Origin of the sequence: Mycobacterium pseudokansasii (assembly GCF_900566075.1) — a bacterium.
Taxonomy (GTDB): Bacteria; Actinomycetota; Actinomycetes; order Mycobacteriales; family Mycobacteriaceae; genus Mycobacterium; species Mycobacterium pseudokansasii.
The window spans coordinates 1,325,531-1,440,873 of the sequence record NZ_UPHU01000001.1 but is presented as its reverse complement, the minus strand read 5'-3'; the positions used below and the strand labels follow the sequence as shown (position 1 = coordinate 1,440,873).

Sequence of the window (115,343 nt, the reverse complement as noted above, 5' to 3'; positions counted from 1 at the left end):
ATGTGCGGCAATCGACGATGACGCAGGTGCGGGAAAACACCGAAAGCCTCAACCGGCAATACGAACTCGCGCAGCGAGCGCAGCACTTGGGGTGGCCAGCTGACCGGGTACGGGTGGTCGATGACGACCTGGGTTGTTCGGGCGCGGATGCGAACGCACGCAACGGGTTTCAGGAATTGGTCGCCGCGGTCGGGTTGGGGCAGGTCGGCCTGGTGCTGGGCATCGAAGTGTCTCGGTTGGCGCGCTGCAACGCAGACTGGTATCACCTGCTGGATCTGTGCGCGATGACCGACACCCTGATCGCCGACGCGGACGGGATGTATCACCCCGGTGACTACAACGACCGGCTCGTGCTTGGGTTGAAGGGCACGATGAGCGAGGCTGAGCTGCACGTGCTGCGGTCGCGGCTCAATGCCGGGCTGCGGCACAAGGCCGCGCGGGGCGAGCTGCGCCAACTGCTGCCGGTGGGGCTGGACTATGACCAGGACGACCGGGTGGTGCTCAGCCGGGATGAGGCGGTCCGCGCCGCGATCACGGCGGTGTTCGACCGGTTCGACGAGCTGGGTTCGGCGCGTCAGGTGGTGCTGTCGCTGCGTGCGGATGGCCTGCGGCTGCCGCGCCGGTCCGCCGGCGCGCGGGTCATCCGCTGGGCCGAGGCGACCTACCCGGCGGTCCACGATTTTTTGACCAACCCCGCCTATGGTGGGGCGTACGTGTTCGGGCGAACGAAGGTGAGTCGGCGTCTGGACGAGGCCGGCCGCATCGTGGTCCGCGATCAGGAATTGCCGCGTGAGCAGTGGGAGGTGACCATCCCGGATCATCATCCCGGCTATGTGTCCTGGCAGACCTATCTGGCCAACCAGGATCGGTTGCGCGCCAACGTGCACCCGCCCAAAGGGCAGGGCGGCGGGGCGGTGCGTGAGGGCCGCGCCTTGCTGCAGGGGCTGGTGGTGTGCGGCAAGTGCGGGCGGCGGATGCTGGTCGGCTACTCCGGCCCCGATGGCCGAGTCCCACGGTATCTGTGCGCGCAGGGACTGCGGTTGTACGGCTCGGCGCGCAGCTGCCAGAGTCTGAGCGGACGCCGCCTGGACGCCGCCGTGGTCGAGGAGATGTTCACCGTGTTGCAGCCGGCCGCGTTGGCGGCCACCGCCGCCGCACTGGCCGAGGCCGAGGATCAGCATGCCCGGCGGGTGCGCGCGTTCGAGCTGGGCGTCGAGCGGGCCCGTTACGAGGCCCAGCGAGCCCGCCGCCAGTTCGACGCGGTCGAGCCGGAGAACCGGTTGGTCGCCCGCAGCCTGGAACGCGACTGGGAAGTACGGCTGGGCACGCTACGTCAAGCCGAGGCCGACCTGGCCGCGCAGCAGTCCCGGCGGCCGGCGGTGCTCACCGAGGAAGAGGTGGCCTGGCTATCCCACGCGGGTGCTGACCTGCGGGCGGTGTTCGACGCCGACACCACCACCATCCGAGAACGAAAGCAGTTGCTGCGGTTGCTGATCGGTGAGGTCGTCATCAACGTCGACCGCGACGCTGGTCAGGCCGCGATCCGGATCCGGTGGGAAGGCAGCGCTCATACCGATATCACCGTCGCGTTGCCGCGCCGCGGCGTGGACAGCGCGATCCGCACCGAGGCCGACACGCTGGAGCGTATTCGACGGCTGGCCGCCCACTACGACGACGCGACGATCGCGCGCCTGCTTGCCCGGCAAGGCGTGATCACCGCGACCGGGTTGCCGTTCACCCGCGACCGGGTCGGCAGCCTGCGCCGCAAACACCGGATCGCCGGTCCCAGCGAACCTGTCGGACCCATCGACGAGGATGTGCACATGGTCAGCATCGCCGAAGCCCAGACGCTGCTGGGCACCTCCCGAGCCACCCTCTACCGGTGGCTGGCCAGCGGGTTCATCCGCGGCGAGCAGCACGGCCCCGGCGGCCCGTGGCGAATCCGCATCGACGCCGAGCTGCAAGCCAAGATCACCCCGGACGCGCCCGAGGGATGGGTTGGGCTCGAAGCTGCTGCCCGCCGACTCGGCGTTGCCAAACAGACTGTCCTGGACCGGATTCAACGCGGCGAGCTCAACGCGGTGCATGTCAACCGCGGCCAACGCAAGGGCCTGGCCATCCAACTGCCACCACCGGAAGATGCTTTGTTCGCTGCAACGCCATGAAACGCCGAGGCCAGCGTGTCGCATCCGGTCCAGAGCACCCGGTCGCACCATCTGCGTGACCATGAAAACCCATAACAACGCAGCATCCGGCCCGAATCTGGACCGGATGAGACAACCAGGGAAAGGAAATTAGTAGTGAGAACCCGGCTCGACCGGGCCGTAGAGGATGACCGACTCGCCGGCGTCGAGCCAGCGCAGCGCGGCCAGATCGCGCAGCATGGCGCCGGGCAGTTTCGGGTTGGCGGTGAAGTCGAAGTCTTCGAAGGTGGCTTGTTCTTCGAACTTGGCGCGGCGCAATCGTCGCCTCAGGGCGGCGGATTCGCGGCGGGCGATCTCGTCCTCGCACAGGGCTTGCAGAAATTCGAGGTGGCCGAGCCCGCCGTCGCGGGTTTGGGCCAGCCTGGCGTCGAGGGTATCGAGCATGCCGGACAGTTTCAGGGTGCGCAGCGCATTTCGCAACGCTGGGTCGCAGATGGACACGGGTGGGCTCCTTGGGCGTGAGTCCGTGCGGGCGCAGGCTCGACCGGTCGGCACGGTGTCCCGCGGCGTGCAACACTGCCTCGGCGGCGACGGCATCGAGCTCGCCGGCTTGCACCTGTCGCCGCAGCCGCCGGGTTGCCGACTCCGGTGTCAGCTGTTCCCGATATGGCCTTGTTCACAAGCGCATTGGTAGCTGACCGCGGCTGCCAGAACGCGGTCCGGCAGGCTCAGCGCGGATTCGGCCAGCCCACGCGGGTATCCCGAGCCGTCGAGGCCTTCGTGGTGATTGCCGGCGACCTCGGCCAACTTCCGGAGCCCAGGAACCTGGTTGAGGATCCGCACCGTGAAGTACGGATGCAACCGGACTCGCTCGAACTCCGCCGCGCTCAGCGGACCCTGTTTGGACCAGATCTGATTGGAAACTCCGATGCGGCCCAGATCGTGAACGTGGCCCGCGCGCCGAGTCAGCACCGCCGCGTCCGCATCGAGCCCGGCGGCAACTGCGGCGTCACCCGCCAGCCGGGCCACCGTTCGCGAATGTCCCAGTGTGAATGGGCATTTCAAGTCGACGAAGTCGCCCAGCGCGACGAGTAGCGCGTCCAGGGACTGGTCGTCCAGCGGCTGGTGGTGATCTGGCGAGGCTCGCAGGGCCGCCGCCCACGCATCACCGGTGGGCGGGCCGGCCAGGATCGCGTCCGCATGGTTGACAAATGTGTCGACCACCTCGGGATCGAATTGCCCGCCCCGCCTGCTGCGAGCCATGGCGACGGCACCCTCGACACCGTGGGCGCGGTGGTGAACCTCCACCATGTCGGCGAGCTGGGCGACGCGCATCTGGATCGGGATGGCGTCGCCGCCGACGCCCCTGGGCAAACCTCCCCCGTCGTAGCGTTCGAACGTAACGCCACCGCGGCTTGCACGGTGGGGTCCAGGCCGATTCGATCCGCCAGCAAAGCCGCGGACGTGCAGTGCGAGTGGATCAATTGGGATATGTGGCCGCGCGCGTTGATGAAGAGCGTCGCCATCGTGCTGAGCCGGTGCACCAGCGGCTGACCCCGACCCACGTTGCCCGCCAGGAAACGCAGATACGGCAACCCAGACCAGTCGACCAGATAGGAGTCGCGGCGTACGGCAATGTCGTCGCCGAACCACCGCGCATACTCGTGCGAGTCGGCGTGGCACCCGATCCACATGATCAGGGTCGCGTAGTAGGTGGAATCCCGCTGCTGCCTGCTGAGCCCAAGTCGATCGGCCAGTCTGGTCGCAATCAGCGCGGACCGCAGCATGTGTTCGGCCGGCTGGCCCAAGCCGAGATCGATCGCGACGGACAGCGCCGCCAGCAACTCCGCACGGGTCGGCATATTGGCCTCCGAAGGACCCGGACGTGCTGGCCGGGACGCCCGCGTGGTCATGGACTCATTGTGCACTGGTCACCGGATCGGGACAGTGCCGTTGACCGCATCATGACGTCGCGGGTCGAACGTTTCGAAGTGCCCTGAGCCCACGACGAACAGACCCCGCTGCGGGGGCCGGAAACTGGCGAGCCGCAGCTGACGCTGCAGCGGTCCCACCGGTCCGAGATCCACGCCGCGCAGTACGGCGCGCGACCGTGCCACCGCCCACACCCGCGCGGGGGCAATCATGAACCGCTGGCCGTTCGGCGCCGTCCCGGAGAGCCGGACCTGCCCGGCCCGCAGCAGCGCCCCCGCCGCCCGGCCCAGCACACTCAGAGCCGCACGGTTGGTCCACGCTCCGGCCGGCAGCCGCTCCCCGATAGTGCTCATCAGCCGCGTCGCAAGGGTGGTGCCGATGTCGATATGCCACTCGAGCAGTCCCGGAATCACGACGACCAATGACCACGGGGTGACCCACGCGACGTCGATCTCGCACTGGACCGCGTTATTGCGGGTCACTGAGCTGAAGTAGCGGGCGCAGCTCTGCGGACCCGGCGTCGTCGCGTAAAAAGTCCACCTGCCTTGCGGATCGCGGTGCCACACCGACCGGTACCCCGGTGAAAACGACGTCACCGGAAAGTGCCGCAAGGCAAGGTAGTGCCCGCTGGTGAACGGCAGGCCCATCACACCGAGCCCGACGAATCGTTCGTCGTCGCCGGCAGGCAGGACCGGGTCGTGCAGGACGGCCGCGGCTGCGTCCAAGGGGGTGAGCGATGTGTTCATACATGGATAGTCCGCGCCGCAGCCGCGCGCGCATGAGGCGGGTGCCTCAATTCGGCCAGGGTCGCAGGCAGCCGCGGTTCCGCCGCATCAGATACCCGATCACCCCGGGCTCGGTGAGGGCGAACGCCCCAGCTGCCGGTCGAGAACACGCATCACGGCGGGCCGGATCAATCCGATGAACGGCCCGGTTGCCCTCCAGTAACGCTGGAACCGGCGCCGGCTGGCCTCGTCGGTCGACCTCACCCTGGTCTCCAGGGTGAGGATGCAGGCGTGGGCGCCAAAGGGAGTCACCCGGGTGGTCTCGGCAATTCTGGCGAAGCGGGGCTCGGCGAAACCGGCGAAGCTGTCCGCGGTCACCGGCCGTTCGGGCTCACCGCCGAGCGGCTGCCACGGCTTGGTGACGGTTCCGAGAACCAGCTCGGTGCCGGGCCACTCGCCCAGCAGGATCCATCCGCGCCCTGGAAGGTCCCGCACCCGAAATGTCGGCGGCTCCGCCGCTACGGACTCGCCGCGGCGCCGGGCACGGGCAGCGGCGAGCCGCGCGGGCAGGCCGCGGGCCGCGATCAGCAGATGCACCAGCGGAAGCCGGCCGCAGCGACGAGCGTCAGGACGTTGCCGGCCACGAACGGCCGGCTACGCAGGAACGCCGGCTCGACGAGCGGTGCGGGATGGGACCGCGAACTCAGCACGAACCCGCCCAGGCTAGCCGCGCTGGCAACGAACGACCCGATCGTTCCGGCGCTAACCCAGCCCCAATCCGGGCCCTTGACCGGCCCGAGAGTCAACAGTCCGATCGCCACCGCGAGCAGCAGCGCGCCCCGCAAATCGGGTACCCGCCGCCGCCCCGACGCGCGACTTTCGGTGAGCACCCGCCCGGCGACTAGCACCGCGACGATCCCCAGCGGAAGGTTCACCAGAAACACCCACCGCCAGCTGGAGGCCTCGACGAGCATGCCGCCGATCGGCGGGCCCAAGCCTGAGGCGATCGCTGCCGCAGCACCCGACAGTCCCACCCCATGAGCGCGGCGCGCCGGCGGAAAGGCATCGACAACCAGGGCGAGGGAAGCCGGCACGAGTACCGATCCAGGACAAGGCGCCGAGGTCATAGGTCGGGAAAGATCTCTGGATGTCCGGGAACGCGATGTTGACGATGGTCGAGTCAAGAAAAGCAAGGAAGGCGCCGAACGACGCGACCAGCAGTACTGCGGCCGCCGAGGGCTGGCGACGGCCGGTCGGCGGCGCAAAACCCTGACGCTCTTTCACCTCAAGGTATGGCCGGACACGCTTGTCGCCGGCGGCCGTACGGTGGCGAGCTCGAGCCTTGTCGGCCGGCGAACTCGATGTGGCGCTCATCGTCTGATCTCTCGCCAGGAAACCGCGCGGCCCGGGACCCACTGCATCGTAGTCAGGAGCGGGGACGATCTAATCCCGGTTTTGTCGATTCGCTGCGTCAGTCGACAGCTCTGAGGACGGATCAGGGCCTGGCCAGTACCCGCGGGCCGATGTGGTGGGTGAGTTCGAGAGCGAGTCCGATGGCGAGCCGGCGCTCGCCGGGATGGTGGCCGAGCAGTTCGGTCGCGCGCGCGACCCGCTGCAGGACCGTATTGCGGTGAGTATGCAGACGAATGCCGGCGCGCGGCGCGTTCTCGGCTTCGTCGAGGAACACCCGCAAGGTCTCACGCAACCGAGCCGCACCGGGTGTGTCCGCCGCGAGCGGGCCCAGTGTGGTGGCGACGAATTCGGCTGCGTGGTCCTGGTTTTGGGCAGCCAACGCGGTGACTTCGAGGTCGCGGTGGAACGCGATGCGCTCGCCTGCGGGGTGGCCACTGAGCAGCCGCTGGATGACCAACGCGGCGGCGTGCGACCGGCGAAAGCCGGTGATTCCGGGTTGGGTGGGGCCCACCGCGACTCGGACAGTGGGATCCGCCGAGCGAATCGCGTCGCGTAACGCGTCCAGGGCGGGGGTTGCGTTGGTGCCCAGCCACGCCCACAAGGTCGCGGTTCCCGACGGCAGCGTCAGCGGCGGCCGCGCCCGGGCGGCACGTGCCAGCAGGGTTGCGGCGGACTCCAACACACCCTGGATTTCCCCGCGGGGTTCGGCCCACAGCACCAGCGCCGTGTGACGACGGTCGAGTTCGTACCCCAGGCGCTCACTGGCGCGGCGGCGATCGATCGGCGCACCGTCGAGGATCAAGCGGACCGTCTCGGTACGCCGTGCCATCGCGCCACCGAGAAGTTCCTCGCGCTCGTGTTGCGCGTCGGCGATGACGCGGCCTATCACCTGGTCGACGTAGGAGAACATCAGCTGTGAGGTCACCTCCAGCAGCTCCACCAGTTCCGGGCCGGGCGCGACGACTAGAGCGGCGTAGACCATAAAACGCTGCCAGGCGACGTTCTGTCCGCGCCGATACGCCTGGAAGATGACATCCAGGTCGATGCCGCGACGCACGACGGTGCGCACCACGTCCAGCGCCTCGGGTGGCACGTCGGCCGGTGCGCCCGTGCCGTCCCGTCGGGCAAGTGCGGTGAGCAGGCGCACGGCATTGGCGCGGTTGCTCGCCGACATCTCCGCGGCTATCGCGGCATCGGCCCCCATCACGGGTGCGATCTCGACCACCGCGGCATCCATCTCGGCGACGATGTGATCGATGTCGTTCAGCATCAGGTCGGCAACGTCACCGACGAGCTCGACCACCGCCGGTGGCACCGAAATCCCAGCCATTTGGTAAGTGTGCCATCGCACATACAAGTCTTGAAAGTAGCGACGAGCACACATAGTGTCCGACGGCTCGCGGCCAATAGCGTGAATCTCATCGTCAACCACGACAGGAGCCCTCTATGACCGCCAACACACACTTCGACGTCCTCATCGTGGGGGCCGGTATTTCCGGTATCGGCGCCGCATACCACCTCAAGACCTACCGGCCCGGCACCACGTTCGCGGTCCTGGAAGGTCGCGAGTCGATCGGCGGCACATGGAGTCTGTTCCAGTACCCCGGCATCCGGTCGGACTCCGACATGCCCAGCTTCGGCTACGGGTTCAAGCCGTGGACACACCGCAAGGCGATCGCCGACGGGCACATCATCATGGACTACCTGCGCCAGACCGTCACCGAGAACCGGCTCGAAGAGCACATCCGTTCCGGCTACCGGGTGCTCGGTGCGCAGTTCTCCTCGCCGGAGGGGCTGTGGACGGTCACCGCCCGCCATTCGGGCAGCGACGAGACGGTGCAATTCAGCGCGCGATTCCTGTTTCTGGGCACCGGTTACTACGACTACGAAGCCGGCTTCACTCCCGAATTCGAGGGTGTCGAGGATTTCGCCGGCCAGGTCATCCATCCTCAGCACTGGCCGCAGGATCTCGACTACACCGGCAAGCGCGTCGTCGTCATCGGCAGCGGCGCCACCGCCGTCACCCTGATCCCCTCGATGGCCGGCAAGGCCGCGCATATCACCATGCTGCAACGCTCGCCGAGCTACGTGTTCTCGATACCCGCCGAGGACGCGATCGCCAACGTGCTGAACAAGGTGGTCGGCCCGCGGCGCGCCCACCGGATCACCCGGCGCAAGAACGTCATGCTCAACCGCGGGATCTACCAGGCCTGCCAGCGCGCCCCCAAGTTGATGCGCAGGCTGCTGATCGCCAACGTGCGCCGGCAACTGCCCATGAACTTCGACGTCGACACCCACTTCACCCCGCGTTACAACCCGTGGGATCAGCGGCTGTGCATGGTGCCCGACGGCGACCTGTTCAAGGCGATCTCGGCCGGGCAGGCTTCGGTGGTCACCGACCGGATCGACCGGTTCACCGAGACCGGCATCCTGCTGGAATCGGGTCAGGAGCTGGCCGCCGACATCATCGTCACCGCGACCGGCCTCAACATGCTGCCGTTCGGAAAGATCCAGCTCGACGTCGACGGTCAACCGGTAAACCTGCCCGACACCACGGTCTACAAGTCGATGATGCTCAGCGGAGTACCCAACCTCGTGTTCGCGCTCGGCTACACCAACATCTCCTGGACGCTGAAGGTGGACCTGGTCTGCGAGCACTTCTGCCGACTGCTCGACCACATGGACGCACACGGCTACCACACCGTCGAACCGGTGCTGCGCGATCCGCACATACAGCGGGTGCCGCTGCTGGACATGAGTTCGGGTTACGTCCAACGCGCGATCACGGAGTTCCCGCGCGGCGGCACCAGCGGTCCCTGGACGGTCCAGATGGCCTACGAAAAGGATGTCGAGCGGCTGCGCCGAGGTCCGGTGGCCGATCCGGCCCTCGAGTTCTCCGTCCACCAAGCCGCGCGGCTTGCGTCGTGATCTCGGGCAGGACGACATGAAGAACCTCACCTTCCCCAGCCACGGCGTCAGCTGCGCCGCCTGGCATATTCCGGCCCGCTCGCAGGCTATGACGGGCCCGGCCGGCCGGCCCGGCATCGTCATGGCGCACGGTTTCGCCGGCACCCGCGACACCGGCCTGCTCGACTATGCCGAGGCATTCGCCGACGCCGGCATCGACGCGCTGGTATTCGACTATCGCGGCTTCGGTGACTCGGAAGGCAGCCCCCGCCAACACGTTTCGTTTCGGCGGCAACGGCAGGACTATCACGCGGCGATCGCCGCCGCCCGGCAGCTGCCCGGCGTGGACCCGGCCAGGATCGCGGTGTGGGGCACGTCGTACTCCGGGGGCCACGTCGTCGCGGTCGCCGCGCAGGACCCCCGCATCGCCGCAGCGGTGTCGATGACCCCGGCCACCGACGGACTGGCCGCCCTGGTGCAGCTGGTCCGTTACGCCGGCCCGGGTCAACTGGTGCGCACCGCCGCGCACGGCTTGCGTGACGGCACCCGTGCCGTCACCAACCGTGCGCCGCACCGGATTCCCGTGGTGGCCCGACCCGGATCGGTTGCGATCATCAGCACCCCCGGCGCCGCGGAGGCATACACCTCGATGGCCGGACCGACCTGGCGAAACGAGGTGTGCGCGCGTACGGCGCTGGAGATCGGATTCAACCGGGCCAGCGGTTTCGCGCGGCGTCTGCGGTCACCGATCCTGGTGCAGCTGGGCACCAACGACCGGGTCGCACCCGCCGCGGCGGCCCGGCGCACCGCCAGGAAAGCGGGGCCGCTCGGGCAACTGCGCGAGTACCCGGTCGATCACTTCGACGTCTATGAAGGTCGCTGGCAGCAGCAGGCGCTGGCCGACCAGCTCGGCTTCCTCAAAAGCGCGCTGGCCAGCTAGCGCTTCTTCACCGATTTCGGCGGTTTGGGGCCGCGACCTTGCCGGCGCGCGGCTTCGCGCCGTTCCCGTCGGCTGGCACCGGCCGGCACCCCGGCCGGCGTCTGCTGCGCGCCGCCCCCGTTGCGCTGCACCTGCGCCGAGCCGTCCTCGGACGGGCCGGAGTACGTCAGCGCGGGTGATTCATCCTCAATACCCTTGGCGCGCAACTTACTTGGAGCCTCCTCGGGCACCGCTGCACCGCTGCCACGCTGCTGGGCGGCAGCCGCCGCCGCGGTGGCGAACTCCGCCAGCTCTTCTGGTTCTTCGACGGGGGCGACCTCGACCTGCGGCGCCGGAACCGCCTCCACCGTGACGTTGAACAGGAACCCGACCGATTCTTCTTTCATGCCTTCGAGCATGGCCATGAACATGTCGTAGCCCTCGCGCTGGTACTCCACCAACGGGTCGCGCTGGGCCATCGCCCGCAGCCCGATGCCCTCCTTGAGGTAGTCCATCTCGTAGAGGTGCTCGCGCCACTTGCGGTCGATCACGTTGAGCAGCACGTTGCGCTCCAGTTGGCGCATCGCGCCCTCACCGGCAAGTTCCTCGAGCTCGGCTTCCCTTGCGGCGTAAGCACGTGCGGCGTCTTTGAGCAAGGCCTCGAGCAACTCTTCGCTAGTGAGGTCGTCACGTTCGGAGTCGGCGTCATGGCGTGTCAGCGACTCGTGGTCGATCCCCACCGGGTACAGCGTCTTGAGCGCCGTCCACAGCGCATCCAGGTCCCAATCCTCGGCGTAGCCTTCGGCGGTGGCTCCGTTGACGTAGGCGGTGATCACGTCGCGGACCATGTCCAATGCCTGCTCTTTGAGGTTCTCGCCCTCGAGGATCCGGCGGCGCTCGGCATAGACCACCTTGCGCTGCTGGTTCATCACCTCGTCGTACTTGAGGACGTTCTTTCTGATCTCGAAGTTCTGCTGCTCTACCTGGGTCTGCGCGCTCTTGATGGCCCGGGTCACCATCTTGGCCTCGATCGGCACGTCGTCGGGCAGGTTCAGCCTCGTCAACAACGCTTCCAGGGCCGCGCCGTTGAACCGCCGCATCAGCTCGTCACCCAACGACAGGTAGAAACGGGACTCGCCCGGGTCGCCCTGCCGGCCGGAACGACCACGCAACTGGTTGTCGATGCGCCGCGACTCGTGACGCTCGGTACCCAGCACGTAGAGCCCGCCGGCCTCGATGACCTCCGTGGCCTCTTTGCCGGCCTCCTCCTTGACCTTGGGCAATTCCTCGTGCCAGGCCTGTTCGTACTCGTCGGGCGTCTCCACCGGATCCAGGCCGCGCTCGCGCAGCCGCTGGTCGGTGAGAAAGTCGACGTTGCCGCCCAGCACGATGTCGGTACCACGGCCGGCCATATTGGTGGCGACGGTGATGCCGCCGCGTCGGCCCGCGACGGCGACGATGCCCGCTTCCTGTTCGTGGTATTTGGCGTTGAGGACGTTGTGCGGAATGCGTCGCTTGGTGAATTGCCGCGACAGGTACTCGGAGCGCTCCACGCTGGTGGTGCCGATCAGCACCGGTTGGCCCTTCTCATAGCGCTCGGCGACGTCGTCGACCACGGCGACGTACTTGGCTTCCTCGGTCTTGTAGATGAGGTCGGACTGGTCGGTGCGGATCATCGGTTTGTTGGTCGGGATGCTGACCACGCCGAGCTTGTAGATCTCGTGCAGCTCAGCCGCCTCGGTCTGGGCAGTTCCGGTCATGCCGGCGAGCTTGTCGTAGAGCCGGAAGTAGTTCTGCAGGGTGATGGTGGCCAGCGTCTGGTTCTCGGCCTTGATCTCGACGTGCTCCTTGGCCTCGATGGCCTGGTGCATGCCCTCGTTGTAGCGGCGCCCGTAGAGCACGCGACCGGTGAACTCGTCGACGATGAGCACCTCGCCGTCGCGGACGATGTAGTCCTTGTCGCGGTTGAACAGCTCCTTGGCCTTCAGCGCATTGTTGAGGTAACTGACCAGCGGGGAGTTGGCGGCCTCGTAGAGGTTGTCGATGCCGAGCTGGTCTTCGACGAACTCCACGCCCTTCTCGTGCACACCGACGGTGCGTTTGCGCAGGTCTACCTCGTAGTGGGTGTCCTTTTCCATCAGCGGCGCCAGCCGGGCGAACTCGACGTACCAGTTGGAGGCGCCGTCGGCGGGACCGGAGATGATCAACGGGGTGCGGGCCTCGTCGATCAGGATGGAGTCGACCTCGTCGACGATGGCGAAGTTGTGTCCGCGCTGCACCAGGTCGTCGAGCGAGTGGGCCATGTTGTCGCGCAGGTAGTCGAAGCCGAACTCGTTGTTGGTGCCGTAGGTGATGTCGGCGTTGTAGGCCACCCGACGCTGGTCGGGGGTCATCTGCGCGAGGATGACGCCGACGTCCAGGCCCAGGAAGCGGTGCACGCGACCCATCCACTCACTGTCGCGCTTGGCCAGGTAGTCGTTGACGGTGACGATGTGCACGCCCTTGCCGGCCAGCGCGTTGAGGTAGGCGGGCAGCACACAGGTCAGGGTTTTGCCTTCACCGGTCTTCATCTCGGCGACGTTGCCCAGGTGCAGGGCGGCCGCACCCATCACCTGCACGTCGAAGGGCCGCTGGTCGAGCACCCGCCAGGCGGCCTCGCGGGCGACGGCGAACGCTTCGGGTAGCAGGTCGTCGAGGTCCTCGGGGTTGTTCTCGTCGGCAAGCCGCCGCTTGAACTCGTCGGTCTTGGCTCTCAGCTCGGCGTCGGTGAGCAACGCGGCGTCGTCCGACAACGTGTTGACGTAGTCGGCCACCTTCCTGAGGCGCTTGACCATGCGACCTTCACCAAGGCGCAGCAACTTCGACAGCACGGTGTTGTCCCCTTTTGGGATGTTCCCCTGTGGGTAGGAGTCTTCGTTGATTAAGGCGACTCCCATCGTAGGTGACGCCCGGCCGATGGCCCCTGATCGTCAGGCCAGCCGGATCAAGCCAGCCGGATCAAGCCATAGTCGTAGGCGTGCCGGCGGTAGACGACGGTGGGCCGCTCGGTCTCCTTGTCGAAGAACAAGAAGAAATCATGCCCGACAAGCTCCATCTCGTAGAGCGCGTCGTCCACCGACATCGGCTTGGCCGGGTGTTCTTTGACGCGGACGATGCGACCCGGTTCGTGATCCAGTTCGGCGCCGTCATGCTCGTGTGGCTCGGCCGGCTCCGCGTCGAAGGCCCTTTCCGGTGGCGGGGCCGCCGCGGTGGCCTCGGCCAGTGACACGGGAGTCTTGTCGCCGTAGTGAACTTTGCGGCGGTCTTTGCTGCGGCGCAGCCGGTTCTCCAGTTTGCCAACGGCGGACTCGAGGGCGGCGTAGAAGCTGTCGGCGCAGGCCTCGCCGCGGACAACGGGTCCCCGGCCGCGAGCGGTGACCTCCACTCGCTGACAGGATTTGCGTTGGCGACGGTTGCGTTCGTGGTCGAGTTCGACGTCGAACAGGTAGATGGTCCGGTCGAAACGTTCCAAGCGAGCGAGCTTCTGCGAAACGTAGATGCGGAAGTGGTCGGGAATCTCGACATTGCGGCCTTTGAACACAATCTCGGCGGTCGCTTGCGGTTCCGCCTGTTCATCGGTTTCGGCCGGCGCTTGGTCGACAATCTGGTCGGAATCCACGGTGAGCCTTGACATTCGTGACAACTCGTTTCTCTTTTCACGTCGCACGCGCCCTGCGTGCCGGGCCTTCGGTTACGCGCCGACGGGGGTTGGAGCGGATTTCGTGAGTCACCCGCCGCAGGCTGCCCGCCGGAGCAAGGTGCCGATTACTCACCTCCTACCGCGGTTAGTGCTGGGACCTGTCTTGGACCTACAAAACCTTGGAATCCTGGGTACGCGACCGTGAGCCTTGCCGGTAAGTCTGAATCTGATCTCGACGTTAGCCTGTGTTCACCCCACGGTGCCAGCGAATCGGCCAGCCTTTTGCCGAGTTCTTATGCCGGACGTTTCGCAGCCGACAGGAGACCGGCGAATGCTCGTCATGCCGCCGCGATCGCCAACACAGCGGCCACCCGTACTCCGGCGGCCTGCAAGGCCCGGACCGACTCCCGCGCCGTCGCCCCGGTGGTGACGACATCGTCGACGATCACGACTTCTCCGGATAAACGCCGGCCTCGCAGCAGCACTCGGCCGGCGATGTTGCGCTCACGCGCCGACGTGCCCAGACCGACCGAGTCGCGGACCTGTCCCTTCAGTCGTAACGCCTGGACTACCGTGATGGCGGGATGGGAGGCCACCGCCGCAGCGGCCATGCGGGTCACCGGGTCTCCCCCGCGCCGGCGCACCGCCGAACGCCGAGTCGGCGCGGGCACCAGGGTCAGCGGGGCGTCGACGACCCCCCAGGACAGCAGGCGGTGGATACCAACGGCCAGTGCCCGCGCCAGTGGTACGACCAGGTCGCGGCGACCGTGTTCCTTGATGGCCAGGATCGCCTGACGACGGGCGCCGGCGTAGCGCCCGAGCGCGAACACCGGGACCCGGGGGTCCACCCGCGGGTTCACGACATGCGGTTGATCGGCCGCCACCAAGAGCTCCCTGGAACAGCCGGTGCACCACCGGGTCGCCGGCACACCGCAGCCGCCGCACTGCAGCGGCAGGATTAAGTCGAGCACAGTGTCAGTGTGGCGGTGGGGGCCGACAAACCGTGCCGAGTGGAGACCGACCTGTAACCAAAACCTGACCGACATGCCAAGGCGCGCTGTCACATTCACCCGTCGTCACAGCCATACCATCGACCAGCGACAACGACTGATTACCGATCCGAAAGGTTTCCGGCGAGAGCGATGCGGGCGGCAATACGGTCTGTTCTGGTGGTAATCAGCATCGCCGTGACGGTGTTCGCCGGGCGAAGCGGCGTAACGCTGATGGCGGTGAACAACGCGGGCGGCAACCTCGGCATCGCCTCCGTCCTGCCCATGCGCGGCGCGTTGGTGGGGGTGGCGCATCCGGTGGTGATCATATTCGGCAACCCCGTCGCCGATCGGCAGGCGGTGGAGCGCGCGATCGACGTGAGATCTGCGCCCGCCCGTACCGGCAAGTTCGAGTGGCTGGACGACAACGTTGTGCAATGGGTTCCCGACCGATTCTGGCCGGCGCACAGCACCGTGGCGCTCTCGGTGGGCGGGCTGCGCACGAACTTCGAAACGGGTCCGGCCGTCGTAGGCGTTGCCGACATCGCGAAGCACACCTTCACCGTGAGCATCGATGGAGTCCCGGCGGGAACGGGGGCGCCGACGCTACCAACGCCGCACCACCGGCCGCACTGGGGAGAAGAAGGAGTCCTGCCGGCCTCGATGGGCAGGCCCGAGTTCGAGACGCCCGTCGGCACCTACCACGTGATCTCCAAAGATCGCACGGTGATTATGGATTCGAGCTCGGTCGGCATACCCGTCGACGACCCCGACGGTTACCGGCTCCCGGTGGACTACGCAGTCCGGATCACCAGCCGTGGCCTCTATGTGCATTCGGCCCCGTGGGCGATCCGGTCAATGGGGATTGAGAATGTGAGCCACGGCTGCATCAGCCTGAGCCCCACCGACGCCGAGTGGTACTTCAACACGGTCAACGTCGGCGACCCCGTCATCGTCCAGGAAGGGGTTCCGGCAGACGAAAAGGAAGTAGACCCGGTGATCCCCTGATACCGGGCCGGTGCAGATGCCGACGTCAGTGCGCAGCGGGCCCCGGTGCGGGGCAAGCCGGAAGCGGTGTCGAAGACCCTGCCAGCACAGCCGTGATGGGCGCCTGGGGTAGCGCCGCTGCCACCGGCGCCGGCGGGCCGGGCAGGACCATCGGTTCGGGTGCCGGCGCAGCCGGATCGGTCGGCGCACCTTTACCCGAGCCGGCCGCCATCACGATCGGGGCGGCACCCGGGGCAGCGTCGGCTGGTGCCGCGGCCCCGCCGGCCGGCACCACCGGCGCGACCGGCGCAGCCGGAACCACCGGCACCACCGGCACCACCGGCGCGGCCGGCACCACCGGCACCACGGGCCCAGCCGGCATCACCGGAGCCACGGGCGCAGCCGGCACCACCGGCACGATGGGCGCGAGGGGCACAGCTCCTGCTACCGGTGGACCGGGCAGCACCACCGGCGCTGCGGCCATCGGCGGTGCGGAACCGAGCGCGGCAAGCTGCTCCAGGCACGTCGGGCCGCCGGTCGGCTGGGGTGCAGCCGGCGCGCCCGCACTGAACGCCAGCGCGGCGCCGCATAACCCCGCGCCGGCAGCAACTGCAACGCAGCATCGACCAACAAGCCGCAACGCCGTCTCCGTTCATTCCCGCCCCAGCCGCCCGCGAATACCGCGGCACTGGGGAACCGTATCGGTGCGCCGAATCCTTGCCTAGGTCAAGGCGTATTGGTTGCCGAACCGATACGGTGCACCAGCCGCGTCGTGATCCAGAATTTCCCAAATAGTGACTTAGGGAACGTTTTTCACGTTCGCCGCGGCGCCGAGCATACGCATGGTCGGCCACGCGGGATCCGGCGGTGAGCCGCTGGTGCACGGCATAGGGATGCCGTTCCGGCAAATTCGGCCGATCTGGAACCAGCTGGAACGACAGAGCCGCTCCGCCACCGGTCAGTCCGAGCCGCGCAGCAACGAAGGCCAGGTGAAGCTGAGCGCCCCCTGGCTCAATCGGGCGATCAGATCCTCGAGATGCCGCAGCGGCAACTCCATTCGCCACTCCGGCAGCAGAGCGGACAGGTGCAGCGAATCCGGGCCAAGGTCGACGTCGGTCAGCAGCAGTCCATGCGGCAGCTTGGGCAGCGGCACCTGGTAGGCGGGGACCCGGATGGGCAGGGGCCACCGGCGGTGCCCGGTGATCACGGCGCGCGGTCGCAGCCACAACGTCGTGCCCACCACGTCGGCGTCCACTTCCACCCCGCCCCAACCGGGCCGGCGTGCCCAGCGCAGCCGGGCGGTGCCGTCCCCGCGTAGCTCACTGCGCAGCTGCGGAGCCACCTGTTGCAGAACATCATCGAAGATGTCCGCCGACAGCACTGATGACAACCGGGCCGGAGCCGCTACCACCAGCGGGGGCACGCCCGGACGGATGTGCACGTTGCGCAGGACGGCGACCGCGGTTTGGAGGTGGTGCTGATCCCACCTGACGTCACGCGCGGCGACTCGGACCTCGCCGAGCTGACCGACGGGCAACCCCTGCGGGTCGAGCTCGGCGTCCAGCTCGGTCACGGTCAGCACCACATCGTCGCCGCCGATGCGCACCGTGACTTCCTTGTCGACGAGCAGCTGCTGCAGCGTCATGAACAAGGTGCGGTATGGCATGGCAACCGCTTGGGCGGCTCCCGCGCTCACCGACGGCAACCCGGTCGACGACCACAACGAGGCCAGCATGTCGAGGGCGCGGAACGGATCGTCCCAACGCAGGAAAGGAACTCTGGGCGACATCGACAAGCGCCTCCTCACTGCGAGGGTAGCCGGTGAGATCAGCCCAGCCCAGCACTCATCCCGGCAACACCGGCGCCGCCCCCGCCACCATCAGGCCCGGAACCTCCGCCCAGCCCTGTTGACCGTCGGCGGCCGACGCCGAATACATCAGCACCCCTTGCGGGGCGGCAACGTACACCGTCGAGGGATTGGCGGCGATGGCGAACAGCGGTATCTGCAAACCCCTGGCCGGGGCGTCGGAGTTGACCCCGTCGAGGTTGACATACGACACCGGATGCGTCGCATCGTTGCGGGTCACCACGATGTCGTCGCCGGTTCGCCAGGACAACGACACCACCGAGGTGCCCAGCCCGAAACCCAGCCGCCGCGGATAAGTCAGGGCGAACTGACCGGCCTGGGTCTGCTCGACACCGGCGAGGATCACGTGCCCGTCGATCACCATCGCGGCCCGCGTCCCGTCGCGAGAGAGCTGCAGGTCGGTGATCGCGCCCGGAAAGCGACTGGACACCGCGGTGGAATCCACGGGGATCCGCGCCGGCTGTCCGGATGCGGTTTCCTGGATCGCCCGCAGCACGATGTTGGTGTCGACGACCACCCACACCGCGTCGTCCAGCGACCAGCTGGGCCGCGAAAGATTATGGCCGTCGGCCGACTGGACCGCCTCGCCGCCGAGGTCGCCGATCCATAAGGAGGCCGCCACATCGGGGGCGCCACGCCGCAGCGTCACCACCGAGGCCACCTGCCGGCCACTGCGGGACAGTGCGGCCCCGGTTTGGTCGCCCATCCTTCCGAAGGCGCCGGGCACGGTGGTGATCCGTTGTCCGTCCAGCGCCACGAGTGAACCGCCCACCAAGGCGTGCAGGCCGGCGCCCGCACCATCGGCCACTCCCGGGTCGGTGGCGGCGACGTCGGAGGTGTTCCATCCTTCGGCAAACCTGTCGTCGAGCGGGGCGCCGTCGGCGTTGATCACGTACGGCCCTCGGATGTCGGCTCGGGCCAAAGTCCAAATGATCTGGGCGGCAAGCAATTGCCTGCTGTGCGGATCGGTGGTGGACAGCTTCTCCAGGTCGATGCGCGCCCCGCCGTACCCCTTGCCGATGCCGCTCTTGCCGCCGTCGGCACGGGTTACCGGACCGCGCAGCCGCAGCGGCGGAGCCAGCAGGTTGCGCACCGTGTGGGTCATCTCCGGACGCGGCCCCGACAGCAGCTTGGACACCAACTCGGTGGCCAGCTGGTCGTGATCGGACACCGCGACGTAGCGCGGATCGGGAACCACGGTCTTGCCGGTCGGGTCGGCGAAGTACAGGGTGTTGCGCTTGTAGGTCGCCTGGAACTGCTGCCAGTCCAGGAAAACCCCGTTGGGCAGCCGGTCGATGCGCCAGCCTCCGGGGGTCTTGACCAATTCGATCGGGCCTGGATCCGGCAGCTGGCCCTCGGCGGTCTCGAAGACCCCGATATCGGACAGCGAGCCCAGGATATCTGCCCGCATGGTCGCCGAAACCCGTTCTGCACCACGGGTTTCGACGAAGACCACATGGTCGATCAGCAGGGCGCTGCCGGCGTCGTCCCAGGCGTTGGATGCCGACTGGGTAAGGAACTGGCGTGCCGCCAGATGCCGGTTCGCGGGGTCGGCCGTGGCCTTGAGGAATTCGCGCAGCAGCACGTCTGGATCCATGCCCGGGGTCGGCTTGGGCAGGTTCGACGGCGCCGGACGCTCGACGGTGCCGATGGCTTGCGGCGCCGACGAACTGGGCACGCTCGCGCAGCCGGCGAGCAGCGCGGCCACAAAAAACAGGGCTGCACTCGCCCGGATCGCTCGGATCCGTCGCATCAGCCGCTCCATTCCGCGGGTTCACGCTGGTGCTGCCGATCTTTCTGTTCTGGCGCATTCGGCTGCGGGACCGGTTGCGGGATCGGTTTCATGGGCAGCGGACTGGTGGTCACCTTGTGGCCGCGCACCAGGGGCAGCGTCAGCCGGAAGCAGGAGCCCTGGCCGGGTTCGCCCCAGGCTTCCAGCCGGCCCTGGTGCAGCCGCGCGTCCTCGATGCTGATCGCCAGACCCAGCCCGGTGCCCCCGGAGCGTCGCACCCGCGAGGGGTCGGCGCGCCAGAACCGGCTGAACACCAGCTTCTCCTCACCGGGCCGCAGCCCCACCCCGTAGTCGCGCACCGTGACCGCCACCGTGTCCTCGTCGGCACCCATCCGGATCCGCACCGGTTTGTGCTCGGCGTGGTCGATGGCGTTGGCGATCAGATTGCGCAGTATCCGTTCTACCCGGCGGGCGTCGACCTCGGCGATCACTTCGTGGGCCGGCAACTCCACGAGCAACTCGATACCGGCCTCCTCGGCCAGGTGCCCCACGTTACCCAGGGCGTTCTTGACGGTCATCCGCAGATCGACCGCCTCCACCGACAGCTCCGCCACGCCGGCGTCGTGCCGGGAGATCTCCAGCAGGTCGTTGAGCAGCGACTCGAACCGGTCCAACTCGCTGACCATCAGCTCGGTGGAGCGGCGCAGCGTCGGGTCCAGGTCCGCGCTGTGGTCGTAGATCAAGTCGGCGGCCATACGCACCGTGGTCAGCGGGGTACGCAGTTCGTGGCTGACGTCGGAGGTGAAGCGGCGCTGCAGGTTGCCGAACTCCTCGAGTTGAGTGATCTGGCGGGACAGACTCTCCGCCATGTCGTTGAACGACACCGCCAATCGGGCCATGTCGTCTTCACCGCGCACCGGCATGCGTTCGGACAGATGCCCCTCGGCGAACCGTTCGGCGATCCGCGAAGCCGAGCGGACCGGCACCACGACTTGGCGCGACACCAGCAGCGCGATACCGGACAGCAGGACCAGCAGCACCAGGCTGCCCGTTGCCATGGTGCCGCGCACCAGCGCGATGGTGGCCTGCTCATTGGCCAGCGGGAAGATCAGATACAGCTCCAGGTTGGCCACTCGCGACGACGTCGGCGTACCGACGATGAGCGCCGGCCCGGAGAAGCCGTCGGTGTGTACCGTGGCGTACTGATACGCGGCCTGGCCGGCCTTGACGAAGCCCCGCAATGCAGCCGGGACCTGGTCGACGGGTCCGGCCGTGGAGGCAGCGCGCGGCCCGTCACCCGGCACCATCAGCACCGCGTCGAATGCACCGGCCTGGCTGGTACCGGAGGCGGGATCGGTTTTGGAGGTCAGGGTGTTGCGCGCGAGCTGAAGGCTGCTGTCCAGCGAGCGGGTCTCTTCGCCGTTGACGATGCCGCTGACGGTGTTTCGGGCCCGCTCGGTCTGGTCGATGGCGGCCTTGAGTTTGACGTCGAGCACCCGGTTGGTGACCTGGCTGGTCAGCACGAAGCCGAGCGCCAGGATCACTGCCAGCGAAAGTCCCAGTGTCAGCGCCACAACCCGCAACTGCAGCGACCGGCGCCACGCCACGGCGACGGCCCGACTCAGCGCACTCAAGCCACGGGTCATCGGGCCAGAGCGCCCCCAACGACCACGAGTACGTCGCCGAGAGCCCCAGATCACTGGCGCCGCACTCCCCCGCCGACGGGCGGTACCCCTAGGGCATCGCGGTCGTCCCCGGGGATCACGGAGGTCCGGCCTTGTATCCCACTCCTCGAACGGTCAACACCACTGTCGGGTTCTCCGGGTCTTTCTCGACCTTGGCCCGCAGACGCTGGACGTGCACGTTCACCAGCCGGGTGTCGGCCGGGTGACGATATCCCCACACCTGTTCGAGCAGCACATCACGAGTAAACACCTGGCGGGGTTTGCGTGCCAGTGCGACCAGCAGGTCGAATTCCAGCGGCGTCAGCGAGATCTGCTCACCGTTGCGGGTGACCTTATGCGCCGGCACGTCGATGTCGACATCGGCGATGGACAACATCTCGGCGGGCTCGTCGTCGTTGCGGCGCAGCCGTGCCCGCACCCGGGCGACCAGCTCTTTGGGCTTGAACGGCTTCATGATGTAGTCGTCGGCGCCCGACTCGAGACCGAGCACCACGTCGACGGTGTCGGTCTTGGCGGTCAGCATCACGATTGGAACGCCGGAGTCGGCGCGCAAGACCCGGCATACGTCGATGCCGTTCATGCCGGGCAGCATCAGGTCCAGCAGCACCAGATCGGGGCGCAGCTCGCGCACCGCGGTCAGGGCCTGAGTGCCGTCACCGATGACCGCGGTGTCGAAACCCTCCCCACGCAGCACGATGGTCAGCATCTCTGCCAGCGAAGCGTCATCATCGACGACGAGAATCCTTTGCCTCATGGTGTCCATGGTGGCACTAGAACGGGACAAAACTGCGATTCCACCCGGGCGTTTCGTCTTTGATATGGGCAAATAGTCTCAAAATCGATCATTTGAGGCCATCAGAGTCGCCGCCAACCGGTCCGCGTCGACCTCGGAGTCGACCACCAACCATCGCCCGTTCCAGTCTGCGGCGGCCAGTTGCGCATACACCACGCCGGTGCGCTGCTGCAGTTCGTCGTCACGTTCGTAGCTGTCCCGCGCGCGCCCGGGATCCGCTTCGGCACGGCTGCGGGCGCGCTGCGCGGCGAGGTCGGCCGGGACCGCGAGCAGCACCTGCCAGTCGGGAACGGGCACCCCCATCCGCTGGTATTCGATCTGCTGGACCCAGGCCACCGCTGGCCCGCCGGCATCCTCGCGCAGCCGGGCCGCGCTGTAGGCGGCGTTGGAGGCGACGTAGCGATCCAGGATCACCACGTCGTAGTTCCGCCGCAGCTCCGCGATCTCCGCCGCCGCGCCGGCGCGGTCGAGCGCGAACAGCGTCGCCATCGCATACACCGACGAGGCGAGATCACCGTGCCCCCCGTGCAGGGCCTCCGCAGCGATGTCGGCGGTGACCGAGCGCCCGTAGCGCGGGAACGCCAGTGTGACCACCGACTTCCCGACCGCGTGGAACGCCGCGCGCAGACCCTCGGTCAGCGTCCGTTTGCCGGCACCGTCGACACCTTCGATCGCGATGAGCACGGCGTGAGCCTAATCGCTGCCTTGAGCGTGACGCTGCAGTCTCACTCGGCGCCGAACGCGACTGTGGCGTCACGCTCGGCCGCCGAGAGCAGCCTCAGTAGCGGTAGTGATCCGGCTTGAACGGACCCTCGACGTCCACACCGAGGTACTCGGCCTGCTCCTTGGTGAGCTTGGTCAGGTGACCACCCAGTGCTTCCACGTGGATGCGGGCCACCTTTTCGTCGAGGTGCTTGGGCAGCCGGTACACCTCGTTGTCGTACTCGTCGTTCTTGGTCCACAGCTCGATCTGGGCGATCACCTGGTTGGCGAAGCTGTTGCTCATCACGAACGACGGATGCCCGGTGGCGTTGCCCAGATTCAGCAGCCTGCCCTCGGATAGCACAATGACCGAGCGGCCGGTGTCAGGGAAGGTCCACAGGTCGACCTGCGGCTTGACGTTGACCCGGGTCGCCCCGGAGCGCTCCAGGCCGGCCATGTCGATCTCGTTGTCGAAGTGACCGATGTTGCCCAGGATCGAGTGGTCCTTCATCGCCTTGATGTGCTCGAGCATGATGATGTCTTTGTTGCCGGTGGCGGTGACGACGATGTCGGCGTCGGCGATGGCGTCCTCGACAGTGACGACGTCGAAGCCCTCCATCATCGCCTGCAGCGCATTGATCGGATCGATCTCGGTGACCTGGACCCGCGCGCCCTGGCCCTTCATCGCCTCCGCGCAGCCCTTGCCGACGTCACCGTAACCGCAGATGAGGACCTTCTTTCCGCCGATCAGCGCGTCGGTGCCGCGGTTGATGCCGTCAATGAGCGAGTGCCGGGTGCCGTACTTGTTGTCGAACTTGGACTTGGTCACCGAGTCGTTGACGTTGATCGCCGGGAAGGCCAGGTCGCCGGCCGCGGCGAATTGGTAGAGCCGCAGCACACCGGTGGTGGTCTCCTCGGTGACACCCTGGACCGACTCGGCGATCTTGGTCCACTTGCCCTTGTCGGTCTCGTACCGGTTCCGCAGCAGGTTCAGGAACACCTTCCACTCTGCCGAATCGTCTTCTTCGGCGGGCGGCACCACGCCGGCCTTCTCGTACTGCATGCCACGCAGCACCAGCATGGTGGCATCGCCGCCGTCGTCGAGGATCATATTTGCAGGAGCGGGTCCGGCTTCATTATCCGGCCAGGTCAGCATCTGCTCGGCGGCCCACCAGTACTCCTCGAGCGTCTCGCCCTTCCACGCGAACACCGGGACACCTTTGGGCTCCTCGGGTGTGCCATGCGGGCCGACGACGACGGCGGCGGCGGCATGGTCCTGGGTCGAGAAGATGTTGCAGGAGGCCCACCGGACTTCGGCGCCCAGCGCGGTGAGGGTTTCGATCAACACCGCGGTCTGGACGGTCATGTGCAGTGAGCCGGAGATGCGGGCACCTTTGAGCGGCTGCACCTCGGCGTATTCGCGACGCAGCGACATCAGGCCGGGCATCTCGTGCTCGGCGATCCGCAGTTCCTTACGACCGAAATCCGCCAGCGACAGATCGGCAATCTTGAAGTCGATGCCGTTACGAACGTCGGGGGTTAACGAGGTTTCGGTCGTCGTCATGGCGTGTTTGATCCTTACTGTGGGCCTGCGGGAAGCTGAGCGAGGCGACATAGCCTAGGTATGCTCTTCAGCCACTGTAGCCGCCGACCCCCAGCCACGCAGGTCAGGGGATGTTGATCACCCCGTGGCGTTCCGCGAACGGCGTCATCAACCTCGCCAGGTCCGCGGCGACGTCGTGGTCGGCCTCCGGCGGCATCGGCACATAGCTCAAGCACAGCCGCACGATCGCCCGCGAGAGCACACCGGCGTCGTCGTCGCTGGTGGCCACCCAGGTCTGGGTGAAGGCCTTCGCCAGCCGGGCCGACGCACGGTTGATGATGGGCGCGCTGTCGGTGGTGATCAGCTGCAGCAAATCGGGCTTGGCGGCGCCGGTCAGCAACGAGATCACCAGTGGATCGGCCGCGGACTCGGCGAAGAAAGCGCGAAAACCCTGCAAGAACGACTCAAAGATATTGCCCACGTTGGCATCCAGCGCGGCATGCACCCGGTCGACCAGGCGGTCGGTGAGGCGCAGCGCATAGCCCTGTGCCAGGCCCTGCCGAGAGCCGAACTCGTTGTAGATGGTCTGCCGGCTGACGCCTGCGGCGCGGGCCACGTCGGACAGGGTGATCGCCGACCAGTCGCGGGTCAGCAACAGATCCCGCATCGCATCCAGGACTGAATCGCGCAACAGGGCCCGCGATGCCTCGGCGTAAGGAATCCGCTTCACAGGCGCGACAATATCTGTTTCCGCCAGCACGTTGGTCTCCATCACGACCGGGCCACCTCCACCATCACGAAGTCGGACTTCGCCGCCCCGCAGTCCGGGCAGCTCCAGTCCTCCGGGATGTCCTCCCACCTGGTGCCGGGTGCGATGCCCTCGTCCGGCCAGCCGAGTGCCTCGTCGTACTCGAAGCCGCACTGGACGCACTGAAACAGTTTGTAGTCGCTCATTTGATTCCTCCTCGCGTTACTTGATTCGGCTCCTCGGCACGCCGCGCCGACGCGGCGCGCACCGGAGTCGGACTAGACCTTTTCGAAATCGACCTTCTCCCGGACGGCGCAGTCCGGACAGCACCACTCGTCGGGAATCTGCTCCCATCGGGTGCCGGCTGGAAACCCTTCCCTGGCTTCACCTTTGGCCTCGTCGTAGACGTAGTCGCAGACCGGGCACCGATAGGCCGCCATCATGCTGCGTCTCGTTGCCGGGCTCCTTGCACGGCCCCGTACCGCGCCAGCATCTTGGCGCGCACCCGGGGGTGCAGGTTGACCCTGGTGATGTCGCCGTCGTAGTGCTCGAGCACCCGGTGGTCCATCACCTTGCGCCACAGCGGCGGGAAGTAGGTCAGCGAGATCATCGATGCGTACCCGCTGGGCAGGTTCGGCGCCCCGTCCATGCTGCGCAGCGTCTGGTAACGACGGGTGGGGTTGGCGTGGTGGTCGCTGTGCCGCTGCAGGTGGTACAGGAACAGGTTGGTGACGATGTGGTCGGAGTTCCAGCTATGCACCGGCGCGCAGCGCTCGTAGCGGGCCTTCCCGGAAGCGGTGCCGATCTTCTGCCGCAGCAGTCCGTAGTGCTCGAGGTAGTTGACCGCTTCCAGCAGGCTGAAGCCGAACACCGCCTGGATGATCACGAATGGGATCAGGCCCACGCCGAAGACCGCGATCAGCACTCCCCACAACACCACCGACATCGCCCAGGCGTTGAGCACGTCGTTGGACAAGTAGGTCCGGGGATCCCAGGGGCTCTTACCGAGCCGGCGAATCCGTTGGGCTTCCAGCCCGACCGCGGACCGGAGGCTGCCGATGACGCTGCGCGGCAGGAATTCCCAGAAGGTCTCCCCGAAGCGGGCCGACGCCGGGTCCTCCGGGGTGGAGACCCGCACGTGGTGCCCGCGGTTGTGCTCGATGTAGAAGTGGCCGTAGCAGGTCTGGGCCAGGGTGATCTTGGACAACCAGCGTTCCAGCGACTCCTTCTTGTGTCCCATCTCGTGGGCGGTGTTGATGCCGACGCCGCCGAGCACACCGACCGACAGGGCAACCCCGATCTTGCCCGCCCAGCTCAAACCGCCGTCAAAGCCCAGCCAACCGAGGTCGGAGGCGGTGAACAGGTAGGCGCCCAGCACCACGCTGAGGTATTGGAACGGGACGTAGATGTAGGTGCAGTAGCGGTAGTACTTGTCATTTTCCAGCCGCTCCATCACCTCGTCGGGCGGGTTCTGGCCGTCGGGTCCGAAGCGCAGGTCCAGCAGCGGCAACAGGATGTAGACCAGGAACGGTCCGATCCACAGTGGCGCCTGGGCCGCGGCGTGCCAGCCGAGCTGGTTCAGCCCCCACACGATCGGCAGCATCACGAACAACGCCGTCGGGGCGATCAATCCCATCAGCCACAGGTGGCGCTTCTTATCGCGCCACTCCGCTTCGGGAGCTTGCGTCAACTCGGAACTGAACTGTGTGGTCATATGCCAAACCTCCTCGTGAGTCACACCACGCTTGAGGTTGGACATTACTGCCTTGTACGTCTGCTGTCTAGACACCAGATCCAGATTTGTACACTAAGTTTCCAAAAATGCTTTACATGTCAGGCGCCGCGTTGGCCATCTCCCGGTTTCCGTGCACCGAATGCCGGTGCCCGTAGCCCACGTAGATCGCGGTGCCCAACACCAACCAGACACCGAACCGGATCCAGGTCAGCGCGGTCAGGTTCACCATCAACCACAGACACGCGCACAGCGAGGCGATCGGAAGCCACGGCACCCACGGCGCCCGGAAGCCGCGCTCCAGGTCGGGCCGCTTGCGGCGCAGAATGATCACACCGCCGGACACCAGGACGAAGGCGAACAAGGTGCCGACGTTGACCATCTCTTCGAGCTTGATAATGGGAAAGACCGACGCCGTCGCGGCCACCACCACCGCGACCAGCACGGTGATCCGCACCGGCGTGCCGCGCGACCCGGTCTTGGCCAGCTGGCGTGGCAACAGCCCGTCGCGCGCCATCGCGAACAGGACCCGGCACTGCCCGAGCATCAGCACCATCACCACGGTGGTCAGCCCGGCGAGTGCTCCGACGGAGATGATGCCGCTGGCCCAGTAAACCCCGTTGGCCTTGAAGGCGGTGGCCAGGTTCGCCTGGCCGGCGCCCGGCACGGTGCGCAGCTGTCGGTAGGACACCATGCCCGACAACACCACCGACACCGCGACGTAGAGCAGCGTGACGATGCCCAGCGACGCCAGAATGCCCCGCGGGACGTCGCGTTGCGGATGCTTGGTCTCCTCGGCCATCGTGGCCACGATGTCGAAGCCGATGAACGCGAAGAACACGATCGACGCCCCGGCCAGCACGCCGTACCAGCCGTAGTGGCTGCCGTGGGCTCCGGTCAGCAACGACAGCACAGACTGGTCGGCACCCTTGCCCTGATGTTCGGGTTCCGGTTCGGGAATGAACGGCGAGTAATTGGCGGCCTTGATGTAGAACGCGCCGACTATCACGACGAAGACCACCACCGACACCTTGATGGTGGTGACCACGGCAGAAAACCTCGACGACAACTTGGTGCCCAGCGCAACCAGCGTCGCCACCACCGCGACGATCAGCAACGCACCCCAGTCGAAGTTGACCAGTCCGAGATGGATTGTGCCACCGGCAAATCCGAACACGGTGCCCAGATAGCTGGACCAGCCTTTGGCGACGACGGCCGCGCCGACCGCCAATTCCAGGACCAGGTTCCAGCCGATCACCCACGCCAGGAACTCGCCGAATGTCGCATAAGAGAAGGTGTATGCGCTGCCGGCCACCGGCAGCGTCGAGGCGAATTCGGCATAGCACAGGGCCGCCAGCGCACAGGTGCCCGCGGCGATGAGAAACGACACCCAGATGGCCGGGCCGGTGATGTCGCCGGCAGTCGAGGCGGTGACCGTGAAGATACCGGCCCCGATCACCACCGAAACACCGAAGACCACCAGGTCTCTCCAGGTGAGGTCCTTGCGCAGCCGAGTGTCCGGCTCGTCGGTGTCGGCGATCGATTGCTCTACCGACTTCGTGCGCCATCGACCGGCCATGGCGTGTCCTCTCGTCTCCTGCTGTGACCGCACAGTACTGGGTACGCTGCCGGGGATGAGGGCGAGCTTGCGAAACAGCGCCGCAAACCCCAGGGCCCACGCGGTCGTCATCGGCGCCAGCGTCGCCGGGTTGTGCGCAGCGCGCGCGCTCGCCGACTTCTATGCCACGGTGACCGTCTTCGAGCGCGACGACCTGCCGGACACCCCCTCGTATCGCGGCGCGGTCCCCCAGGACCGGCATCTGCACCTGCTGATGGCCCGCGGCGCGCTCGAGTTCGAGGCACTGTTCCCGGGCCTGTTGGCGGAGCTGGCGTCGGCCGGCGTGCCGATGCTGGACAACCGCCCGGACTGCATCTACCTCGGCGCGGTGGGCCACGTCCTGGGCATCGGCCGGCAACTGCGTCAGCAGTTCACCGCCTATCTGCCGAGCCGGCCCCATCTGGAGTGGCAGCTGCGACGACGGGTGCTGGCGCTCAGCAACGTCGAGATCCGGCAGCACAACGTCAGCCGGCCGCAGTTCGACGGCGCACGCGACCGGGTAACCGGTGTGTTGCTGGAGACCGGCGCCGGTGATCCGGAGTTCGTCGCGGCCGATCTCGTCGTCGATGCGGCCGGCCGCGGCAGTCGACTGCCGGTGTGGTTGGCGCAGTGGGGATATCAGCGCCCGGCCGAGGACACCGTCGACGTCGGCATCGGCTATGCCAGCCACCGGCTCACCATTCCCGACGGGCTTATCCGGGAGAAAATCGTGGTCACCGGTGTCGGCCCGGGGCAATCGCTGGGCCTGGGCATGCTGTGCTACGAAGACGGCAGCTGGATCTTGACGACGTTCGGGGTCGCCAAAGCCACCCCGCCTGGGACGTTCGAGGAGATGCGTGAGCTCGGCTACCGGCTGCTGCCGACCCGCTTCGTCGATGCGCTGGCCCAAGCCGAACCCGTCGGCGGCCCGGCATTCCACGCGTTTCCGGTCAGCAGATGGCGCCGCTACGACAAGCTGAGTCGCTTCCCGGCCGGCATCATCCCGTTCGGGGATGCCGTCGCCAGCTTCAATCCCACCTTCGGGCAGGGCATGACGATGACGGCACTGCAGGCCGGCCAACTGCGCCAGGCGCTGCAATCCGCACCCGGCGAGCCGGCCACCGAATTCAACCGGGCCGCCGCCAAGATCACCCGACCGGTCTGGACGATGAACGCGATCGCCGACCGCTGCTTCCAACACGCCGACGGGCCGATGCCGCGCTGGTATCGGCCGGTCGGCGCGCTCTACGACCAGTTCCTCGGTGCCGCTGAAACCAATCCCGTTCTGGCCGAATGGTTTTTGCGCCGTATCTCGCTCCTCGACAGCCTGTACACGGTGCCGTCGGCGCCGATCATCGGCCGCGCCGTGGCGCACAACATGCGGCTGTGGCTGCGCGAGCGCCGGCTTGGCCGGCGCTAACCGGTACGCTGCGGGAATGCGGGGGAACATGTCGACAACGGCCAACACCAGAGACCACGCCGTCGTCATCGGGGCCAGCATCGCCGGCTTGTGCGCGGCGCGGGTGCTCTCGGATTTTTTCCGCCGGGTGACGGTTTTCGAGCGCGACGAGCTGCCGGACACGCCGGCCAACCGCGCCACCGTTCCCCAAGACCGGCACCTGCACATGCTGATGGCCCGTGGTGCAGGCGAATTCGACGGCCTGTTCCCCGGCCTGTTGAAAGACATGGTCGCCGCCGGTGTGCCCATGCTGGAGAACCGGCCGGACTGCATCTACTTCGGGGCCGCGGGCCACGTCCTGGGGACAGCACACACGCTGCGCAGAGAATTCACCGCCTACGTGCCCAGCCGGCCGCATCTGGAATGGCAGCTGCGCCGGCGGGTACTCCACATCGACAACGTCGAGATCGTGCAGCGACTCGTTCTCGAACCACGGTTCGAGCCCGCCCGGCAGCGGGTGACCGGGTTGCTGCTGGCTCCCCGTGACGACGGTGCCGACGGTGATCCCGAGTTCCGGGCCGCCGACGTCGTCGTCGACGCGGCCGGGCGGGGCACCCGGCTACCAGTCTGGTTGACGCAGTGGGGATTTCAGCGCCCGGCCGAGGAAACCGTGGACATCGGCATCAACTACGCCAGCCAGCAGTTCCGCCTCCCCGAGGGCCTGCTGCGGGAGAAGGTGGTGGTCGCCGGCGCCTCACATAACCAGTCGCTGGGCCTGGGCATGCTGTGCTACGAAGACGGCACCTGGGTGATCACCACCTTCGGCGTCGCCCATGCCAAGCCGCCGTCGACCTTCCCCGAGATGCGCGCCCTCGCCGACCGGCTGCTGCCGGCCCGATTCACCGCCGCCCTGGCCCAGGCCGAACCCGTGGGCAGCCCGGTCCTGCATGCCTTCCCGGCCAGCAGGTGGCGTCGCTACGACAAGCTGGAGCGGTTCCCGGCGGGCATCATCCCGTTCGGCGACGCCGTGGCCAGCTTCAACCCCACCTTCGGGCAGGGTATGACGATGACGTCGCTGCAGGCCGGCAATCTGCGCCGGGCGCTTCAGTCAACCCGGAAAGACCCCCGCAAGGATTTGGCCGCCGAATTCACCCGGCTTACCAGGAAGACGACGTATCCGGTGTGGATGATGAACGCCATCGGCGACATCACCTTCCACCACGGCGTCACCGGGCCGGTCCCGTGGTGGTGGCGGCCATCCGGTGCGTTGTTCGACCAATTCCTCGGCGCCGCCGAAACGAATCCCGTTCTGGCCGAATGGTTTTTGCGCCGGTTCTCGTTGCTCGACAGCCTGTACATGATTCCGCCGCCGCGGATCGTCGGCCGGGCCATCGCCCACAACATGCGACTGTGGCTCGGCGAGCGCCGGCAAGCCGCCGCGGACCGCCGGCAAGCCGTCACAGCCCTACGGTAGCCCTGAACAGTTTCGTGGGCTCGTGCGCGAGCAGCCGAATCGGGCCGTCGTCAGCGGCCACCCAGGCAGCCATGCCCTGCTTGAGCGTCAGCGACTTCGACTTTCCATGGATCATGGTCGAACCCTCGGTGCACAACAAGATCTGTGGGCCCTCATGGCTGCAGGGTGCGTCGATCTCGTGGCCCAGCTGATCTGCGTCGAGCGCCAGCAACGCGACCGCGAACTCCTCGGCCGGGGTGTCGTAAACCAGCTCCAGCCCGTCGCGCCGGATCGGCGGCCGCAGTTCCGACTCCGCTGTCGGGGCGAAGTCCAGCACCCGCAGCAGCTCCGGCACGTCGACGTGCTTGGGGGTCAGGCCGCCACGTAATACGTTGTCGGAGTTGGCCATTACCTCGAGCGCGAAACCACGCAGATAGGTGTGCAAGTTGCCGGCCGGCAGGAATATCGCCTCACCCGGCGAAAGGCTGATCCGGTTGAGCAACAACGCCGCGAGCACCCCGGCGTCGCCGGGGTAACGCTCGCCCAGTTCCAGCACCGTCTTGACTTCCGCGGCGAATTCCGCCGCGCCGGAGCTGACGTAGTGAATGGCGCCCTCCAGCACGGCGGGCACCAGCACGTCGATGTCGGGCTGGGGCGCGGTGATCCAGGTGGTGAACAACGCACGCAGGCCGTCGGCGTCGGATTGGTCGCTGAGCAAGTCGATGAACGGGTCGAGGTCGGACACCGCCAGCGCTTGCAGCAGCTCGCGGGTGCGGGCGGCCTGACGGAAGCCGGCCAGCGCCTCGAACGGCTGCAACGCCACCAGCAACTCGGGCTTGTGACTGGTGTCGCGGTAGTTGCGCACCGGCGAAGCCACCGGAATGCCCAGCCGTTCTTCCCGTAGATAACCCTCGATAGCCTGCTCGGCGCTGGGGTGGGCCTGCAGCGACAACGGCTCGTCGGCGGCCAGGACCTTCACCAGGAACGGCAGCATATCGCCGAACCGGGCCCGCGACCCGTGACCGAGCTGTCCCTCCGGATCGGCGCTCAGCGCTTCCAGCAACGAGGTTTCGCCTTTGTCGGTTTCCAGCCAGGCGGGGTCACCCGGGTGCGCACCAAACCAGAGTTCGGCTTCGGGGTGGGCGGCCGGCACCGGCCGCCCAGTGAACTCGGCGATAGCGGTACGCGATCCCCAGGCGTATGTCCGTAACGCTCCCCGTAGTAATTCCACCTTGTATCTATCCCCGCACCAGTCGCAAATACACCGCAGCCATCTCCAGCCGAACGGCCAATATTGCCAGTTGCTGTTCGGGACGTTGAGCCTCGGCCGGTATCAGCAGGCCATCCGATCCGGCCGTGACGGGGTCCTGCGTCGCGTCCTCAGCCGTGACCAGGTAGATGTCGTCCAGCCCGGCGATCCGGGCTCCGACCACCGTCCGCTCCCCGGCCAGCGTCAGCGCCAGCACCCGCATCCGCTCGGGCAGCGGGCCGTCGATCTGCTCGTCGTGGAACAAGGCATCCCCCGAATAGCCGGCAGTGCCGGCCCGCAGCGCCACCACCGCGTCGGCCAGCCAGGCGGCCGCGGCCACCTGCTGCGCGATCCGCAGCAGCACCGAGCTGCCGTGGCGGGCCAGGGCCAGGGTGGCGGAGTTGTCACCGGTCAGCGCAACCCGGCGTCCCGCTACGCGCGCGGCAAGCGTCTTGGCCGGGTTGGTGAACACCTCGCGGGCGGCGCTGTTGTGCAGCGTCTCGGCATCGAGCTCGTCGGCCAGCGATACCAGGTCGATCTGCAACCTGGGGTCCACGGTGCTCAGCGCGGCCAGGCCCGCGGCCAGGTAGCGACACAACCCGAACTCGTCGGGAACGCGTAGTCGTGGTTCCAGCACCGCGACTCGACCGGCCGTGGAGTCGCGCAGCGGACCCGCATAGGGGGCCACGACGACGACCCGCGCCCCTCGGCGCACGCCGGTCGCGGCCGCTGCGACCAGTGCGGGATCACCGGGGTCGTCGCCGGCGACAATGAGCACGTCAAGCGGACCCACCCAGGGCGGTGCCTCCCTGGCGAGTGCGATCGGCTCGGCGGCCGCAGCCGCGAGCGTGGAGACCAGCATCGCCCCGGCCGTCTCGGCGGGACCCCGCCCGCCCACCCAGATCACCGTTCGGGGCCGGTCGCCGCCGCGCAGCAAGTCCAGTTCGCCTTCGTCGTGTGCCGCGGCAATGGCCCGCACCTGCGCACCGGCGGTCGACGCGGCGCGCAACAGGCCGTCGCGGTCGGCGGCGATCAGGCCGTCGGCGTCTTCGAGATCGACCGACTGGACGGCGCTCACGGTCCGGCCTCCGCCTGCGGCTGTCCCGCGATTTCACCGCTGACCTGCCGCACCACCGCATCGACATCCTCGGCGGTGCGGGCCTCCACGTTGAGCCGCAGCAACGGCTCGGTGTTGGAGCTGCGCAGGTTGAACCAGCTGTCGTCGCCCAGATCCACCGTTACCCCGTCGAGGTGGTCGATGGACTGGACCCGGTTGCCGAACGACTTCAGCACCGCCTCCACGCAGGCCTCGGCGTCGGCCACGTGGAAGTTGATCTCACCCGACGATTCATAGCGCTGGTAGTCGGCGGTCAGCTCGGATAACGGCCGGTCCTGCTCGCCGAGGGCGGCCAGCACATACAGCGCGGCCAGCATCCCCGAATCGGCGCCCCAGAAGTCGCGGAAGTAGTAGTGGGCCGAGTGTTCGCCGCCGAAGATCGCGCCGGTGTCGGCCATCAGCGCCTTGATGTAGGAGTGTCCGACTCGCGAGCGCAGTGGCGTGCCGCCGCGCTCGACGACCAGTTCGGGCACCGCGCGCGAGGTGATCACGTTGTGGATCACGGTGGCGCCGATCTCCCGGCCGAGTTCGCGCGCTGCCACCAGGCTGGTCACCGTCGACGGCGACACGGGATGGCCGGTCTCGTCGACCACGAAGCAGCGGTCGGCGTCTCCGTCGAAGGCCAGGCCGATATCGGCGCCGGTGTCACGCACATACGTCTGCAGGTCCACCAGGTTGGCCGGGTCGAGCGGGTTGGCCTCGTGATTGGGGAACGAGCCGTCGAGCTCGAAGTACAAGGGCAGCAAAGTAATCGAGCCGATCGGGCCGAGCACGGCCGGCGCGGTGTGGCCGGCCATCCCGTTGCCGGCGTCTACGGCCACCCGTAACGGCCGCAGGTCGGTGGTATTGACCAGCGATCGCAGGAATTTCCCGTAGTCGTCCAGCACATCCCGGTCGGTGCGCGTTCCGGGCGGCCCGTCATAGGCGGGCACGCCATTGATGAGATCGTCCCGGATGGCGATGAGTCCGGTGTCCGCACCCACCGGCTTGGCACCGGCCCGGCACAGCTTGATGCCGTTGTATGCGGCGGGGTTGTGGCTGGCGGTGAACATCGCGCCGGGGCAGTCCAGCAGTCCCGAGGCGAAATAGAGCTGATCGGTCGACGCCAAACCGATGCGCACCACGTCGAGGCCCTGTCCGGTCACCCCGTCGGCAAACGCGGCGGCCAGCGACGGCGAGCTGTCGCGCATATCGTGGCCGATCACCACCTGCCGCGCGCCCTCGGCGTGCATCAACCGGGCGAACACCGCGCCGATATCGGCGGTCAGCGACTCATTGATCTCTTCCCCGACCAACCCGCGCACGTCATAAGCCTTGATAACACGATTGATAACCGCGGCGGGCCAAGACATGGCGGGGCTCCTGACGACTTGGTTTCTTCGTCCCTTGGCCGCCAGCCTATCGGCCCGGCGAAGTCGCGGACGGCATCGGTGTCGACCGGAGCCGAACCGGCTGCTGGCTGCGGGAATCGGCCGGGCTGGTCGGGACTAGTCGGGGGGATCGGGCAACACGCGCAGGTGTCCGCGGCGACGTCCATCGCGATGTTCGGACGGCGCGAACACGCCACCAGTCGGGGCGGTGGCATGTGCACCGGTATGGACACCGGCGTGGTGCACAACGGGATCGGGGAAGCCGTTGTGCGGCGAGCCGTTTCTGCCGGGATAGGCCGCGGCAGCCACGGAGCCGCCCTCGCGCACCGCGTCGGCCAGCGCAACCAGATCGTCCTCATCGGGATTGGTGGGTAGCGGCCCGGCATGGCGCACCAGCTCCCACCCGCGCGGCGCGGTGATGCGGCCGGCGTGGCTGACGCACAGATCCCAGGAGTGCGGTTCACGTGCGGTGGCGAGCGGACCCACGACCGCCGTCGAGTCCGAGTAGACGAACGTCAACGTTGCCACTGCATAATGCGGACACCCGGGTCGGCAGCAGCGACGGGGTACGTTCACGACCGAAAGGCTATCGTGCGGAAACGCCGCCGAAGCGGCGGACACGCGCATCCGTTCCGGGCGCGATGTTCAACCGTTACCATCGGCGCGTGAGCGATTCCCGCGGCTACCCGCGCAGCGGCCGGCCGGGTGGCAGATCCGCGGCGGCGCGCCGGGTGCGGCGCCGAGGCCGCGAGTGGCGTGGCCCGCTGCTGCCGCCGACGGTGCCGGGGTGGCGCAGCCGGTCCGAGCGGTTCGACATGGCGGTGCTGGAAGCCTACGAACCCATCGAGCGCCACTGGCAGGACCGGGTGTCCGAATTGGACGTCGCGGTGGACGAGATCCCGCGCATCTCAGCCAAGGATCCCGAGAGCGTGCAGTGGCCGCCCGAAGTCATCGCCGACGGGCCGATCCCGCTTGCCCGGCTGATACCGGCTGGAGTCGACGTCCGCGGCAATGCGACGCGAGCACGAATTGTCTTGTTCCGCAAGCCAATTGAGCGACGGGCGAAGGACACCCTGGAGCTTGGCGAGTTGTTGCACGAAATCTTGGTGGCCCAGGTGGCCAGCTATCTGGATGTCGAGCCCTCGGTCGTCGACCCGACGATCGAGGACGAATGAGCAGCGGGCCGCCCTCCAGACCCTGATCAGATCCCGATCAGATCCCGATCAGATAATGCCGCGCTTGAGGCGACGACGCTCGCGCTCGGACAGGCCACCCCAGATGCCGAAACGCTCGTCGTGAGCCAGCGCGTATTCCAGGCACTCGTGGCGCACCTCGCAGCCAAGGCAGATCTTCTTTGCCTCGCGGGTCGAGCCGCCTTTCTCCGGAAAGAACGCCTCGGGATCCGTTTGGGCACAAAGGGCGCGGTCCTGCCACTGGTCGGCGGGCGGCTCGGCGGGCGCCGGCGCCGGCTGGGGCTCGAACGCGTCGGGAACCAAACTCAAGTGCGGTCGGGCAATCTCCATCGATGGCACTGTCGCCGAGCCGGCAGCGGTGTGCGGTGCGCCTGCCATCACACCCCTAAGGTGCTCATAGGACATGCCGCCGCCTCCTCACCTAATAGATCGTGAAATGGTTTGCCACTGTTTTGATGTGCAGTTAACCCAATTCGAACTAGTGATCGAATCTCGGTCTGCGACACCGAAACCGGCCGGCCAACCGGGAAATGACACTCATGTGATTAGACACGCATTGGGCAGCCGGGTCAAGCATTCCGGCGCATTTCCATACCATCTCGTGATCAAATTTCCGCGATTCTGTTTCGGTTCGGTCTACGGCGTGTCTAGTGCACTTCGTCACAACGCCCGTCAGGGGCCGGCGTGAAAGCGCGGCAACCCCACCCTGACTCCCCTTCCCCGGCGGGTACTGTCCTGCGATGTGAAGGTCACCGTTCTCGTGGGGGGAGTCGGCGGCGCCCGCTTTCTGTTGGGGGTCCAGCAGTTGCTCGGCCTGGGACAGTTTGCCATACCGGGACACGACGCATGTCACGAATTGACCGCCGTGGTCAACATCGGTGACGATGCCTGGATCCACGGGCTGCGGGTCTGCCCGGACCTGGACACCTGCATGTACACCCTGGGCGGCGGTGTCGATCCGCAGCGCGGCTGGGGTCATCGCGACGAAACCTGGCACGCCAAAGAGGAACTCGCGCGCTACGGCGTGCAGCCGGACTGGTTCCAGCTCGGCGACCGGGATCTGGCCACGCACCTGGTGCGCACTCAGATGCTGCGGGCCGGCTACCCACTATCGCAGATCACCGCGGCGCTGTGCGACCGCTGGCAACCGGGGGCGACATTGCTCCCGGTCAGCGACGACCGTTGCGAGACCCACGTGGTGATCACCGACCCGGTCGCCCAATCCCAGCGTGCCATCCACTTCCAGGAATGGTGGGTGCGCTACCGTGCCCAGGTCCCGACCCACAGCTTCGCCTTCATCGGCGCCGAAACAGCGAGTGCCACAACAGAAGTGGTGACCGCCGTTGCCGAGGCTGACGTCGTCATGCTGGCTCCGTCCAACCCGGTGGTCAGCATCGGCGCCATCCTGGCGGTCCCCGGCATCCGCGCCGCGCTGCGGGCCACCCCGGCGCCGATCGTCGGCTACTCGCCAATTATTGGAGGAAAACCGTTGCGCGGCATGGCCGATGCGTGTCTCTCGGTGATCGGGGTGGATTCCACCGCGGTGGCCGTTGGCCGGCACTACGGCTCGCGCACCACCACCGGCATACTCGACTGCTGGCTGGTGGCCGAGGGCGATCAGGCGGACATCGATGGCGTGCTGGTGCGATCGATACCGCTGTTGATGAGCGACCCGAAGGCAACAGCTGAGATGGTGAGCGCCGGGCTGGAGCTTGCGGGCGTGGCGGCGTGAGCGAGCACGGCACCGGATCGGTCGTCGAAATCTTGCCTGTCACCGGGCTTCCCGAATTCCGGCCCGGCGACGACCTGAGCGCGGCGATCGCCGCCGCCGCGCCCTGGCTGCGCGACGGTGACGTCGTGGTGGTTACCAGCAAGGTGGTGTCCAAGTGCGAGGGCCGGCTGGTGCCGGCGCCGGAGTCCGACGAGGCAAGAGATCGGCTGCGGCGCAAGCTGATCGACAATGAAGCCGTACGGGTACTGGCCCGCAAGGGCAAGACCTTGATCACCGAGAACCGGCTCGGGCTGGTCCAGGCCGCCGCCGGGGTGGACGGATCCAACATCAACCGGAATGAATTGGCGCTGCTGCCCGTCGATCCCGACGCCAGCGCCGCGACCCTGCGCACCGGACTGCGCGAACGCCTCGGTGTCGCCGTGGCGGTGGTGGTCACCGACACCATGGGCCGCGCCTGGCGTTGCGGCCAGATCGACGCCGCGATCGGCGCCGCCGGTCTGGCGGTGTTGCATGACTATGCGGGCGTCCTGGACCGGCACGGCAACGAATTGGTCGTCACCGAGATCGCGGTCGCCGACGAGATCGCCGCCGCCGCCGATCTGGTCAAGGGCAAGTTGACGGCGCTGCCGGTGGCCGTGGTCCGCGGGCTGCCGGTCCGCGACGACGGCTCCACGGCGCGGCGCTTGGTGCGGCCGGGCGCCGAGGACCTGTTCTGGCTCGGCACGGCCGAAGCCATCGAGCTGGGGCGCCGACAGGCCCAGCTGTTGCGCACGTCGGTTCGCCGGTTCAGTGCCGAGCCGGTGCCGCCGGAGCTCGTCGAGTCCGCGGTCGCCGAGGCGCTCACCGCGCCGGCCCCGCACCACACCAGGCCGGTGCGGTTCGTATGGTTGCAGACGCCGACGGTGCGCGCCCGGCTGCTCGACCGGATGAAAGACAAGTGGCGTTCCGATCTGGCCGGCGACGGCAGGCCGGCCGAGGCCGTCGAACGCCGCGTCGCCCGCGGCCAAATCCTCTACGACGCACCCGACGTCGTCATCCCGATGCTCGTCCCGGAGGGTGCCCACGTCTACCCCGACGCGGCGCGCGGCCACGCCGAGCACACCATGTTCACCGTCGCGGCCGGAGCCGCGGTGCAAGCCCTGCTGGTTGCCCTGGCGGTGCGTGGGCTGGGCAGTTGCTGGATCGGCTCGACGATCTTCGCCGCCGATCTGGTGCGTGCCGAATTGCAGTTGCCTGCCGACTGGGAGCCGTTGGGCGCCATCGCGATCGGCTACGCGCAAGAGCCGACGGGGGTGCGCGAGCCGGCGCCCGTCGGGGACCTGTTGGTCCGCAAATGACGACATTCGCGGGTAAGGCCGCGGCGTCCGCCGACAAGGTCCGCGGCGGCTACTACACGCCGCCGGCTGTGGCCCGGTTCCTGGCTCGCTGGGTCTGCGAGGCCGGCCCACGGATACTGGAGCCCTCCTGCGGAGATGGCCGGATCCTGCGCGAACTGGCCGCCCTCACCTCCCGGGCGCACGGTGTGGAACTCGTTGAGCGGGAAGCGAAGAAGTCGCGAGAATTCGCCGCCGTCGACGTCGACAACTTTTTCCGTTGGCGGCATACGACCCGACCCGGCAGCTGGGACGGCATCGCCGGCAACCCGCCCTATATTCGCTTCGGCAACTGGGCATCCGATCAACGAGAACCCGCCCTGGAACTGATGCGTAGCGCGGGCCTGCGCCCGACGAAGCTGACCAATGCCTGGGTCCCGTTCGTCGTGGCCAGCACCGCCCTGGTGCGCGAGGGCGGACGAGTGGGCCTGGTGGTTCCGGCGGAGTTGTTGCAGGTCAGTTACGCCGCGCAGCTGCGGGAATTTCTGCTGAGCAGTTATCACGAAATCACGCTGGTGACCTTCGAGCGATTGGTATTCGACGCGATCCTGCAAGAAGTCGTGTTGTTCTGCGGAGTGGTCGGTGCGGGTCCGGCGCGGATACGCACGGTCAACCTCGCCGATGCCGGTGGGCTCGAGCGCGCGAACCTCACCGGCGAGACCGCTCCGGCACTCCTTCACCAAAAAGAAAAGTGGACCACCTATTTCCTCGACCCGGGTCAGATCGAGCTGTTACGCGCACTGCGCCGGTCCGGGACCATGGTCAGGCTCGGCGAGCTGGCGGAAGTGGACGTGGGCATCGTGACCGGCCGCAACAGCTTCTTCACCTTCACCGACGCCGAGGCGGCCGCGCTGGGGCTGCAGCGGCACTGCGTTCCGCTGGTCTCCCGCAGTGCCCAACTCACCGGTCTGGTCTACGACGACGACTGCCGGGCAAGCGATATCGCCGCCGGGCACCGAACCTGGCTGCTGGACGCCCCCGCGGCCCCGGCAGCAGATCCCGCTCTTGCCGCCCACCTTGCCGCCGGTGAAACCGCCGGGGTGCATCTGGGTTACAAGTGCTCGATCCGCAAACCGTGGTGGCGGACCCCGTCGCTGTGGATTCCGGACCTTTTCATGCTGCGCCAAATCCACTGCGCGCCGCGCCTGACGGTCAATGCGGCCGCGGCGACGAGCACCGACACCGTGCATCGGGTGCGGGTGGACCCCACCGTCGATCCGGCAAGGCTTGCCGCCGTCTTCCACAACAGCGCGACGTTCGCGTTCGCCGAGATCATGGGCCGCAGTTATGGCGGCGGCGTCCTGGAGCTCGAGCCGGGTGAGGCCGAGCTGTTGCCGGTCCCGCCGCCGGCGTACGCGAGCACCGAACTTGCCCGCGACGTCGATCTACTCCTGAAGGCGAACGAGATGGAGAAGGCCCTCGACATTGTGGATCGTCATGTCCTGACCGAGGGGCTGGGTCTGTCGCCGGACCTGGTCGCGAACTGCCGGGCGGCATGGACTGCCCTTCGCGGTCGCCGACGCAACCGGGGGTCGCGTTGAGCATCCGGGATTCGGTGATCGCCACCCTCACCGATTGGCAGGCTCCCGATCCGGGCCAGGACTCGCTACGGCATGCCGTGCTGGCGTTCGTACATGCACGTGCCGACGCGTGCCGGCGTGAGTGCGAAGCCGGCCACGTCACCGCCTCGACGCTGGTGCTCGACGACAGCGGCAGCCGGGTGCTGCTGTGCCTGCATCGCCGTTTCGGTCGTTGGGTGCAGCTGGGCGGCCACTGCGAGGACGACGACCGCGACGTCGTCGCCGCGGCACTGCGCGAGGCCACCGAGGAATCCGGGATCACCGGTTTGCGGTTGGCGCCCGAACTCGTTGCGGTGCACGTCCATCCGGTCACCTGCTCGCTGGGGGTTCCGACGCGTCATCTGGATCTGCAGTTCATGGCGCACGCGCCGGCCGGGGCGCAGATCGCGATCAGCGAGGAGTCCGAGGACCTGCGGTGGTGGCCGGCCGAGCAGTTACCACCCGGAACCGATCACGGGCTGGCGTACCTGGTCGCCCAAGCGACTCAAGCGCCCCGCCGAGCGTGACGCCAGCGTCACGTTCGCGGTCGAGCGTGACGCTGGCGTCACGTTGGAGGGTGCTCAGACGTCGGACGAGTAGCGGATGCCGCCGTCGGGAATGGAAACCCCGGGCCACACCCGGGCGCCGCGCAGCAACTCGCAGCGGGCGCCGATGTCGGCGCCGTCGCCGATCACGCCGTCGCGGATCAGCGCCCGCGGCCCGATACGGGCGCCGAAGCCGATGATCGATCGCTCGATCACGCTGCCCGCCTCGACCTTGACGCCGTCGAAGATGACCGCGCCGTCCAGGCGGGCGCCGGGGCCGATCTCGGCGCCCCGCCCGACGACCGTGCCACCGATCAGCAGCGCCCCCGGCGAGATCGCCGCGCCGTCATGCACGAGCTGCTCGCCGCGATGGCCGTGCAAGGCCGGCGACGGGGCGATGCCGCGCACCAGGTCCGCCGACCCGCGCACGAAGTCTTCCGGGGTGCCCATGTCGCGCCAGTACGTGGCATCGACATAGCCGCAGATCTTGACTGCGGGGTCGGCGAGCAATGCCGGGAACACCTCGCGTTCCACCGAGACCTCGCGGCCCCGCGGAATCCGGCCGATGATCTCGCGCTTGAACACATAGCAGCCGGCATTGATCTGGTCGGTGGGCGGATCTTCGGTCTTCTCGAGAAAGGCGGTGACCCGGCCGTCGGCGTCGGTGGGCACGCAGCCGAAGGCCCTCGGGTCGCCGACGCGCACCAGGTGCAGCGTGACGTCGGCCTGGTTGGTGTCGTGGAAATCCAGCAGCTGGCCCAGGTCGGCCCCGGACAGGACATCGCCGTTGAACACCATCACGGTGTCGTAACGCAGTCTGCCGGCGACATTGGCGATACCGCCCCCGGTGCCCAACGGGTGCTCTTCGGTCACGTATTCGATCTGCAGACCCAGCTTGGACCCGTCGCCGAACTCGGCTTCGAACACCTCGGCCCGGTAGGACGTGCTCAGGATGACGTGTTCGATTCCGGCCGCGGCGATGCGCGACAGCAGATGGGTGAGAAACGGCAGCCCCGCCGTGGGGAGCATGGGCTTGGGCGCGGACAATGTCAGCGGCCGCAGCCTGGTGCCCTTGCCGCCGACCAGGATCACCGCATCGACTTGCCGAGTTGCCACCTCAGTGCCGCCCTTCTGCTAGTTTCCGGCGCGAGCTGCGCACCATGAGACGAGAACGCACCGCCAGTGATCCCCGCAGCGTCCAGCGCAGCGGCGCACGCCACCAGCCGCCATGCCGATCCGCCAGGAATATATATGTGCTCTGGTGGTGCGCCGCCAGATGAGTCGCCGGGTCGCGTCCGGTCGAGTGGCCCTTGTGATGCAGGACTTCGGCGGAGGGCACATACACACTGAGCCAGCCGGCCTTGCCGAGCCGATCGCCCAGGTCGACGTCCTCCATGTACATGAAGTATCGCTCGTCGAACCCGCCGACCTGGGCGAAGGCCGCGCGCCGCAGCAACAGACACGAACCCGACAGCCAGCCGACAGCCCGTTCACTGGGCTCCAGGTGCTCCTGGCGGTAGGCCTTGGTCCACCGATTGCCCGGCCACACCGGCCCGAGCACCGCGTGCATGCCGCCGCGGACCAGGCTGGGCAGGTGACGCGCCGACGGGTACACCGACCCGTCGGGATCGCGGATCAGCGGACCCAGCGCACCGGCGCGGGGCCAGCGCTCGGCGGCCCCCAGCAGGGCGTCGATGCTGCCCGGCCCCCATTGCACATCCGGGTTGGCCACGATCACCCAGTCGTCCAGCCAGTCCTCACCGAGCCGGTCGAGCTGGGAAACGGTGAAGTTCACCGCGGTTCCGTAGCCGAGATTGGCGCCCGTCGGCAGCAGCCGCACGTTGGGGTAGCGCTCGACCGCCGCCTGCGGTGTTCCGTCGGTGGAGCCGTTGTCGGCCAGCAACACACTGACCGGACGCTCGGTGGCCAGCGACAACGACGCCAGGAACCGCTCCAGGTGAGGGCCCGGCGAATAGGTCACCGCGACGACCGGTAAGACGTCAGTCACGCGTAGAGGGTAACGGTCGCTGCGTGGGATGTCCCGGGACTGCGCCGCGAGCTGCCGCCAGGGCCGCGGCCAGCGCGCTGCGCCAGGGCCGCAGCGGGGTTAATCCGGCCGTTGCCCAGGCCCGGCCACCCAGGGCCGAGTAGCTGGGCCGCGGCGCGGGCCGCGGGAACTGGGCACTGCTGACCGGCCGTACCCGGCGGGGATCGGCGCCGCATTCTTCGAACACCGCACGAGCTTGGGCGAACCGGGAGACGGCACCCGCGTTGGCGGCATGCAGCACCCGCCCGCGCACGCCGGAGCCGGCCACCTCGAGCAACGCCGCGGACAGGTCGGCCACATAGGTCGGTGATCCGGTCTGGTCGCTGACCACGTCGATCGGGCCGTCACCGGCGGCCAGCCGGCGCATGACGGCCACGAAATCCGCGCCGTCGCCGCCGGTGTAGACCCAGGCGGTGCGCACCACGACGGCCTCGGGCAACGCCGCCAGCACCGCCTGTTCGCCGGCGAGCTTGCTGCGGGCATACACACTCTGGGGCGCGGTTGCGTCGCCGGGCTCGTAGGGATGTGGAGGCGCGCCGCCGAAGTCGCCGTTGAACACGTAGTCGGTCGAGACGTGGATCAGCCGGGCACCGACACGCGCGCAGGCACGCGCGAGGTCTTCCGGGCCGGTGGCGTTGACGGCGTAGGCGCGGGCCTCGTCGCTTTCGGCGGCGTCGACGTCGGTGTAGGCGGCGCAATTGAGCACGATGTCGCCGGTTCGGATGATCACCTCGGCCGCGCGCGGGTCGGTGATATCCCACTGCGACGACGTCCGGGCCAGCACCTCGCGGTCCCCGCGAGCCGCCTGCGCAGCCACAACGCGGCCCAGCTGCCCGCCCGCACCGGTGATCACGATCCTGCCCGACATGCGTTCGAGTCTGGCACGCCGGCCCGCGCTACCCAGAAAGTAGCTGTGGCACAAGTAGCCTACAGTGATGCCTGTGCAACGTGTGGTTCGTGCGGTCTGCACCGCATTGGCCGTCGCGGTCGTCCTCGGCACCGGATTGGCATGGACCAACGTCCGGTCGTTCGAAGACGGCATCTTCCACATGTCCGCACCCTCGCTGGGCCATGGCGGCGACGACGGGGCGATCGACATTCTGCTGGTCGGCCTGGACAGCCGCACCGATGCCCACGGCAACCCGTTGTCCGCCGAGGAATTGGCGACGTTGCGGGCCGGCGACGAGGAAGCCACCAACACCGACACGATCATCCTGATCCGCATCCCCAACAACGGGAAGTCGGCCACCGCGATATCCATCCCGCGCGACTCCTACGTCCAGGCCCCCGGCCTGGGCAAGACCAAGATCAACGGTGTCTACGGCCAGACCCGGGAGGCCAAGCGGGCCGGACTGGTCCAAGCGGGCGCTTCCGCGGCCGAGGCCGCCGCGGCGGGCACCGAAGCGGGTCGCGAGGCCCTGATCAAGACGGTGGCCGAACTCACCGGCGTCACGGTCGACCACTACGCCGAGATCGGCCTGCTCGGTTTCGCGTTGATCGCCGACGCGCTCGGCGGCGTCGACGTGTGCCTTAAAGATCCTGTCTACGAACCGCTTTCGGGCGCCGACTTCCCGGCCGGCCGGCAGAAGCTCAACGGTCCGCAAGCGCTCAGCTTCGTCCGCCAGCGCCACGAGCTGCCACGCGGCGACCTGGACCGGGTGGTACGCCAGCAGGCGGTGATGGCCTCGCTGGCCCACCGGGTCATCTCCGGCAAGACGCTGTCCAGCCCCGCCACACTCAAGCGGCTGGAGGCGGCCGTGCAGCGCTCGGTGGTGCTGTCGTCGGGCTGGGACATCATGGATTTCGTCAAGCAGATGCAGAGCCTTTCCGGCGGCAACGTCGCCTTTGCCACCATCCCGGTGCTCGACGGCGCCGGCTGGAGCGACGACGGCATGCAGAGCGTGGTCCGGGTGGACCCGCACCAGGTTGCCGACTGGGTCGGCGGACTGCTGCACGAGCAGGACGAGGGCAAGACCGAGCAACTGGCCTACACACCAGCCAAGACCACCGCCGACGTGGCCAACGACACCGACATCAACGGATTGGCGGCGGCGGTCTCAGAAGTCTTGAGCACCAAGGGATTCGGCACCGGATCGGTGGGCAACAACGACGGCGGCCACGTGAAGGGCAGTCAGGTGCGGGCCGCCAAGACCGACGACCTGGGCGCGCAGCAGGTCGCCAAGGAACTGGGCGGGCTGCCCGTCGTCGCCGACTCGTCCGTACCGCCGGGAACGGTCCGGGTGGTGCTGGCCAACGACTACACCGGGCCGGGCTCGGGCCTCGGCGGCAACGGGACCGGTGCCATGACGCCCGCCCGCGCGTCGAGCGCTGGGAATGCCGGCGCCTCGGACACCGCTCCCCCGCCGTCGCCGATCCTGACCGCGGGTTCCGGCAATCCGGAGTGCATCAACTGACCACACTGTCCGGGGCGATCCTCGATCCGATGCTGCGGGCCGACCCGGTCGGCCCCCGCATTACCTACTACGACGACGCTGTTCGGGCCGCGGGCGAGCGCATCGAGCTGTCTGCGGTGACCCTGGCGAATTGGGCCGCCAAGACCGGGAACCTGCTGCGCGACGAGCTGGCGGCCGGGCCGGCCAGCCGGGTTGCGGTGTTCCTGCCGGCCCACTGGCAGACGGCGGCCGCGCTGTTGGGGGTGTGGTGGATCGGCGCCGAGGTAGTGCTCGACGGCCCGGCCGATCTGGCTCTGTGCACCGCGCAGCGGCTCGACGAGGCCGACGCCGCGGTTTCCGGCGGCGAGGTGGCGGTGCTGTCGCTGGATCCCTTCGGCCGGCCGGCACCCGACCTGCCGATCGGGGTCACCGACTACGCCACGGCGGTGCGGGTGCACGGCGACCAGATCATTGCCGAGCGCCACCCCGGGCCGGCGCTGGCCGGCCGATCGGTGACCCAGGTCCTGGCCGACTGCCGTGACTCAGCAGCGGCGAGAGGTTTGACGGCAGCCGATCGGGTGCTTTCCAGCGCGTCTTGGGCCACACCCGATGAGCTGGTGGACGGCTTGCTCGCGGTTTTCGTTGTCGGCGCCTCGTTGGTACAGGTGGCCAATCCCGACGCCGGGGTGCTGCAACGCCGGATTGAGGTGGAAAAGGTCACCCGCGTCCTGTAACCACCCACCAACCGGTGGCATGGCGGGCTGAAGCCGACACGATCTGCCTCGACTAACCGGGCGGACTGCAGGATGATGCACCCGGCGAAAGCAGGGCTAAGGCGTCGGGTGCGGGCCGCCCCGCCACGGGTACATCGTCTTGGTCGTCACGTCGACAATGCCTTCGGAATTCCAGTACCAGTCGTGGGGAACATTCCAGTCCCAGCTGAGCACCTGACTACCCGGGGGCGGAGGGTCACCGGGGAACCAGTGCGTACAGGTCAGTCCCGGCGGGCAGTTCCCACCCTGGTAGCTGGGGCCGTCCGCCTGGGCAGTGCCCGATGCGAATACCGCCACGGCAAAACTGGCGGCCACCGTGGCCGCAACTGCCCGCAGTCCATTCATGATGTCCTTTGCGCCCGGCGCGACCCGATGACGCGCCTGCCTGAAGCCATTTGAGTGCATCGTGATTGCTACCGATCCCAACTATGCCGGAGGGAACGCGGACTGGTACCGGTTACCGACAGATGCCGACTTGCTGCGCCGCGAGCGAAGATCTCGGCGGCTGACGCCGGCGATCGCCGACTCGACATACCGGCGGGCAATACATATTGATATTGCCATATTTCTATGTTAATTTCGGCACCGCAATCTAGCCCACAGGGTGACGACAAGACCAAAAGAGAGGTTCAAGCAATGGCAGTGCAGGCGATCTTCGCGAAGGCAGCAACTACGGTGATCACTGGTTTGGCCGGGGTCACCGCCTACGAGGTGTTGAAGAAGGTGGCGGCCAAGGCCCCGTTGCACCAGACCGCCGTGTCGGCCGCGGAGCTGGGCCTGCGTGGCACTCGTAAGGCCGAGGAGGCCGCGGAGTCGGCCAGGCTCAAGCTTTCCGATGTGATGGCCGAGGCCCGGGAGCGCATCGGCGAGGAGGCGCCCACGCCCGCCGTTGCTCACGACCACGACCACGACCACTGACCGACGTTCGACATGACCCTGGCAATCACTCAAGCGATGCCTCATGCAGTGGTATCCGACGCCGCCGGACGCATGCGCGTCCACGTGGGCTGGGTCCGCGGCAACTCCCGGCGGGCGGTAGCGGTCGAAGAGGCCGTCGCCAAGCAGAACGGGGTGCGGGTGGTGCACGCCTACCCGCGCACCGGGTCGGTCGTCGTGTGGTACTCGCCGCGACGTTGCGACCACTCGGCGGTGTTGCAGGCGATCAGCGACGCGCAGCACGTCGCGGCTGAGTTCATTCCGGCGCGGGCGCCGCATTCGTCGGAGATCCGCAACGCCGACGTGCTGCGCATGGTCATCGGCGGCGCGGCGCTGGCCCTGCTCGGGGTGCGCCGCTATGTGTTCAAGCGGCCGCCGCTGCTGGGCCCCAGCGGCCGGATGGTCGCCACCGGCGTCACCATCTTCACCGGCTACCCGTTCCTGCGCGGTGCGCTGCGGTCGCTGCGCTCGGGCAAGGCGGGCACCGACGCGCTGGTCTCGGCGGCCACCGTCGCCAGCTTGATCCTGCGGGAGAACGTCGTCGCCCTGACCGTGCTGTGGCTGCTCAACATCGGTGAATACCTGCAGGATCTGACCTTGCGGCGGACCCGGCGGGCGATTTCGGAGTTGCTGCGCGGCAACCAGGACACGGCCTGGATTCGGTTGCCGGACGGCGCCGAAGTCCAGGTGCCCATCGACACCGTGCAGATCGGCGACGACGTCGTCGTGCACGACCATGTCGCCATCCCCGTCGACGGCGAGGTGGTCGACGGTGAGGCCATCGTCAACCAGTCGGCGATCACCGGGGAGAACCTGCCGGTCAGCGTCGTCGTCGGGACACACGTGCACGCGGGTTCGGTGGTGGTGCGCGGACGCCTGGTGGTGCGCGCCCAGGCGGTGGGCAACCAAACCACGATCGGCCGCATCATCACCAGAGTCGAAGAGGCACAACAGGATCGGGCCCCGATCCAGACGATCGGCGAGAACTTCTCCCGCCGGTTCGTGCCCGCCTCGTTCATCGTCTCGGCGATCACCTTGTTGATCACCGCGGATGTCCGGCGGGCGATGACCATGCTGTTGATCGCCTGCCCCTGCGCGGTGGGTTTGTCCACCCCGACGGCGATCAGCGCGGCGATCGGCAACGGGGCGCGCCGCGGCATCCTGATCAAGGGCGGCTCGCACCTCGAGCAAGCCGGCCGGGTCGAAGCGATCGTGTTCGACAAGACCGGAACGCTGACCGTGGGGCGGCCGGTGGTCACCAATATCATTGCCATGCACAAAGATTGGGAGCCCGAGCAGGTGCTGGCCTATGCCGCCAGCTCGGAGATCCATTCGCGGCACCCGCTGGCCGAGGCGGTGATCCGCTCGACCGAGGAACGCCGGATCAGCATCCCGCCGCACGAGGAGTGCGAGGTGCTGGTCGGCCTGGGCATGCGCACCTGGGCCGACGGGCGGACCTTGTTGCTGGGCAGCCCGTCGCTGTTGCGTTCGGAGAACGTCAAGGTCTCCAAGAAGGCCTCGGAATGGGTCGATACGCTACGGCGCCAGGCGGAGACCCCGCTGCTGCTGGCCGTGGACGGCACCCTGGTGGGGCTGATCAGCCTGCGCGACGAGGTGCGGTCCGAGGCGGCCGAGGTGCTGAAGCAGCTGCGGGACAACGGCGTTCGCCGCATCGTCATGCTCACCGGGGACCACCCGGACATCGCCAAGGTGGTCGCCGAGGAGTTGGGCATCGACGAGTGGCGCGCCGAGGTGATGCCGGAGGACAAGCTCGAGGTGGTGCGCGAGCTGCAGGACGACGGTTACGTCGTCGGGATGGTCGGCGACGGCGTCAACGACGCCCCGGCGCTGGCCGCCGCCGACATCGGGATTGCCATGGGCCTGGCCGGAACCGACGTCGCGGTCGAGACTGCGGATGTGGCACTGGCCAACGACGATCTGCAGCGGCTGCTCGATGTGCGCGACCTGGGTGGGCGGGCGGTGGAGGTGGTCCGGCAGAACTATGGCATGTCCATCGCCGTCAATGCCGCCGGACTGCTGATCGGGGCGGGCGGCGCGCTGTCCCCGGTGCTGGCCGCGATCCTGCACAACGCATCCTCGGTTGCGGTGGTGGCCAACAGTTCTCGGTTGATCCGCTACCGCCTGGATTGAGACCGGCTACGTCGAGATTGCCGCTGGGGCTGTGGAAGAGCCGCTTTTACCACAACCCTGGCGGCAATTTCGGCGTTCGGACCGACGGTCAGCAGCCACAGTCGTGGCCGCGCCAGGACCGGACGCCCTGCCAGACCGCAACACCGGAGATGGCGAGCCCGATGACGGGGTCAACCCACCAGCCGCCCGGCCAGCCGGCCGTGATCGCCAGTCCCAGCAGAACCCCGGCCGCCTGCGCGGCGCACAGGTAGTTCTGGGTGCCTTCGCCCTCGGTGGCCCCCGATTTCAAGCGGGCGCCCAGCTTGTGGTTGGCCCAGCCGAGAATCGGCATCAGCACCAGCGCGATGGCCGTCAGCGCGATGCCCAGCACCGAGGTTTCGGCATGCTGGCGGCCGGCCAGGTGGTGCAGGGATTCGGCGGCGATGTAGGGGGCGGTCAGCCAGAACGACACCGCGACTCCGCGTTGCGCCCGCCGCTCGGCGGTCGGCGACAGGGTGCGGTCGCCGGTGAAGCGCCACAGCACCATCGCACTGGCCAGGCCCTCGGACCCGCCGGCGAGAGCCCACCCGGTCAATGCCACGGATCGCACCGCCAGGCCCTGCCACAGCCCGATGCCGCCCTCGATGAGCAATACGGCCAGGCTGACCCACGCCAGCCGGCGCGCCCACACGGCGTTGTGCTGCCATTCGGGGTCCCGCTCGACCGCCGGCGTTGCGGGCGTGACCCCGTGGTAGTGGTCGGTATGCGAGATCCCGGTGTCCATCCCGACGATGTTAAAGGCAAGGCCGGCCCGACGCCGGTTCGACCGGCCCACTGTGACCGAAGCGATGGCGATTACGCTGACTGCAATAGCCTGCGGCCGTCGAGGAGATCGCAGATGGGACGCACCGAGAACGACACCTGGGACCTGGCTTCCAGCGTGGGTGCCACGGCGACCATGGTGGCGGCCGGACGTGCCCGCGCCACGCCGCCCCAGCCGGCCCCGCTGCCCCTGCCGGCCCAGCCGGCCCTGCCGGCCCTGCCGGCGCTGCCGTTGAGGGCATTCCCTTCGCCGAGAATTACTACTGCACTGCGGTGCTGCGCCGGCAGGCGGCCACACGTTAGGGAATAAGGGAAGGGTTCGCCGATGCAGAACGACAGACCCGCCAAGCCACTCGACGGGTTTCGGGTACTCGATTTCACCCAGAACGTCGCCGGTCCGCTGGCCGGACAGGTACTGGCCGATCTGGGCGCCGAGGTGATCAAGATCGAGGCGCCCGGCGGTGAGGCGGCTCGCCACATCACCGCGGTCCTTCCCGGACGTCCGCCGCTGCCCACGTATTTTCTGCCCAACAACCGGGGCAAGAAGTCGGTGACGGCGGACCTGACCACCGGCGCGGCCAGGCAGCAGATACTGCGCCTCGCCGACACCGCCGACGTGGTGCTGGAAGGCTTTCGCCCGGGCGTCATGGAACGGATGGGCCTGGGGCCAGAGGACTTGCGAGCCCGTAATCCGAAACTGATCTATGCGCGCCTGTCGGCGTTCGGCGGCAACGGCCCGCACGGCAACCGGCCCGGTGTCGACCTGATGGTCGCCGCCGAGGCCGGGATGACCACCGGGATGCCCACACCGGACGGCAAACCGCAGATCATCCCGTTCCAACTGGTCGACAACGCCAGCGGCCACGTGCTGGCCCAGGCGGTGTTGGCCGCGCTGCTCAACCGCGAGCGCCACGGGGTGGCCGACACCGTCCGGGTGGCCATGTACGACGTCGCGGTGGGTTTGCAGGCCAACCAGCTGACCATGCACCTGAACAAGACCAGCGGTGACCGGCCGAGGACCGATTCCGCGCCACAAGGCAAGCGGCGCAAAGGGGTCGGTTTTGCCACCCAGCCGTCCGACGCGTTCCGCGCCGCCGATGGATACCTGTTGATCAGCGCGTATGTGCCCAAGCACTGGCACAAGCTGTGCCACCTCATCGGCCGGCCCGATCTCCTGGACGACGAGCGGTTCATCGACCAGCGCGCGCGGGCGATCCACTACCACGAGTTGACCGACGAGCTTCAGTCGGCACTGGCCGCCAAGACCGCCGCCGAATGGGTTGAGCTGCTGCACGAGGGCGGTCTGATGGCCTGCCTTCCCTACACGTGGAAACAGGTCGTCGACACCCCGTTGTTCGCCGAGAACCAGCTCGCCGTCGAAGTCGGCCACGGGGACTACGCCGTCACCGTGATCCGAACTCCGGCGCGCTATTCGAGCTTCAGCGCGGTGGTTGCCGATCCCCCGCCGGCCATCGGCGAGCACAACGACATGCTTCTGACCGAACCCTAAGGTCCGGTGTCACGGCCCATCGCTTTCTTTGAGTTACCGATGAATTGACCTACCCCGCGCTGACCTCCTACTGACCGGCGTAGAGGATTACAGGGTCGTATTCCGTCACCTCACATATTCGCTATTTACCCAATATGAACTCTCGCTTCCAAGCCGGTGGGCAGCAGGGGCGTCGGGACGGGGAAAGCGGTTCTGCCGCCGCCGACCTTTTGATCGCTTCGAGGAGCCACGATATGAGCGCCGCTATCAAGGACTCCGCCTTACGTACCGAAACTCGCTCACGGTCGATCTTGGTTAACCTGCGGCACGACCTTCCGGCTTCGCTCGTCGTCTTTCTGGTCGCGTTGCCGCTGTCGCTGGGGATCGCGATCGCCTCGGGCGCTCCGCTGGTCGCCGGGCTGATCGCGGCGGTGGTGGGCGGCATTGTCGCCGGGGCCATCGGCGGGTCGTCGGTTCAGGTGAGCGGGCCGGCTGCGGGTCTGACCGTGGTGGTCGCCGGGCTGATCGACCAGGTCGGCTGGCCGATGTTGTGCCTGATGACCATTGGCGCAGGTGCGCTGCAGATCGCGTTCGGCGTGAGCCGAATGGCCCGCGCCGCGCTTGCCATTGCTCCGGTGGTGGTGCACGCCATGCTGGCGGGCATCGGCATCACCATCGCGTTGCAGCAGATTCACGTGCTGGTGGGTGGGTCGTCCCGGAGTTCGGCGTGGCAGAACATCGTGGCACTGCCCAACGGCATCCTGCATCATGAACTGCACGAGGTGATCGTCGGCGGCACCGTCATCGCCATCTTGCTGTTGTGGTCGAAGCTTCCTTCCACAGTGCGGATGGTCCCGGGCGCCCTGGTGGCCATCGTGGCGGCGACCGCGCTCGCACAGGCCACTGGACTAGACGTCGAGCGAGTTACCTTGTCCGGCGACTTTTTCGAGGCGATCAGCTTGCCGAACATCCCCGAGATGTCCCCCGACGGCCGCCCGTGGACCCAGGAGATCGGCGCTATCGCCGTCGGTATCCTCACCATCGCCCTGATCGCCAGCGTCGAATCGCTGCTGTGCGCGGTCGGTGTCGACAAACTGCACCGAGGGCCCCGCACCAACTTCAACCGCGAAATGATCGGTCAGGGCAGCGCGAATATGGTGTCCGGACTACTCGGCGGCCTGCCCGTCACCGGGGTTATCGTCCGCAGTTCGGCCAATGTGGCCGCCGGTGCCCGGACCCGGATGTCGGCGATTTTGCACGGGGTATGGATCCTCCTGTTCGCGTCCCTGTTCACCGACCTGGTGGAACTCATTCCCAAGGCGGCGCTGGCCGGTTTGCTGATCGTGATCGGCGCCCAGCTGGTCAAGTTGGCTCACATCCGATTGGCCTTGCGCACCGGCAATTTCGTGATCTACACCATCACCATCGTGTGTGTGGTATTCCTCAACCTGCTCGAGGGTGTGGCTATCGGGCTTGCGGTGGCGATCGTGTTCCTGCTGGTCCGAGTGGTGCGCGCGCCCATCGAGGCCAAGCCGGTGGGGGAAGAGGCCAAGCACTGGCGGGTCGATATGGACGGCACGCTGAGCTTCTTGCTGCTGCCGCGGCTGACCCATGTGCTCTCGACGCTGCCGCGGGGAGCCGACGTGACGCTGCACCTGAACGCGGACTACATCGATCACGCGGTGTCCGAGGCGATTTCGGACTGGAAAACCGCACACGAGGCGACCGGCGGATTGGTCGCCATCATCGAGACGTCGCCCGCGAATATGATCAGCGCGCACAGCAGTCCGCCGAAACGTCACTTCGGGACCAGGTCGCTGCGGGATGTGGCGTGGCCGTCGCGGCGCGACAAGCATCCCGAGCGCGCTTCCATCCTGCGCGGCGTCGAGGAGTACCACCGCAACGGCGCCAGGGCACTGCACCACCAGGTGCGGGCGCTGACGGATCCGCCGAACCCGGACACGTTGTTTCTCACCTGCGCCGACTCCCGGATCCTGCCGGACGTCATCACCGCCAGCCGGCCCGGTGACCTCTACATCATCCGCAACGTCGGCAACCTGGTACCGACCGATCCCGCCGAGCACTCGGTGGACGCCGCCCTCGACTTCGCGATCAACGAACTCGATGTGAGTTCAGTTGCGGTGTGCGGACATTCGTCATGCCACGCGCTGCAGGTATTGCTGGAGCGGAGCAGTCCCCTGGGTCCCATGGGTCACTGGCTGCAATATGCACTCGAGAGCCTGGCCGCATTCCGCGACAACCATCCCGCGCGGTTGAGCGCGGTGTCCAACGGCTTCACCGAAGCTGACCAACTCGCCATCGTCAACGTGGCCGTGCAGGTGGAAAGGCTTGCCCGAAACCCGATCCTGGCCCCGGCATTGGCGTCCGGCGCGGTACGAATCGTCGGAATGTTCTTCGACCTGTCCACGGGCCGGGTGCACGAGGTGGACCGCAGCGGCATCGTGTGCCTGGAAGAGCCGGCCGGCGCGCAATAGCGGCATCAGAGCGTCAGCTTGACCGCCCGGTCGTTGCCGCGGTCGGCGACGTACACATTCCCCGAGCCGTCGACCGCCACCGCCAACGGGGTGTTGAGCCCCGTGAACGGGAGCACGGTCGCGGTGTTCGACCCAGCCGCCAGCTTCACCACATCGTTCTTGTTGTGCTCGGTGACATAGACGTTGCCGACGGTGTCCACGGCGATACCCCACGGCACGGAGAGTTCGTGGAACGGCAGCACGGTCTGGTTGTTGGACCCGGCGTCCAGCTTGACCACCCGGTTGTTGTCGGTGTCGGCGACGTAGATGTTGCCGGCGCCGTCCACCGCCACACCATCGGGATTCTTCAGGCCGTCGAACGGCAGCACGGTCTGGGTCTTGGCGCCGGCCACCAGCTTCACCACCCTGCTGTTGCCGCGGTCGGCGACATACACACTGCCCTGCGCATCGACAGCGACCCCTTCGGGGTAATCAAGGCCGTCGAACGGCAGCACCGTCTGGCTGTTGGAGCCGGCGGGCAGCATCACCACTCGGTTGTTGAAATCGGTGACGTAGATGGCACCGGCGCCGTCAACCGCCAGCCCCTGAGGTTGGTAAAGCCCGTTGAACGGCAGCACCGTCGCGGTGCTCGACCCGTTGGCCAACTTCACCACCCGGCCGTACATGCCCTCGCTGGTGACGTAGACGTTGCCCGCGGTGTCCACCGCCACCCCGCCCGGCGAGAGCCGGAAGTCGATGCCCTTGAACGGCAGTACCGTCTGCCCGGACGCCGGAGTCGAGGGGCGCGACGGCCGGGCTACCACATACCCGAGGGCGGCGACGACGAGCAGTGCTGCAGCGCCTACCAGGATCCACAGCTTGCGCTTGGAATGGTGCCGCGGCGCGCCCGGCGCCAAGTCGGGCGCCGGCGCGCGCGGTGGCTGGCCGAACCCGGGCGGCCCGGCCGGACCCGCGGGCGGCGCGGGTGCGGGCCGGTCCCGCCAGCTGCCGGTGCCCGCGCCCGGTGGCACCGGCGCAGCCATCGTCTCGGCGCGAGGCGACGGCTGCGCCGGACCCAGCGGGACGCCGACGGAGCCGGGCGCGGGATGCCCCGGTGCGCCGCCCGGTCCGACCCCCGCGGGCGCGTCCTCGTCCAGCCGCCGCAAAATCGTGGTGGCCTGATCCTGCTCGGGTGCGCTCAGCGCTTGATGGGCGGCGGCGGCCAGTTCGCCGGCGCTGCGGTAGCGCTCTCCGGGATCCTTGGCCATGCCTTTGGCGATCACCTCGTCGAATGCCTGCGGAACCCTTCCGGGTCGCAACCGGCTGGGCTGCGGGGCGGGCTGGGTCAGATGCGCGCCGACGGCCCGTTCGATGCTGTCGGTCGGATACGGAGGTGACCCGGTCAAGCATTCGTTGAGCACACAGGCCAGCGAATAGATGTCGGCGCGATAGGTGACCTCGTCGCCGGTGAATCGCTCCGGAGCCATATAGCTGTAGGTACCCATCGCGATCCCGGCCCGGGTCAGCCCCGGATCGGTGGCCGCGCGGGCGATGCCGAAGTCCACGAGATAGGCGAAGTCGTGGTCGGTGATCAGGATGTTCTCCGGTTTGACATCGCGATGCGTCACACCGGTGGTGTGGGCGGCGTCCAGCGCGGCGGCGATCTGGCGCACGATGGCCACCGCGCGTGCCGGGCTCAACGGCCCGGACCGCTTCAACAGCGTGGCCAGGTCGGTGCCGTCGACCAGCCGCATCTCCAGGAACAGCTTGCCGTCGATCTCGCCGTAGTCATGGATGGGCACCACATGCGGCTCGGTCAGCCGTCCCGCGGCGTCGGCCTCACGCTGCATCCGGGCACGAAACACCGGGTCACCGGAGAACTCCGGCGAGATCAACTTCAGCGCCACCACCCGGCGCTTACGGGTGTCCTCGGCCTCGTAGACCTCGCCCATCCCGCCCCGGCCCAGCAATCGCCTCAACTCATAGGGCCCGAACCGGGCCCCGGCCCGCGCATCGGTCACGGCCGAGCTCCCTTCACCGGATCACGAGATAGCATTGACCGCCTTCGCCAGCTTTGCCTGAAACGAGCTCGGCAGGGGAATGGATCCATACTGCTCCAGACCGTCCTGGCCGGGGCCGATCGCGGCCTGCATAAACGCCTTTACCGACTTACCCGTCGCCGCGTCCGGGTATTTGGAGCACACGATCTCATAGGTCGCCAGCACGATCGGGTAGGCGCCGGACTGTGTCGGCTTGTAGAACGACGACGTATCCAGCACCAGGTCGTTGCCTTGCCCCTGGAAGCGCGCCCCGGCGATGGTCTTGCCAACGGAATCGGTGGTGATCAGCACCGGGTCCGGGCCTGCCGAGGTGATGATGCCGGCCATGTGCAGCTGCTTGCCCACGGCGAATGACCACTCGTTGTAGGTGATCGATCCGTCGGTCGTCTCCAGCAGCGCCGACGTGCCGTTGTTGCCCGCGGCGCCGTCACCGACACCCCCGTGGAACGTTTCTCCGACGCCTTTGCCCCAGGCGCCGTCGGATGCGCCGTCGAGGTACTTCTGGAAGTTGGCCGTGGTCCCTGATTTGTCGCTGCGGAAGATCACGTGGATAGGCGTCGGTGGCAGGCCGGTGTCGGAGTTGAGGGCCTTGATCGCGGGGTCATCCCATTTGGTGATCGTGCCGTTGAAAATCTTTGCGGTCGTGGGCCCGTCGAGATTCAGCTTGCTCACTCCGTTGACGTTGTAGGTCACCGCGATCGGGCCGAACACCGTCGGCAGATCCCACGCCGGCGAGCCGCACCGGGCCGCGGCCCGGTCGGGCTGACCGGTCGACGGGTCCAACGGCACGTCGGAGCCCGCAAGGTCGGTCCGGTTGTTGACGAACTCCTCCACCCCGGCCCCGGAGCCGTTTGCGTTGTAGTCCAACGTGTAACCGGGGCAGGCACGAATGTAGGCGTAGACGAATTGTTCGATCGCATTCTGTTGCGCGGTGGAACCGGCGTCTTGGAGTTCCTTTTTGCCGCCGCAGTCGATCTTCGTGGCGGCGCTGTCGGTATGACCGCCGCATGCCGAGAAGACCAGCGCGGCCGTGGTCAGCACGCTCACCAGGCCGCCACGGCCAATAGGTCGGTTGGACGTCACGGAACTCCTCTACACCACCGTCGCCACAGGCCGCGAGCCGAGCCGGAACCGCTCCTGCGAGACGTATGAACGACAAAGGTGAACATAGTAAACCTTCGCGGGTAAACGGAACTGTGACAAGGGGTATGCCCGGATCGTCCGTGGGCTACCTGACCTGTCCGATTTGGACGTTTTCCAACGTGTCGTCGAAATCGGCGCAGAACCCGTCCTATGACCTGGCGTTGTCGCTGATCGTGTTCGCAGGGCTGCTGATCGCCGCCGGAGGGCTATTGGTTTGCCCGGCGGCGCTCCGAATCTCGTTGAGCGGCAACCACTCAGCTCGACGGCAGCCGCACCACCTGCAGGAAGAACTCGTCGATCTGCCGTACCGCGGTCATGAACTGGTCGAGGTCGACCGGCTTGGTGACGTAGGCGTTCGCATGCAACTTGTAGCTGCGCAAGATGTCTTCCTCCGCCGCGGAGGTGGTGAGCACCACGACCGGGATGCGCGACAGGTCGGGGTCCGACTTGATCTTCTCCAGCAGCTGCCGACCGTCGTACTTCGGCAGGTTCAGGTCGAGCAGGATCAGATCGGGTCGGGGCGCATCGTGGAACTTGCCGCGACGGTAGAGGTAGTTCAGCCCCTCTTCTCCGTCACGCGCGACGTGGAGCCTGTTCTTGACCTTGTTGTGCTCGAATGCTTCTCGAGTGATGAGCTCGTCGCCCGGGTCGTCTTCGACGAGCAGGATGTCGATGGGTCGGCCTGCCGATGTCATGCGGTTGTTCCTTTCGGGGAGGGCACGTATTTGCCGTCGGCACCCGTGGAGCCGGCAGCCGGGGGCGCGGCGATGGGCAACGTGAACTCGAAGCGGGTTCCGTCGGTGTAGGAGGTGTCGATCCAGACGGCGCCGCCGTGGTGCTCGACGATTTTGCGGCACAACGCAAGACCCAGACCCGTTCCGGCGTAAGTGTCGCGACCGTGCAGCCGCTGGAAAATGATGAAGACCTTGTCGGTGAATTCCTCCGGGATGCCGATGCCGTTGTCGGTCACGCTGAACAGCCATTGACCGTCGCGCTCGCCGCTGCCCCGCCGGCATTCGACGACGACCCGCGGCGCGCGGTCCTGGCGCCGGAATTTGATCGCATTGCCAATCAGGTTCTGCCACAACATCGTCAGCAACGTCGGGTCACCCACCACCCCCGGCAGCGGCTCGGCGGGACTCACAACGTGGGCGTTGGATTCCTCGATCGCGGTGGCGAGGTTGGCCAAGGCGGCGTCCAGCGTCGTGTCGAGGTCGACGTCGGTGCTCGTGGTGCCCAACCGGCCGACCCGGGAGAACCTGAGCAGGTCGTTGATGAGCACCTGCATGCGTTTGGCTCCGTCGACCGCGAAGCCGATGTATTCGAGGCCGCGCTCGTCGAGCTGATCGGCGTATCGCTTTTCGAGCAACTGACAGAAGGCGGCGACCTTGCGCAGCGGTTCCTGCAGATCGTGGGACGCGACGTAGGCGAATTGCTCCAGTTCGGCGTTCGAGCGCCGCAACTCGAGGGCCTGCTCATCCAATTGCGCCCGTGCCGAATGCGATGCCTCGAGCTCTTCCACTATCCGCTGCCGCATGTTCTCGACGTCGGTGGCGATGCCCCGGATGTCTTTGGGTCTGCGGGGCGGCGTGATGGCTTCGCCGAAGTTGCCTTCGGTGACCCGCCGGCATGCCCGCGCCAAGGCAGCCAGCGGACGGGTGACCGCCCGTCTGGTCAACAGCCCCAGCAGCGCCGCTGTGGCAAAGAACACCAGCACCATCGCGGCCAGCACCCGGTCGCGCCAGTCGTCCATGTGCTGAAGCCGGTCGGCCGCCTGCGCCCGGGCCTCGGCCAGATGCTGGTTCTGCACGCCGAAAAGCTCACGGAGCCGGTCGAATTGGGCCTTGCCCATCGCCACGATGGCGCCGTTGACCACGATCGGGGTGTCCGGGGTCACCTGCGCGATCAGCGGCTGGGCATAGCTGGTCCGCCAGGCGGCGGCGGCGTTTTCGACCGCGTCCAGATCAGCCAGCAGTTCAGGGTGGTGAGCCAGTCGCCGGCGGACGTCGTCGGCGGCGGCCTGCTCGGCACGCTGCCCCTCGTAGTAGGGGCCGAGGAACTGCTTGTCGGCCGATATCAGGTAGCCGCGGATGCCGGTTTCCTGGTCGCGTAACGCCGACTGCAATTGGCAGGCCGCTACCCGTGACGGCGCAATGTCGTCGCGCAGTTCGCGCGACAAATCGTCGGTGCGATTCAGCAATATCGCACCCGCCACCGCGCCCGCGAGCACCATCAAGCCCATGACCGCCAACACCAGCGCTTGCCATCCCCGCACGGTGAGTTCTGTTCGGCGCCATGCCGTCCCGCCGGCAGTCATCGGGTCGTGCGCTCCACACGTAGCACGGCGATGTCGTCGGTGAGTCCGCCGAGCGACTGGGCGCGCTGCTGTGCCCCGTCGATCAGCGCGTCGACGAATGCGGGACCGGGCAGCGCCGCGTGCGAGCGGGCCAGCGCCAGCAGGCCGTCCTCACCGAGGCGTTGCCGCCCGGATCCCGAATACCCCTCGAACAGTCCGTCGGTGATCAGCAGCAGCCCGTGGCCCGCCGGCAACGCCAGCTCATGCTCCGGCCAGTTGTCCAGATGCAGGCCCAGCGCCGGGCCGGCCGGTGGCTCGAGCCATTCCACGGTGCCGCCGCCGTGCAACAACATCCCGGGATGACCCGCCCGGATCACCTTGATGCAGCCGCCATGCGGGGGGCCAGCCGGGATGGTCAGGCTGAGCACCGTCGCGAACACTCCTTCGCCGGTGCGTTCGGCGCGCAACACCTGCTCCAGCCGCCGCACCCGCTCCACGCCGTCGACGCCGGCCAACGTCAGCGCACGCCAGGCGATCCGCAGTGCCGCGCCCAAGGCGGCCTCGTTGGGGCCGTGCCCGGCGACGTCACCGATCAGGACATGGACAACCCGGTCCGGGGTTTGGACGACGTCGTAGAAGTCCCCGCACAGCAAGGCGTCTTCACGGCTGGGCCGGTACCGGGCGACGATGTCGACGCCCGGACGATCCAGCAGCAGCGGGGAGGGCAGCAGGCCGCGTTCGAGCACTGCGTTCTCCCGCGCGCGAAGCCGGCTTGCGTGCAGATCGGCGGCGATCAGCTCGGCACGTTTGCGCTCGATCGCGTAAAGCAGTGCGCGCCGCAGCATTTCGGGCTCGACCCGCCCCTTGACCAGGTAGTCCTGCGCCCCCGCCGCCACCGCAGTGGCGCCGAAGTACTCGTCGCTCAGCCCGGTCAGCACGACGATCGGCACGGTGGCATCGCGTTCGGCGATGCGGGCAAGCGCGTCCATCCCGTTGGCGTCGGGAAGGTTCAGGTCCAGCAGCACGCAGTCGGGCCGGGCGGCGTCCAACTCGCGCTCGGCGTGTGCCATCGAGGGCGCCCATCTGACCTCGATATCGCTGACCGCGTCGGCGATCAGATTTTCGACGAGGACGGCGTCGGCCCGATCGTCTTCGATCAGCAGCAACGACAACGACTGCCGTTGCGCCGCGGGGGCGATGCCGGGACCCGGCCCGGGCGTCAGGTCGCGCTTACGTGGTGCGCGCACAGATAACCACGCCTTCTACCTCACTCCCCCTGGCCGCGGTGTACCCGTTTGCTCGAGTCCGACGATGACCGACGATAGCCGGTCCCCGGTTGTGCCCACACCTGCCTGCCACCCCGACGGTCGGCAGCGCTGCGAGCTTGACTTTACTGGCGGATCCTGAGCGTGGACCCGTCCCGGAATGTCAGCGCAGCAACGCCCGCGACATCACCACGCGCTGGATCTGGTTGGTGCCCTCGTAGATCTGAGTGATCTTGGCGTCGCGCATCATTCGCTCGACCGGGAAGTCGATGGTGTAGCCGGCGCCGCCGAACAGTTGGACCGCGTCGGTGGTGACCTCCATCGCGACGTCGGAAGCAAAGCATTTCGACGCCGCGGAGATGAAACCCAAGTTCTGCTCGCCGCGCTCGGCGCGTGCGGCAGCGGAGTAGACCATCAACCGCGCCGCCTCCACCTTCATCGCCATGTCGGCGAGCATGAATTGCACGGCCTGGAAGGTGCTGATCGACTCGCCGAACTGCTTGCGGTCCTTGGTGTAGGCGATGGCGGCGTCCAGCGCGCCCTGGGCGATCCCCACGGCCTGGGCGCCGATGGTGGGGCGGGTGTGGTCCAGCGTCGCCAGCGCCGTCTTGAAACCGGTGCCCGGCTCGCCGATGATCCGGTCGCCCGGGATGCGGCAGTTCTCGAAGTACAGCTCCGTGGTGGGCGAACCCTTGATTCCGAGCTTGCGTTCCTTGGGACCGACGGTGAAGCCCTCGTCGTCCTTGTGCACCATGAACGCCGAGATGCCGCTGGCGCCCTTGTCCGGGTCGGTCACCGCCATCACCGTGTACCACGACGATTTGCCGCCGTTGGTGATCCAGCACTTGGCGCCGTTGAGAATCCATTCGTCGCCGTCGGCCTTGGCGCGGGTGCGCATCGATGCCGCGTCGCTGCCGGCCTCGCGCTCACTCAGGGCGTAGGAGGCCATCGCCGTGCCATCCGCGACCTGCGGCAACACCTGCTTCTTCAACTCCTCGGAGCCGCGCAGGATCAGGCCCATGGTGCCCAGTTTGTTGACGGCGGGAATCAACGAGGCGGACGCGTCGACACGGGCGACCTCCTCGATGACGATGCAGGCCGCCACCGAGTCGGCTCCCTGGCCGCCGTACTCCTCGGGCACGTGCACCGCGTTGAAGCCGGAGGCGTTGAGCGCATCCAGCGCCTCCTGCGGGAACCGCGAATTCTCGTCCACGTCCGCGGCATGAGGAGCGATTTCCTTTTCTGCCAGCGCGCGAATCGCCGCCCGCAACTCCTGGTGCTCTTCGGGCAGCTGGAACACATCGAACGACGGGTTTCCGGACCAACCAGCCATTGTACGAGCCCTCCTAGTCTCCTTCTAGTCGCGGGTTAACTTACCCGCACGATTCTGCAGTTCCGCATCCTTGGCCCGGACGGTCTCGGCCAGCCGGTCCTGGAATGCCATGACTCGCGCCCGCAACTGGGGATCAGACGACCCCAGCATCCGCACCGCCAGCAGGCCGGCGTTGCGCGCCCCGCCGATGGACACCGTAGCCACCGGCACCCCGGCCGGCATCTGCACGATCGACAGCAGCGAGTCCAGGCCGTCGAGCCGGGCCAGGGGCACCGGCACCCCGATCACCGGTAGCGGCGTGGCGGAGGCGACCATACCGGGAAGGTGGGCGGCGCCGCCGGCGCCGGCGATGATGATCTCGATGCCGCGGTCGGCCGCACCGCGTGCGTAGTCGAACATCAGCGCCGGGGTGCGATGCGCCGACACCACCCGCACCTCGGTCGGGACGTCGAATTCGGCCAGCGCCGCGGCGGCGTCGGCCATCACCGACCAGTCGCTGTCGCTGCCCATGATCACCGCGACCCGGGGCTGTTCGGTCATGCGGATCCCATCCGTCGCGCCTCCACTTCGCTTCCTCCCTCCCAAGCGGGAGGGGGTACCTCCCGCTTCGGGGGGCGTGCCCCCAGTGCATCGTCGCCGGCGGCATGGGGATCCCATCCGTCGGTCCACTGTGCATGTGACAACCAATGCGCGGCAAGATCGGCGCGTTCCCGCAGCTGTTGCAGGTCAGTACCGTCGGCGCCGAGGAAGTTGAGGTGTCCCACCTTGCGGCCGGGCCGCTCCGCCTTGCCGTACAGGTGGACCTTGGCGTCGGGCATCCGCGCGAACAGGTGGTGCACTCGCTCGTCGAGCGACATTGCCGGCGGGGCGGCGGCGCCGAGCACGTTGGCCATCACCGTTACCGGAACGATCGCGTCGGTGTCGCCGAGCGGATAGTCGAGCACCGCGCGCAGATGCTGCTCGAACTGACTGGTCCGGGACCCGTCCATGGTCCAGTGCCCGGAGTTGTGCGGCCGCATCGCGAGTTCGTTGACCAGCAGCGTGCCGTCGGTCGTCTCGAAGAGCTCGAGGGCGAGCACCCCCACCACACCCAATTCGGCGGCCAGCCGCAACGCCAGCTGCTGCGCGGCCGCGGCCGAGTCGCCGGTCAGCTCCGGCGCGGGCGCGATCACCTGGACGCAGATGCCGTCGCGTTGCACCGTCTGGACCACCGGCCAGGCCGCGCCCTGGCCGAACGGTGACCGCGCCACCAGCGCCGACAGTTCCCGGCGCAGCGCCACCCGCTCCTCGACCAGCACCGCCACACCATTGGTCAGGTAGTCGTGCGCGATGTCACGGGCATCGGCGAGGTCGCGCGCCATGCGCACGCCCCGGCCGTCGTAGCCGCCGCGAACCGCCTTGACCACCAGCGGTGCGTCCGCCTGCCCGGCGAACCCGTCCAGGCAGTGCAGGTCGTCGAGCCTCTCGATGCCGATGTAGCGCGGCACCGGGGCGCCCAGGGCCGCCAACTTCTGCCGCATCACGAACTTGTCCTGGGCGTGCACCAGGGCCTGCGGCGGGGGCGCCACGTTGACGCCTTCGGCGACCAGCTTTTCCAGCAGCTCGGTCGGGACGTGCTCGTGGTCGAAAGTGAGCACGTGAGCCCCGGCCGCGACGCGGCGCAGGTCGTCGATGTCGGTGTGCGACCCGATCACCACATTGGGCGTCACCTGCGCCGCCGACTCGTCGGCCGAGGTGGCCAAGACGCGCAGGTTCTGACCCAGCGCGATGGCGGCCTGGTGGGTCATCCGGGCAAGCTGACCACCGCCGACCATGGCGACCAGCGGGGCCACTATCGGGGTGCGGGAACTCGGCACGGGCACCATGGTGTCATGGCCCGCCACCGGCGTGTTTGACGGCTGCAGTACCAGATCGTTATGTAGCATTTTGCGTCGATTTCGCGTCGATCCGTACACTGACGTGTTGTGTCCTTTGCCGATGCCACGATTGCGCGCCTTCCCGGGGTGGTTCAGCCCTATGCGCAGCGCCACCATGAGCTGATCAAATTCGCCATCGTCGGCGGCACCACATTCATCATCGACTCGGCAATTTTCTACACGCTGAAGCTGACGATTCTCGAGCCCAAGCCGGTAACGGCCAAGGTGATCGCCGGGATCGTCGCCGTCATCGCGTCCTACGTGCTCAACCGGGAATGGAGCTTTCGCGACCGCGGCGGCCGCGAACGCCACCATGAGGCACTGCTGTTCTTCGCGTTCAGCGGCGTCGGGGTGCTGCTGAGCATGGCTCCGCTGTGGGTCTCCAGCTACGTCCTGCAGCTGCGGGTGCCAATGGTGTCGTTGACGGTGGAAAATATCGCCGACTTCGTCTCCGCCTACATCATCGGCAACCTGCTGCAGATGGCGTTTCGGTTCTGGGCGTTCCGGCGCTGGGTATTCCCCGACGAGTTCGCCCGCAACCCGGACAAGGCGCTGGAATCGGCGCTCACCGCCGGCGGAATCGCCGAGGTGTTGGAGGACACCCTCGAGGGCGGCAACGTCACTCTGCTGCGCGCCTGGCGCAGTAAGAGGAACCGGACCGGCCGGTTGGCTCAGCTGGGCGCTTCCTCCGAGCCCAGGGTGTCGAAAACTTCGTGATACAGCAGCGCGTGCACTTCACGTAGGCGCGGAATGTCGGGGAATTCCAGCGGATCGTGTGACGCCGACTCGATGATGAGCGTCCCGGTGCGAAACATCCGTTCGGTAATCCGGTCACGAAACTCCACGCTGTTGATCCGTGCCAACGGGATGTCGATCCCGGTTCGGGTCAGCACGCCGTGCCGAAACATCACCCGCCGGTTGGTGACGACGAAATGCGTGGTCAGCCAGCTCAGGAACGGCCACAGCGTGCCCCAGCCGACGATCACCAGCCAGATGCCCCAGATGACGCCGTGCAGGATGTTCTTGGTGAGCTGCGGCCACTGTGTCGAGTTGACGAACCCGGAACCCAGCGCGGCCAGGCCGGTGACCAGGATCAGCACCACGACCGGCCAGATCAGCCGTTTCCAGTGCGGGTGGCGATGCAGGACCACCTGCTCGCCGGCGGCCATGGCGTTGTCCGGATACCTCATGGTGGCGACCTTAACTAACGCAGATGCGCCACGTCACCGGCTGACACCAGCACTGGCTCACCCCCGGTGTCGACACAGAGCCGGCCCTGGTCGTCGATGTCGCGCGCGATCCCGACGACGTCCTTCCCCCCGGGCAGCTGCACCCGCACGCGCGACCCGATGGTCAGGCTGCGGGCCCGGTAGTCGGCCGCCAGTTGCGCGTCTGCGTCGCGCCACTGGGCGATCCGTGCCGCGAGGCCTCGTAACAGCCCGGGGATCAGTTGGTTCCGGTCCGGTTCCGGCACGCCGAGGTCGAACAACGACGTCGCCCCGGGACCGTCGACCTCCTCGGGGTCCTGCGTGACGTTGAGTCCGACACCGATCACCGCGAACGGTTGGGCGACCTCGGCCAGGATGCCGGCCAGCTTGCCCATGGCTGCGGCAGACCCGGCCAGCACGTCGTTGGGCCACTTCAGGCGTGCTTCACTCCCGCCGGCTGCGATCAGCGGGGTGACCGCGTCGATCACCGCCAGCCCGGTAGCCAGCGACAGCCAGCCCCACGCGGCGGTGGCGACGCGGTCGATACGCACGCCGACCGACATGGTGATCTGCGCACGGGGCGCGGCCGTCCAGCCTCGGCCATGGCGTCCGCGTCCGGCGGTTTGGTGCTCGGCGATCAAGACCGCCCTGTCGATATCGACTCCGGAGGCCGCGCGCTCGAGCAGATCGGTGTTGGTGGAGCCGGTCCGCTCCACCACGTCGAGTTGGCGCCATCCCGAGCCGATCGCCTCGGCACGCAAGGCCGCGGCATCGAGTGGCGGCCTGAGCTGATCCCGGTTCATCACGGCTCAGCCTAGGCACGCCCCGGAGAACCTCAACGACGCCGGTCCGGGCTGTTCCCGCCACGGCTCTACGACTGTGGGCCGCCAGGTGAATCGCTGGGGATGATCCGCCTGGCCGCGCTCCAGACGTTGACCGCCGGGCTGGTCCGTATCAGACCATCCGGGAAGCCGTCACAACGCCGAACGCCGGGCAGGCATCCCGATATTCTCCTCAGACCTGGGGATCGCCATCGGCCGAGCGGAGAATACGTAATGTCAACTGTGATAGCGGTCCCGGAGATGCTGACTTCGGCTGCGGCGAATCTGGAAAGGCTCGGCTCGACGATCAGGCTCGACGATCAGCGCGGCCAATGCCGTGGCCCCGACCGCCGGGGTGATGGTTGCCCCGCTGATGAGGTGTCGCGGCGGTAGCGGCGCTGTTTTCCGGACACGTTGGGGTGCTCCCTGATCGGAAACGGCGCAGACGGCGCCCCAGGGCAGGCCGGCGGGGCCGGCGGGTTACTGTTCGGCCACGGGGGCAAACAGCGGCCAAGGCGGCGACCGCGGGGCCGGCGGGACGTGAAAGGCCTGCCGGGCACAGCCGGTGAACGGCGGCGAAGCGCTGTCAGAGCCATTGTGGGGCCATTGTGGGGCCATTGTGGGGCCATTGTGGGGCCATTGTGGGGCCATTGTGGGGCCATTGTGGGCACTGTTCGACGTGGGACCGTCCAGACGGGTCGTCAGCACAGCCGGCCACCCAGGATGGGTGAGACAAGCTCGGGCTTCCTGACGGCGCACGAAGTGGCTGCCGATACCATCGACTCCCATGACGAGCGTTACCGACCATACTGCCGAGCCCGCCGCCGAGCACACCATCGACATCCACACCACCGCGGGCAAGCTCGCGGAGCTGCACAAGCGTCGCGCAGAGTCCCTGCATCCGGTCGGTGAGACGGCTATCGAGAAGGTCCATGCCAAAGGCAAGCTGACCGCCCGGGAGCGCATCTACGCACTGCTCGACGAGGATTCGTTCGTCGAGCTGGACGCGCTGGCACGGCACCGCAGCACCAACTTCGGCCTGGAGAACAACCGTCCGCTCGGCGACGGGGTGGTCACCGGATACGGCACCATCGACGGCCGCGACGTGTGCATCTTCAGCCAGGACGCCACCGTGTTCGGCGGCAGCCTCGGCGAGGTGTACGGCGAGAAGATCGTCAAGGTGCAGGAATTGGCGGTCAAGACCGGCCGTCCGCTGATCGGCATCAACGACGGCGCGGGCGCGCGTATTCAGGAAGGCGTCGTCTCGCTCGGCCTCTACAGTCGGATTTTCCGCAACAACATCCTGGCCTCCGGCGTTATCCCGCAGATCTCGCTGATCATGGGCGCCGCGGCCGGCGGGCACGTCTACTCCCCCGCGCTGACCGATTTCGTCGTCATGGTGGACCAGACCAGCCAGATGTTCATCACCGGACCCGACGTCATCAAGACGGTCACCGGCGAGGACGTCACCATGGAGGAACTCGGCGGTGGCCACACCCACATGGTCAAATCGGGTACCGCGCACTACGTCGCGTCCGGCGAACAGGATGCCTTCGACTACGTTCGCGAGCTGCTGAGCTATCTGCCGCCCAACAACTTCACCGACCCACCGCGCTACCAGACGGAGGCCCCGGCAGGGCCGGTAGAAGACAACCTCACCGACGAGGACCTCGAGCTGGACACCCTGATCCCCGACTCCCCGAACCAGCCCTACGACATGCACGAGGTCGTCACTCGCATCCTCGACGAGGACGAGTTTCTCGAGATCCAGGCCGGCTACGCGCAGAACATCATCGTCGGGTTCGGGCGCATCGAGGGCCGGCCGGTGGGGATCGTCGCCAACCAGCCCACCCAATTCGCCGGCTGCCTGGACATCAACGCTTCGGAGAAGGCGGCCCGCTTTGTGCGGACCTGCGACTGCTTCAACATTCCGATCGTGATGTTCGTCGATGTTCCGGGCTTCCTGCCCGGCACCGATCAGGAATACAACGGCATCATCCGCCGCGGCGCCAAGCTGCTCTACGCCTACGGCGAGGCCACCGTCCCCAAGATCACCGTCATCACCCGCAAGGCCTATGGCGGCGCGTACTGCGTGATGGGCTCCAAAGACATGGGCTGCGACGTCAACCTGGCCTGGCCGACCGCGCAGATCGCGGTGATGGGTGCTTCCGGCGCCGTCGGCTTCGTGTACCGCCAGCAGCTCGCGCAGGCGGCGAAGGATGGCGAGGACGTTGACGCGCTGCGGCTACAACTGCAGCAGGAATACGAGGACACGCTGGTCAACCCTTATATCGCGGCTGAGCGCGGGTACGTCGACGCGGTGATCCCGCCGTCGTACACCCGCGGCTACGTCGGTACGGCGTTGCGGCTGCTGGAACGCAAGATCGCGCAGCAGCCGCCGAAGAAGCACGGGAACATTCCCCTGTGAGTCGAGTGAGCGTAGCGAGCGACGGGAACGAGACGAACAATCACGCCCCTGTGAGTCGAGTGAGCGGAGCGAGCGGAGCGAGCGACGGGAACGAGACGAACAATCACGCCCCTGTGAGTCGAGTGAGCGGAGCGAGCGCAATGAACGCAATGAATGAGCGCAATCAGACGAGCGAAACCAGGACCGCCGACCCCGCACCTCACCCGCACGAACCGCACATCGAGATCGTCAAAGGCCATCCCACCGATCAGGAGTTGGCGGCGCTGATCGCGGTGCTGGGCAGTGTCAGCGGTGCGCCGCCGGCGCCGGAAACCGAGCCCACTCGATGGGGCTTGCCGGTCGACAAACTGCGGTTCCCCGTCTTCAGCTGGCAACGCATCACGCTGCAGGAAATGCTGCACATGCGCCGATGACCCGGTTGGTGCTCGGATCCGCATCCCCCGGCCGGCTCAAGGTGCTTCGCCAGGCCGGCGTCGACCCGCTGGTCGTGGCCTCCGGTGTCGACGAGGACGCGATCGTCGCCGCGCTTGCGCCAGATGTAGCGCCCGTCGACGTGGTGCGTGCCCTGGCACGAGCCAAGGCCGAGCAAGTAACGGCCATGCTGACCGGCAAGGACAGCATCGTCGCCACAGATTGCCTTGTCATCGGCTGTGATTCCATGCTTTACATCGACGGCCAGCAATACGGCAAACCAGAGACGGTCGACGATGCACGACAACTCTGGCACGCGATATCCGGCCGTACCGGCCAACTGCAAACCGGCCATTCCGTGTTCCGGTTGAAGGACAACAGAATCGTCTACAGTGACGACGAAATATCAATCACCACAGTCTATTTCGGAACGCCCTCGAACACTGACCTAGAGGCATATCTGGCTAGCGGGGAGTCGTTACGGGTCGCGGGCGGATTTACGCTCGACGGCTTGGGCGGCTGGTTCATCAACGGTATCGAGGGCGACCCGTCTGCGGTGGTGGGACTCGGACTGCCGTTGATGCGAATGCTGATCGGCCGTGCCGGCGTGTCCATAGCCGCGCTGTGGGCGGCCAATCCAGTCACCTGAGGCGAAGCGCGGGCCCGGTCGTGTGCCCGTCCTGACCCGAGTCGCGAGCGGCATCAACGCGGCGTGGCATCGGCTTCGAGTCATGTGCATGCCTTTTCGAGTTCACAGTTGCATCGAGCCCGCCGAAATCGAGGCGGTGTTAGCGGCCCATCCCCGAGTCGCCCAGGCGATTGTCATTGCTCACACCGCCACGTCCGGCGATCAGCAGCTGGTGGCCTATGTGGTGCTGGACCGAAAGGCGACACAAGCGCGTGGGCCCGAACGGGAAACTCAGCTGGTTGACCAGTGGCGGGGCGCATCTGACGACCTGTATTCGGATTGTTGGACAGGTGCGCCCCGGCTTCGTTGGGTGAAGATTTCGGAGGTTGGAACAGCAGCTACACGGGCGCGCCGATCCCGTTGGACCAGATGCGGGAATGGCGGTCTGCCACGGTGGATCGAATAGCGGGGCTAGCTCCGCAGCGTGTGTTGGAGATAGGGGTGGGTGCGGGGCTGATGCTGGCCCAGCTGGCTCCGCAGTGCACCGAATATTGGGGCACAGACCTTTCCGCGTCGATCATCAACAGGCTGCAGGCGGCGATCGCGTCGCAGTCGTGGGCAGATCGGGTGGGGTTGCTGGTGCAGCCAGCAGAGATGGCCGATGAGCTGCCACAGAGCTATTTCGATGTCGTGGTACTCAACTCGGTGATCCAGTACTTCCCCAGCGCGGGGTATCTGTTGGACGTTCTGACGACCGTGACGCGGCTGCTGGCGCCGGGCGGAGCCGTGTTTATCGGTGACGTCCGCAATCTGACGTTGCTACGGGCGTTCACAACCTCGGTGGTGTGCGCCGATATCGCCGGCGCTGAAGATACCGCCGCGACGGCACGTGAGCGGGTCCGTCGGGAAATGCTGGCCGAACGCGAGCTGCTGATGGCACCGGAATTCTTCACCGCGTTGACGCAACACGTTGCCGGCATCGCCGCCGTTGACCTGCGGCTCAAGCAGATGAAGGCGGTCAACGAACTCAGCAGCTATCGCTATGACGTGCTACTGCGTAAAGCTCCGGCGTTGGTGCGCTCCCTTGCGGACGTGCCAACCCAACCCTGGCAGCGGTACGGCAGTCTTGCCGCAGTCGGCCAGTATCTGCAAGCGAAGTGCCCAACACAACTACGCATCAGCGGGATCCCTCATGGTGGGATCTGGCCCGACGTGACGATGTCCCATGCGCTGGCCTAGCACTTCCAACTACCAAACAGCATGCCCATCATGCGTCGATGCTGTCGACACACACAGCAGCCGCCGAAACGAAACATTCGTACTCGGCGAACAGCAGTTCGTATGACATAGCTTCACCTCCCTTCCTCACTAGTCCGGGAATCTCTCTGGCCCGACGCTGTGCGGAATCCGGTAACGTCGCTTGGCCCGCTTCACCTTGGCCGCGGAACGTTCCAGGGCGCGGGACGCGACATCCGCAATCTGAGTCCTGGGCAGTAGGCGGTTTGGTGCGTTGTCTTTTGTTCTGGCGCTTACTATTCCGCGGCGCCCTCGCCGGATCTGTCCCCCGAACAGCCCCTAAGCTAAGGAGATGATCGGCCTATCCCCTAATCGGGGGACCACCCGGTAACAGAAGGATGCAGAGTTCCGTTGTGCGCGAAGCTTTTCCAAAGCCAGCCGGGCCGGGTCGTTCGAGGACTGCCACCGCCGGCACCGGACCCACGGCGCGCCGATCCACAACGGCAATCCGTACGAGCTGAAGCGTGTGGTGCGCAAGCACTTACCCGACAGCCCCGCTGGACAACGAATGCGCCGACGCGACCGAGTTCGGATTGGCCGCTGCCGAACCCAAACATGGCGAACGCTTTGGGGTGTAAGAGGTCGACCATTCCAGTCTTCCCAACGCTGATGAGGATCAGGCCGGCGATCGAGGCCATGAGATTGCGCTCGGGTGGCCACCCGTTGCGGAAGGGGATTGAACAGAATCGTGCATGTTCGTCGTCTTCGCATACGTGGTTGGAACTCATCAATTGTGTTGCGCCGTCATAACGGTCACCGACCCAGTGGCCATCGTGGACGACGAACGGGACGGCTCTCTGGCCGGGGGGAGGCAGCCCCTAGGGCGGGGACGCCGCCACTTCACTGACGAAGCTGCCGCCGGGCTCCAGGTGGCCGGCGGCGTTGATGGACGCGACCCCGTGAGTCTTGAGTGGTCAGGTTATAGATCGTGTTGGAAACGAGGTGAACAAGCGAGAACTCGCCGGGTGCACGGGTGCTGGCGAAGTCTCCGATCGTGACGTCGACAGCGGCTCGGCCGGGCTTTGCCCGCAATCGAGCCACCATCGCACGGGATAGGTCAATGCCGTTTACTCGACGCCGCGGCGTGCCAACGCAAGTGCGATACAGCCTGTGCCAATACCAATTCGAGCGATCTCCTCCGGCCGGCAAGCCGGAGAGGGCGTCGACCACCGGCCCGACTACGCCCACGTCGAACATGTCGGACTCATCGGCATCGCGGGTTGCCGCGATCTGGTCACCAAGTGACCGTGATCCCCACCGCTGGCCGAGCGTGAGTAGTGCTGGCAGCCCCTGTCCAGGCCAGCGGTAGGCTCGGCAATGTGCCCCTGCCCCCTGATCCGAGTCCTACCTTGTCGGCCTATGCCCACCCCGAACGGCTCGTGACCGCCGATTGGCTGTCCGCCCACCTGGGCGCGCCCGGCCTGGCGATCGTCGAATCCGACGAGGATGTCCTGCTTTACGACGTCGGCCATATTCCGGGTGCGGTCAAGGTCGATTGGCACACCGACCTCAACGACCCAACGGTGCGCGACTACATCGACGGCCACCAGTTCGCCGCTTTGATGGACCGCAAGGGCATTGCCCGCGACGACACCGTGGTGATCTACGGCGACAAAAGCAATTGGTGGGCGGCCTACGCGCTCTGGGTTTTCACCCTGTTCGGCCACCCCGATGTGCGCCTGCTCAACGGCGGACGTGACCTCTGGCTCGCCGAGCGCCGCGACACCACCCTGGAGGTACCGGACGAGACGTCGACCGGCTACCCCGTGGTGCAGCGCAACGACGGCCCCATCCGCGCGTTCAAAGACGAAGTGCTGGGCATCTTGGGCAACCAGCCGCTGATCGACGTACGCTCGCCGGACGAGTACACCGGCAAACGCACCCACATGCCCGAGTACCCCGAGGAAGGCGTACTACGCGGCGGCCACATTCCCACCGCCCGGTCGATTCCCTGGAGTAAGGCGGTCGACGAGAGCGGGCGGTTCCGCAGCCGCGAGGAGCTGGAAGAGCTCTACGGCTTCTTGAGCCCGGACGACAAGACCGTCGTCTATTGCCGCATCGGCGAGCGGTCCAGTCACACCTGGTTCGTGCTCACGCATTTGCTCGGCAAGCCCGGCGTCCGCAACTACGACGGGTCGTGGACCGAATGGGGCAACACCGTGCGCGTGCCGATCGTGGCGGGAGAAGATCCGGGAGCCGTGCCCGAGCGATGAGTCTGCCCGCGCCGCTGGCCGAGGTGGTGTCCGACTTCTCCGAAGTCCAGGGCCAGGACAAGCTGAAGCTGCTGTTGGAATTCGCCGACGAACTTCCAGCACTGCCCGTCGAGCTCGAGGAACGGGCCATGGAACCCGTGCCCGAATGCCAGTCCCCGCTGTTCCTGCATGTCGACGCCAGCGATCCGCAGCGGGTGCGCCTGCACTTCAGCGCGCCGGCCGAAGCGCCGACCACCCGCGGCTTCGCCTCCATCCTGGCCGCCGGGCTGGACGGGCAACCGGCGGCCGACATCCTGGCGGTGCCCGAGGATTTCTACGCCGAACTGGGTTTGGCCGCTCTGATCAGCCCGCTTCGACTGCGCGGCATGTCGGCGATGCTCGCCCGGATCAAGCGCCGATTGCGCGAAACGGTTTGAATCGGGGAACCGCGTGACCGGCTCCACGGCGCGGCGCATAAACTTCCCCGAACGAGACTTGTAAGAAAATCTCTTAAAGATGTTCAGCCCAACAGGAGGCGCAGTGGCCAGTCACGCCAGCTCCAGAATCACCAAAGTTCTGGTCGCCAACCGCGGCGAGATCGCAGTCCGGGTGATCCGGGCGGCCCGGGATGCCGGTCTGGCCAGCGTGGCCGTCTACGCCGAACCCGACGCAGACGCCCCGCACGTACGGCTGGCCGACGAGGCGTTCGCCCTGGGCGGTCAAACCTCGGCCGAGTCCTACCTGGACATCGAAAAGCTACTCGACGCGGCGGCCAAGTCCGGTGCCAATGCCATCCATCCCGGCTACGGCTTCCTGTCGGAAAACGCCCATTTCGCCCAGGCCGTGATCGACGCCGGCCTGATCTGGATCGGGCCCAGCCCGCAGTCGATCCGCGACCTCGGTGACAAGGTCACCGCCCGTCACATCGCCGCCCGCGCGCCGGCGCCGCTGGTGCCCGGCACCCCGGACCCGGTCAAAGACGCCGACGAGGTGATCGCCTTCGCCAACGAATACGGCCTGCCGATCGCAATCAAGGCCGCGCACGGCGGCGGCGGCAAGGGCATGAAGGTGGCCCGCACCATCGACGAAATCCCCGAACTGTACGAGTCGGCCGTGCGGGAAGCCACTGCCGCGTTCGGCCGCGGCGAGTGCTTCGTCGAGCGTTACCTGGACAAGCCGCGCCACGTCGAGGCCCAGGTGATCGCCGACCAGCACGGCAACGTCGTGGTCGCCGGGACCCGGGACTGTTCGCTGCAGCGCCGCTACCAGAAGCTGGTCGAGGAGGCGCCGGCGCCGTTCCTGACGGACGCGCAGCGCAAGGAAATCCACGAATCGGCCAAGCGGATCTGCAAAGAGGCCCACTACTACGGCGCCGGAACGGTCGAATACCTCGTCGGCCAGGACGGCCTGATCTCCTTCCTGGAGGTCAACACCCGCCTGCAGGTCGAGCATCCGGTCACCGAGGAAACCGCCGGCATCGACCTGGTGCTGCAGCAGTTCAAGATCGCCAACGGCGACAAGCTCGACATCACCGAGGATCCCACCCCGCGCGGGCACGCCATCGAGTTCCGGATCAACGGCGAGGACGCCGGCCGGGGCTTCCTGCCCGCCCCCGGCCCGGTGACCAAGTTCCACCCGCCCGCGGGCCCGGGCGTGCGGCTGGACTCCGGCGTGGAGACCGGCTCGGTGATCGGCGGCCAGTTCGACTCGATGCTGGCCAAGCTGATCGTTCACGGCGCCGACCGCGGCGAGGCGCTGGCCCGCGCGCGCCGCGCGCTGGACGAATTCGAGGTGAAGGGTCTGGCCACCGTCATCCCCTTCCACCGGGCGGTGGTGTCCGACCCGGCGTTCATCGGCGACGAGCACGGCTTCTCGGTGCACACCCGCTGGATCGAGACCGAGTGGAACAACACCGTCGAACCCTTCACCGCCGGCGAGCCCAGCGACGAGGAAGACGCCCGGCCGCGGCAGAAGGTGGTCGTCGAGGTCGACGGCCGCCGGGTCGAGGTGTCGCTGCCGGCCGACCTCGCACTGTCCGGCGGCGGCGGGTGCGACCCGGTTGGCGTTATCCGACGCAAGCCCAAGCCGCGCAAGCGTGGTGCCCACAGCGGTGCGGCAGCATCGGGCGACGCCGTTACCGCGCCCATGCAGGGCACCGTGGTGAAGGTCGCGGTCGAAGAAGGCCAGGAGGTGGTGACCGGCGATCTCGTGGTGGTGCTGGAGGCGATGAAGATGGAGAACCCGGTCACCGCGCATAAGGACGGCGTCATCACCGGCCTGGCGGTCGAGGCCGGGGCCGCCATCACCCAAGGCACGGTGCTCGCCGAGATCAAGTAGCCGCTCACTGCCGGCCGCCCCCGTCTGACCAGCGATTCTCTGAGTCGGATCGGAGAACGTTGTCGCCCCGGCACCCGCCGGGTAGCCTCGAAACAGGTTGAGTTCACAGCCGCCCGGAGCCACGTCCTGTCACTGCGTCAGGGTCGCCAGGGAGGCAAACTCCCTGCATAACGGCCCGCTGCAGACGCGACGTGGTCGACAGCAACACATGCTCGATGGATGGAGTCCACGATTGTCTGTGATCCAATCCTGGCAGAAATGCGGAACCGCTGACTTCACTGCCAGCTATCGTCCGTCGGCCGGCGTGGTCACCGTAGAGGGTGAGCTCGACGCCGCCAACGCCGATCAGCTCGCCGGATACGTCCAGCAGTGCGCAAGGTATTGCCGGTGGCTGACCCTGGACCTACGGCGTCTGGAATTTATTGGGACTGCCGGGTTTTCCGCTCTTCACCGAATCAACGTGGTCTGTTCGGCGGCGGACACCCAGTGGGCGATGGTGCCGAGCCGGGCCGTGTCGCGGTTACTGGAGATTTGCGATCCCGACGGCGCGCTGCCGGTCATGGAGCCGGTGAACGACACCCCCGACGGCGGCGTGCGCCTACTCGAGTTGGTCGCGGAGCCGCGCTAGCGACTTGGCCAGCAGCCGGGACACGTGCATCTGGGAGATTCCGACCCGCTCGGCGATCTGGGTCTGCGTCATCGACTCGAAAAACCTGAGGATCAATACCGTTCGCTCGCGCTCGGGCAGCGCCTCGAGCAGCGGGCGAAGCGACTCGCGATCTTCGATCCGGTCCAGGCCGGCGTCCATGTCGCCGAGGGTGTCCGCGATGACTCGGGCGTCGTCGTCTTCGTTACCGCCACCGCTGTCGATTGACAGCGTGTTGTAAGAGCTGCCCGCCACCAGCCCTTCGACGACCTCGCCGCGGTCCATACCGAGTTCGGCGGCAAGTTCGGTGGCGGTGGGTGCCCTGCCGAGCCGCTGGGACAACTCGGCGGTGGCGGTGCCCAACCGCAGGTGCAGTTCCTTCAGCCGGCGAGGAACCTTGACCGACCAACTGTTGTCCCGGAAGTGCCGCCGGACTTCCCCCATGATGGTGGGCACGGCGAACGAGACGAAATCCGACCCGGTCTCGACATCGAAGCGGACTACCGCGTTGACCAGTCCGACCCGGGCGACCTGAATCAGGTCGTCGCGGGGTTCGCCGCGTCCCTCGAACCGCCGGGCGATGTGATCGGCCAGCGGCAGGCAGCGCTCCACGATTTTGTCGCGGTGGCGCTGGAAATCCGGCGAGTCGGGGTCAAAACCGGCCAACTCACGAAACATCTCCGGGACATCGGCGTATTCGTTCGGCCGTGAAGCAGAACCGCCGGCAGTACGCGGCGTCACCTGCCAGAGGCCGCCCGTCGGGCCGTCAACACAATGCCGAACACACTGCCGGCGGCGTCGGGCATACGACCGTCGTGGAACGTCTGGACGTCGTCGGCCAGCGATGTCAGCACATGCCAGCTGAAGCTGCCGGGTGCCACCACGTCGTGGGTGTCGCACATCGCGGACGCCTCCACCACGAGTTCGTCGTCGCGCGGGTCGACCACCAGCGTCAAGGTCGCGTTCGGTGTGGCGGAACGGATCAGCCGGGTACACACTTCGTCGACCGCCAGTCTCAGGTCGGCGACCGCATCGAAATCCAAGTCCTCGAAGGTGCCGATGGCGCCGACCAGGGTGCGCAGGATCGCCAGATTCTCCAAGCGCGCAGCAACGTTCAGCTCGACGGCGCGGTCGCCGCGTTGGTGCCTGTTGGGACGCGCGTCGGCATCGCTCATGTGGCCTCCCGGCAATTTTTGACCGACACTACTACTACTGATGTGGGTCCCGATTTGGCTGTCGATTTCGGTCCCTTTCCGATCGCCTCCCGGAGGCCCGTTTTGGGCCGCGCGTTCCAACCGGTTGGTCATGGTCGCCACCGGGTATTCAACCAGCCATGGACCAGGCGGACGTGACCGACACAATCCGGACGCGCCGGCTCCGCCGCATCGCGGTGGTCGCCGGGGTCACCTTGGTGGTTTTGATCGCGGTCGCTGCAGCAATCTATGTCGGTGCCTTCGTGATTCTGTCCCCGATGATGGGGTGACAGCGCCGACGCGGCAATGCCAGTACTCGTCATGGTTCACACCGGATACCCCGTCGGTGCCACTGGTAAAACAAAACCGTCGCTCGGTTCTTGCGGTGAGGCGCCAGCCGGCACTGGAAGCTGCTAGCTGGCCAGCCGTTGGCGCGGGACCTCGGGATGTTCGGCATACCACCGCTCGGCGATTCGACGCACCCGCCGATGCTCGACGGCCAGCCACACCAGCCCGGCCACCGTGACCACGAGCGCCGCGACGCCGGCGACCATGCCCTGGGAGTCATGCCCGGTGCCGAAGGCGGCAAGAGATCCGACACCGCCGATAACCCCGGCCACCACCAGCAGGTACCCGGGCCAGTGCAGCACGTCGATCAGCGACTCGCCGGCCAGCGGCCGCGTCGTATGCAGGTGGTCGACGGGGTCGCGGTAGGTGTCCCCCATGGCTCCTCCTCGTTCTCACTCGTCAGCGATCGGACTCGCGGGACCGGATGGCGGGATCAGAGCCAACCAACCGCCAGTGCCGGGCCGGCGATGGGAGCCACGCCCATGGACACGGCCACCACCATCAGCGTCAACAAGAACCATCCGGCGCCATGCCATCCCCACCAGGTACCGCGGGCTCGCCACACCTGATAGGTGCGGATGAAGGCCCAGATTCCGCCGGCCAACAGAATCAGCGGGCCGCCGAGGGCCAGCAGGGTCCGTTCCGGCGGGCCACAGGCCACCGTGTCCAGGCCCGCTCTGCCGCCGCAGGTGCTGACCCACAAGGCCGCCATGATGACAAACCCCACACCAGCGCCCGCGGCCAGGACTGCGAACCGGATGGCGGCGCGAACTTCGGCGTCGTCCTGTCCTAGTCGGTCACCCGGTGACCGTTCGCGTGTGTTCTGCATTCCTGAACCCCATCCCGCATTCGCGGAGTACAACGTTTCCATACCCCGCGGTCAGCCCAGGCAAACGGTGCGGCTTGGTCCACACCTGGGCCACACCTAGGTCACAGCCGTCAAGGCTGCACGCACACCAGCGATCGCGGCATCGATCTCGGCGCGCGTGACGGTCAACGCCGGGCGGAAGCGCACCCCGTCGTCACCCGTCGGTAGCACAATCACCGCGCGTTGCCAGAGCCGGCGGATCACGTCGTCACGGTCCGCGGTGGTCGGCAGGCTGAAGGCACACATCAACCCCCGGCCGCGCGGATGGAGAACCAGGCCCCGGAACTCCTGGGCAAGCTCGTCGAGCCGGGCACGCAGGTGGCGGCCCTGCCGGGCCGCATGTTCGAAGAGCCCGTCGCTTTCGATCACCTCCAGGATGCGGCGGGCCCGCACCATGTCGACCAGGTTTCCGCCCCACGTCGAGTTGAGCCGCGACGTGACGGCGAACACGTTGTCGGTGACCTCGTCGACTCGGCGGCCCGCCATCACCCCGCACACCTGGGTCTTTTTTCCGAATGCCACGACATCGGGCGCTACACCCAGTTGCTGGTACGCCCACGGGGTTCCGGTGATCCCGCAGCCGGTCTGCACCTCGTCGAAAATCAGCAGCGCATCGTGTTCGTCGCAGAGCCGGCGCATCGCGGTGAAGAACTCGGGCCGGAAGTGGCGGTCCCCGCCTTCGCCCTGGACGGGCTCGGCGATGAAACAGGCGATGTCATGTGGATGCGCCTCGAATGCCGCGCGGGCCTGCCGCAGCGCCTCGCCCTCCAGCGCATCGATGGCCGACTCGCTTAAACCGGGTCGGATATACGGCGCGTCGATGCGCGGCCAATCGAATCTCGGAAAACGGGCCACCGTGACGGCTTTGGTGTTGGTGAGCGACAGGGTGTAGCCGCTGCGGCCGTGAAATGCCCCGCTCAAGTGCAGTACCCGGGTGCCGAGCGCCGGATCGATGCCATGCGCCTGGTTGTAGCGGCTTTTCCAGTCGAATGCGACCTTGAGGGCGTTCTCCACCGCCAACGCGCCGCCCTCGACGAAGAAAAGATGCGGCAGCGCCGGGTCGCCCAACACCCTGACGAAGGTCTCGACGAATCGAGCCATCGCCACCGAATACACATCGGAGTTGCTGGGTTTGGTCAACGCGGCCTCGGTGAGCTCGGCGCGGAATTCTTCGTCACCGGCCAGTGCCGGATGGTTCATGCCCAGCGCCGAGGAGGCGACGAAGGTGAACATGTCCAGGTAGCGCCGGCCGGTTCGGGCGTCGACCAGGTAGCCGCCGGCGGACCGGGACAGATCGAGCACCAGGTCGAGGCCGTCGACCAGGATGCTGCGGCCCAGCACCTCGTGGACTTGGTCTGGCGCTATGGGCCGGCGTGTGTGCGCAGACGATCTCACGGCGGCAGTCATATCACCATGCTAGCCGTGGTTTTACGGAGTCAGATGATATCTACCGGAAAGATTATGGTATGGACTGCCGGTCGCTGTAAAAAGTATTCAGAATGATGGTGCTTCGAGTGCGCACGTTGGCGGCTGTCCGGATTCGCTGCAGCAGGTCCTCCAGGGCCCGGGCAGACTCGACGCGCACCAGCAGGACGTAACTCTCCTCGCCGGCCACGGAGTGACACGCTTCGATTTCGTCGATGTGTTCCAGCCGGGCGGGCGCATCATCGGGTTGGGAAGGGTCCAGAGGAGTGATGGCCACGAACGCCGACAGCATGTGCCCGACGGCCTCCGGGTTGACCCGCGCCGAATACCCGGTCACCACGCCGCGCGACTCCAGCCGGCGCACCCGCGACTGGACCGCCGAGACCGACAGGCCGGCGCTGGCGGCCAGCTCCGAGAGGGTGGCACGCCCGTCGGCGACCAACTCGCGCACCAGGATCCGGTCGATGTCGTCGAGCCTGTCACCCATGGCCGGAGACTATCGCAGCGGCGGCACCCGATGAGTCCGGTCACGAGGCTGGCCACCTGGCAACTGCGGGCCCGCTTCGCCGCCGGGCTGTCGGCCATGTATGCCGCCGAAGTTCCCGCCTACACCACGCTGGTGACGGTGAGCACTCAGGTCAACGCCGACTACGCGGCGCGCCACGGCGACGCGGAACGGTTGGGCTCGCTGCGGCGGGTCACCGCCGAGCGCCATGGCGCCATCCGGGTGGGCACCCCGGCCGAGCTCGCCGCCGTCGCCGACCTGTTCGCCGCGTTCGGCATGGAACCTGTCGGCTGCTACGACCTGCGTTCGGCGCGGCCGCCGATTCCCGTGGTGTCCACCGCATTTCGTCCGATCGGCGCAGACGAATTGGCGCGCAACCCGTTTCGGGTGTTCACGTCGATGCTGGCCACCGGCGACAGCCGGTTCTTCGAGGCCGGCCTGCGCCACCGCGTGCAGACCTTTCTGGCGCGGCGGCAGTTGTTCGATCCCGCGTTGCTGGCCCGGGCGCGGGTGATCGCGGCCGACGGCGGCTGTGACGCCGCAGCAGCCGACGCTTTCGTCGCGGGCGCGGTGGCCGCATTCACGCTGTCGCGGGAACCGATCGACAAGTGCTGGTACGAAGAGCTGTCCCGGGTGTCGGCGGTGGCCGCCGACATCGCCGGGGTCGGCAGCACCCACGTCAATCACCTGACGCCACGGGTCCTGGACATCGACGAGCTGTACCGGCGGATGACCGGGTGCGGTATCACCATGATCGACACCATTCAGGGCCCGCCGCGCACCGACGGGCCCCCCTTGCTGTTGCGCCAGACGTCTTTTCGCGCGCTGGCCGAACCGCGGTTGTTTCGCGGCAACGACGGCCGCATCGTCGAGGGCAGCCTGCGGGTGCGGTTCGGCGAAGTCGAGGCGCGCGGTGTCGCCCTCACCCCACGCGGGCGGGAACGCTACGACACCGTGATGGCGCATGCCGACCCGGCCGCCGTGTGGGGCGACTACTTCCCGTCCACGGATGCGGAGCTGGCCGCGCAGGGCCTGGCCTACTACCGCGGCGGCGACCCGTCGGCGCCCATCGTCTACGAGGACTTCCTGCCGGCCTCGGCGGCCGGAATCTTCCGCTCCAATCTGGACCGGGATAGCCGCGCTGGCGAGGATGCAGGCGATGCTTCCGGCTACGACGCCGAGTGGATGGCCGGAGCTATCGGACGCGATATCCACGACCCCTACGCACTCTATGAAGCACAGGCCAAGGAGGCTGCCGCATGACCAGCACCAGCGAGCTACGCGACCGGGTCCTAGGGGCTTTCGACTCGATCGGGGTGACGGCCGGCCTGGGCGAGCCGGGCGGGCACGGGATGCCGGTCAGCACGCCGATCACCGGCGAGTCGTTGTTCACCCTGGCCTACACCACTCCCGAGCAGGCCGATCGCACGATCGCCGAGGCGGTGCAGGCGTTCTCGACATGGCGCGGCACGCCCGCGCCGGTGCGCGGCGCGGTGGTGTCCCGGCTCGGGGAGTTGCTCACCGCGCACAAACACGACCTCGCCACGCTGGTGACGCTCGAAGTAGGCAAGATCACCGCCGAGGCGCTGGGCGAAGTCCAGGAAATGATCGACATCTGCCAGTTCGCGGTCGGCCTGTCGCGCCAGCTCTACGGGCGCACCATCGCCTCGGAGCGCCCGGGCCACCGGCTGATGGAGACCTGGCATCCGCTGGGCGTGGTCGGTGTGATCACCGCGTTCAACTTCCCGGTCGCGGTGTGGGCATGGAACACCGCGGTGGCGCTGGTGTGCGGGGACGCCGTGGTGTGGAAGCCCTCGGAGCTGACACCGCTGACGGCGCTGGCCTGTCAGGCATTGCTGACCCGCGCCGCCGCCGACGTCGGCGCCCCGCCCTCGGTGAGCGGCCTGCTGTTGGGCGAAGCGGATCTGGGAGAGCTGCTCGTCGACGACCCGCGCATCGCGCTGGTGTCGGCAACCGGTTCGGTGCGGATGGGCCGGCAGGTCGGTCCCCGGGTCGCCGCGCGCTTCGGCCGGGCGTTGCTGGAGCTCGGCGGCAACAACGCGGCCGTCGTGACTCCCTCGGCCGACCTCGAGCTGGCGGTGCGGGCCATCGTGTTCGCCGCGGCGGGCACTACGGGTCAGCGCTGCACCACCCTGCGCCGGCTGATCGTGCACCGCTCGATAGCCGACGACGTGGCGGCCCGGGTCGCCGCCGCCTTCGGGCAGCTGCCCGTCGGTGACCCCTCGGCACCGGCCACACTGGTCGGCCCGCTCATCCACGAGACCGCCTACCGCGACATGCTGGGCGCGCTGGAACAGGCGCGTGCCGACGGCGGCGAGGTCGTCGGCGGTCAGCGCCACCAGGACGAGCACCCGAGCGCCTACTACGTCGCGCCCGCCGTGGTCCGGATGCCGTCGCAGACGGCCATCGTGGCCACCGAGACGTTCGCGCCGATCCTCTACGTGCTGGCTTACGACGACATCGACGAGGCTATCGCACTCAACAACGCTGTGCTACAAGGGCTTTCGTCGGCGATCTTCACCAACGACCTGCGCGAGGCGGAGCACTTCCTCAACGAATCCGACTGTGGAATCGCCAACGTGAACATCGGTACCTCGGGCGCGGAGATCGGCGGCGCCTTCGGCGGCGAGAAGCAAACCGGAGGCGGTCGCGAGTCCGGTTCGGACGCCTGGAAGGCCTACATGCGCCGCGCCACGAACACGATCAACTACTCCCGCGAGTTGCCGCTGGCGCAAGGAGTGCGGTTCGGCTGAAAGTCAGGTCTAGCGGAGCCCATAGTCGACATGAGTAGGATCGTCCCCATGGCGACAGCCAGGAGGCGGTTATCCCCCGAGGACCGACGCGCCGAACTGCTGGCCCTGGGGGCGGAAGTTTTCGGAAAGCGACCTTACGACGAGGTCCGCATCGACGAGATCGCGGAGCGCGCCGGGGTGTCGCGCGCGTTGATGTACCACTACTTCCCGGACAAGCGGGCATTCTTTGCCGCTGTCGTCAAGGACGAGGCGGATCGGCTGTACGCGGCCACCAACAAGCCACCCGCCCCGGGTCTGACGATGTTCGAAGAGATCCGCACCGGCGTGCTGGCCTACATGGCCTATCACCAACAGAACCCGGAAGCCGCGTGGGCGGCCTATGTGGGCCTGGGCCGCTCGGACCCGGTTCTGCTGGGCATCGACGACGAGGCCAAGAACCGCCAGATGGAACACATCATGACCCGCATCGGCGAGGTCGTGAGCGGCATTCCGGGCAGCACCGCGCTGGAGCCGGAGGTCGAGCGCGACCTTCGGGTGATCATTTTCGGCTGGATCGCGTTCACCTTCGAGATATGTCGCCAACGGATCATCGACCCCACCACCGACGCCGAACGCCTTGCCGACGCCTGTGCGCACACGCTGCTGGACGCGATAGCCCGGGTGCCGCAGATTCCCGAGGAACTGGCTCATGCGATGGCGACCGCACGAGACTTGTCACAGTCGTAATCTGTCGGTACCCGTGGGCACGATGGTCCGGTGAGCTTTGACCCGCTAGGCCGATTCAGTGCGATCACCCGCGACTGGTTCGCCAGCACCTTCGCCGCGCCCACCGCCGCGCAGGCCGACGCCTGGGCCGCTATCGCCGACGGCGAGAACACCTTGGTCATCGCCCCGACCGGCTCCGGCAAGACGCTGGCCGCCTTCCTGTGGGCGCTCGACAGCCTGGCTGGCGCGCCCGATCGGCAGTCGGGCACCCGTGTCCTCTATGTCTCGCCGCTCAAGGCGCTCGGGGTCGACGTCGAGCGCAATCTGCGCACCCCGCTGGCGGGGCTGACCCGGCTGGCCGAGCGCCGGGGTCTACCCGCGCCCGACATCAGCGTCGGAGTCCGCTCCGGCGACACCCCTCCCGCGGCACGCCGCCAGCTGATCGCGCGGCCCCCCGACGTGCTAATCACCACGCCCGAGTCGCTGTTCTTGATGTTGACCTCGGCCGCCCGCGAGACGCTGGCCAACGTCGAGACCGTTATCGTCGACGAGATCCACGCCATCGCGGCCACCAAGCGGGGCGCTCATCTGGCGCTGTCGCTGGAGCGCCTCGACGACTCGGCGCTTGGGCCGGCTGGGAGGCGCCGCGCACAGCGCATCGGGCTGTCGGCGACCGTGCGTCCGCCCGAGGAACTCGCCCGGTTTTTATCGGGCCAGTCCCCGACCACCATCGTCGCTCCCCCCGCGGCCAAAACGGTGGAGCTCTCGGTGCAGGTGCCGGTGCCCGACATGGCCAACCTGGCCGACAACTCCATCTGGCCCGATGTCGAGGCCCGGCTCGTCGACCTGATCGAAGCGCACAATTCGACCATCGTGTTCGCCAACTCGCGGCGGCTGGCCGAAAGACTTACCGCGCGGCTCAACGAAATTCACGCCGAACGCTGCGGCGTGGAGCTTCCCACCGCGACTGATGAGAAGACCAACCCGCAGGTGGCCGGCGGCGCCCCCGCGCACATCATGGCAAGCGGCCAGAGCTTCGGCGCGCCTCTGGTGTTGGCGCGCGCACATCACGGATCGGTCAGCAAGGAGCAGCGCGCCCTCGTCGAGGAGGACCTCAAACGCGGGCTGCTCAAGGCGGTGGTGGCGACGTCGAGCCTGGAGCTGGGCATCGACATGGGTGCGGTGGATCTGGTGATCCAGGTGGAGGCGCCGCCGTCGGTGGCCAGCGGCCTGCAACGCATCGGGCGGGCCGGGCACCAGGTCGGTGAGATCTCGCGCGGAGTGCTGTTTCCCAAGCACCGCACCGACCTACTCGGCTGTGCGGTGAGCGTGCAACGCATGCTGGCCGGCCAGATCGAAACCATGCGGGTGCCGGCCAATCCGCTGGACATCCTGGCCCAGCACACCGTGGCGGCGGCCGCGCTGGAGCCGCTCAACGCCGACCGCTGGTTCGACACCGTGCGCCGCAGCGCCCCGTTCGCGACCCTGCCGCGCAGCGCGTTCGAGGCCACCCTGGATCTGCTGTCCGGCAAGTACCCGTCCACCGAGTTCGCCGAGCTGCGGCCGCGGTTGGTCTACGACCGCGATACCGGGACGCTGACCGCGCGCCCGGGAGCGCAGCGACTCGCCGTCACCTCCGGCGGCGCCATCCCCGACCGCGGGCTGTTCACCGTGTGGCTGGCCACCGAAAAGCCTTCGCGGGTAGGCGAACTCGACGAGGAGATGGTTTACGAGTCGCGCCCCGGCGACGTGATCTCGCTGGGGGCCAGCAGCTGGCGGATCACCGAGATCACCCATGATCGGGTGCTGGTGATTCCCGCGCCGGGCCAGCCGGCCCGGTTGCCGTTCTGGCGTGGCGACGACGTCGGCCGCTCGGCCGAGCTGGGCGCCGCGCTGGGCCAGCTGACCGGCCAGCTGGCCCGCCTGGACCGCCAGAAGTTCGGCAAGCGTTGTGCCGCTTTGGGTTTCGACAACTACGCGACCGACAACCTGTGGGGGCTGCTGGATGAGCAGCGGGCCGCTACCCGGGTGGTGCCCACCGACACCACGCTGCTTGTCGAGCGGTTCCGCGACGAGCTGGGCGATTGGCGGATGATCCTGCATTCGCCGTACGGGCTACGGGTGCACGGACCACTCGCGCTCGCCGTGAGCCGACGGCTGCGGGAGCGCTACGGAATCGACGAGAAGCCGACCGCCTCCGACGACGGCATCGTGGTGCGGTTACCCGATGCTGGCGACGCCCCGCCGGGTGCCGAACTATTCGTTTTCGACGCCGACGAGATCGACGCCGCCGTGACCGCCGAAGTGGGCGAGTCGGCGCTGTTCGCGTCGCGGTTCCGGGAGTCGGCTGCCCGCGCATTGCTGTTGCCGCGCCGCCATCCAGGCCGCCGCTCGCCGCTGTGGCACCAGCGCCAGCGTGCCGCCCAGTTGCTGGACGTGGCCCGCAAATACCCGGACTTCCCGATCGTGCTGGAAACCGTCCGCGAGTGCCTGCAAGACGTCTATGACGTCCCGACGTTGATCGCGCTGATGACCGAGATCGCACAGCGCCGGGTGCGGATAGCCGAGGCCGACACCGTGACACCCTCCCCGTTCGCGGCCTCACTGCTGTTCGGTTACGTCGGTGCGTTCATCTACGAGGGCGACGTCCCGCTGGCCGAACGCCGCGCGGCGGCGTTATCGCTGGACAGCACGCTGCTGGCCGAGCTGCTGGGTCGAGTCGAGTTGCGTGAGCTGCTGGAGCCGGAGGTCATCGCCGCGACCGGTCGGCAGTTGCAGCACCTGACGGCCGACCGGGTGGCCCGCGACGCCGAAGGCGTGGCGGACCTGCTGCGGTTGCTGGGTCCGCTCACCGAGGACGAAGTCGCCGCCCGCACGAGCGCGCCCGACGTCGGGGGCTGGCTGGAGGGGTTGCGCGCGGCCCGGCGCGCCCTGACGGTGTCCTTCGCCGGGCGCAATTGGTGGGTGGCCGTCGAAGACATCGGCAGGCTGCGCGACGGCGTTGGCGCGGCGGTTCCGGTGGGACTGCCGGCGACGTTCACCGAAGAAGTGGCCGATCCGTTGGGTGAGCTACTGGGCCGCTACGCGCGCACCCACACGCCGTTCACCACCGCCGAGGCCGCGGCCCGGTTCGGCCTGGGCCTGCGGGTGACCGCCGATGTGCTGGGCCGGCTGGCTGGAGACGGCCGACTGGTGCGGGGCGACTTCGTCGCCGCTGCGGCGCCGGGCGGCGTCGGATCGCAGCAATGGTGCGACGTCGAGGTGCTGCGCATTCTGCGGCGCCGGTCGCTGGCGGCGCTGCGAGCCCAGGTCGAGCCGGTCAGCACCGCGGCCTACGGGCGCTTCCTGCCGGAGTGGCACCAGGTCGGCGCCACCGATGCGGGCGGCGTCGACCGGCTCGCGGCGGTGATCGATCAGCTTGCCGGTGTGCGGATCCCGGCTTCGGCGCTGGAGCCGCTGGTGCTGGCCCCGCGAGTCCGCGACTACTCCCCGGCGATGCTCGACGAGCTGCTCGCCAGCGGCGAGGTCAGCTGGTCGGGCGCCGGGTCGATCTCGGCCAGCGATGGCTGGATCAGCCTGCACCTGGCCGATTCCGCGCCCTTGACACTGGCCTTGCCTCCCAACCAGCCCGCCGAGATCAAGTTGACCGATACCCATCGGGTAATCCTGGACACGCTGGCCGGCGGCGGCGCGTACTTCTTCCGCCAGCTCACCGGAAACGCACACCCCGAGACCGCCCTCAAAGCCGCCCTGTGGGAACTGATCTGGGCCGGCTGGGTCACCGGCGACACGTTCGCGCCGGTGCGCGCGGTCCTCGGCGGCGTCCCGGGGGCCCGCAAGCGGTCGGCCACCGCGCACCGCGGGCACCGGCCGCCGCGGCTGAGCCGATTTAGTGTCGCGCATGCCCAGGCACGCGCCGCGGACCCCACGGTGGCGGGGCGATGGTCGGCGCTGCCGCCTCCGGAACCGGACTCCACGCTGCGGGCCCACTATCACGCCGAGTTGCTGTTGAACCGCCACGGCGTGTTGACCAAAGGCGCGGCGGCCGCCGAAGGGGTGCCGGGTGGGTTCGCCACCCTATACAAGGTGTTAAGCGTGTTCGAGGAGGCCGGCCGTTGCCAGCGCGGCTACTTCGTCGAGTCGTTGGGCGGCGCTCAGTTTGCCGTGGCATCCACCGTGGACCGGCTGCGTAGCTACCTCGATGGAATCGACCCGCAGCGGCCGGAGTACCGGGCCGTGGTGCTCGCCGCCACCGACCCGGCCAATCCCTACGGAGCCGCACTGCCGTGGCCTATCGCCGAACGTGCCGCCGGGGCCCGGCCGGGCCGTAAGGCCGGAGCACTGGTCGCGCTGGTTGACGGCGAGCTGGCCTGGTTCCTCGAGCGGGGCGGCCGCACCCTGCTGACCTTCACCGACGACCCGGGGGCCAGCCACGCGGCAGCCATCGCGTTGGCCGGTCTGGTGGCGGCCCGCCGGGTCGCGTCGATCCTGGTGGAGCGCGTCGACGGGATACCGGCCCTGCAACCCGGCGGGCCGGACTGGGTGACCGGTGCCCTGGTCGAGGCCGGATTCGTCCGCACCCCGCGCGGTTTGCGGTTGCGATGAGCCATGCCCGAGGGTGACACCGTCTGGCATACCGCGGCAATACTGCGGCAACAGCTGGCCGGCCGGACGCTGACCCGCTGCGATATCCGGGTGCCGCGGTTTGCCACCGTCGACCTCAGCGGACAAATGGTCGACGAGGTGCTCAGTCGGGGCAAGCATCTGTTCATCAGAGTCGGCGGAGTCACCATTCATTCCCACTTGAAGATGGACGGCAGCTGGCGAGTTGCCGAGCACCCGCTGCGGGTGGATCATCGGGCGCGAATCGTCTTGGAGGCAGGCAACATTCGGGCGGTCGGTGTCGACCTGGGCGTGCTGGAGCTGCTGGACCGTGACAACGACGCCGCCGTCGTCGCGCATCTGGGACCCGACCTCTTGGGCGAGGATTGGCATGCTGCGGTTGCGGCCGCCAACCTGGCCGCCGATCCGGACCGGCCCATCGCCGAGGCGCTGCTCGATCAGCGTGTACTGGCCGGGATCGGCAATGTCTATTGCAACGAGCTGTGCTTCGTCAGCGGACATCTGCCGACGGCGCCGGTCAGCGCCATCGCCGATCCACACCACCTCGTCACCCGTGCGCGAGAGATGCTGTGGGCCAACCGTTTTCGCTGGAGTCGCTGTACCACCGGCGACACCCGGGCCGGCCGGCGGCTGTGGGTCTACGGACGAGCCGGTGAACCCTGCCGGCGCTGCGGAACCCGCATCGAATGCCTCCACGCCGGTGGCAGCGCCGGGCGAGTCCAGTTCTGGTGCCCTACCTGCCAGCAATGACCTAGTCCCGGCCGTGCCAAAAGACCTGCACAACGACTTGGGAACGGCCGAAAGCGCACGTGATGGCCCCGCCGATCGCCTTGGGCAGATCGTGCGTGCCGCCCGCCCAGGCGGCTCATCGCGACCGACACACATCCAGGCAGGCCGCGGCGCCTGCCCGCGGCCTAGCTGAGGAATGGGTTGAGAACCGGCGGGATGATTTGGTTGCCGGTCACACCGGTGAGCCGGACCCAGATCTGTGCGGGGATGTTAAGCGACTGGTAGACGGCGGCGCCGAGCCATGAAACGGGTAGCTGTAAGAAGCTGGGCACCGCGTCGACGATGTTTTGTATCGGGGAGTACACGAAGTAGGGAATCGTGGCCGCCACCGTGCGCGACCCCAGGCTCAGGTTGGTTGCGATGTCGGGATACCCCTGTCCGGCGAAATCGGCGCTGAGGACACTGAACAGGTTGGGGCCGGGATCAACGTAGGTGCCGTCGAAGTTGGCGGACGTCAGCGGCGCACCCTGCATATAGGGCAGCGGTGGAATGCCGAATTGATCCATGATCGTCGGCGTTGTGCTGACGATTTGCCACGAGTTGTTGATATAGCCGTCTCGCACATTATTGAAGGCCTGGTCGAAGATGAGGAATGTCGCTGTCTCACGGGGTGATTGGAAGCCATGGGTGAGGCTGAAATTTTGGGGCCCAATTTCACCGTGGTCGGTGACCACGAGCGTGGAGAACTGCTCGGTGGGGTTTGCGACCTCCCAGTCGGCTACCGCTCCCAACAGGCCTGAACCGCCCATATTCGTAGGAAGTTGCCGACCGAGGTTGTAGTCCATGTTCCGAATGGCGGCCTGGTACTGAGGCGAATCACCGCCATACATGTGCGCGTTTTCATCGACCCCTACGAAGTAGGAGAAGATGAGATTGCCTTTGGTTGGATCGGCGGCCAGAATCGCGGCCTGGGATTTCTGGCCGACCAGATTCTGCGTCGCTATCCAGTTCGTGTCGCCCGCGATCTGCGGGACGAATTCGATATAGTCGGCCGGGTACGAGCCGGCGCCGGCGATGTCGGTGATAACGGGCCAGTTGGCGATGACCGTGGTGTTGACCTGGTCGCCCCAGGTGCCCTCGAGCTGGTTGTACACGGTCGACCAGGTGTCGTAGGTCCACGGGGTGAAGACATTGTTGGTCACGCCGGCCGTCTCGCTCCACACACCGGTCTGGATCGTCGTCCACGAGGGGTTGGAGACGCTGGTGTGTCCGACGATCGTGGACGCGGAGGTGACGCTTTGCTGCATCAGCGCGTGGAAGTTCGGGGTGCCGGCGGGGTCGGCAAGGATCGCGGCCAGATTCGTGCCGTCCGTGCCGATCAGCAAGAAGTTCGTGTCTGGTGCCATCGAAAGCAGAGCAAGAGCCTGTGCTTGAGACACCGACAGCACCGCTGGATGCTCCCCGACGCTGCCGGTGGCTCCCGGGGCGCCGAAGAAGGACAACGCTCTTCCGCCCAACCCACCGGCCCCGGCCGCGATGGATCCGATGCCGAGCCCGCCGGTGCCGCCGGCACCGCCGTTGCCCAGCAACCAGCCACCCGTGCCGCCGGCTCCACCGGCCCCGCCTCCGATACCGCCGGTGCCGCCGACGCCACCGTTACCGATCCACCCGGCACTGCCGCCGGGCCCTCCCCGCTGGCCCACCGGACCCGACCCGCCGGTGCCGCCATTGCCCCAAAGAATCCCGCCGGCCCCACCGGGTTGCCCGCTGCCGGGCAGGGCGTCAAGACCGTCGCCGATCAACGGCCGCCCGAACAGGAAGTTCGTGGGCGCATTGATCACACCCAAAACATCGTCGACGAGGGTTTGCAGCAGGTTGACATTGGCCGCCTCCGCGGCCGCATATGCCCCGCTGGCGGCACTCAATGCCTGCACAAATTGCTCGTGAAACGCCACCGCCTGCGCACTGAGCGCCTGGTATTCGTTGGCGTAGCCGGAAAACAGCGATGTAATCGCGGCCGAAACTTCGTCAGCAGCAGCGGCCATCAGCGTGCTGGTCGGTGCCAATGCGGCCAGGTTCGCGGCCCGCACTGAGGAGGCGATACCCGCGGCATCCACGGCTGCTGTGGTCAACATGTCCGGTGCGGCGATCAGATACGACATTGTGGCCCTCCAACCCGGCAACGTGTTGACCCATCGGAAGATGTGATGCTGCCCATAATCGCACGATTCGGGCTCTTTTCCGAGTACTATTCCGCGGCGGCCGGCGTGGCGTTGGTGCCGAAGTCCTCGCAGGCGTCGCCGCTACGGTGGCCGATCGTGTGAGGTTGTGCCACAGGCAAATCCAACAAAGACGTGTCAGTAACCCTTAGGCCCGGCCGTGCGACACAAAGAACTGCACAATCGCTTGTGACCCGTCAAAGGCGCGCGTGGTGGCGCCGACGATCGTCTTGGGCAGATATTGCTTGCCGCCGGGCCAGGTGTGCCCGCCGTTGTCGATTCGATAGAAGATCACTTCGGTCCCGGCCGCGCATGACCGCGAGTCATAACGGCGTACCACGGTTCCATCGCCGACGTTGGGCAATTCGTCCATCGTGGGATCGCCCTGGCATCCGTCCACGGCGCGCCAGCGGTCGACCATGCCGGCAGCCGAGATGGCTTGGCTGGGACCGCCGCGGCCGCGCACTTTCCCGCCGTTGAACGGCACCACCGGATCCGCGGTGCCGTGCGCTTCCATCACCGAGACCGGCCGCGACGGATTGCAGGCCACACCCACGCCCAGCGTGCCGGCGATCGGCGCGATCGCGGCGAACACATCGGCGCGGTCGCACGCCAACCGGTTGGACATGAACCCTCCGTTGGACATTCCGGTGGCAAACACGTGGCCGGCGGGAAATGAAAACTCGCGTTGCAGCTTGCCCACCAACGCGACCAGAAAGCCGACGTCGTCGAGATGGCGGCGGTCCGCCGGCGAGGCTCCCCGCCCGTCGGCCCAGCTCTTGTCGTAGCCGTCGGGATAGACCACCAGCAGGTTGTTGGCGTCGGCAACGGAGTCGAAGGCTGAAAGACTCTGCTGTCCGGCGCCGGTGCCACCACCCCCGTGCAGGTTGAGCACCAACCCCACCGGCGCGCCCGGCGGCGAATGCACTATATAGGTCCGCTTCAGACCGCCAAACTGTAATGTTCCGGCCTGATCTCGAGAACGTGCCGCCGACACGTGCTGTTCTCCGCAGCCGGCCAGGCATGCCACGAGAACGAGCGACAAGAACCATCGCGCCCACGGCATGACGGCCAAGTTACCGATCGTCGCCGCGTTGCGGTTGGCGACCTCGGGAATTCACACGGTTATCGAGGCGCCGCGCTCCAACTCGATGATTCGGTCGGCCGGACCACGGTTCCCCATCTCGCGGTTGAAGTCCGCCAGGGGCGACGCGAAGACACCGCAGTCGTCGAAGTGGATGGGGATCAGCATCGGCAGCTCGAGCAGCTGCACCAAACCCGCGCCGTGGCGTCCGTCCAGGGTCACCGTCAGGCCGAAGGACAGGCCGCGGCCGGCCTTTCGGCCTGGTCCCGCACAGAGGCAGTACGCCGTGATCAATCGAATCGAAACGACGGCGAATCTTGTTGAGCTCCTCGACGAGCAAGGTGTCGCCGGAGACATACGGCCGGCGCAGCATCGAACGGTCGACGGATCTGAATTCGAGCATGGTGCCCATGACGGGCGGCAGCAGCCGATGAATTCCCGGCGGCGCATGTCGGCCGGGCAGCGACGTCACCATCAGCTTGACGCCGGCGTCGCTGATCGTGTGCTGCTGCCAGGTGAGCAGGCCGAATGCGTGCCGGAAGACGCGACGAGGTAGCCGTTTGGCGGCGTGCGGGGTGGCAGCGACGGGCAGTTCGTGATCGAGGCCCCGTCGCGCCACCCGGTCCCGGTGATCGCCGTGCATGTGCGACGGGACAATGGCGCCGATCGGCGGTAGTTGATCGATGCTCAACGCCGGCTCCCGCAGCCGCTTGGACACCAGCCCGTAGCCCAGGTTGGCGTGCGGTCAGCACCTGGCAGGCCAGCGGCGCCGTCAACGTTGCGGCGTTGCCGATGAACGTGACGGTGATTTCGGTAGCCTCCATCGCCGCCGACGACCCGAATGACCGCGGTTCAAGCAGCCCGAAATCCGCGTCCCCCAATTTGTCTCGGCATTGTGTGCGGCCGTAGGGTACGCAGTCGCGGCTCGACGTGCCGTCGCCGCGGCACCGTCTGTCAGATGGGAGTTTTCGGCCATGTTGACCGCTCATGGGCGCAACCTGGTGCGGTGGCGGTTAGCTGCCGGTGTTGTCCTGATGTCGGCGCTGGCCGGCTCGCTGAGCGCAGCCCCGATCGCGCATGCCGACGACACCGACGAAGCGTTCCTGTCATCCATCGGCTCGGTGGGCATCACCTATTCCTCGCCCGAGAACGCTGTCCAGGCCGGTCATTTGGTTTGCGGCCTGCTCGATCGGGGCAAGGCCAAGGTCGACATCGCCCGGTCGATAGTGGGCAAGGATTTCGGCGGCAACCCCATGGATGCCTGGCATGCCGGTTACTTCGTCGGCGCCGGCGTTGCAGCGTATTGCCCGCAGTACCGGGGCTAGACAGCACGTAGACTCCGGGTAACCACTACCAGGAAGAGCTCCGCATGATCAGCAAAATCCTGGCCGGCGTCGCGCTCGCGGCCGGTGCCGCCGTGTGGATCGCCGCGCCGGCCGGTGCTGACCCCGACCCGTTCGGCAATCTGGGCTGCAGCTGCCAGTCACCGGTTCAGGGCAATCCCGCAGACCAGCTCAACCAGGGAATTCAGCAGGGTCAATCCGATCTGGAAACTCTTCTGGCACAAGAATAATCAGCCCGCTGCGCCCTGTCCGACGGCTTGCACCGACGCGTGCTCGTGCAACGCCTTCTCCGACTCGGGATGGACGGGCTTGAGGTCGAAGATCACCTCTTTGACGGCTCCGGTGAACGCGTACGGCGCTTTGTCCTCGTAGTCGCGGTCGACCACCAGCCCGTTGTCGCGGCCGATGTCCATCCCGGCGTAGGACGTAAACGACAGGCTCACCGTTTGCGGCAGCCGACCCTCGCCGATCAACCGGTCGTCGGCCCACAACGTCACCTTGCCGCCGGAACCGACCACGGGCTGGTCGCTTTCGAACAGCATCCGCGCGGTGATGTCGCCGGTGGGCAGCGGCTCCGTCGACACCTGCCGATAGGTCTCGACGCCGAGGAAGGAGTAGGTGTGATGCAGCCGCTGCTCCTCGTCGACCCAGAGCGCGAACCCGCCCATGAAGTCGGCATTGGCGACGATCACGCCCTGCGCCCCGCTGTCGGGGATGTGCAGCCGTCCCTCGATCGCGTAGGAGCGGCCGAAGATGCGCGGGACCATGCCGCGCTGGATGTTCTGCACGTCTCCCTGGAAGGCGAAGCGGGTGGTGGTGGGCAGTGGCGGCAAATCACCGAACATCACGGCCAGCCCGCCCAGCAACGGCAGCACCCGGTTGCGTTCGGCTTCCTGCCACCACAGCTGCTGTAGTTCGGCGAGCTTGTCCGGATGCTCGGCCGCCAGGTTGTTGGCCTGGGAGAAGTCGTCGGGCAGGAAGTACAGCTCCCAGATGTCCTGTTCGGGGTCGTAATTCCCGGGCGCGAAGCGCTGCATCGTCTGCGGCGACAGGTCCCATGGCACCCGGTCCAGCCGAGCGCACGCCCACCAGCCGTCCCGGTAAATGGCGCGGCTGCCGAAGTTTTCGAAGTACTGCACGGTGTGGCGCTCTTCGGCGACCGGCCCCATGCTCGGGTCGAAGGTGTGCAGGAAACTGGTCCCGTCCATCGGCTCCTGCTCGACACCGTCGACACTCGTCGGCTCCGGTAAACCGATGGCCGCCAACACGGTTGGCGCAATATCGATACAATGGGTGAACTGGCTGCGCACCTGGCCGTCGGGCCGGATCCGGGCCGGCCAGGCCACCACCAGCGGATCGCGGGTGCCACCGAGGTGGCTGGCCATCTGCTTACCCCACTGGAACGGCGTGTTGTTGGCGTGCGCCCAGCCGCTCGCGAAATGCGGTGCGGTGAACTCGTCGCCGAGAGCTTCGATGCCGCCGTATTGCTCGATGAGCGCCAGCTGTTGATCGGCGTCGAGATCCAGGCCGTTGAGGAACGTCATCTCGTTGAACGAGCCGGTGTTGGTGCCCTCCATGCTGGCACCGTTGTCGCCCCAGATGTAGAAGACCAGCGTGTTGTCGGCCTCGCCGAGATCCTCGATGGCATCCAGCAGCCGGCCGACGTTCCAGTCCGCGTTCTCGGAGAACCCGGCGAACACCTCCATCTGCCGGGCGTAGAGCTTCTTTTGGGTGTCCGACAGGCTGTCCCACGCCGGGAACAGGTCGGGCCGCTCGGTCAGTTCGGTGTCCGGAGGAATGATTCCTAGCTGTTTCTGTCGTTCAAAAGTCTTCTGCCGGTATACATCCCAGCCCTCGTCGAATTGTCCGCGGTATTTGTCGGCCCACTCCTTGAACACGTGGTGCGGTGCGTGCGTGGCGCCGGTCGAGTAGTACAGCAGCCACGGCTTGGTGGCGTTCTGGGCCCGTACCGTGTGCAACCATTCGACGGCCTTGTCGGTGAGGTCGTCGGGGAAGAAGTAGGGCTTGCCGTGTTGTCCCTCCGGTATGCCGAGGACCGAGTTGTCCTGCGTGATGATCGGGTCGTACTGACCCGCGGCACCGCTGGGGAAACCCCAGAAATGGTCGAATCCCCAACCCAGCGGCCAGTTGTCGAACGGCCCGGATGCTCCCTGAACGTTGTCAGGAGTCAGATGCCACTTGCCGAATGCCGCGGTCACATAGCCGTTGTCGCGCAGGATCCGAGGCAGCGCGGCACAACTCTGCGGCTTGACCGTCGAATAGCCGGGAAACGGACCTGGGAATTCACACACCGATCCAAACCCCACCCGGTGATGGTTGCGTCCCGTCAGCAGCGCCGAGCGGGTCGGCGAGCACACCGCGGTGACATGGAAACGGTTGTAGGCCAACCCGTTCTGTGCCACCCGCGACAGTGTCGGCGTTCTGATGCCGCCGCCGAAGGTGTCCGGTCCGCCGAACCCGGCGTCGTCGATCAACACTACCAAGACATTGGGCGCATTGTCCGGCGCGCTCGGGCCGGGGACTATCGTCCAGTCGCCGACGGACTCTGCCATGGTGCGACCGATCGTGCCGCCGAAGCTGCGCTGCGGTATCGGCAGCTTCGTCCGGTCGGGGTTGAACTTGCCCATGGCTTCCTGCAAGGCCGCGCCCAAGCTTCGTAATGTCGAATGACTCAGCTCTGCAACCGATTTCATCGGCGAGCCGGCCAGGGTCTGCTCCACCGGCAGCCGGCCCGCCGCCGGTGTCACGACGATGATGACGGCGCTTCCCGCCGACAGCGCTTGCCCGATCTTGTCGGCCAGCCCGCTCGTGATCCGATGGTGGGCGAAGGTGCCGGCCACTGCTCCGGTCGCGGCGCCCACCAACCCAGCGGCCAGCAGCGCCGGCGAGAACAGCCCGACCGCCAAGCCGACACCCGCGCCCCATTTGGCGCCGCGGCGACCGAGACGATTCCCGGTGTCGAGCAGCACCGGATTGCCCTCGTCATCCTTGCCGATCAGCACCGCGCCCCGCAGCGGGACCGTCTTGGCGTTGGCCCGGCCGGTGAGGTTCTCGAAATCGTGCCGGGCCGAATCAATGTCCTGATACCCGGCGACGATGACCAGTGCATTGTCTTCACTCATGACCAGATTCCCTCTCGGCGGCTGATGAACTCACGGCGCGAGCCGGTGAGCGGATCGTCGAACTCGATGCGCTTCGCCAGCAGCTGCAGCGGCGAGCTGAAGTCATCGTCAACTTCGTGGAGCACCTTGGGGTACAGGGGATCTCCTATGATCGGCAACCCCAGTGACGCCATGTGCACCCGCAGCTGGTGGGTGCGGCCGGTACGCGGCGTCAGCCGGTACAGGCCCTTCGGTGAGATCAGCTCGACCAAGGTCTCCGCATTCGGCTCGCCGGGTTCGCAAACCGCCTGCAGCTGACCGCGACGCTTGACGATGCGGCTGCGGACCACCCGCGGCAGCGCCACGGCGGGGTCGACCGCGGCCCGGGCCAGGTAGGTCTTGTGCACCGCACCGCGTGCGAACAGCGTCTGATAGCGGCCGCGCAACGCGCGCTGCGTGGTGAACAGCAGCACCCCGGCGGTGAGCCGGTCCAGCCGATGCGCGGGGCTCAACTCGGGTAACCCGAGTTGACAGCGCAGCCGCACCAGCGCCGTCTGGGCGACGTGGCGCCCGCGCGGCATGGTCGCCAAGAAGTGCGGTTTGTCGACGACGACGATGTCGTCGTCCTGGTACAGAACCGGCATTTCGAAGGGCACCGGAACTTCGTCGGGCAGATCGCGATACAGGCGGATGAAGGACCCCGGCGGCAGCACCGTATTGCTATCGACCACCGCGCCGTCAGCGTCGCGGATTTCCCCGGCCAGTAGCTTTGCCCGAGCCGGCGCACCGAACCGGTGGGTCAGCTCGGCCAGCACCGGCCCGCCGTGCAGCCGCACCCGCGCCGGCCCCAGCGCGTCGCGAACGGCAAGCGATGCGGGCTTCAATGCGCTCCTCCTCGACGGCTGCCGGTCCATAACATTGCAGCCGGTCGCAGACTACCGATCCCGGCGCACTTGCGGGCCGGACTTGCCAGTCGGACTTGCGAACAACGGCGGCCAACTGTGCGGCCAACGAGATTCAAAGCCAGTCGCGACGCCTAAACGTCACATAGAGCACCACCATCAGGACGATGATCACGCTGGTGCTGACGATGAAGCCCGACAGGGAGCCGAAGCCGGGATAGGGGATGTTCTGGCCGTAATAGCCCGTGATCGCGGTCGGTACGGCAATGATCGCGGCCCAACCGGTCAGCTTCTTCATGACGGTGTTCAGCCGCGCGTCCTGCAGGGACAGATTGGTTTCGAAAATGGTTGTGACCATGTCACGCAACGACTCCGTCCATTCCGACACCCGAAGCACGTGGTCGTACAGGTCGGCGTAGAGCGGGTCGAGTTCGCGGGCAGCTTCGGCCTGCGGGGCCTGCAACCGGTGATGCTGGATGGAGTTGACGACCTCGCGCATCGGCAGCGCAACTCGCCGCAGGTTCACCAGGTCTCTGCGCAACTGGAACGTTCGGCGCTGAAAGTTCGCCTGACGTGAGTTGCCGTCGAACAGCTCGTCCTCGATGGCTTCGATGCAGTCGTCGAGCGCCTCCACCGCCGCGAAATGACTGTCGACCACGACATCGAGCAACCCGTGCACCAATGCGCCGACACCGTGGCGCTGACCGCCGATTTCCCGCCACTGTCGGGTGACCTGCCCCATGTCGAATTCCGGCGTCAGGCGCACCGTGATCAAACCCCGGGCAAGCACGAACGCCGAAATCCGGTGCATCGCCAGCATCGGCTGGGGATCGGCGCCGGCTCTAGCAACGGAGCAGACGGCAACGGCATAGACAGTGAAGAAGGTGTGGGTTTCGTACGCGGTGGCTTTGACACGTTCGGCTGCTGCCACGGCGTCTTCGACAGCCCAGGGGTTCAGGCCGAGTTCGGCCGCCAGCCCGCGCAATGTGTCGTGATCCGGGTCGCACAAGTCGACCCACACCAAGGTGTCGTCCTCGCTGAGGTAATCGGAGATCCGGTCGAACTCGAAGTCGTCCTGCGGCTCACCGGAACGCCATACGCAACCCCGGTTACTCGGCGCGAACTGCACCAGGTCATCTTGTCAGGCCACCCGCCACTACCGGTAAACCGTCCCCGGTGCGTCGACATGTCGTCGCCCGGAGTCGAAGCCAACACCACGACGCCGCCGGGCACGTTAGCCGTTTTACCCTGTCTCCCAACGTGACTGCCGCGCCGGTCGGCTCAGCGCGGCACCCGCCGACTTCGCAGGGAAGCGGGTGGGGCGAACCCGCTGCCCCCGCTCGCGTGTCAGTGCCCGTCAGTCTGACGTTCGGGCGTAACTTGACTCGACAGAATGCACGCGCCGATGTGGTGAGCCAAACGGGTGCCCGAACCGGTCTTTCGTTTCCGGCCGGCGTATTCGAGAATCGGTGCGAGGTGGGTGTGAACAAATTGATCGGCCCCGGTCGTCTGCCCGGCTTCGGCCTGGTGGCAGCGCCGCTGCGGGCTGCCGTGGCGGGCACCCGCAGGACCGTCACCGCCGGCGCCGCCGTTGCGGGCGCCGCGCTCAGCACCGTCCTGGCGGGAGGCAACCCGGCGGCGAACGTGGGCAGGTCGTTATCCATTGCAGCGCAAGATATTTCAAACTTGACACGCACGGCGGCGGGGGTCGCGGTCGAGGCGGTGGGTGGCCCGCCGGCCCGGCGCAGCTGCACCACCGGTCCGCGGTGCTGGGTCGAGGTTCGCGGCCTCGGCGATACGCACGCCGCCGCCATCACCACCGACGTGCTGACGGCGGTGCGAACGACGCCCGGTGTGCGCGAGGCCTTCCTGAACCGCACCATTGCGCGGCTGGTCGTCACCGTCGACCCCAACGGACCGTCGGCGGCCGAGCTCTGCCGGATCGTCGCCGACGCCGAACGGCGCCACGGCACCGGCGACACGCGCCGGCGTCCGGTGAGCCTGCCGGGCGACGACGCGCTGCTGATGGGACGGATGATCGCGGCCGCGGCGGCGACCGCGGCGCTGGGCCTTTCGCTGACCGGGAGCCTGCTGCGGCTGCCCAGGCTGCCCGATTTGGTGGCCGTACCGCCGACGCTGGCCGACCACCTGCCGCGACTACGGAAAGAGCTGGAACGGCGCCTCGGACCCGAGGGCACCGACGTCTTGTTCGGTGTCGTCAACGCCACCGCGGCCGCGCTGACGCTGTCACCGACGGCGGCGGCCGCCGAGGCCGGGACCCGCGCAATGCTGGTGGCCGAGGCCTGGACCGGTCGGCTCACCTGGCATCGCCACGAACCCGGGTTGGGCAGCCGGCCGGTGCCCGACGATGCCGCGTCGGCACCCAGGAGCATCCCGACCCCACCCGACGGGCCCGCGGAACGCTACGCCAACCGCACCGGTGCGGCCGGTATCGGCGCCGCCGCGGTGGTGGGCGTGCTGTCGCGCAACCTCGACATGGCCGGTGCCGCGGCGCTGACCGCCGTCCCGAAGCCGTTGCGCACCGTGCGGGAAGCATTCGGCTGCACGATGAGCAGCGGGCTGGCTGCGCGTCACGACGCGCTGGTGCTGCGTCCCGGTGCCTTGAGGACACTCGACCGGGTCGATGCGATCATGATCGACCCGCGGGCGTTCTACACCGACGATTTGATGGTCAGTCGCGTTCTGGGCGTTCCGGATTCGCAACGCACCCGGGCCTGGGAAGCGGTGCGGGCCGCGCTGGACGAGGCCGGGCTGACCCCCGGATGGCACGACGTGGCGGATATCCCCGGGGCCGGCGGCGGCACGGGCCAGGCGCTGATCAGCCCGGTGCGCGATCCGTTCGCCGCGGCGGTGCTCACCGAGGCGCGCCGGTCACACCCGCGGGTCTTCTCCCTCGATGACGACGGATTGCGTTCGCTGGCACAAGGATTCGACCAACTATATCCCCTGGACGGGTCGATCGACGACGCGGTGGCGGCGGCTGTCGCGGAACTGAAGGCCAGCGGCGCCACCGTGGCGTTGCTGACCACCTCGCAGATGCGGACCGCGCATCGGGCCGATGTCACGATCGGGGTGCAGCGGCACCGGCATCCTCCGCCGTGGGGCGCCGACGTTGTCGTTTCGGACCTGGCCGGCGCCTGGCGGGTACTGCATGCGATGCCCGCCGCGCGCGCCGCCACCGACAATGCGGTCCGGCTGTCGGCCTCGGCGTCGGCGATCGGCGCCCTGATGTTGATTCCCGGCGTACCGGGCCGCAGTTCGGCCTCGGTCAACGTCGGCATGGCCGCCAGCCTGTGGTTCGGATTCCGTTCGGCCGCAAAGGTTTTCCGCGAACCAGTGCCGGAGCCCGAAACCGTTCACGACTGGCACAGCCTGCCCGTCACCGAAGTACGGCGGCTGCTGCCCCGGCCTCCCGACGAACACCCGGCGCCAGCGTCCAGCCGCTGGCACAACCTGCCGCCGGTTCGCCTGCTGCAAGCCGCGGGGGCGAAGTCATGGCGACTCGTGCGCGATTTCGCGGAAGAGATGCGCTCCGACCTGTCCGACCCGATCACGCCGCTGCTGGCCACCGGCGCGCTGGCCAGCGCGCTGCTGGGCTCGCCGCTGGATGCGGTGCTGGTGGGTGGCGTGCTGCTGGTCAACGCGGGGCTGTCGGCCGAACAGCAGTTGCACGCTCAACGCGTCCTGAATCGCCTACTGGCCGTGCAGGATCCGTCCGCACGCCGGCTTACCGGCCCGCTCGATGAGCAGCGCCACGAAAAGGTGCCCGCCAAGCGGTTGCGCCCGGGCGACATCATCGAAGTCCATGCCGACGAGGTGATCCCCGCCGACGCCCGGCTGCTGCACGCGTCCGACGTCGAGGTCGACGAGTCCATGCTGACCGGAGAGTCGCTGCCGGTGGCCAAGCAGACCGAACCCACGCCCGGCGCCCCGCTGGCCGAACGGACCTGCATGCTCTATGCCGGCACCACGGTGGTTGCCGGCACGGCCGTGGCCGTGGTGACCGCGGTCGGTTCGCGCTCGGAGGTGCGCCGGGCACTGGCGATGGCGCCGAGGAAGTCGCAGGAGATCGGCCTGCAACGACAGCTGCGGCGGATCACCCGGCGGGCCTTGCCGTTCAGCGTGGCCGGCGGGGCTCTGGTCGGGTTGCTCAGTGTGGCGCGGGGCACGCCGCTGCGTGCGGCGGTGGGAAGCGCGGTCACGCTGATCGTCGCCGCCATTCCGGAGGGGCTGACCCTCGTGGTGACGCTGGCTCAGCTGGCCGCCGCGCGCCGGCTCACCGGAGAGTCGGTGCTGATCCGTAATGCCCACTCGATCGAGGCGCTGGCCCGGCTGAATGTGGTGTGCTTCGACAAGACCGGCACGCTGAGCGAGAACCGGCTCAGGGTCAAATCGGTACACCCGGTGACGGGCCATACTCCCGGACAGGTGCTGGATGCCGCGCTGAGCACGACCTATTCGAGGCACACCCACCGGGTGGAGCATGCCACCGACGATGCGATCAACCGGGCCGCCGCCGACCCCGCGCTTCGGGGCTCGCGGCCGCAACCGCGACGGACCCGGGACGCCTTCTTGCCGTTCCAATCCGGTCGCCCGTTCGCCGCCGCGCTGGTCGGCACCCGGCTGACCATCAAAGGCTCACCGGAGGTCCTCTCATCGGCGCTCGCCGGGCCCAGAGCCCGGATTGGCCCGTTGCGCAAGCAGATTGACGAGTTGGCGGCCAAGGGGTTGCGCGTGCTGGCGGTGGCCGAACGCCGCCTCAGCCGCGAGCAGGCCGCGGCCGCGGCGGCCGATCCCGATCTGCTGGAAAGCCTTTGCCTGTCCGGGCTCGTCCCGATCGGCTTGCTGGGGCTGGCCGATACCCCGCGGCCGATGGCCCGGTCCGTGCTGACGGCACTGGCCGACCGCGACATCGCGGTCCGGTTGATCACCGGCGACCACCCCACGACCGCGGCCGTGATCGCCCAGGAGCTGGGCATCGACGTCACCGTCGAGCAGGTGGTCACCGGCTCCGACTGGGAAGCGATGTCCGCCGACCAGCGCGCCGAGGCGGTCGTGTCGCGGCTGGTCTTCGCGCGGATGACCCCGGAGCACAAGATCGAGGTGGTGCAGACCCTGGAACGGGCCGGGCTGGTCACGGCGATGGTCGGCGACGGCGTCAACGATGCGGCGGCGATCCGGGCGGCCAGCGTCGGCATCGGGGTGGGCGCGCGCGGCAGCGACGCGGCCCGCACGGCCGCCGACGTGGTGCTGCTCGACGGGAAGATCGAGGCACTGCTGGACGCCCTCGACGAGGGCGAGCAGCTGTGGCGCCGCGTGCATTCGGCGGTATCGGTGCTGCTGGGCGGCAACCTCGGCGAGGTGTCCTTTGCGTTGATCACCACGATCCTGACCGGGCGTTCGGTGCTCAACGCCCGCCAGATGCTGTTGGTCAACATGCTGACCGACGCGCTGCCGGCCGCCGCCCTGGCCGTCAGCCCCCAGGCGGGAACCGCCGAGGTCGATCGCGGCGAGGCGGCGATGTGGCGCGCGATCGGCGTTCGTGGCGCTTCCACCACGATCGGCGCCATGCTGGCGTGGCTGCTGGCCAGCGCGACCGGCACCCAGCGCCGCGCAGCGACGGTGGCGTTGATCGGGCTGGTCGGCACGCAACTGGCCCAGACGCTGGCCGACTCACACAGCGCGCTGGTGGTGCTGACAACCGTCGGGTCCTTCGGCGCGCTGGCGGTGGTGGTGAGCACGCCCGGCCTCAGCCAGGTGTTCGGCTGCACCCCCGTGGGCCCGCTGGGCTGGGGTCAGGCGCTGCTGGCGGCCGCGGTGGCGGGCCTGGTCTCGGCGCTGGCACCCGACCTGCTCGTTCGCGCGTCCGAGCACGCCCGGCGGGTCATCGGCAGCACCGCCGACAGTGCGGCGTCAGTCGATGAGGCCGACTCTGTCGCGCGCGAGTAACCAGAACACCCCGGACCGGTGCGCCGAGATCGTCGACAGCGCGGGAAAGTTCGAGAACGGGCCACGCTGCCGTCGATCGCGGTGACGCAGTGCAGCCGCCGTCAGCCGGTCATGAGCTCCGTGATCGCTTCGACGTCGGCCGGCCCGAGCAGCCCCCAGTCGGGCTTGTAGTCGAACAACTCGTCGACCTGCATGGTCTGCAGGTCGACGTCGAGCAGTTCGATGGCATCCAGGGGCACCAAGGCGGGGTGCACGTGGCCGCAGGCGCGGGCCAGGTAGAGCAGCTCGAAGCGCAGGGTGGTCCAGATAGTTGGCGCAGCGCACCGACTTCAACGCCGGATCGAGGCCATGCTGCAGCCATGCCGACTGGGTGGCCGCCCCGGATGGGCAGCGGCCGGTGTGGCAGCGCTGGGCCTGGATACACCCGATGGCGAACATCGCAGTCCGGCCGACGTTGACCATGTCGCAACCCATGGCTTGCCCGAACCGATGAACACCACGTCGTGGTGCAGGCCCGCTTCGGCAAAAGCCCGGTAGACCCTGGGAAATGCCCACTTGAAGGGCGCGCCACGTGGTCGCTGAACACCAGCGGCGCCGCGCCGGTGCCGCCCTCCCCGCCGTCGACGGTCACGAAGTCGACACCGCGTCCGGTATGGGCCATGCGCGCGGCCAGTTGCGGCCAGAACGCCCCGTCGCCGACCGCCGACTTGATGCCCACCGGAAGACCGGTCCGCGCGGCGATGGCCTGGACGAGCTCGAGCAGCCCGTCGACGTCGTGGAATGCGGAATGCCCGGCGGGACTGCGGCAGTCCACCCCGGCCGGAATGCCGCGGATAGCCGCGATTTCCGGAGTCACCTTGCCGCCGGGGAGCCTGCCGCCCAGACCCGGCTTGGCGCCCTGACTGAACTTGATTTCGAGGCCCGGATCGACGGCGTGGCGGCCACCGGGTCGATCAACCGAGGCAGGCTGAAGGTGCCGTCGTCGTTGCGGCAGCCGAAGTACCCGGTGCCGATCTGCCAGACCAGGTCGCCGCCGTTGAGGTGGTACGGCGATATCCCGCCCTCCCCGGTGGTCTGCAGGGCACCGGCTATGGCCGCACCTTTGTTCAGCGCGGTGATGGCCGCGCCGCCCAGTGACCCGAAGCTCATCCCGGAGACGTTGACCAACGACGAGGGCCGGAATGCCTTGGCCCGGCCCCGCGCGCCGCCGAACACCTTGGCCGCGCCGGCAGCGGCACCGCCGCATCGGGGTGACCCAGGTCGCCGTCGGGGGCCGACACCGGGAACGTCGCGTGCTTGATGATCGGGTAGTTGTAGGCGCGTTCCAGATCGTTGTCGCTGCCGAACCCGAAATACCGGTTGCTCAATGTCGACGACGTGTAGACCCAGCGCCGTTGGTCACGGCTGAAGGGCCGCTCCGCGTTGTTGTCGGTGACGATGTACTGGCGCAGCTCGGGCCCCACGGCTTCGAGAAGGAACCGTAGATGGCCGATAATCGGATAGTTACGCAGGATGGTGTGCCGGCGCTGCACCAGGTCCCAGCCCACGGCACCGGCCGGGCTGCCGCCGATTACGGCGGCCAGGGATGTGCACTCTCAATTGAGTGGCACCGGTTCGAGGATCTCGGCCCGCGCTTCGGGTGCGCTGGCCCGCAACATGTCCGCCGACACGTCGTCGGGCTGCGCTTGCGAGAGCACCTCGGCTTCCACTCGGGCCTTGTAGTTGGCGACCTCACGCTCGATGTCCGCGGCGGACCAGCCCAGTACCGGTGCGATGATGTCGGCCACCTCCCGGGCGCAGTCCACACCGCGGTGCGGATATTCGATGGAGATCCGCATCCGCCGGGCCAGCACGTCCTCGAGATGCAGGGCCGCCTCGGCGGTGACGGCGTAGAGGGCTTCGACTCGCAGGTAGCCGGGCGCCTCTTTGATCGGGCTGAGCAGGCCGGGGTCGTCGGCCGCCAACGCCAGCACCTCGTTGATCAGCGAACCGTAGCGATCCAGCAGATGACGCACCCGGTACGGGTGCAGACCGTGCATCGCGCCGACGTGTTCGACCTGGTTGACCAGCGCGAAGTAGCCGTCGGCTCCGAGCAGGCTCACCTTCTGGGTGATCGACGGCGCGACCCGGGCCGGAATGAACTGCACGGCAGTGTCGATCGCGTCGGCGGCCATCACCCGGTAGGTGGTGTACTTGCCGCCGGCAATGGCTACCAGTCCCGCTGCCGGCACTGCCACGGCGTGCTCCCGGGACAGCTTCGAGGTTTCCTCGCTTTCCCCGGCAAGCAGTGGACGCAGCCCGGCGTACACGCCGTCGATGTCGGCGTGCGTCAACGGGGTGGCCAGCACGGTGTTGACGGTGCCCAGGATGTAATCGATGTCGACCTTGGTGGCCGCCGGATGGGCCAGGTCAAGATTCCAGTCGGTGTCGGTGGTCCCGATGATCCAGTGGCTGCCCCACGGGATGATGAACATGACCGACTTCTCGGTGCGCAGGATCATCGCCACGTCGCTGACAATCCGGTCCCGCGGGACCACCACGTGCACACCCTTGGACGCGCGCACCTGAAAACGTCCGCGCTGCTTGGACAACGCCTGGATCTCGTCGGTCCAGACCCCGGTGGCGTTGACCACGACGTGGCCGCGGACCTCCTTGATCGAACCGTCCTCGGAGTCGCGAACCCGCACGCCGGTCACCCGGTCGCCCTCGCGCAGCAGCGCCACCACCTGAGTGGAGCAGCGCACGACTGCGCCGTACTGGGCCGCGGTGCGCGCGACCGTCATGGTGTGGCGGGCATCATCGACGACGGTGTCGTAGTAGCGGATACCGCCGATCAGGGAGGTCCGCTTCAACCCCGGGCACAACCGCAGTGCCCCGGCCCGGGTCAGATGCTTTTGCGCCGGAACCGATTTGGCGCCGCCCAGCCGGTCGTAGAGGAAGATTCCCGCGGCGATGTAGGGACGTTCCCACCACCGTTTGGTCAGCGGAAACAGGAACGGCAGCGGCTTGACCAGGTGCGGCGCCAACCGGGTCAGCGACAGCTCACGCTCGAAGAGCGCCTCGCGCACCAGGCCGAATTCCAACTGCTCGAGGTAACGCAGTCCGCCGTGGAACATCTTCGACGATCGGCTCGACGTGCCGGAGGCCAAGTCACGGGCCTCCACCAAGGCCACCTTGAGACCGCGGGTGGCAGCATCCAGCGCGCAACCGGAACCCACGACGCCGCCGCCGATGACGACCACGTCGAATTGCTCGGCACCGAGCCGCTCCCAGGCCGACGCGCGTTGCTGCGGTCCCAGCGTCCCAGCGGGCTGCTCGCTCTGCGGTTCGCTGATTGGGTTGCTCACGGAAAGGGACTCCTGTCGATTACTGGTCGGTAGCGTTGCTCCACAAGGCTAGTTCCTGGGGCGTCGCGGGGCTGGCCTTCAGTCGAGATCGTCGTGGGCCATCAGGCGGCGAGCGGCCTCGGTGATCGAGCCCGACAACGACGGGTACACGGCCAGCGTCTGCGCCAGCTCGTTGACCGTGATGCGGTTCTGCACGGCCACCGCGATCGGCAGGATCAGCTCCGAGGCGATCGGTGCCACCACCACGCCGCCGATCACCACGCCGGTGGTGCGCCGGCAGAAGATCTTCACGAAGCCTTGCCGCAAACCCGACATCTTCGCCCGGGCGTTGGTCCGCAACGGCAGCATGATGGTCCGCGCGGTCACCGACCCGTCATCGATCGCCGACTGCGGCACGCCAACCGCGGCGATCTCGGGCCTGGTGAACACCGTCGCCGCCACCGTACGCAACCGAATCGGGCTGACGCCTTCGCCCAGCGCGTGATACATCGCGATCCGGCCCTGCATGGCGGCGACCGAGGCCAGCGGCAGCAGGCCGGTGCAGTCGCCGGCGGCATAGATGCCGGGCACCGACGTCCGCGACACCCGGTCCACGGTCAGGTAATTGCCGGGCCCCAGTTCGATGCCGACCCGTTCCAGGCCCAGGCCGCCGGTGTTGGGCACCGACCCGATGGTCATCAGGGCGTGGCTGCCGTCGACGGTGCGGCCGTCGGTCATGGTGACCAATACGCCGGTGTCGGTACGGGTCACCGATTCGGCCCGGGCGTTCTTGACCAGCCGGACTCCGCGTTCGGCGAACGACTCCTCCAGGACCAGCGCCGCGTCGGCGTCCTCGTACGGCAGCACCCGGTCCCGGCTGGCCACCACGGTGACCTGCACACCGAACTCGGTGTAGGCGTGGACGAACTCCGCGCCGGTGACTCCCGAGCCCACCACGATCAGGTGCTGCGGCAGCGCCTCCAGGTCGTAGAGCTGACGCCAGGTCAAGATGCGTTCACCGTCCGGCCGGGCCGAGGGCAGTTCCCGCGGGCTGGCCCCGGTGGCGATCAGCACCACGTCGGCGTCGTGCTCGCTGCTGACGGGGCCGTCCGGCCCCGAATCGGAATGGGTCGCCTTGACCCGATGGCGGGCCAGGCCCGGGGTGGGGTCGATCAGTTCGGCCCGGCCGGCGATCACGCGCACGCCCATGCCCAGCAGTTGGGCGGTGATGTCGGCCGACTGCTCGGCGGCCAGTGCCTTGACCCGGGCATGGATCTGCGGCAGCGAGATTTTCGCGTCGTCGATGTCGATGTCGAAGCCCAGGCGCTGCGCTCGGCGCAGCTCGGTGCGCAGGCCGGTGGATGCGATGAATGTCTTGGACGGCACACAGTCGTCCAGCACGGCGGCCCCACCGATGCCGTCGGAATCGATGACGGTGACTTGGACTGATTCGGGGTGCGCGGTGGCTGCGACGATAGCGGCCTCGTAGCCGGCCGGGCCGCCGCCGATGATCACGATACGAGTCACCACAGGCCTAACCTAGCCCGGTCACCCGGCACTTCACGAGCAGGCCGCAGCGCGGCGCGGGCGCTACCGCGGCCCGGCGCGCCGCAGCACCGGGTGAGGGCTGCATCACACCCGCCTCGGACCCTCGAGTAGCCGCCATCCATACAGCCGACGTTTAAGCTTTCTCCCGTGCCGCTCTACGCCGCCTACGGGTCGAACATGGATCCCGAGCAGATGCTCAAGCGAGCACCCCACTCACCGATGGCCGGAACCGGCTGGCTGAACGGCTGGCGGCTGACCTTCGGCGGTGAGGACCTCGGCTGGGACGGGGCATTGGCCACCGTCGTCGAGGACCCGGATTCCAGGGTGTTCGTCGTGCTCTACGACATGACGCCCGCCGACGAGAAGAACCTGGATCGCTGGGAGGGCTCCGAGTTCGGCGTCCACAAGAAGATCCGATGCCGCGTGGAGCGGTTGTCGTCGGACACCACCACCGACCCGGTCCTGGCGTGGCTGTACGTGCTCGACGCCTGGGAAGGTGGGCTGCCGTCGGCACGGTATCTGGGGGTGATGGCCGACGCCGCCGAAATCGCCGGCGCTCCGGCCGATTATGTGCATGACCTGCGCACCCGTCCGGCCCGCAATATCGGTCCGGGGACGATGACCTGACCCGTGCCGGGTGGGCTGGCCCCGCCGCGATCGGCATCGCGGCAGGCATCGCGACCGGCCGCTGGTATCGGTTACCGCATGACGCCGAACATCAGGGCTGTGCCGACAGCGGCGAAGGCCTGGGACAGCAGTCCCAACTCGGTAAGAGGGCCGGCGCCAGCCGACCGGCCGGCTCGCCGCGCGCCGAAGTAACGCCATAGCCAGAGCATGGCGGCGACCGCGAACCCCAGGGTCACGATCCAGTTCGCCGTCGCGATCCACGCTCCGGTCTGCGGCATCTGCGCCGCGGGCATCGACCCTCCGGCGATATGTGTCGGCGCCGAACCCGCCAGCATGTGGTCTGGTGAATGATCGCTGTGGCCCGCCGGGCTGCCGTTTATCAGCGTGTACATCCATGCCATGGCGATCATCATCGTGGCGTTGTAGCAGTTGGCTATTCGGTCGCCGAGGGCGCAGCGTCGCCCGCCCGCCACGAGTACGAACCAGCCAGCCGCCAGGAGAAAGAAGACAATCGGCACCAGGCTGTGGGAGGCTGGACGGATCCGCCAGGCCATGGCGATCATGGCCGCCGACATCGACAGGTGCAGCAGGTGGTCAACTGCGCGGGTCCAGCGAAGATCCCGGGTGCCGAAGAGGTAGACCTCCGCTACGATGCTGACGCCGAAGATCATCGCGACCGCCCAGCGCAGTGCCGAGTCGTTCAGCACGGCGGCAGACATCGCGGCGCCGGGAACGCCTTGCGCGGCGTGGCCGGCAGCGGCTGAGTCGCGTGACCGGATTCGTCCGGACCACAAGTGAAATCGCCGCGGTTGCATTCTGTGGACTTGCCGTGAAAGAAGCCGACTGCCATGCCAGTACCCTACCGGGGTAGTGTAGCTTTGCAAGCTGGCACGCACGATAGGAAAGGTTCGTTCAAAATGGTTTCATGGCATGGGCTCTTGGCGAAATCCGTACCCACGTTGGTGACCGGCGTGGTAGGAGCGGCGGCTTATGAGGTGCTGCGTAAGACGGCGGTGAAGGTGCCGCTGCGGGAGGCGACGGTCGCCACCACGGCGTGGGGACTGCGTGGTCTGCGCACCGCAGAACGCAAAGCCCAGCAGGGCTCCGAGCAGGCTCGACTGACGCTGGCCGATGTGATTGCGGAGGCGAAAGAGCGTATCGGAGAAGATGTTTCACTGTCACAGGTAGCAGGCGGATGCCATGACCACGATCGCTGAGCTGCGCCCCGACGCCGATGTCGAGCTGACCGTCGTATCCAATGCGTCGGGGCGGATGCGGGTTCACGTCGGCGGCTCCGGTTTCGACGAGATTCGAGCCGTCGCGACCGAAGAGACCGTCGCCACGGTGGCCGGCGTCCGGGCCGTTCAGGCATATCCGCGAACCGCGTCGGTGGTGATCTGGTACGCGGCCGAAGACTGCGATACCGCGGCGGTGCTGTCGGCAATCGTTGACGCCCAACATATTCCGGCAGATTTGGTGCCCGTGCGGGCTCCGCATTCGGCTGCTGAGCGCAACGGTGGTGTGATACGCACGATCATCGGCCGGCTGCTGGGCCGCCCGCGCGACGTCCCCGCGGATCACGGCGGATGCGGCGAGGTGCAGGTCGCCTCGTGCCATGCCTCGCCGGGCGCGGATCCCGCGGCCGAACGGCGGACGTGGTTGCGCCGGGTCTGGCTGGCCTGGCCGTTTGGGTTGCTGTCGGCCGGGTTGACGATGATGGCGGCCCCGTGGGCGGGGTGGTTGGCGTTTGCCGTCACGGTGCCGGTGCAATTCGTGGCCGGCTGGTCGATTCTCCAGGAGGCCGTTGCGCAGGCCCGGGCGTTGAGCGCCAACATGGACACGCTGATCGCACTGGGCACGCTGACTGCGTTCGGCTACTCCACCTATGAGCTATTCGCCGGTGGCCCACTGTTTTTCGACACCTCGGCGTTGATCATCGCGTTCGTGGTGCTGGGCCGCTACCTGGAGGCCAGGGCCAGGGGCAAGGCGTCGGAGGCGATCAGCAAGCTGCTTGCCATGGGCGCCAAGGAAGCCCGGCTGCTCATCGACGGCGAGGAGCAGCTCGTCCCGGTCGACCAGGTGCAAGTCGGCGACCTGGTGCGGGTACGACCCGGGGAGAAGATTCCCGTCGACGGCATCGTCGTCGACGGACGCGCCGCCGTCGACGAGTCGATGCTGACCGGCGAATCGGTTCCGGTCGAGAAGAGCGTGGGTGACCGTGTCGCCGGGGCGACGGTCAACGTCGATGGGTTGCTGACCGTGCGCGCCGTCGCGGTCGGGGCCGACACCGCGCTGGCGCAGATTGTGCGCCTGGTCGAGCAGGCGCAGGGCGGCAAAGCCCCGGTGCAACGCCTGGCCGACCGCGTCTCGGGGGTGTTCGTACCGGCCGTAGTGGGTATCGCGGCCGCGACCTTTGCCGGCTGGACGCTGCTGGCCGCCAACCCGGTCGCCGGCATGACCGCCGCGATCGCGGTGCTGATCATCGCCTGCCCATGCGCGCTGGGCCTGGCCACCCCGACGGCCATCATGGTCGGCACCGGCCGCGGCGCGGACCTGGGGATCCTGGTCAAGGGCGGCGAGGTGCTGGAGGCCTCGCAAAAGATCGACACCGTCGTCTTCGACAAGACCGGCACCCTCACCCGCGCCCAGATGCGGCTCACCGATGTGGTGGCCGACGAGAGTGCCCACCGCGAGTTGGTGCTGCAGCTTGCCGCAGCCGTGGAATCCGGTTCCGAACACCCCATCGGCGCGGCGATCGTCGCCGGTGCGCGTGAGCGGGCGCTGCCGATTCCGGCCGCGACCGAATTCGCCAACCTGGCCGGACACGGGGTGCGGGCCGATGTCGACGGGAAGCCCGTGCTGGTCGGTCGACACAAGCTCGTCGTCGAGCACGATTTGCAGCTGTCCGACCGCCTCGCCGCCGCGGCGGCCGAACTCGAAGAGCAGGGCCGCACCGCGGTGTTTGTCGGCCGGGGGGACCGGGTCGTCGGGGTGGTGGCGGTGGCCGACACGGTGAAGGACGACGCCGCCGAGGTGGTCCGCCAGCTGCATGCGATGGGACTGCAGGTCGCGATGATCACCGGCGACAACACCCGTACCGCCGCGGCGATCGCCGCCCAGGTGGGCATCGACCGGGTGTTGGCCGAGGTGTTGCCGCAGGACAAAGTCACCGAGGTGCGCCGGCTCCAAGACGAGGGCCGGGTGGTCGCCATGGTCGGCGACGGCGTCAACGACGCTCCCGCGCTGGCGCAGGCCGATCTGGGCATCGCGATCGGCACGGGCACCGACGTGGCCATCGAGGCTTCCGACATCACCTTGATGTCCGGCCGGCTCGACGGCGTCGTGCTGGCGATCCAGCTCTCCCGGCGCACCCTGCGCACGATCTACCAGAACCTCGGTTTCGCGTTCGGCTACAACACCGCCGCGATACCGCTCGCCGCGCTGGGCATGCTCAACCCCGTCGTGGCGGGCGCGGCGATGGGCCTCTCCTCGGTCAGCGTGGTGACCAACTCCCTGCGGCTGCGCCGCTTCGACCGGCTACCCGCAGCCCCGAAGGAAATCCCGGCACGATTGAACCCACCCGATGACCCGCCGCCGGGTTAGGACGGCGCTGATCTCGCGGCCCGAGTTGGCGGACGCAACTGCGACTTTCCCGTCAGCCCCATCAGCCTCCAGGCGTTCGGGGCGTTGGTCGTGCCCGGCTGTCAGCGCCGATTCCGTTGCGCCCCTTGGCTTGTCGCTGAAGTACGGGCATCTTTGATTGAGTCAACACGCATCGGGTCGGCCCGAGACCAATGTGCAGGATGTGGGTGCCGGGCCCGGGAGTGCGCCGAGCGCGGTGACGAGATCGGCACCGTCCCAGGACGGCGCTCAACGAGGTAGTCGGTACATTATGTGCCCGGCCCGGGCGATGAAGAGTCCACTGCCCCAGGCGATCTTGCAAAACTATTCGTGCTCAGCCGATCGCCCGACAACGATGTCCGTGGTTGCGGCTGCCCAACCTGAAGCGACCCGCCACCGGATCAGAACGCCGCCGCCTGTTCGATGATGTTGACCATCACCCGCAGCCCGATCGCCAGGGCTCGCTCGTCGAGGTCGAATGTCGGCTGATGCAGATCCAATTGCGGCCCGTCGCCCGACCACACGCCCAGCCGCGCCATGGCCCCGGGAACCTCCTCGAGATACCAGGAGAAGTCCTCGCCGCCGCCGGACTGCCGGGTATCGGCCAGGACTTCGGGGCCGACGGCTTCGATGGCGTGGGTCAGGATGCGGGTCGAGACGTCCTCGTTGACCACCGGCGGCACCCCGCGGTGGTACTGCAAGGTGTGCTCGATCACCAGCGGCGCCAGCAGCGCGTCGACGGCGTGGCGGATGATGTCCTCGAGGTCCAGCCAGGTCTGCCGGCTGGCGGTGCGGACGGTCCCGGACAGGACGCCGGTTTGTGGGATGGCGTTGGCGGCCACGCCCGCGTTGACCGCACCCCACACCAGCACGGTGCAGTTGCGCGGGTCGATGCGGCGCGACAGCACTCCGGGCAGGCCGGTGATCAGCGTGCCCAGGCCATAGACCAGATCGGCGGTCAGGTGTGGACGCGATGTGTGCCCGCCCGGCGAATACAGCGTGATCTCTATCGAATCGGCCGCCGACGTGATGGGGCCGTGCCGGACCGCGACCTTGCCCACCTCGAGGCGGGGATCGCAGTGCAAGGCGAAGATGCGCGACACCCCCGTAAGCGCCCCGGCCGCGATCGCATCGATGGCACCGCCGGGCATCAGCTCTTCGGCGGCCTGGAAGATCAGCCGCACCCCGACCGGCAACTCGGGCACCGACGCCAACGCCACCGCGGTACCCAGCAGGATCGCGGTGTGCGCGTCGTGCCCGCAGGCGTGCGCGACATTGGGCATCGTCGAGGCGTACGGCGCGCCGGTGCGCTCGGCCATCGGCAGCGCATCCATATCGGCGCGCAACGCTATCCGCGGCTGATGTTCCGGACCGAAATCGCACGTCAGTCCGGTGCCGCCGGGCAGCACTTTGGGGTTCAGGCCCGCGTCGGCCAACCGCTCGGCGACAAACTGGGTGGTGGCATACTCCTGGCGGCCCAGCTCGGGGTAGCGGTGGATGTGGCGGCGCCAGGCGACCAGGTCGTCGTAGTGGGCGGCCAGCCACGACTCGGCGGTGTCGACGAGGCTCATCGGGCCGCCGCCCTGCGCTGCCGCGCAGCCAGCACCCGGTCCCGCTCGTCGGGAGTCTCGGCGAGGCGAACAACCGTGCGCGCCAACATGATTGCGCCGTCGACGACCGCGCGGTCGGCACTCGGGCCGGCCGCGGCCGCGGCGAAGGCGCGCTGGTGAACCGTGGCCCCGCCCGCCTCGACACCGATCACCGGATGGATCCCCGGTAGCACCTGCGTCACATTGCCCATATCGGTGCTGCCCATGGGCAGTGCTGCCTCGACGGCGGCGGGCACCGGGTCGCGCCCGAGCCGGCGCATTTCCTCCCGGCACGCGTCGACGAGCCATGGATCGGGGTTCAATTCCGCGTATGCGGGTGCGGCGGTGTCGATGTCGTATTCACATCCGGCGGCCAGCGCCCCCGCGGCAAAGCAGGCATATACCTTGCCCTCCAGGTCGCGCAGCGACTCGGACTCGAGCGCGCGCATCGCGTAGCGCAGCGTCGCGTGCCCGGGAATCACGTTGACCGCCTGCCCGCCGTCGGTCACAACGCCGTGCATCATCTGTCCGGGCGCCAGCTGCTGGCGCAGCAGGCCGATGGCCACCTGCGCGACGGTCGCGGCGTCGGCGGCGTTGACTCCCAAATGCGGGGCAACGGCGGCGTGCGATTCCTTGCCGCGGTACTGCACGCTGACTTCCGACAGCGCCAGCGACCGGGCCCCGGCGATATCCG

93 protein-coding genes and 7 pseudogenes (2 of these 100 running past the window's edge) are annotated in these 115,343 nt (G+C 67.7%); 41 read left to right on the top strand and 59 right to left on the bottom strand.

The window, feature by feature from the left end; all coding sequences use genetic code 11:
• Positions 1-2,165, top strand: the 3' portion of a protein-coding gene (locus tag EET10_RS06600) for a recombinase family protein (RefSeq protein ID WP_036407760.1). 55 nt of this gene lie to the left of the window's left edge; the window shows 2,165 of its 2,220 coding nt (coding positions 56-2,220); its start codon lies beyond the left edge, outside the window; the stop codon is at positions 2,163-2,165.
• A 141-nt stretch (positions 2,166-2,306) separates the two neighbouring features.
• Here EET10_RS06600 and EET10_RS30610 read toward each other — a convergent pair.
• The 6 genes and pseudogenes from EET10_RS30610 to EET10_RS06575 all read right to left on the bottom strand — a co-directional run.
• Positions 2,307-2,645: pseudogene (locus tag EET10_RS30610) on the bottom strand (ATP-binding protein); the annotation flags it as partial.
• Positions 2,599-4,057 (bottom strand): annotated as a pseudogene (locus EET10_RS06595) (HD-GYP domain-containing protein); the annotation flags it as partial. The pseudogenes EET10_RS30610 and EET10_RS06595, both read right to left, overlap by 47 nt.
• An 18-nt stretch (positions 4,058-4,075) precedes the next feature.
• Positions 4,076-4,822: a hypothetical protein gene (locus EET10_RS06590; protein ID WP_036398045.1), complete on the bottom strand. Its 747-nt coding sequence runs from the start codon at positions 4,820-4,822 to the stop codon at positions 4,076-4,078.
• Positions 4,823-4,921: 99 nt separating this feature from the next.
• Entirely contained in the window at positions 4,922-5,398 is a 477-nt protein-coding gene (locus EET10_RS06585; protein ID WP_051490148.1) for a hypothetical protein, read from the bottom strand.
• 5 nt (positions 5,399-5,403) lie between these two features.
• Positions 5,404-6,175: pseudogene (locus EET10_RS06580) on the bottom strand (MFS transporter); the annotation flags it as partial.
• A gap of 121 nt (positions 6,176-6,296) precedes the next feature.
• The gene (locus EET10_RS06575; protein WP_036399337.1) at positions 6,297-7,544 is read right to left on the bottom strand and encodes a PucR family transcriptional regulator; all 1,248 of its coding nucleotides are present in this window, start codon (positions 7,542-7,544) and stop codon (positions 6,297-6,299) included.
• Between the two features lie 116 nt (positions 7,545-7,660).
• Here EET10_RS06575 and EET10_RS06570 point away from each other — a divergent pair, with 116 nt between their 5' ends.
• Together EET10_RS06570 and EET10_RS06565 are read left to right on the top strand one after the other, a co-directional pair.
• Positions 7,661-9,142 (top strand): flavin-containing monooxygenase, encoded by a 1,482-nt coding sequence (locus tag EET10_RS06570; protein WP_036398049.1) that lies wholly within the window; start codon positions 7,661-7,663, stop codon positions 9,140-9,142.
• A 16-nt stretch (positions 9,143-9,158) separates the two neighbouring features.
• Complete coding sequence (locus EET10_RS06565; RefSeq protein ID WP_036398051.1) at positions 9,159-10,061, top strand: alpha/beta hydrolase; 903 nt, start codon at positions 9,159-9,161, stop codon at positions 10,059-10,061.
• On the opposite strand, the gene secA is transcribed toward EET10_RS06565, so the two are convergent.
• The 3 genes from secA to EET10_RS06550 all read right to left on the bottom strand — a co-directional run bounded on the left by secA (position 10,058) and on the right by EET10_RS06550 (position 14,690).
• Entirely contained in the window at positions 10,058-12,910 is a 2,853-nt protein-coding gene (gene secA, locus EET10_RS06560; protein WP_036399338.1) for a preprotein translocase subunit SecA, read from the bottom strand. The two genes, EET10_RS06565 and secA, sit on opposite strands and share 4 nt — an antisense overlap.
• 113 nt (positions 12,911-13,023) lie before the next feature.
• Positions 13,024-13,713: a ribosome hibernation-promoting factor, HPF/YfiA family gene (gene hpf / locus EET10_RS06555; protein ID WP_023371576.1), complete on the bottom strand. Its 690-nt coding sequence runs from the start codon at positions 13,711-13,713 to the stop codon at positions 13,024-13,026.
• A gap of 344 nt (positions 13,714-14,057) precedes the next feature.
• The gene (locus EET10_RS06550; protein ID WP_122501981.1) at positions 14,058-14,690 is read right to left on the bottom strand and encodes a ComF family protein; all 633 of its coding nucleotides are present in this window, start codon (positions 14,688-14,690) and stop codon (positions 14,058-14,060) included.
• 171 nt (positions 14,691-14,861) lie between these two features.
• Here EET10_RS06550 and EET10_RS06545 point away from each other — a divergent pair, with 171 nt between their 5' ends.
• The gene (locus EET10_RS06545; protein ID WP_051490149.1) at positions 14,862-15,716 is read left to right on the top strand and encodes a L,D-transpeptidase; all 855 of its coding nucleotides are present in this window, start codon (positions 14,862-14,864) and stop codon (positions 15,714-15,716) included.
• 25 nt (positions 15,717-15,741) lie between these two features.
• Here EET10_RS06545 and EET10_RS06540 read toward each other — a convergent pair whose 3' ends face one another.
• The 12 genes from EET10_RS06540 to EET10_RS06485 all read right to left on the bottom strand — a co-directional run bounded on the left by EET10_RS06540 (position 15,742) and on the right by EET10_RS06485 (position 28,076).
• A complete protein-coding gene (locus EET10_RS06540; RefSeq protein WP_082273132.1) occupies positions 15,742-16,335 on the bottom strand; it encodes a hypothetical protein in 594 nt (197 codons plus the stop codon).
• Positions 16,336-16,653: 318 nt separating this feature from the next.
• Complete coding sequence (locus EET10_RS06535) at positions 16,654-17,484, bottom strand: LmeA family phospholipid-binding protein (protein WP_036398057.1); 831 nt, start codon at positions 17,482-17,484, stop codon at positions 16,654-16,656.
• Positions 17,485-17,539: 55 nt separating this feature from the next.
• Complete coding sequence (gene lpqB, locus EET10_RS06530) at positions 17,540-19,315, bottom strand: MtrAB system accessory lipoprotein LpqB (protein ID WP_063468342.1); 1,776 nt, start codon at positions 19,313-19,315, stop codon at positions 17,540-17,542.
• Positions 19,315-20,994 carry an MtrAB system histidine kinase MtrB gene (mtrB, locus tag EET10_RS06525; protein ID WP_036398059.1) on the bottom strand — a complete coding sequence of 560 codons (1,680 nt, stop codon included), beginning with the start codon at positions 20,992-20,994 and terminating at the stop codon, positions 19,315-19,317. Before mtrB ends, lpqB begins: the two co-directional genes overlap by 1 nt.
• 61 nt (positions 20,995-21,055) lie before the next feature.
• Positions 21,056-21,742: a two-component system response regulator MtrA gene (gene mtrA / locus EET10_RS06520; protein ID WP_015354856.1), complete on the bottom strand. Its 687-nt coding sequence runs from the start codon at positions 21,740-21,742 to the stop codon at positions 21,056-21,058.
• Between the two features lie 69 nt (positions 21,743-21,811).
• Positions 21,812-22,456: a dTMP kinase gene (locus EET10_RS06515; RefSeq protein ID WP_036398061.1), complete on the bottom strand. Its 645-nt coding sequence runs from the start codon at positions 22,454-22,456 to the stop codon at positions 21,812-21,814.
• Positions 22,457-22,550: 94 nt separating this feature from the next.
• Positions 22,551-24,038 carry an adenosylhomocysteinase gene (gene ahcY, locus EET10_RS06510; RefSeq protein ID WP_036398062.1) on the bottom strand — a complete coding sequence of 496 codons (1,488 nt, stop codon included), beginning with the start codon at positions 24,036-24,038 and terminating at the stop codon, positions 22,551-22,553.
• Positions 24,039-24,141: 103 nt separating this feature from the next.
• Positions 24,142-24,789, bottom strand: a complete 648-nt coding sequence (alkX, locus tag EET10_RS06505) for a TetR family transcriptional regulator AlkX (protein WP_051490150.1) — start codon at positions 24,787-24,789, stop codon at positions 24,142-24,144.
• Entirely contained in the window at positions 24,789-24,971 is a 183-nt protein-coding gene (locus EET10_RS06500; RefSeq protein ID WP_023371557.1) for a rubredoxin, read from the bottom strand. Before EET10_RS06500 ends, alkX begins: the two co-directional genes overlap by 1 nt.
• A gap of 72 nt (positions 24,972-25,043) precedes the next feature.
• Positions 25,044-25,205, bottom strand: coding sequence for a rubredoxin (locus tag EET10_RS06495; protein ID WP_036398064.1), 162 nt, complete (start codon positions 25,203-25,205; stop codon positions 25,044-25,046).
• Entirely contained in the window at positions 25,205-26,479 is a 1,275-nt protein-coding gene (locus tag EET10_RS06490; protein WP_036398066.1) for an alkane 1-monooxygenase, read from the bottom strand. Before EET10_RS06490 ends, EET10_RS06495 begins: the two co-directional genes overlap by 1 nt.
• A 112-nt stretch (positions 26,480-26,591) precedes the next feature.
• Positions 26,592-28,076, bottom strand: coding sequence for an amino acid permease (locus tag EET10_RS06485; protein WP_036398068.1), 1,485 nt, complete (start codon positions 28,074-28,076; stop codon positions 26,592-26,594).
• A gap of 55 nt (positions 28,077-28,131) precedes the next feature.
• On the opposite strand from EET10_RS06485, the gene EET10_RS06480 reads away from it, so the two are divergent.
• Both EET10_RS06480 and EET10_RS06475 read left to right on the top strand, forming a co-directional pair.
• Positions 28,132-29,514: an FAD-dependent oxidoreductase gene (locus tag EET10_RS06480; protein ID WP_063468340.1), complete on the top strand. Its 1,383-nt coding sequence runs from the start codon at positions 28,132-28,134 to the stop codon at positions 29,512-29,514.
• Positions 29,515-29,542: 28 nt separating this feature from the next.
• Positions 29,543-30,960: pseudogene (locus EET10_RS06475) on the top strand (FAD-dependent oxidoreductase); the annotation flags it as partial.
• Here EET10_RS06475 and manA read toward each other — a convergent pair.
• From manA to EET10_RS06455, 4 genes are all read right to left on the bottom strand, one after another.
• Positions 30,951-32,177, bottom strand: coding sequence for a mannose-6-phosphate isomerase, class I (manA, locus tag EET10_RS06470; protein WP_122501980.1), 1,227 nt, complete (start codon positions 32,175-32,177; stop codon positions 30,951-30,953). The pseudogene EET10_RS06475 and the gene manA overlap by 10 nt on opposite strands.
• A gap of 7 nt (positions 32,178-32,184) precedes the next feature.
• The gene (locus EET10_RS06465; RefSeq protein ID WP_036398077.1) at positions 32,185-33,273 is read right to left on the bottom strand and encodes a hypothetical protein; all 1,089 of its coding nucleotides are present in this window, start codon (positions 33,271-33,273) and stop codon (positions 32,185-32,187) included.
• A complete protein-coding gene (locus tag EET10_RS06460; RefSeq protein ID WP_036398079.1) occupies positions 33,270-34,664 on the bottom strand; it encodes a phosphomannomutase/phosphoglucomutase in 1,395 nt (464 codons plus the stop codon). The genes EET10_RS06465 and EET10_RS06460 overlap by 4 nt, the downstream gene beginning before the upstream one ends.
• A gap of 135 nt (positions 34,665-34,799) precedes the next feature.
• Positions 34,800-35,258 carry a DUF3499 domain-containing protein gene (locus EET10_RS06455; RefSeq protein ID WP_211187908.1) on the bottom strand — a complete coding sequence of 153 codons (459 nt, stop codon included), beginning with the start codon at positions 35,256-35,258 and terminating at the stop codon, positions 34,800-34,802.
• Positions 35,259-35,323: 65 nt separating this feature from the next.
• Between EET10_RS06455 and EET10_RS06450 the strand changes: the two genes are divergently transcribed.
• Positions 35,324-35,857, top strand: coding sequence for a metallopeptidase family protein (locus tag EET10_RS06450; RefSeq protein ID WP_423793576.1), 534 nt, complete (start codon positions 35,324-35,326; stop codon positions 35,855-35,857).
• Positions 35,858-35,905: 48 nt separating this feature from the next.
• Here EET10_RS06450 and EET10_RS06445 read toward each other — a convergent pair whose 3' ends face one another.
• Positions 35,906-36,253, bottom strand: a complete 348-nt coding sequence (locus EET10_RS06445; protein WP_036398083.1) for a WhiB family transcriptional regulator — start codon at positions 36,251-36,253, stop codon at positions 35,906-35,908.
• A 364-nt stretch (positions 36,254-36,617) separates the two neighbouring features.
• Between EET10_RS06445 and cofD the strand changes: the two genes are divergently transcribed.
• Genes cofD through EET10_RS06420 form a run of 4 tightly spaced genes read left to right on the top strand, consistent with a single transcriptional unit; the run spans position 36,618 to position 41,066 of the window.
• Entirely contained in the window at positions 36,618-37,607 is a 990-nt protein-coding gene (gene cofD, locus EET10_RS06435; protein ID WP_036398085.1) for a 2-phospho-L-lactate transferase, read from the top strand.
• Positions 37,604-38,944 carry a coenzyme F420-0:L-glutamate ligase gene (locus tag EET10_RS06430; RefSeq protein ID WP_036398087.1) on the top strand — a complete coding sequence of 447 codons (1,341 nt, stop codon included), beginning with the start codon at positions 37,604-37,606 and terminating at the stop codon, positions 38,942-38,944. The genes cofD and EET10_RS06430 overlap by 4 nt, the downstream gene beginning before the upstream one ends.
• Positions 38,941-40,521, top strand: coding sequence for an Eco57I restriction-modification methylase domain-containing protein (locus tag EET10_RS06425; RefSeq protein WP_036398089.1), 1,581 nt, complete (start codon positions 38,941-38,943; stop codon positions 40,519-40,521). Before EET10_RS06430 ends, EET10_RS06425 begins: the two co-directional genes overlap by 4 nt.
• On the top strand, positions 40,518-41,066 hold the full coding sequence (locus tag EET10_RS06420; RefSeq protein ID WP_122502755.1) for an NUDIX hydrolase: 549 nt from the start codon (positions 40,518-40,520) through the stop codon (positions 41,064-41,066). Before EET10_RS06425 ends, EET10_RS06420 begins: the two co-directional genes overlap by 4 nt.
• 54 nt (positions 41,067-41,120) lie before the next feature.
• Here the strand turns inward: EET10_RS06420 and manB are convergent, their stop codons facing one another.
• From manB to rfbD, 3 genes are read right to left on the bottom strand one after another with little or no spacing between them, the layout of a single operon-like run.
• Positions 41,121-42,200 (bottom strand): mannose-1-phosphate guanylyltransferase, encoded by a 1,080-nt coding sequence (manB, locus tag EET10_RS06415; RefSeq protein WP_063466832.1) that lies wholly within the window; start codon positions 42,198-42,200, stop codon positions 41,121-41,123.
• A gap of 1 nt (position 42,201) precedes the next feature.
• A complete protein-coding gene (locus tag EET10_RS06410) occupies positions 42,202-43,092 on the bottom strand; it encodes a glycosyltransferase family 2 protein (protein WP_036398091.1) in 891 nt (296 codons plus the stop codon).
• Positions 43,085-43,999 carry a dTDP-4-dehydrorhamnose reductase gene (gene rfbD / locus EET10_RS06405; RefSeq protein WP_063466831.1) on the bottom strand — a complete coding sequence of 305 codons (915 nt, stop codon included), beginning with the start codon at positions 43,997-43,999 and terminating at the stop codon, positions 43,085-43,087. The genes EET10_RS06410 and rfbD overlap by 8 nt, the downstream gene beginning before the upstream one ends.
• A 67-nt stretch (positions 44,000-44,066) precedes the next feature.
• Between rfbD and EET10_RS06400 the strand changes: the two genes are divergently transcribed.
• Both EET10_RS06400 and EET10_RS06395 read left to right on the top strand, forming a co-directional pair.
• Positions 44,067-45,545, top strand: coding sequence for an LCP family protein (locus EET10_RS06400; protein ID WP_036398095.1), 1,479 nt, complete (start codon positions 44,067-44,069; stop codon positions 45,543-45,545).
• Positions 45,533-46,258 (top strand): TIGR03089 family protein, encoded by a 726-nt coding sequence (locus EET10_RS06395; protein WP_211187907.1) that lies wholly within the window; start codon positions 45,533-45,535, stop codon positions 46,256-46,258. The genes EET10_RS06400 and EET10_RS06395 overlap by 13 nt, the downstream gene beginning before the upstream one ends.
• A gap of 96 nt (positions 46,259-46,354) precedes the next feature.
• Here EET10_RS06395 and EET10_RS06390 read toward each other — a convergent pair whose 3' ends face one another.
• Entirely contained in the window at positions 46,355-46,642 is a 288-nt protein-coding gene (locus tag EET10_RS06390) for a hypothetical protein (RefSeq protein WP_244601872.1), read from the bottom strand.
• Positions 46,643-46,933: 291 nt separating this feature from the next.
• Between EET10_RS06390 and EET10_RS06385 the strand changes: the two genes are divergently transcribed.
• Complete coding sequence (locus EET10_RS06385) at positions 46,934-47,215, top strand: DUF1490 family protein (RefSeq protein ID WP_063466838.1); 282 nt, start codon at positions 46,934-46,936, stop codon at positions 47,213-47,215.
• A 36-nt stretch (positions 47,216-47,251) separates the two neighbouring features.
• Entirely contained in the window at positions 47,252-49,384 is a 2,133-nt protein-coding gene (gene ctpC, locus EET10_RS06380; RefSeq protein ID WP_099188686.1) for a manganese-exporting P-type ATPase CtpC, read from the top strand.
• An 88-nt stretch (positions 49,385-49,472) separates the two neighbouring features.
• On the opposite strand, the gene EET10_RS06375 is transcribed toward ctpC, so the two are convergent.
• The gene (locus EET10_RS06375) at positions 49,473-50,147 is read right to left on the bottom strand and encodes a cation efflux transmembrane domain-containing protein (RefSeq protein WP_036398098.1); all 675 of its coding nucleotides are present in this window, start codon (positions 50,145-50,147) and stop codon (positions 49,473-49,475) included.
• Positions 50,148-50,261: 114 nt separating this feature from the next.
• Between EET10_RS06375 and EET10_RS30605 the strand changes: the two are divergent.
• The 3 genes and pseudogenes from EET10_RS30605 to EET10_RS06360 form a co-directional block, all read left to right on the top strand.
• Positions 50,262-50,348, top strand: a pseudogene (locus tag EET10_RS30605) (hypothetical protein); the annotation flags it as partial.
• A 162-nt stretch (positions 50,349-50,510) separates the two neighbouring features.
• Positions 50,511-51,695: a CoA transferase gene (locus EET10_RS06365; RefSeq protein ID WP_036398100.1), complete on the top strand. Its 1,185-nt coding sequence runs from the start codon at positions 50,511-50,513 to the stop codon at positions 51,693-51,695.
• 233 nt (positions 51,696-51,928) lie between these two features.
• The gene (locus EET10_RS06360) at positions 51,929-54,169 is read left to right on the top strand and encodes a SulP family inorganic anion transporter (protein ID WP_099188099.1); all 2,241 of its coding nucleotides are present in this window, start codon (positions 51,929-51,931) and stop codon (positions 54,167-54,169) included.
• Positions 54,170-54,174: 5 nt separating this feature from the next.
• Here EET10_RS06360 and EET10_RS06355 read toward each other — a convergent pair whose 3' ends face one another.
• The 8 genes from EET10_RS06355 to EET10_RS06320 form a co-directional block, all read right to left on the bottom strand.
• Complete coding sequence (locus EET10_RS06355) at positions 54,175-56,100, bottom strand: serine/threonine-protein kinase PknD (protein WP_425293763.1); 1,926 nt, start codon at positions 56,098-56,100, stop codon at positions 54,175-54,177.
• 90 nt (positions 56,101-56,190) lie between these two features.
• The gene (gene pstS / locus EET10_RS06350) at positions 56,191-57,273 is read right to left on the bottom strand and encodes a phosphate ABC transporter substrate-binding protein PstS (RefSeq protein ID WP_122502754.1); all 1,083 of its coding nucleotides are present in this window, start codon (positions 57,271-57,273) and stop codon (positions 56,191-56,193) included.
• A 332-nt stretch (positions 57,274-57,605) separates the two neighbouring features.
• Positions 57,606-58,046, bottom strand: coding sequence for a response regulator (locus EET10_RS06345; RefSeq protein ID WP_036398104.1), 441 nt, complete (start codon positions 58,044-58,046; stop codon positions 57,606-57,608).
• A complete protein-coding gene (locus EET10_RS06340; RefSeq protein WP_081260444.1) occupies positions 58,043-59,668 on the bottom strand; it encodes a sensor histidine kinase in 1,626 nt (541 codons plus the stop codon). The genes EET10_RS06345 and EET10_RS06340 overlap by 4 nt, the downstream gene beginning before the upstream one ends.
• Positions 59,665-60,819 carry a PP2C family protein-serine/threonine phosphatase gene (locus EET10_RS06335; protein WP_321191540.1) on the bottom strand — a complete coding sequence of 385 codons (1,155 nt, stop codon included), beginning with the start codon at positions 60,817-60,819 and terminating at the stop codon, positions 59,665-59,667. Before EET10_RS06335 ends, EET10_RS06340 begins: the two co-directional genes overlap by 4 nt.
• A gap of 256 nt (positions 60,820-61,075) precedes the next feature.
• Positions 61,076-62,245: an acyl-CoA dehydrogenase gene (locus EET10_RS06330; RefSeq protein WP_036398107.1), complete on the bottom strand. Its 1,170-nt coding sequence runs from the start codon at positions 62,243-62,245 to the stop codon at positions 61,076-61,078.
• Positions 62,246-62,269: 24 nt separating this feature from the next.
• Positions 62,270-62,785 (bottom strand): 5-(carboxyamino)imidazole ribonucleotide mutase, encoded by a 516-nt coding sequence (purE, locus tag EET10_RS06325; protein ID WP_036398109.1) that lies wholly within the window; start codon positions 62,783-62,785, stop codon positions 62,270-62,272.
• Positions 62,782-64,110, bottom strand: a complete 1,329-nt coding sequence (locus EET10_RS06320; RefSeq protein WP_063466836.1) for a 5-(carboxyamino)imidazole ribonucleotide synthase — start codon at positions 64,108-64,110, stop codon at positions 62,782-62,784. Before EET10_RS06320 ends, purE begins: the two co-directional genes overlap by 4 nt.
• A gap of 99 nt (positions 64,111-64,209) precedes the next feature.
• Between EET10_RS06320 and EET10_RS06315 the strand changes: the two genes are divergently transcribed.
• A complete protein-coding gene (locus tag EET10_RS06315; RefSeq protein ID WP_036398111.1) occupies positions 64,210-64,878 on the top strand; it encodes a GtrA family protein in 669 nt (222 codons plus the stop codon).
• Here EET10_RS06315 and EET10_RS06310 read toward each other — a convergent pair.
• Both EET10_RS06310 and EET10_RS06305 read right to left on the bottom strand, forming a co-directional pair.
• Positions 64,833-65,351: a PH domain-containing protein gene (locus tag EET10_RS06310; protein ID WP_023371481.1), complete on the bottom strand. Its 519-nt coding sequence runs from the start codon at positions 65,349-65,351 to the stop codon at positions 64,833-64,835. The genes EET10_RS06315 and EET10_RS06310 overlap by 46 nt on opposite strands.
• A 14-nt stretch (positions 65,352-65,365) precedes the next feature.
• A complete protein-coding gene (locus EET10_RS06305) occupies positions 65,366-66,175 on the bottom strand; it encodes a biotin--[acetyl-CoA-carboxylase] ligase (protein ID WP_063466827.1) in 810 nt (269 codons plus the stop codon).
• 802 nt (positions 66,176-66,977) lie between these two features.
• Between EET10_RS06305 and EET10_RS06295 the strand changes: the two genes are divergently transcribed.
• The 10 genes from EET10_RS06295 to EET10_RS06250 all read left to right on the top strand — a co-directional run bounded on the left by EET10_RS06295 (position 66,978) and on the right by EET10_RS06250 (position 76,110).
• Positions 66,978-68,618 (top strand): acyl-CoA carboxylase subunit beta, encoded by a 1,641-nt coding sequence (locus EET10_RS06295; RefSeq protein WP_063466826.1) that lies wholly within the window; start codon positions 66,978-66,980, stop codon positions 68,616-68,618.
• Positions 68,615-69,031 (top strand): acyl-CoA carboxylase subunit epsilon, encoded by a 417-nt coding sequence (locus tag EET10_RS06290; RefSeq protein WP_122501979.1) that lies wholly within the window; start codon positions 68,615-68,617, stop codon positions 69,029-69,031. Before EET10_RS06295 ends, EET10_RS06290 begins: the two co-directional genes overlap by 4 nt.
• The gene (locus EET10_RS06285; protein WP_036398114.1) at positions 69,028-69,678 is read left to right on the top strand and encodes a Maf family protein; all 651 of its coding nucleotides are present in this window, start codon (positions 69,028-69,030) and stop codon (positions 69,676-69,678) included. Before EET10_RS06290 ends, EET10_RS06285 begins: the two co-directional genes overlap by 4 nt.
• A gap of 82 nt (positions 69,679-69,760) precedes the next feature.
• Positions 69,761-70,123 carry an AMP-binding enzyme gene (locus EET10_RS32175; protein ID WP_081260439.1) on the top strand — a complete coding sequence of 121 codons (363 nt, stop codon included), beginning with the start codon at positions 69,761-69,763 and terminating at the stop codon, positions 70,121-70,123.
• Positions 70,087-70,896: a class I SAM-dependent methyltransferase gene (locus EET10_RS06275; protein WP_099188095.1), complete on the top strand. Its 810-nt coding sequence runs from the start codon at positions 70,087-70,089 to the stop codon at positions 70,894-70,896. Before EET10_RS32175 ends, EET10_RS06275 begins: the two co-directional genes overlap by 37 nt.
• Positions 70,897-72,063: 1,167 nt before the next feature.
• Positions 72,064-72,198: a hypothetical protein gene (locus EET10_RS31580; RefSeq protein WP_276857366.1), complete on the top strand. Its 135-nt coding sequence runs from the start codon at positions 72,064-72,066 to the stop codon at positions 72,196-72,198.
• 74 nt (positions 72,199-72,272) lie between these two features.
• Positions 72,273-73,166 (top strand): sulfurtransferase, encoded by an 894-nt coding sequence (locus EET10_RS06265; protein ID WP_036399345.1) that lies wholly within the window; start codon positions 72,273-72,275, stop codon positions 73,164-73,166.
• Positions 73,163-73,582 (top strand): SufE family protein, encoded by a 420-nt coding sequence (locus tag EET10_RS06260; RefSeq protein ID WP_036398121.1) that lies wholly within the window; start codon positions 73,163-73,165, stop codon positions 73,580-73,582. Before EET10_RS06265 ends, EET10_RS06260 begins: the two co-directional genes overlap by 4 nt.
• 103 nt (positions 73,583-73,685) lie before the next feature.
• Entirely contained in the window at positions 73,686-75,482 is a 1,797-nt protein-coding gene (locus EET10_RS06255; RefSeq protein WP_122501978.1) for an acetyl/propionyl/methylcrotonyl-CoA carboxylase subunit alpha, read from the top strand.
• Positions 75,483-75,714: 232 nt separating this feature from the next.
• A complete protein-coding gene (locus EET10_RS06250; protein WP_423793543.1) occupies positions 75,715-76,110 on the top strand; it encodes an STAS domain-containing protein in 396 nt (131 codons plus the stop codon).
• Here the strand turns inward: EET10_RS06250 and EET10_RS06245 are convergent.
• The gene (locus EET10_RS06245) at positions 76,081-76,869 is read right to left on the bottom strand and encodes an RNA polymerase sigma factor SigF (protein WP_036398127.1); all 789 of its coding nucleotides are present in this window, start codon (positions 76,867-76,869) and stop codon (positions 76,081-76,083) included. The two genes, EET10_RS06250 and EET10_RS06245, sit on opposite strands and share 30 nt — an antisense overlap.
• On the bottom strand, positions 76,866-77,303 hold the full coding sequence (locus EET10_RS06240; RefSeq protein ID WP_036398130.1) for an anti-sigma factor: 438 nt from the start codon (positions 77,301-77,303) through the stop codon (positions 76,866-76,868). The genes EET10_RS06245 and EET10_RS06240 overlap by 4 nt, the downstream gene beginning before the upstream one ends.
• Positions 77,304-77,461: 158 nt before the next feature.
• On the opposite strand from EET10_RS06240, the gene EET10_RS29485 reads away from it, so the two are divergent.
• Positions 77,462-77,611, top strand: coding sequence for a hypothetical protein (locus EET10_RS29485; RefSeq protein WP_167480133.1), 150 nt, complete (start codon positions 77,462-77,464; stop codon positions 77,609-77,611).
• Between the two features lie 123 nt (positions 77,612-77,734).
• Here the strand turns inward: EET10_RS29485 and usfY are convergent, their stop codons facing one another.
• The 4 genes from usfY to EET10_RS06220 form a co-directional block, all read right to left on the bottom strand.
• Entirely contained in the window at positions 77,735-78,046 is a 312-nt protein-coding gene (gene usfY, locus EET10_RS06235; protein ID WP_023371451.1) for a protein UsfY, read from the bottom strand.
• Positions 78,047-78,102: 56 nt separating this feature from the next.
• Entirely contained in the window at positions 78,103-78,498 is a 396-nt protein-coding gene (locus tag EET10_RS06230; protein ID WP_036398132.1) for a hypothetical protein, read from the bottom strand.
• A 96-nt stretch (positions 78,499-78,594) separates the two neighbouring features.
• Positions 78,595-79,944: an L-lysine 6-transaminase gene (gene lat, locus EET10_RS06225; protein ID WP_122501977.1), complete on the bottom strand. Its 1,350-nt coding sequence runs from the start codon at positions 79,942-79,944 to the stop codon at positions 78,595-78,597.
• Positions 79,945-79,996: 52 nt separating this feature from the next.
• Entirely contained in the window at positions 79,997-80,449 is a 453-nt protein-coding gene (locus EET10_RS06220) for an Lrp/AsnC family transcriptional regulator (protein WP_036398134.1), read from the bottom strand.
• 30 nt (positions 80,450-80,479) lie between these two features.
• Here EET10_RS06220 and hglS point away from each other — a divergent pair, with 30 nt between their 5' ends.
• The 5 genes from hglS to nei2 are packed head-to-tail and all read left to right on the top strand — an operon-like array spanning position 80,480 to position 89,319.
• Positions 80,480-81,730: a 2-oxoadipate dioxygenase/decarboxylase gene (gene hglS, locus EET10_RS06215; RefSeq protein ID WP_122501976.1), complete on the top strand. Its 1,251-nt coding sequence runs from the start codon at positions 80,480-80,482 to the stop codon at positions 81,728-81,730.
• Positions 81,727-83,241: an L-piperidine-6-carboxylate dehydrogenase gene (amaB, locus tag EET10_RS06210; protein ID WP_063466821.1), complete on the top strand. Its 1,515-nt coding sequence runs from the start codon at positions 81,727-81,729 to the stop codon at positions 83,239-83,241. Before hglS ends, amaB begins: the two co-directional genes overlap by 4 nt.
• A gap of 48 nt (positions 83,242-83,289) precedes the next feature.
• Positions 83,290-83,967 carry a TetR/AcrR family transcriptional regulator gene (locus tag EET10_RS06205; protein ID WP_036398138.1) on the top strand — a complete coding sequence of 226 codons (678 nt, stop codon included), beginning with the start codon at positions 83,290-83,292 and terminating at the stop codon, positions 83,965-83,967.
• A gap of 30 nt (positions 83,968-83,997) precedes the next feature.
• A complete protein-coding gene (locus tag EET10_RS06200) occupies positions 83,998-88,551 on the top strand; it encodes an ATP-dependent helicase (RefSeq protein ID WP_122501975.1) in 4,554 nt (1,517 codons plus the stop codon).
• 3 nt (positions 88,552-88,554) lie between these two features.
• Positions 88,555-89,319, top strand: coding sequence for an endonuclease VIII Nei2 (gene nei2, locus EET10_RS06195; RefSeq protein WP_063466819.1), 765 nt, complete (start codon positions 88,555-88,557; stop codon positions 89,317-89,319).
• A 164-nt stretch (positions 89,320-89,483) separates the two neighbouring features.
• Here the strand turns inward: nei2 and EET10_RS06190 are convergent, their stop codons facing one another.
• The 3 genes and pseudogenes from EET10_RS06190 to EET10_RS32170 all read right to left on the bottom strand — a co-directional run bounded on the left by EET10_RS06190 (position 89,484) and on the right by EET10_RS32170 (position 93,425).
• Complete coding sequence (locus tag EET10_RS06190) at positions 89,484-91,460, bottom strand: PE domain-containing protein (protein ID WP_051490153.1); 1,977 nt, start codon at positions 91,458-91,460, stop codon at positions 89,484-89,486.
• 205 nt (positions 91,461-91,665) lie between these two features.
• Complete coding sequence (locus EET10_RS06185; protein ID WP_036398140.1) at positions 91,666-92,583, bottom strand: CE1 family esterase; 918 nt, start codon at positions 92,581-92,583, stop codon at positions 91,666-91,668.
• A gap of 51 nt (positions 92,584-92,634) precedes the next feature.
• Positions 92,635-93,425, bottom strand: a pseudogene (locus EET10_RS32170) (MBL fold metallo-hydrolase).
• 150 nt (positions 93,426-93,575) lie between these two features.
• On the opposite strand from EET10_RS32170, the gene EET10_RS06175 reads away from it, so the two are divergent.
• Entirely contained in the window at positions 93,576-93,926 is a 351-nt protein-coding gene (locus tag EET10_RS06175; protein ID WP_051490154.1) for a DUF732 domain-containing protein, read from the top strand.
• Between the two features lie 44 nt (positions 93,927-93,970).
• Positions 93,971-94,174 (top strand): hypothetical protein, encoded by a 204-nt coding sequence (locus EET10_RS06170; protein ID WP_036398142.1) that lies wholly within the window; start codon positions 93,971-93,973, stop codon positions 94,172-94,174.
• Here the strand turns inward: EET10_RS06170 and EET10_RS06165 are convergent, their stop codons facing one another.
• The 3 genes from EET10_RS06165 to EET10_RS06155 form a co-directional block, all read right to left on the bottom strand.
• On the bottom strand, positions 94,175-97,087 hold the full coding sequence (locus tag EET10_RS06165) for a sulfatase-like hydrolase/transferase (protein WP_122501974.1): 2,913 nt from the start codon (positions 97,085-97,087) through the stop codon (positions 94,175-94,177).
• Entirely contained in the window at positions 97,084-97,950 is an 867-nt protein-coding gene (locus tag EET10_RS06160; RefSeq protein WP_036398146.1) for an RluA family pseudouridine synthase, read from the bottom strand. Before EET10_RS06160 ends, EET10_RS06165 begins: the two co-directional genes overlap by 4 nt.
• Before the next feature lie 133 nt (positions 97,951-98,083).
• Positions 98,084-99,097: a magnesium transporter CorA family protein gene (locus EET10_RS06155; protein WP_036398148.1), complete on the bottom strand. Its 1,014-nt coding sequence runs from the start codon at positions 99,095-99,097 to the stop codon at positions 98,084-98,086.
• 362 nt (positions 99,098-99,459) lie between these two features.
• Between EET10_RS06155 and EET10_RS06150 the strand changes: the two genes are divergently transcribed.
• Positions 99,460-103,938, top strand: coding sequence for a cation-translocating P-type ATPase (locus EET10_RS06150; RefSeq protein ID WP_425461704.1), 4,479 nt, complete (start codon positions 99,460-99,462; stop codon positions 103,936-103,938).
• A 101-nt stretch (positions 103,939-104,039) separates the two neighbouring features.
• Here EET10_RS06150 and EET10_RS06145 read toward each other — a convergent pair.
• From EET10_RS06145 to EET10_RS06135, 3 genes and pseudogenes are all read right to left on the bottom strand, one after another.
• Positions 104,040-105,521 (bottom strand): annotated as a pseudogene (locus tag EET10_RS06145) (glutamate synthase-related protein).
• Positions 105,522-105,533: 12 nt separating this feature from the next.
• Positions 105,534-107,285, bottom strand: a complete 1,752-nt coding sequence (locus EET10_RS06140) for a glycerol-3-phosphate dehydrogenase/oxidase (RefSeq protein ID WP_063466817.1) — start codon at positions 107,283-107,285, stop codon at positions 105,534-105,536.
• Between the two features lie 78 nt (positions 107,286-107,363).
• The gene (locus EET10_RS06135) at positions 107,364-108,794 is read right to left on the bottom strand and encodes an NAD(P)H-quinone dehydrogenase (protein WP_099188091.1); all 1,431 of its coding nucleotides are present in this window, start codon (positions 108,792-108,794) and stop codon (positions 107,364-107,366) included.
• 165 nt (positions 108,795-108,959) lie between these two features.
• Here EET10_RS06135 and EET10_RS06130 point away from each other — a divergent pair, with 165 nt between their 5' ends.
• Positions 108,960-109,439: a gamma-glutamylcyclotransferase family protein gene (locus EET10_RS06130; protein ID WP_036398150.1), complete on the top strand. Its 480-nt coding sequence runs from the start codon at positions 108,960-108,962 to the stop codon at positions 109,437-109,439.
• Positions 109,440-109,510: 71 nt separating this feature from the next.
• Here EET10_RS06130 and EET10_RS06125 read toward each other — a convergent pair whose 3' ends face one another.
• A complete protein-coding gene (locus tag EET10_RS06125; RefSeq protein WP_167480132.1) occupies positions 109,511-110,158 on the bottom strand; it encodes a DUF5134 domain-containing protein in 648 nt (215 codons plus the stop codon).
• A 198-nt stretch (positions 110,159-110,356) separates the two neighbouring features.
• On the opposite strand from EET10_RS06125, the gene EET10_RS06120 reads away from it, so the two are divergent.
• Positions 110,357-110,656, top strand: coding sequence for a DUF1490 family protein (locus tag EET10_RS06120; RefSeq protein WP_036398152.1), 300 nt, complete (start codon positions 110,357-110,359; stop codon positions 110,654-110,656).
• Between the two features lie 55 nt (positions 110,657-110,711).
• Positions 110,712-113,042, top strand: a complete 2,331-nt coding sequence (locus EET10_RS06115) for a copper-translocating P-type ATPase (protein WP_122502752.1) — start codon at positions 110,712-110,714, stop codon at positions 113,040-113,042.
• A 419-nt stretch (positions 113,043-113,461) separates the two neighbouring features.
• On the opposite strand, the gene EET10_RS06110 is transcribed toward EET10_RS06115, so the two are convergent.
• Positions 113,462-114,631, bottom strand: coding sequence for a M20 family metallopeptidase (locus EET10_RS06110; RefSeq protein WP_036398154.1), 1,170 nt, complete (start codon positions 114,629-114,631; stop codon positions 113,462-113,464).
• Positions 114,628-115,343 carry the 3' portion of an amidohydrolase gene (locus EET10_RS06105; protein WP_099188089.1) on the bottom strand. The gene runs 472 nt beyond the window's last position, so only the last 716 of its 1,188 coding nucleotides appear in the window; the start codon falls outside the window, past its right edge — the gene reads right to left on this strand; its stop codon occupies positions 114,628-114,630. The genes EET10_RS06110 and EET10_RS06105 overlap by 4 nt, the downstream gene beginning before the upstream one ends.

Excerpts from the sequence above, each read along its gene's own strand:
- EET10_RS06275 (WP_099188095.1), top strand. The coding sequence starts at position 70,087 with ATGCGGGAATGGCGGTCTGCCACGGTGGATCGAATAGCGGGGCTAGCT.
- EET10_RS06365 (WP_036398100.1), top strand. The coding sequence starts at position 50,511 with ATGCAGAACGACAGACCCGCCAAGCCACTCGACGGGTTTCGGGTACTC.
- EET10_RS06310 (WP_023371481.1), bottom strand. The coding sequence starts at position 65,351 with ATGAGGTATCCGGACAACGCCATGGCCGCCGGCGAGCAGGTGGTCCTG.
- EET10_RS06570 (WP_036398049.1), top strand. The coding sequence starts at position 7,661 with ATGACCGCCAACACACACTTCGACGTCCTCATCGTGGGGGCCGGTATT.
- EET10_RS06170 (WP_036398142.1), top strand. The coding sequence starts at position 93,971 with ATGATCAGCAAAATCCTGGCCGGCGTCGCGCTCGCGGCCGGTGCCGCC.
- EET10_RS06125 (WP_167480132.1), bottom strand. The coding sequence starts at position 110,158 with ATGTCTGCCGCCGTGCTGAACGACTCGGCACTGCGCTGGGCGGTCGCG.
- rfbD (WP_063466831.1), bottom strand. The coding sequence starts at position 43,999 with ATGTCGGGCAGGATCGTGATCACCGGTGCGGGCGGGCAGCTGGGCCGC.
- purE (WP_036398109.1), bottom strand. The coding sequence starts at position 62,785 with ATGACCGAACAGCCCCGGGTCGCGGTGATCATGGGCAGCGACAGCGAC.
- EET10_RS06425 (WP_036398089.1), top strand. The coding sequence starts at position 38,941 with ATGACGACATTCGCGGGTAAGGCCGCGGCGTCCGCCGACAAGGTCCGC.
- EET10_RS06330 (WP_036398107.1), bottom strand. The coding sequence starts at position 62,245 with ATGGCTGGTTGGTCCGGAAACCCGTCGTTCGATGTGTTCCAGCTGCCC.
- hglS (WP_122501976.1), top strand. The coding sequence starts at position 80,480 with ATGAGTCCGGTCACGAGGCTGGCCACCTGGCAACTGCGGGCCCGCTTC.
- EET10_RS06115 (WP_122502752.1), top strand. The coding sequence starts at position 110,712 with ATGCGGGTTCACGTCGGCGGCTCCGGTTTCGACGAGATTCGAGCCGTC.
- EET10_RS06490 (WP_036398066.1), bottom strand. The coding sequence starts at position 26,479 with ATGACCACACAGTTCAGTTCCGAGTTGACGCAAGCTCCCGAAGCGGAG.
- EET10_RS06165 (WP_122501974.1), bottom strand. The coding sequence starts at position 97,087 with ATGAGTGAAGACAATGCACTGGTCATCGTCGCCGGGTATCAGGACATT.
- EET10_RS06260 (WP_036398121.1), top strand. The coding sequence starts at position 73,163 with ATGAGTCTGCCCGCGCCGCTGGCCGAGGTGGTGTCCGACTTCTCCGAA.
- ctpC (WP_099188686.1), top strand. The coding sequence starts at position 47,252 with ATGCCTCATGCAGTGGTATCCGACGCCGCCGGACGCATGCGCGTCCAC.
- EET10_RS06360 (WP_099188099.1), top strand. The coding sequence starts at position 51,929 with ATGAGCGCCGCTATCAAGGACTCCGCCTTACGTACCGAAACTCGCTCA.
- EET10_RS06220 (WP_036398134.1), bottom strand. The coding sequence starts at position 80,449 with ATGGGTGACAGGCTCGACGACATCGACCGGATCCTGGTGCGCGAGTTG.
- EET10_RS06590 (WP_036398045.1), bottom strand. The coding sequence starts at position 4,822 with ATGAACACATCGCTCACCCCCTTGGACGCAGCCGCGGCCGTCCTGCAC.
- EET10_RS06400 (WP_036398095.1), top strand. The coding sequence starts at position 44,067 with ATGCCTGTGCAACGTGTGGTTCGTGCGGTCTGCACCGCATTGGCCGTC.
- EET10_RS06495 (WP_036398064.1), bottom strand. The coding sequence starts at position 25,205 with ATGGCGGCCTATCGGTGCCCGGTCTGCGACTACGTCTACGACGAGGCC.
- EET10_RS06320 (WP_063466836.1), bottom strand. The coding sequence starts at position 64,110 with ATGGTGCCCGTGCCGAGTTCCCGCACCCCGATAGTGGCCCCGCTGGTC.
- EET10_RS06535 (WP_036398057.1), bottom strand. The coding sequence starts at position 17,484 with ATGTCGCCCAGAGTTCCTTTCCTGCGTTGGGACGATCCGTTCCGCGCC.
- EET10_RS06500 (WP_023371557.1), bottom strand. The coding sequence starts at position 24,971 with ATGAGCGACTACAAACTGTTTCAGTGCGTCCAGTGCGGCTTCGAGTAC.
- EET10_RS06385 (WP_063466838.1), top strand. The coding sequence starts at position 46,934 with ATGGCAGTGCAGGCGATCTTCGCGAAGGCAGCAACTACGGTGATCACT.
- lat (WP_122501977.1), bottom strand. The coding sequence starts at position 79,944 with ATGACTGCCGCCGTGAGATCGTCTGCGCACACACGCCGGCCCATAGCG.
- alkX (WP_051490150.1), bottom strand. The coding sequence starts at position 24,789 with ATGGAGACCAACGTGCTGGCGGAAACAGATATTGTCGCGCCTGTGAAG.
- EET10_RS06185 (WP_036398140.1), bottom strand. The coding sequence starts at position 92,583 with ATGCCGTGGGCGCGATGGTTCTTGTCGCTCGTTCTCGTGGCATGCCTG.
- EET10_RS06460 (WP_036398079.1), bottom strand. The coding sequence starts at position 34,664 with ATGTCTTGGCCCGCCGCGGTTATCAATCGTGTTATCAAGGCTTATGAC.
- amaB (WP_063466821.1), top strand. The coding sequence starts at position 81,727 with ATGACCAGCACCAGCGAGCTACGCGACCGGGTCCTAGGGGCTTTCGAC.
- EET10_RS06110 (WP_036398154.1), bottom strand. The coding sequence starts at position 114,631 with ATGAGCCTCGTCGACACCGCCGAGTCGTGGCTGGCCGCCCACTACGAC.
- EET10_RS06375 (WP_036398098.1), bottom strand. The coding sequence starts at position 50,147 with ATGGACACCGGGATCTCGCATACCGACCACTACCACGGGGTCACGCCC.
- EET10_RS29485 (WP_167480133.1), top strand. The coding sequence starts at position 77,462 with ATGGACCAGGCGGACGTGACCGACACAATCCGGACGCGCCGGCTCCGC.
- EET10_RS06345 (WP_036398104.1), bottom strand. The coding sequence starts at position 58,046 with ATGACATCGGCAGGCCGACCCATCGACATCCTGCTCGTCGAAGACGAC.
- EET10_RS06450 (WP_423793576.1), top strand. The coding sequence starts at position 35,324 with ATGTTCAACCGTTACCATCGGCGCGTGAGCGATTCCCGCGGCTACCCG.
- usfY (WP_023371451.1), bottom strand. The coding sequence starts at position 78,046 with ATGGGGGACACCTACCGCGACCCCGTCGACCACCTGCATACGACGCGG.
- nei2 (WP_063466819.1), top strand. The coding sequence starts at position 88,555 with ATGCCCGAGGGTGACACCGTCTGGCATACCGCGGCAATACTGCGGCAA.
- EET10_RS06240 (WP_036398130.1), bottom strand. The coding sequence starts at position 77,303 with ATGAGCGATGCCGACGCGCGTCCCAACAGGCACCAACGCGGCGACCGC.
- EET10_RS06285 (WP_036398114.1), top strand. The coding sequence starts at position 69,028 with ATGACCCGGTTGGTGCTCGGATCCGCATCCCCCGGCCGGCTCAAGGTG.
- EET10_RS06190 (WP_051490153.1), bottom strand. The coding sequence starts at position 91,460 with ATGTCGTATCTGATCGCCGCACCGGACATGTTGACCACAGCAGCCGTG.
- EET10_RS06575 (WP_036399337.1), bottom strand. The coding sequence starts at position 7,544 with ATGGCTGGGATTTCGGTGCCACCGGCGGTGGTCGAGCTCGTCGGTGAC.
- EET10_RS32175 (WP_081260439.1), top strand. The coding sequence starts at position 69,761 with ATGTGCATGCCTTTTCGAGTTCACAGTTGCATCGAGCCCGCCGAAATC.
- EET10_RS06480 (WP_063468340.1), top strand. The coding sequence starts at position 28,132 with ATGAGGGCGAGCTTGCGAAACAGCGCCGCAAACCCCAGGGCCCACGCG.
- EET10_RS06485 (WP_036398068.1), bottom strand. The coding sequence starts at position 28,076 with ATGGCCGGTCGATGGCGCACGAAGTCGGTAGAGCAATCGATCGCCGAC.
- EET10_RS06565 (WP_036398051.1), top strand. The coding sequence starts at position 9,159 with ATGAAGAACCTCACCTTCCCCAGCCACGGCGTCAGCTGCGCCGCCTGG.
- EET10_RS06230 (WP_036398132.1), bottom strand. The coding sequence starts at position 78,498 with ATGCAGAACACACGCGAACGGTCACCGGGTGACCGACTAGGACAGGAC.
- EET10_RS06175 (WP_051490154.1), top strand. The coding sequence starts at position 93,576 with ATGTTGACCGCTCATGGGCGCAACCTGGTGCGGTGGCGGTTAGCTGCC.
- EET10_RS06545 (WP_051490149.1), top strand. The coding sequence starts at position 14,862 with ATGCGGGCGGCAATACGGTCTGTTCTGGTGGTAATCAGCATCGCCGTG.
- EET10_RS06390 (WP_244601872.1), bottom strand. The coding sequence starts at position 46,642 with ATGAATGGACTGCGGGCAGTTGCGGCCACGGTGGCCGCCAGTTTTGCC.
- EET10_RS06355 (WP_425293763.1), bottom strand. The coding sequence starts at position 56,100 with ATGGGCGAGGTCTACGAGGCCGAGGACACCCGTAAGCGCCGGGTGGTG.
- EET10_RS06445 (WP_036398083.1), bottom strand. The coding sequence starts at position 36,253 with ATGGCAGGCGCACCGCACACCGCTGCCGGCTCGGCGACAGTGCCATCG.
- mtrA (WP_015354856.1), bottom strand. The coding sequence starts at position 21,742 with ATGGACACCATGAGGCAAAGGATTCTCGTCGTCGATGATGACGCTTCG.
- EET10_RS06205 (WP_036398138.1), top strand. The coding sequence starts at position 83,290 with ATGGCGACAGCCAGGAGGCGGTTATCCCCCGAGGACCGACGCGCCGAA.
- EET10_RS06295 (WP_063466826.1), top strand. The coding sequence starts at position 66,978 with ATGACGAGCGTTACCGACCATACTGCCGAGCCCGCCGCCGAGCACACC.
- hpf (WP_023371576.1), bottom strand. The coding sequence starts at position 13,713 with ATGTCAAGGCTCACCGTGGATTCCGACCAGATTGTCGACCAAGCGCCG.
- ahcY (WP_036398062.1), bottom strand. The coding sequence starts at position 24,038 with ATGACGACGACCGAAACCTCGTTAACCCCCGACGTTCGTAACGGCATC.
- lpqB (WP_063468342.1), bottom strand. The coding sequence starts at position 19,315 with ATGCGACGGATCCGAGCGATCCGGGCGAGTGCAGCCCTGTTTTTTGTG.
- EET10_RS06340 (WP_081260444.1), bottom strand. The coding sequence starts at position 59,668 with ATGACTGCCGGCGGGACGGCATGGCGCCGAACAGAACTCACCGTGCGG.
- EET10_RS06120 (WP_036398152.1), top strand. The coding sequence starts at position 110,357 with ATGGTTTCATGGCATGGGCTCTTGGCGAAATCCGTACCCACGTTGGTG.